96 protein-coding genes, 1 other RNA gene and 2 pseudogenes (2 of these 99 only partly in view) are annotated in these 114,526 nt (G+C 66.4%); 51 read left to right on the top strand and 48 right to left on the bottom strand.

Going from position 1 to position 114,526, the window contains the following annotated elements; all coding sequences use genetic code 11:
• Positions 1-626 carry the beginning of a glycoside hydrolase family 16 protein gene (locus tag ABQZ09_RS01460; protein ID WP_349775931.1) on the bottom strand. It extends 724 nt beyond the left edge of the window, so the window shows 626 of its 1,350 coding nt (coding positions 1-626); the start codon lies at positions 624-626; the stop codon falls past the left edge of the window.
• Between the two features lie 383 nt (positions 627-1,009).
• On the bottom strand, positions 1,010-1,285 hold the full coding sequence (locus ABQZ09_RS01465; RefSeq protein WP_039410133.1) for a DUF2798 domain-containing protein: 276 nt from the start codon (positions 1,283-1,285) through the stop codon (positions 1,010-1,012).
• A 134-nt stretch (positions 1,286-1,419) separates the two neighbouring features.
• Here ABQZ09_RS01465 and ABQZ09_RS01470 point away from each other — a divergent pair, with 134 nt between their 5' ends.
• Positions 1,420-2,373 carry a LysR family transcriptional regulator gene (locus tag ABQZ09_RS01470; RefSeq protein ID WP_349775932.1) on the top strand — a complete coding sequence of 318 codons (954 nt, stop codon included), beginning with the start codon at positions 1,420-1,422 and terminating at the stop codon, positions 2,371-2,373.
• Positions 2,374-2,485: 112 nt separating this feature from the next.
• On the opposite strand, the gene ABQZ09_RS01475 is transcribed toward ABQZ09_RS01470, so the two are convergent.
• Entirely contained in the window at positions 2,486-4,066 is a 1,581-nt protein-coding gene (locus ABQZ09_RS01475; protein WP_349775933.1) for an alpha-N-arabinofuranosidase, read from the bottom strand.
• Positions 4,067-4,315: 249 nt separating this feature from the next.
• Here ABQZ09_RS01475 and ABQZ09_RS01480 point away from each other — a divergent pair, with 249 nt between their 5' ends.
• Positions 4,316-5,365 (top strand): aldose epimerase family protein, encoded by a 1,050-nt coding sequence (locus tag ABQZ09_RS01480; RefSeq protein WP_349775934.1) that lies wholly within the window; start codon positions 4,316-4,318, stop codon positions 5,363-5,365.
• Positions 5,366-5,692: 327 nt separating this feature from the next.
• On the opposite strand, the gene ABQZ09_RS01485 is transcribed toward ABQZ09_RS01480, so the two are convergent.
• A complete protein-coding gene (locus ABQZ09_RS01485; protein WP_047696025.1) occupies positions 5,693-6,484 on the bottom strand; it encodes a cytochrome C assembly family protein in 792 nt (263 codons plus the stop codon).
• A gap of 317 nt (positions 6,485-6,801) precedes the next feature.
• On the opposite strand from ABQZ09_RS01485, the gene ffh reads away from it, so the two are divergent.
• The 9 genes from ffh (at position 6,802) to ABQZ09_RS01530 (ending at position 14,067) form a co-directional block, all read left to right on the top strand.
• On the top strand, positions 6,802-8,178 hold the full coding sequence (gene ffh / locus ABQZ09_RS01490) for a signal recognition particle protein (RefSeq protein WP_047694273.1): 1,377 nt from the start codon (positions 6,802-6,804) through the stop codon (positions 8,176-8,178).
• Between the two features lie 25 nt (positions 8,179-8,203).
• On the top strand, positions 8,204-9,502 hold the full coding sequence (locus ABQZ09_RS01495; RefSeq protein WP_349775935.1) for a hypothetical protein: 1,299 nt from the start codon (positions 8,204-8,206) through the stop codon (positions 9,500-9,502).
• A gap of 245 nt (positions 9,503-9,747) precedes the next feature.
• Positions 9,748-10,818: an NAD(P)H-dependent flavin oxidoreductase gene (locus ABQZ09_RS01500; RefSeq protein WP_349775936.1), complete on the top strand. Its 1,071-nt coding sequence runs from the start codon at positions 9,748-9,750 to the stop codon at positions 10,816-10,818.
• Complete coding sequence (locus ABQZ09_RS01505) at positions 10,809-11,606, top strand: aminotransferase class IV family protein (RefSeq protein WP_349775937.1); 798 nt, start codon at positions 10,809-10,811, stop codon at positions 11,604-11,606. The genes ABQZ09_RS01500 and ABQZ09_RS01505 overlap by 10 nt, the downstream gene beginning before the upstream one ends.
• 99 nt (positions 11,607-11,705) lie before the next feature.
• Entirely contained in the window at positions 11,706-11,966 is a 261-nt protein-coding gene (rpsP, locus tag ABQZ09_RS01510) for a 30S ribosomal protein S16 (protein WP_039414145.1), read from the top strand.
• Between the two features lie 41 nt (positions 11,967-12,007).
• Complete coding sequence (gene rimM, locus ABQZ09_RS01515) at positions 12,008-12,520, top strand: ribosome maturation factor RimM (RefSeq protein ID WP_039566183.1); 513 nt, start codon at positions 12,008-12,010, stop codon at positions 12,518-12,520.
• 57 nt (positions 12,521-12,577) lie between these two features.
• The gene (gene trmD / locus ABQZ09_RS01520; RefSeq protein ID WP_349775938.1) at positions 12,578-13,336 is read left to right on the top strand and encodes a tRNA (guanosine(37)-N1)-methyltransferase TrmD; all 759 of its coding nucleotides are present in this window, start codon (positions 12,578-12,580) and stop codon (positions 13,334-13,336) included.
• Between the two features lie 144 nt (positions 13,337-13,480).
• The gene (gene rplS / locus ABQZ09_RS01525; RefSeq protein WP_005989873.1) at positions 13,481-13,888 is read left to right on the top strand and encodes a 50S ribosomal protein L19; all 408 of its coding nucleotides are present in this window, start codon (positions 13,481-13,483) and stop codon (positions 13,886-13,888) included.
• 105 nt (positions 13,889-13,993) lie between these two features.
• Positions 13,994-14,067, top strand: a non-coding RNA gene (locus tag ABQZ09_RS01530) — sX9 sRNA.
• A 96-nt stretch (positions 14,068-14,163) separates the two neighbouring features.
• On the opposite strand, the gene ABQZ09_RS01535 is transcribed toward ABQZ09_RS01530, so the two are convergent.
• The gene (locus tag ABQZ09_RS01535) at positions 14,164-15,651 is read right to left on the bottom strand and encodes an MATE family efflux transporter (protein ID WP_349775939.1); all 1,488 of its coding nucleotides are present in this window, start codon (positions 15,649-15,651) and stop codon (positions 14,164-14,166) included.
• A 627-nt stretch (positions 15,652-16,278) separates the two neighbouring features.
• Here ABQZ09_RS01535 and ABQZ09_RS01540 point away from each other — a divergent pair.
• Positions 16,279-16,686 (top strand): RNA-binding S4 domain-containing protein, encoded by a 408-nt coding sequence (locus tag ABQZ09_RS01540; RefSeq protein WP_349775940.1) that lies wholly within the window; start codon positions 16,279-16,281, stop codon positions 16,684-16,686.
• A 150-nt stretch (positions 16,687-16,836) separates the two neighbouring features.
• Here the strand turns inward: ABQZ09_RS01540 and katG are convergent, their stop codons facing one another.
• The 4 genes from katG to ABQZ09_RS01560 form a co-directional block, all read right to left on the bottom strand.
• On the bottom strand, positions 16,837-19,083 hold the full coding sequence (katG, locus tag ABQZ09_RS01545) for a catalase/peroxidase HPI (RefSeq protein WP_349775941.1): 2,247 nt from the start codon (positions 19,081-19,083) through the stop codon (positions 16,837-16,839).
• A gap of 364 nt (positions 19,084-19,447) precedes the next feature.
• Positions 19,448-20,062 (bottom strand): DUF937 domain-containing protein, encoded by a 615-nt coding sequence (locus ABQZ09_RS01550; protein WP_349775942.1) that lies wholly within the window; start codon positions 20,060-20,062, stop codon positions 19,448-19,450.
• Positions 20,063-20,249: 187 nt separating this feature from the next.
• Complete coding sequence (gene mutS / locus ABQZ09_RS01555) at positions 20,250-22,805, bottom strand: DNA mismatch repair protein MutS (protein WP_349776102.1); 2,556 nt, start codon at positions 22,803-22,805, stop codon at positions 20,250-20,252.
• 495 nt (positions 22,806-23,300) lie between these two features.
• Positions 23,301-25,562 carry a methyl-accepting chemotaxis protein gene (locus ABQZ09_RS01560; RefSeq protein WP_349775943.1) on the bottom strand — a complete coding sequence of 754 codons (2,262 nt, stop codon included), beginning with the start codon at positions 25,560-25,562 and terminating at the stop codon, positions 23,301-23,303.
• 313 nt (positions 25,563-25,875) lie between these two features.
• Here ABQZ09_RS01560 and ABQZ09_RS01565 point away from each other — a divergent pair, with 313 nt between their 5' ends.
• Positions 25,876-26,169, top strand: coding sequence for a hypothetical protein (locus ABQZ09_RS01565; protein ID WP_052077005.1), 294 nt, complete (start codon positions 25,876-25,878; stop codon positions 26,167-26,169).
• An 868-nt stretch (positions 26,170-27,037) separates the two neighbouring features.
• Complete coding sequence (locus ABQZ09_RS01570; RefSeq protein WP_349776103.1) at positions 27,038-28,966, top strand: alpha-L-fucosidase; 1,929 nt, start codon at positions 27,038-27,040, stop codon at positions 28,964-28,966.
• 215 nt (positions 28,967-29,181) lie between these two features.
• Here the strand turns inward: ABQZ09_RS01570 and ABQZ09_RS01575 are convergent, their stop codons facing one another.
• The 6 genes from ABQZ09_RS01575 to ABQZ09_RS01600 form a co-directional block, all read right to left on the bottom strand.
• Positions 29,182-29,838, bottom strand: a complete 657-nt coding sequence (locus ABQZ09_RS01575) for a hypothetical protein (protein WP_184552395.1) — start codon at positions 29,836-29,838, stop codon at positions 29,182-29,184.
• 251 nt (positions 29,839-30,089) lie between these two features.
• A complete protein-coding gene (locus ABQZ09_RS01580; protein ID WP_349775944.1) occupies positions 30,090-31,112 on the bottom strand; it encodes a hypothetical protein in 1,023 nt (340 codons plus the stop codon).
• A 1,086-nt stretch (positions 31,113-32,198) separates the two neighbouring features.
• Complete coding sequence (gene galA, locus ABQZ09_RS01585) at positions 32,199-34,766, bottom strand: beta-galactosidase GalA (RefSeq protein ID WP_349775945.1); 2,568 nt, start codon at positions 34,764-34,766, stop codon at positions 32,199-32,201.
• Entirely contained in the window at positions 34,763-35,974 is a 1,212-nt protein-coding gene (locus ABQZ09_RS01590; RefSeq protein ID WP_349775946.1) for a glycoside hydrolase family 53 protein, read from the bottom strand. The genes galA and ABQZ09_RS01590 overlap by 4 nt, the downstream gene beginning before the upstream one ends.
• A 151-nt stretch (positions 35,975-36,125) precedes the next feature.
• Entirely contained in the window at positions 36,126-38,813 is a 2,688-nt protein-coding gene (locus ABQZ09_RS01595; protein ID WP_228313741.1) for a TonB-dependent receptor, read from the bottom strand.
• 367 nt (positions 38,814-39,180) lie between these two features.
• Positions 39,181-40,566, bottom strand: a complete 1,386-nt coding sequence (locus tag ABQZ09_RS01600; RefSeq protein WP_349775947.1) for a helix-turn-helix domain-containing protein — start codon at positions 40,564-40,566, stop codon at positions 39,181-39,183.
• A gap of 135 nt (positions 40,567-40,701) precedes the next feature.
• Between ABQZ09_RS01600 and ABQZ09_RS01605 the strand changes: the two genes are divergently transcribed.
• The 6 genes from ABQZ09_RS01605 (at position 40,702) to ABQZ09_RS01630 (ending at position 47,514) form a co-directional block, all read left to right on the top strand.
• The gene (locus ABQZ09_RS01605) at positions 40,702-42,207 is read left to right on the top strand and encodes a CoA-acylating methylmalonate-semialdehyde dehydrogenase (RefSeq protein ID WP_184552385.1); all 1,506 of its coding nucleotides are present in this window, start codon (positions 40,702-40,704) and stop codon (positions 42,205-42,207) included.
• 10 nt (positions 42,208-42,217) lie between these two features.
• Entirely contained in the window at positions 42,218-43,399 is a 1,182-nt protein-coding gene (locus ABQZ09_RS01610) for an acyl-CoA dehydrogenase family protein (protein WP_184552383.1), read from the top strand.
• On the top strand, positions 43,396-44,193 hold the full coding sequence (locus ABQZ09_RS01615; protein ID WP_349775948.1) for an enoyl-CoA hydratase: 798 nt from the start codon (positions 43,396-43,398) through the stop codon (positions 44,191-44,193). Before ABQZ09_RS01610 ends, ABQZ09_RS01615 begins: the two co-directional genes overlap by 4 nt.
• Positions 44,193-45,371, top strand: coding sequence for an enoyl-CoA hydratase/isomerase family protein (locus tag ABQZ09_RS01620; RefSeq protein WP_503018318.1), 1,179 nt, complete (start codon positions 44,193-44,195; stop codon positions 45,369-45,371). Before ABQZ09_RS01615 ends, ABQZ09_RS01620 begins: the two co-directional genes overlap by 1 nt.
• 138 nt (positions 45,372-45,509) lie before the next feature.
• Entirely contained in the window at positions 45,510-46,397 is an 888-nt protein-coding gene (gene mmsB / locus ABQZ09_RS01625) for a 3-hydroxyisobutyrate dehydrogenase (protein ID WP_349775950.1), read from the top strand.
• A 136-nt stretch (positions 46,398-46,533) separates the two neighbouring features.
• Positions 46,534-47,514 (top strand): cation diffusion facilitator family transporter, encoded by a 981-nt coding sequence (locus tag ABQZ09_RS01630; RefSeq protein ID WP_349775951.1) that lies wholly within the window; start codon positions 46,534-46,536, stop codon positions 47,512-47,514.
• Positions 47,515-47,711: 197 nt separating this feature from the next.
• On the opposite strand, the gene ABQZ09_RS01635 is transcribed toward ABQZ09_RS01630, so the two are convergent.
• A complete protein-coding gene (locus ABQZ09_RS01635) occupies positions 47,712-49,793 on the bottom strand; it encodes a 3-hydroxyacyl-CoA dehydrogenase NAD-binding domain-containing protein (protein ID WP_349775952.1) in 2,082 nt (693 codons plus the stop codon).
• A 235-nt stretch (positions 49,794-50,028) separates the two neighbouring features.
• Between ABQZ09_RS01635 and rpoE the strand changes: the two genes are divergently transcribed.
• The 9 genes from rpoE to recO all read left to right on the top strand — a co-directional run bounded on the left by rpoE (position 50,029) and on the right by recO (position 59,023).
• Positions 50,029-50,649: an RNA polymerase sigma factor RpoE gene (gene rpoE / locus ABQZ09_RS01640; protein ID WP_039406677.1), complete on the top strand. Its 621-nt coding sequence runs from the start codon at positions 50,029-50,031 to the stop codon at positions 50,647-50,649.
• Positions 50,646-51,521, top strand: a complete 876-nt coding sequence (locus ABQZ09_RS01645) for a sigma-E factor negative regulatory protein (protein WP_349775953.1) — start codon at positions 50,646-50,648, stop codon at positions 51,519-51,521. Before rpoE ends, ABQZ09_RS01645 begins: the two co-directional genes overlap by 4 nt.
• 109 nt (positions 51,522-51,630) lie before the next feature.
• Positions 51,631-53,217, top strand: coding sequence for a DegQ family serine endoprotease (locus ABQZ09_RS01650; protein WP_104581041.1), 1,587 nt, complete (start codon positions 51,631-51,633; stop codon positions 53,215-53,217).
• A gap of 183 nt (positions 53,218-53,400) precedes the next feature.
• Positions 53,401-55,191, top strand: coding sequence for a translation elongation factor 4 (gene lepA / locus ABQZ09_RS01655; protein ID WP_184554039.1), 1,791 nt, complete (start codon positions 53,401-53,403; stop codon positions 55,189-55,191).
• A 105-nt stretch (positions 55,192-55,296) separates the two neighbouring features.
• On the top strand, positions 55,297-56,097 hold the full coding sequence (gene lepB, locus ABQZ09_RS01660; protein ID WP_039406666.1) for a signal peptidase I: 801 nt from the start codon (positions 55,297-55,299) through the stop codon (positions 56,095-56,097).
• Positions 56,098-56,505, top strand: a complete 408-nt coding sequence (locus ABQZ09_RS01665; protein ID WP_081419377.1) for a DUF4845 domain-containing protein — start codon at positions 56,098-56,100, stop codon at positions 56,503-56,505.
• Positions 56,495-57,175: a ribonuclease III gene (gene rnc, locus ABQZ09_RS01670; RefSeq protein WP_349776104.1), complete on the top strand. Its 681-nt coding sequence runs from the start codon at positions 56,495-56,497 to the stop codon at positions 57,173-57,175. The genes ABQZ09_RS01665 and rnc overlap by 11 nt, the downstream gene beginning before the upstream one ends.
• A complete protein-coding gene (era, locus tag ABQZ09_RS01675; protein WP_039406660.1) occupies positions 57,172-58,068 on the top strand; it encodes a GTPase Era in 897 nt (298 codons plus the stop codon). The genes rnc and era overlap by 4 nt, the downstream gene beginning before the upstream one ends.
• Before the next feature lie 232 nt (positions 58,069-58,300).
• Positions 58,301-59,023: a DNA repair protein RecO gene (recO, locus tag ABQZ09_RS01680; protein ID WP_184552368.1), complete on the top strand. Its 723-nt coding sequence runs from the start codon at positions 58,301-58,303 to the stop codon at positions 59,021-59,023.
• A 142-nt stretch (positions 59,024-59,165) separates the two neighbouring features.
• Here the strand turns inward: recO and ABQZ09_RS01685 are convergent, their stop codons facing one another.
• Complete coding sequence (locus ABQZ09_RS01685) at positions 59,166-59,888, bottom strand: response regulator (RefSeq protein WP_184552366.1); 723 nt, start codon at positions 59,886-59,888, stop codon at positions 59,166-59,168.
• 158 nt (positions 59,889-60,046) lie between these two features.
• Here ABQZ09_RS01685 and rlmD point away from each other — a divergent pair, with 158 nt between their 5' ends.
• From rlmD to ABQZ09_RS01735, 10 genes are all read left to right on the top strand, one after another.
• Positions 60,047-61,381, top strand: coding sequence for a 23S rRNA (uracil(1939)-C(5))-methyltransferase RlmD (gene rlmD / locus ABQZ09_RS01690; protein ID WP_184552364.1), 1,335 nt, complete (start codon positions 60,047-60,049; stop codon positions 61,379-61,381).
• Between the two features lie 175 nt (positions 61,382-61,556).
• Entirely contained in the window at positions 61,557-62,048 is a 492-nt protein-coding gene (locus tag ABQZ09_RS01695) for a CYTH domain-containing protein (RefSeq protein ID WP_184552362.1), read from the top strand.
• 167 nt (positions 62,049-62,215) lie between these two features.
• The gene (locus ABQZ09_RS01700; RefSeq protein ID WP_184552360.1) at positions 62,216-62,899 is read left to right on the top strand and encodes a DsbA family oxidoreductase; all 684 of its coding nucleotides are present in this window, start codon (positions 62,216-62,218) and stop codon (positions 62,897-62,899) included.
• 15 nt (positions 62,900-62,914) lie between these two features.
• The gene (locus tag ABQZ09_RS01705; protein WP_184552358.1) at positions 62,915-63,949 is read left to right on the top strand and encodes an NAD(P)/FAD-dependent oxidoreductase; all 1,035 of its coding nucleotides are present in this window, start codon (positions 62,915-62,917) and stop codon (positions 63,947-63,949) included.
• A 154-nt stretch (positions 63,950-64,103) separates the two neighbouring features.
• A complete protein-coding gene (locus tag ABQZ09_RS01710; protein ID WP_184552356.1) occupies positions 64,104-65,681 on the top strand; it encodes a cryptochrome/photolyase family protein in 1,578 nt (525 codons plus the stop codon).
• Positions 65,682-65,860: 179 nt separating this feature from the next.
• On the top strand, positions 65,861-66,862 hold the full coding sequence (nagZ, locus tag ABQZ09_RS01715; RefSeq protein WP_039564414.1) for a beta-N-acetylhexosaminidase: 1,002 nt from the start codon (positions 65,861-65,863) through the stop codon (positions 66,860-66,862).
• The gene (locus ABQZ09_RS01720; protein ID WP_039406636.1) at positions 66,862-67,416 is read left to right on the top strand and encodes a hypoxanthine-guanine phosphoribosyltransferase; all 555 of its coding nucleotides are present in this window, start codon (positions 66,862-66,864) and stop codon (positions 67,414-67,416) included. The genes nagZ and ABQZ09_RS01720 overlap by 1 nt, the downstream gene beginning before the upstream one ends.
• 220 nt (positions 67,417-67,636) lie before the next feature.
• Positions 67,637-68,389: an S-methyl-5'-thioinosine phosphorylase gene (locus tag ABQZ09_RS01725; protein WP_184552354.1), complete on the top strand. Its 753-nt coding sequence runs from the start codon at positions 67,637-67,639 to the stop codon at positions 68,387-68,389.
• Positions 68,390-68,476: 87 nt separating this feature from the next.
• Positions 68,477-68,683 carry a transcription antiterminator/RNA stability regulator CspE gene (gene cspE / locus ABQZ09_RS01730; protein WP_003488188.1) on the top strand — a complete coding sequence of 69 codons (207 nt, stop codon included), beginning with the start codon at positions 68,477-68,479 and terminating at the stop codon, positions 68,681-68,683.
• A 95-nt stretch (positions 68,684-68,778) separates the two neighbouring features.
• Positions 68,779-70,050, top strand: a complete 1,272-nt coding sequence (locus tag ABQZ09_RS01735; protein ID WP_184552352.1) for an FAD-dependent oxidoreductase — start codon at positions 68,779-68,781, stop codon at positions 70,048-70,050.
• 27 nt (positions 70,051-70,077) lie between these two features.
• On the opposite strand, the gene pdeM is transcribed toward ABQZ09_RS01735, so the two are convergent.
• The 11 genes from pdeM to ABQZ09_RS01790 all read right to left on the bottom strand — a co-directional run bounded on the left by pdeM (position 70,078) and on the right by ABQZ09_RS01790 (position 81,570).
• Positions 70,078-70,722: a ligase-associated DNA damage response endonuclease PdeM gene (gene pdeM, locus ABQZ09_RS01740; protein ID WP_228313727.1), complete on the bottom strand. Its 645-nt coding sequence runs from the start codon at positions 70,720-70,722 to the stop codon at positions 70,078-70,080.
• Positions 70,712-73,213 (bottom strand): ligase-associated DNA damage response DEXH box helicase, encoded by a 2,502-nt coding sequence (locus ABQZ09_RS01745; RefSeq protein WP_184552349.1) that lies wholly within the window; start codon positions 73,211-73,213, stop codon positions 70,712-70,714. The genes pdeM and ABQZ09_RS01745 overlap by 11 nt, the downstream gene beginning before the upstream one ends.
• Positions 73,210-74,814, bottom strand: a complete 1,605-nt coding sequence (locus tag ABQZ09_RS01750) for an ATP-dependent DNA ligase (protein WP_349775954.1) — start codon at positions 74,812-74,814, stop codon at positions 73,210-73,212. Before ABQZ09_RS01750 ends, ABQZ09_RS01745 begins: the two co-directional genes overlap by 4 nt.
• Positions 74,811-75,044 (bottom strand): hypothetical protein, encoded by a 234-nt coding sequence (locus tag ABQZ09_RS01755; RefSeq protein WP_184552345.1) that lies wholly within the window; start codon positions 75,042-75,044, stop codon positions 74,811-74,813. Before ABQZ09_RS01755 ends, ABQZ09_RS01750 begins: the two co-directional genes overlap by 4 nt.
• Positions 75,041-76,060 (bottom strand): ligase-associated DNA damage response exonuclease, encoded by a 1,020-nt coding sequence (locus ABQZ09_RS01760; protein WP_039406600.1) that lies wholly within the window; start codon positions 76,058-76,060, stop codon positions 75,041-75,043. Before ABQZ09_RS01760 ends, ABQZ09_RS01755 begins: the two co-directional genes overlap by 4 nt.
• A gap of 230 nt (positions 76,061-76,290) precedes the next feature.
• On the bottom strand, positions 76,291-76,656 hold the full coding sequence (locus ABQZ09_RS01765; protein ID WP_104581054.1) for a hypothetical protein: 366 nt from the start codon (positions 76,654-76,656) through the stop codon (positions 76,291-76,293).
• Entirely contained in the window at positions 76,653-77,189 is a 537-nt protein-coding gene (locus ABQZ09_RS01770; protein WP_184552343.1) for a bactofilin family protein, read from the bottom strand. The genes ABQZ09_RS01765 and ABQZ09_RS01770 overlap by 4 nt, the downstream gene beginning before the upstream one ends.
• A gap of 110 nt (positions 77,190-77,299) precedes the next feature.
• Positions 77,300-79,009 (bottom strand): diguanylate cyclase, encoded by a 1,710-nt coding sequence (locus tag ABQZ09_RS01775; RefSeq protein ID WP_184552341.1) that lies wholly within the window; start codon positions 79,007-79,009, stop codon positions 77,300-77,302.
• Between the two features lie 365 nt (positions 79,010-79,374).
• Complete coding sequence (locus ABQZ09_RS01780) at positions 79,375-79,701, bottom strand: XAC1346 family secretion chaperone (protein ID WP_047694353.1); 327 nt, start codon at positions 79,699-79,701, stop codon at positions 79,375-79,377.
• Between the two features lie 229 nt (positions 79,702-79,930).
• Positions 79,931-80,272 (bottom strand): hypothetical protein, encoded by a 342-nt coding sequence (locus tag ABQZ09_RS01785; RefSeq protein WP_039406586.1) that lies wholly within the window; start codon positions 80,270-80,272, stop codon positions 79,931-79,933.
• Between the two features lie 122 nt (positions 80,273-80,394).
• Positions 80,395-81,570 carry a thiolase family protein gene (locus ABQZ09_RS01790; protein ID WP_039406584.1) on the bottom strand — a complete coding sequence of 392 codons (1,176 nt, stop codon included), beginning with the start codon at positions 81,568-81,570 and terminating at the stop codon, positions 80,395-80,397.
• A 159-nt stretch (positions 81,571-81,729) separates the two neighbouring features.
• Here ABQZ09_RS01790 and ABQZ09_RS01795 point away from each other — a divergent pair, with 159 nt between their 5' ends.
• Positions 81,730-84,573, top strand: a complete 2,844-nt coding sequence (locus tag ABQZ09_RS01795) for a S8 family serine peptidase (RefSeq protein WP_349775955.1) — start codon at positions 81,730-81,732, stop codon at positions 84,571-84,573.
• 102 nt (positions 84,574-84,675) lie between these two features.
• Here the strand turns inward: ABQZ09_RS01795 and ABQZ09_RS01800 are convergent, their stop codons facing one another.
• The 3 genes and pseudogenes from ABQZ09_RS01800 to ABQZ09_RS01810 form a co-directional block, all read right to left on the bottom strand.
• Entirely contained in the window at positions 84,676-85,776 is a 1,101-nt protein-coding gene (locus tag ABQZ09_RS01800; RefSeq protein WP_349775956.1) for a Glu/Leu/Phe/Val dehydrogenase dimerization domain-containing protein, read from the bottom strand.
• 156 nt (positions 85,777-85,932) lie between these two features.
• Positions 85,933-87,188, bottom strand: a pseudogene (locus ABQZ09_RS01805) (2OG-Fe(II) oxygenase).
• A 35-nt stretch (positions 87,189-87,223) separates the two neighbouring features.
• Complete coding sequence (locus ABQZ09_RS01810) at positions 87,224-87,724, bottom strand: M48 family metallopeptidase (RefSeq protein ID WP_081419382.1); 501 nt, start codon at positions 87,722-87,724, stop codon at positions 87,224-87,226.
• Positions 87,725-88,146: 422 nt separating this feature from the next.
• Between ABQZ09_RS01810 and ABQZ09_RS01815 the strand changes: the two genes are divergently transcribed.
• A complete protein-coding gene (locus ABQZ09_RS01815; RefSeq protein ID WP_003489471.1) occupies positions 88,147-88,320 on the top strand; it encodes a DUF1328 domain-containing protein in 174 nt (57 codons plus the stop codon).
• Between the two features lie 135 nt (positions 88,321-88,455).
• Here the strand turns inward: ABQZ09_RS01815 and ABQZ09_RS01820 are convergent, their stop codons facing one another.
• A complete protein-coding gene (locus tag ABQZ09_RS01820; RefSeq protein ID WP_047693727.1) occupies positions 88,456-88,710 on the bottom strand; it encodes a DUF2789 domain-containing protein in 255 nt (84 codons plus the stop codon).
• 142 nt (positions 88,711-88,852) lie between these two features.
• On the opposite strand from ABQZ09_RS01820, the gene ABQZ09_RS01825 reads away from it, so the two are divergent.
• A complete protein-coding gene (locus ABQZ09_RS01825) occupies positions 88,853-89,119 on the top strand; it encodes a DksA/TraR family C4-type zinc finger protein (protein ID WP_184386902.1) in 267 nt (88 codons plus the stop codon).
• Between the two features lie 114 nt (positions 89,120-89,233).
• Here the strand turns inward: ABQZ09_RS01825 and ABQZ09_RS01830 are convergent, their stop codons facing one another.
• From ABQZ09_RS01830 to ABQZ09_RS01850, 5 genes and pseudogenes are all read right to left on the bottom strand, one after another.
• Positions 89,234-89,827, bottom strand: a complete 594-nt coding sequence (locus tag ABQZ09_RS01830; RefSeq protein ID WP_039406540.1) for a mechanosensitive ion channel family protein — start codon at positions 89,825-89,827, stop codon at positions 89,234-89,236.
• Positions 89,828-90,234: 407 nt separating this feature from the next.
• Positions 90,235-90,420 (bottom strand): hypothetical protein, encoded by a 186-nt coding sequence (locus tag ABQZ09_RS01835; RefSeq protein WP_029221706.1) that lies wholly within the window; start codon positions 90,418-90,420, stop codon positions 90,235-90,237.
• 188 nt (positions 90,421-90,608) lie between these two features.
• Complete coding sequence (locus ABQZ09_RS01840; protein ID WP_349775957.1) at positions 90,609-91,985, bottom strand: Hsp70 family protein; 1,377 nt, start codon at positions 91,983-91,985, stop codon at positions 90,609-90,611.
• A gap of 125 nt (positions 91,986-92,110) precedes the next feature.
• On the bottom strand, positions 92,111-92,584 hold the full coding sequence (locus ABQZ09_RS01845) for an FKBP-type peptidyl-prolyl cis-trans isomerase (RefSeq protein ID WP_047693718.1): 474 nt from the start codon (positions 92,582-92,584) through the stop codon (positions 92,111-92,113).
• A 338-nt stretch (positions 92,585-92,922) separates the two neighbouring features.
• Positions 92,923-93,885, bottom strand: a pseudogene (locus ABQZ09_RS01850) (cation diffusion facilitator family transporter); the annotation flags it as partial.
• Positions 93,886-94,101: 216 nt separating this feature from the next.
• On the opposite strand from ABQZ09_RS01850, the gene ABQZ09_RS01855 reads away from it, so the two are divergent.
• Positions 94,102-94,437, top strand: a complete 336-nt coding sequence (locus ABQZ09_RS01855; protein WP_104581570.1) for a zinc ribbon domain-containing protein YjdM — start codon at positions 94,102-94,104, stop codon at positions 94,435-94,437.
• Positions 94,438-94,643: 206 nt separating this feature from the next.
• Here ABQZ09_RS01855 and ABQZ09_RS01860 read toward each other — a convergent pair whose 3' ends face one another.
• The 3 genes from ABQZ09_RS01860 to ABQZ09_RS01870 all read right to left on the bottom strand — a co-directional run bounded on the left by ABQZ09_RS01860 (position 94,644) and on the right by ABQZ09_RS01870 (position 98,010).
• Positions 94,644-95,444 (bottom strand): hypothetical protein, encoded by an 801-nt coding sequence (locus ABQZ09_RS01860; protein WP_349775959.1) that lies wholly within the window; start codon positions 95,442-95,444, stop codon positions 94,644-94,646.
• 180 nt (positions 95,445-95,624) lie between these two features.
• Positions 95,625-96,674: a L,D-transpeptidase gene (locus ABQZ09_RS01865; RefSeq protein WP_349775960.1), complete on the bottom strand. Its 1,050-nt coding sequence runs from the start codon at positions 96,672-96,674 to the stop codon at positions 95,625-95,627.
• A 241-nt stretch (positions 96,675-96,915) separates the two neighbouring features.
• Positions 96,916-98,010 (bottom strand): alkene reductase, encoded by a 1,095-nt coding sequence (locus ABQZ09_RS01870; RefSeq protein ID WP_349775961.1) that lies wholly within the window; start codon positions 98,008-98,010, stop codon positions 96,916-96,918.
• Positions 98,011-98,254: 244 nt separating this feature from the next.
• On the opposite strand from ABQZ09_RS01870, the gene ABQZ09_RS01875 reads away from it, so the two are divergent.
• The 6 genes from ABQZ09_RS01875 (at position 98,255) to ABQZ09_RS01900 (ending at position 103,785) form a co-directional block, all read left to right on the top strand.
• A complete protein-coding gene (locus ABQZ09_RS01875) occupies positions 98,255-99,463 on the top strand; it encodes an MFS transporter (RefSeq protein WP_349775962.1) in 1,209 nt (402 codons plus the stop codon).
• A gap of 664 nt (positions 99,464-100,127) precedes the next feature.
• Positions 100,128-100,583: a PA2169 family four-helix-bundle protein gene (locus tag ABQZ09_RS01880; RefSeq protein ID WP_039414666.1), complete on the top strand. Its 456-nt coding sequence runs from the start codon at positions 100,128-100,130 to the stop codon at positions 100,581-100,583.
• Positions 100,584-100,845: 262 nt separating this feature from the next.
• The gene (thpR, locus tag ABQZ09_RS01885) at positions 100,846-101,445 is read left to right on the top strand and encodes an RNA 2',3'-cyclic phosphodiesterase (RefSeq protein WP_349775963.1); all 600 of its coding nucleotides are present in this window, start codon (positions 100,846-100,848) and stop codon (positions 101,443-101,445) included.
• A 44-nt stretch (positions 101,446-101,489) separates the two neighbouring features.
• Positions 101,490-102,095: an HD domain-containing protein gene (locus tag ABQZ09_RS01890; RefSeq protein WP_349775964.1), complete on the top strand. Its 606-nt coding sequence runs from the start codon at positions 101,490-101,492 to the stop codon at positions 102,093-102,095.
• A 64-nt stretch (positions 102,096-102,159) separates the two neighbouring features.
• The gene (locus ABQZ09_RS01895; RefSeq protein WP_349775965.1) at positions 102,160-102,342 is read left to right on the top strand and encodes an oxidoreductase-like domain-containing protein; all 183 of its coding nucleotides are present in this window, start codon (positions 102,160-102,162) and stop codon (positions 102,340-102,342) included.
• A 69-nt stretch (positions 102,343-102,411) separates the two neighbouring features.
• Entirely contained in the window at positions 102,412-103,785 is a 1,374-nt protein-coding gene (locus ABQZ09_RS01900) for a virulence factor (RefSeq protein WP_349775966.1), read from the top strand.
• A 529-nt stretch (positions 103,786-104,314) separates the two neighbouring features.
• On the opposite strand, the gene mprF is transcribed toward ABQZ09_RS01900, so the two are convergent.
• Complete coding sequence (gene mprF / locus ABQZ09_RS01905; RefSeq protein ID WP_349775967.1) at positions 104,315-106,879, bottom strand: bifunctional lysylphosphatidylglycerol flippase/synthetase MprF; 2,565 nt, start codon at positions 106,877-106,879, stop codon at positions 104,315-104,317.
• Between the two features lie 298 nt (positions 106,880-107,177).
• Here mprF and ABQZ09_RS01910 point away from each other — a divergent pair, with 298 nt between their 5' ends.
• Both ABQZ09_RS01910 and ABQZ09_RS01915 read left to right on the top strand, forming a co-directional pair.
• The gene (locus tag ABQZ09_RS01910) at positions 107,178-107,855 is read left to right on the top strand and encodes a DUF998 domain-containing protein (RefSeq protein WP_349775968.1); all 678 of its coding nucleotides are present in this window, start codon (positions 107,178-107,180) and stop codon (positions 107,853-107,855) included.
• Positions 107,856-107,865: 10 nt separating this feature from the next.
• Positions 107,866-108,213, top strand: coding sequence for a RidA family protein (locus ABQZ09_RS01915; protein ID WP_039412318.1), 348 nt, complete (start codon positions 107,866-107,868; stop codon positions 108,211-108,213).
• Between the two features lie 367 nt (positions 108,214-108,580).
• On the opposite strand, the gene ABQZ09_RS01920 is transcribed toward ABQZ09_RS01915, so the two are convergent.
• The 7 genes in view from ABQZ09_RS01920 to ABQZ09_RS01950 are tightly spaced (at most 17 nt apart) and all read right to left on the bottom strand, a layout consistent with a single transcriptional unit that may run on beyond the window.
• Positions 108,581-109,651: an SAM-dependent methyltransferase gene (locus ABQZ09_RS01920; RefSeq protein WP_166743317.1), complete on the bottom strand. Its 1,071-nt coding sequence runs from the start codon at positions 109,649-109,651 to the stop codon at positions 108,581-108,583.
• A 17-nt stretch (positions 109,652-109,668) separates the two neighbouring features.
• Positions 109,669-110,451 carry a DUF1295 domain-containing protein gene (locus ABQZ09_RS01925; RefSeq protein WP_166743316.1) on the bottom strand — a complete coding sequence of 261 codons (783 nt, stop codon included), beginning with the start codon at positions 110,449-110,451 and terminating at the stop codon, positions 109,669-109,671.
• The gene (locus ABQZ09_RS01930; RefSeq protein ID WP_047693684.1) at positions 110,448-110,993 is read right to left on the bottom strand and encodes a DUF2878 domain-containing protein; all 546 of its coding nucleotides are present in this window, start codon (positions 110,991-110,993) and stop codon (positions 110,448-110,450) included. Before ABQZ09_RS01930 ends, ABQZ09_RS01925 begins: the two co-directional genes overlap by 4 nt.
• On the bottom strand, positions 110,990-112,282 hold the full coding sequence (locus ABQZ09_RS01935) for a class I SAM-dependent methyltransferase (RefSeq protein ID WP_349775969.1): 1,293 nt from the start codon (positions 112,280-112,282) through the stop codon (positions 110,990-110,992). Before ABQZ09_RS01935 ends, ABQZ09_RS01930 begins: the two co-directional genes overlap by 4 nt.
• Positions 112,279-113,163, bottom strand: a complete 885-nt coding sequence (locus ABQZ09_RS01940) for a DUF1365 domain-containing protein (RefSeq protein ID WP_349776105.1) — start codon at positions 113,161-113,163, stop codon at positions 112,279-112,281. Before ABQZ09_RS01940 ends, ABQZ09_RS01935 begins: the two co-directional genes overlap by 4 nt.
• Positions 113,163-114,413: an NAD(P)/FAD-dependent oxidoreductase gene (locus ABQZ09_RS01945; protein ID WP_349775970.1), complete on the bottom strand. Its 1,251-nt coding sequence runs from the start codon at positions 114,411-114,413 to the stop codon at positions 113,163-113,165. Before ABQZ09_RS01945 ends, ABQZ09_RS01940 begins: the two co-directional genes overlap by 1 nt.
• On the bottom strand, positions 114,410-114,526 hold the end of the coding sequence (locus tag ABQZ09_RS01950) for an acyl-CoA desaturase (RefSeq protein WP_349775971.1). It continues 882 nt past the right edge of the window; 117 of the gene's 999 nt are visible here — the last part of the coding sequence; its start codon lies beyond the right edge, outside the window; it ends in the stop codon at positions 114,410-114,412. Before ABQZ09_RS01950 ends, ABQZ09_RS01945 begins: the two co-directional genes overlap by 4 nt.

The following is a 114,526-nucleotide window of genomic DNA, read 5'->3' on the forward strand; positions in this document are numbered from 1 at the left end:
GAGATACGGATGAATTGCGGGTCCCAGGTCATGCGATACACATGGAAATCGTTGTGCAGGTTCACCGGACTGGTGTAGCTGGTGTCGTAATCGGCTTGCGAGCCGTTGTAGTCCCAGTGCACGGCCGCGCCGATGCGGCGGTTGGCGGTGCCGTTGGCGATCGCGGCAGCCATGCCGGCTTCCATCAGATCGATTTCACCGCGCCCGGGCCACACGCCGATCGTGCCCAGCATCCAGTAGGCCGGCCAGAGCCCGTTGCCCACCACCGGCGTCTTGATGCGCGCTTCCAGCGTGCCGTACTGGAAGTGCATGCGGCCTTCGGTCTTGAGCCGCGCCGACGTGAACGGCATGCCGCCGAAGGCTTCGCGACGCGCTTCGATCACCAGCCGGCCATTTTCGATGCGCGCGTTGTCGGGGCGGCTGGTGTAGTACTGCATCTCGCCATTGCCCCAACCGCACAGGCCGATCTGACAGCCATTGCCGACATCGTAGGTCCACTTGCTGCCGTCGATGCCTGGCCCATTGAAGTTGTCTTCCCACACCAGTGTCTGCGCTTGCGTACCCGGTGTCGGGGCCATGCCCAGCACAACAGCGAACTGCACGGTGACGCTACGTAAGGCGCGCATGCGTGTCTCCAACGATGGACCGGACGGTCCGTGGAGGAGCGACGCTGCGCAGTGGCTACGTCGGAGTCAAAGCAATTGAACGCGGCGTTTCAGTTCCGTGGTGTTCATTCCGGAATATTCCATCATTGGCATGACGCCGGTCGCAGATGGCGCCTGCGGCATGTTGCGTGGCAGCAGCGGACGGGAGTGGGCATGCGTGTTGCGTGCCGTCGCGCAGTCGCACGCCGAGCGATGGCAGGTGCATCGTGTTGCGCCTGCGCTGATGCGGTTGCAAGCGCGTGCGGGGCAGCCTGGCGCGCTGCCTTCGTCCAGGCATGCGATCGCCGCATGCGTTCGAGGCGACACCCCCGTGGCGATGGGCAACCAGCGCCGTGCGCGCCTCGTCAGTGCCCTGCGTGCACGGTCCAGGCCACCAGGCGGATCACCAGCGGCCGCACCACCAGCACGCAGCAGAACGCGGTAGGCATGGCGATGCGATAGGCATCGAGCGCGCGCCACACCAGGTCCGGCGTGGGCCCGGTGGCGATGCCGGTGATGACCAGGCACATCAGCAGCGCCATGATTGCGGCCATGTAGAACGCAAACACGAAGGGCGTGGCGCGCACGCCGAGCTTCCAGCGCGGGCGCACCATCGCAGACGAAGAGGGGGACGACGACATGGCAGGACCTCGGTTGCCGCACAGCGGCGGGATGGCCGAACTCTAGGGCAGCCGTGGCGCACGGGGTAGATCGCGTAAGCTTGCGGCTTACGTAAGTAAATCTTACGAATCGCGCCGCGATACTTGCTCAACTAATGAATATTCTTCAGTCGATTCGAAGCTTTGTCGGCACGGTCGATGCCGGCAGCATTGCCAGCGGGGCCAAGCTGCTCGGCGTCAGCCCTGCAGCGGTCAGCCAGAACATCGCGCGTCTGGAGCAGCACCTGGGCGTGCGTTTGCTGCATCGAACCACCCGCAGCCTGGCACTGACCGAGCGCGGCGCGGTGTACTTCGAGCAAGTGCGGCAGCTGGAACGCGACCTGGAGCGTGCCCGGCAACTGGTGGCCGGCCCGCAGCAGGCACCGGCAGGCCGATTGCGTGTGGCCAGCACCGCCGCGTTCGCACGTCACGTGCTGGCCCCGATGCTGCCGGCGCTGCGCCAGCAGTACCCGCAACTGGAGATCGAGCTGCTGTGCACCGACCGGGTGGTGCAGCACGCGCAGGAAAGCGTGGATGTCAGCCTGCGCATCGAAGCGCAACTGGAAGATGGACTGGTGGCGCGCTGTATCGCGCAGGTGCCGTTCGTGGTGTGCGCCGCGCCCGGGTATCTGGCCCGCTGCGGCACACCGACGCGGCCGGATGAGCTGAAGTACCACGACTGCCTGCTGCTGCGCTATCCGGCCGATGGCCGCTTCCTGCGCTGGAACTTCATACGCGACGGCGTACGTTTCCAGCCTCAGCTTGGCCAGGCGCTGGTCAGCGACGACGTCGATGCGCTGGCCACCATGGCCGCTGCCGGTGGCGGCATCACGCGGCTGGCCGCATTCGTCGTGCAACCGTACCTGCAGCGCGGCCAGCTGCAGCAGCTGTTCGCCCCCGACAGCGCCGACACCGGGCAGGCCTCACTCGAACCATTGCGCCTGTATCTGTGCGTGGCCGACCGCCGCGACTTCACCCCGAAGGTGCGCGCCTTCATGGAGCACGTACTGCAGCGCCTGCCACCGGACTGGCGGCTGACCGAGCCGGCATTGGTGCCGGGCTCGGCGTAGAACCGCAGCAGCGCAGCGACCAGCGGCGTTGCTCCAGGCATGCCGGAGGCCAACCCGGCACCTGCAGACGCCTCGACAGCGGCACGCCTGTCGAGCGATGCCATGCGCCGCGTCAGTCCAGCCTGAGCATCACCACCGCATGCGCGGGCAGCGCCACCGTCAAGGCCTTGCCCTGCACGCGTGCACCGTTGAACGGCCTTGGCTCCACCACATGCGGCTGCGCGAAGCTGTTGTGCGCGGTGATCGCCGCCGCACTGAGGATCTGTCCTTCCACACGCCGCGGCGCAAGGCCTTGCACGTCCACGCGGACGTTGGCCGGTGCGGTGGCGTCCAGGTTGGTCAGCGCGACATAGACATGGCCATCTTTTGCCTTGACTGCCGAGCCGTGCACCGCCGGCACCTGCGTGTTGCCGTGGCGGTAGTGCGGTGTCTGCAGCTGCAGCGGCAGGTGGGTGGCGTCCTGGTAGGGCTTGTACAAGGCGAACACGTGGTAGGTCGGCGTCAGCACCATCTTGTCGCCATCGGTAAGAATCATCGCCTGCAACACGTTGACCATCTGCGCGATATTGGCCATGCGCACGCGCTCGGCGTGGTTGCTGAAGATGTCGATATTCAATGCCGCCACCAGGGCATCGCGCAGGCTGTTCTGCTGATGCAGAAAGCCCGGGTTAGCGCCGGGCAGGCCGGCGTACCAGGTGCCCCATTCGTCCACCACCAGCGCCACCTTCTTGCCAGGGTCGTATTTGTCCATGATCGCGCTGTGTCTGGTGATCAATTCGTCCATCACCAGCGTGCGCGACAGCGTGTCGATCCAGGCGCTTTCGTCGAAATCGGTCGAGGAGGCACGCGGCGGCCAGCCACCGGGCACCGTGTAGTAATGCAGGCTCAGGCCGTCCATCAGCGTGCCGGCTTCGCGCATCATCACCTCGGTCCAGTGATAGTCGTCGTTGTTGGGGCCGGGTGCGATCTTGCGCAGGGTCTGATTGGCCGGCGCCTTGACGAAGGTCTGGTAGCGCCGATACACGTCGGCGGCATATTCCACCCGCATGTTGCCGCCGCAACCCCACAGCTCGTTGCCCACGCCGAAGTAGGGCACCTGCCAGGGCGCATCGCGGCCGTTGGCGCGGCGCTCTCTGGCCAGGCTGGAGCGGGTGGCGGTCATGTACTCGGTCCACTGCGCGATCTCGTCCGGCGCCGCATTGCCGACATTGCCGGCGATATAGGCCTGGGTGCCGAGCAGCTCGGTGAAGTCCATGAACTCATGAGTTCCGAAGCGGTTGGACTCCTCCACGCCGCCCCAGTGCGTATTGACGCGGATCGGGCGCCTGGCCGGCGCGCCGACACCGTCGCGCCAGTGGTATTCGTCGGCAAAGCAGCCGCCCGGCCAGCGGATGTTGGGCACCGCGATGGCCTTCAACGCCGCGAGCACGTCGTTGCGGTAGCCGCGCGTGTTGGGAATGGAGGCGTCCTCGCCCACCCATACGCCGCCATAGATGCCGGTACCCAGGTGCTCGGCAAACTGCCCGAACAGCTGCCGTGACACTTGTGCGCCGGGTTGGTCTACACGCAAGCTACCGGTCACCTCGACCTCGGCAGCGCAGGCGATGCAGGCACTGGTCGCCAGGGTGGCGGCAACGAGTGCGGGCAGCAGCTGCCGGCGTGAGGTCTGCAACGCGAGGGAGATCCAAGGCATCGGCGGGGCGCTCCTGTAGGGGTGGGTCGAGGTGTTCGCGCACTGCCGGCGCAGCCGCATGCCGGTAGCGTAGTGGCAGTGGTGGTGTTGTGTCGCTGCATCGCGCTCGCCGCTGGCGAGCCCTGCCGCGCCCGCGCAATGCGACGCGGCCCGGTCGTCGTTCGGCAGGCCAGGATGTGCGCAAGGGCATGGTCGGCGGACGCGCGACGCGGCTATGCTCGCGGGCTTCCATCCGCAGTGGGGCGATTCATGCAGCGAGTGTTCGGGCAGTTGCCAGACGGTGTCGAGGTTCACGCGCTCAGCTTGCGCAGCGCCGACGGGCTGGAGGCGGACGTCCTCACCTACGGCGGCATCCTGCACGCGCTGCGGCTGACCACCGCGCAGGGCGTGGTGCCGCTGCTGCTGGGTCTGCCGGACCTGCCGGCCTACGCCGCCGATGGCGACAGCCTCAACATCCTGGTGGGCCGCTTCGGCAACCGTATCGGCGGTGCACGCTATACGTTGGACGGGGTGACCCACACGCTGGCCGCCAACGAGGGGCGCAACCAGTTGCACGGCGGCGAGCGCGGTTTCGGGCGACGGGTCTGGACGGTACTGGAGCAGGCACCTGATCAGGTGCTGCTGGGCTACGACTCGCCCGACGGCGAAGAGGGCTACCCCGGCAATCTGCAGGTGCGTGCCCGGCTTGCGCTGCAGCAGCGCAGCCTGCATCTGGACTTCGAAGCCCGCTGCGACGCGGCCACGCCGTTGAACCTGACCCATCACCCGTATTTCAATCTGTCCGGCGACCCGCAGCGGCGCGCCGCGGCGCAGGTGCTGCGGGTGCCTGCCGACCGCTATCTCCCGGTGGACGCAGAATCCATCCCGACCGGGGAGATCGCGCCGGTGGCCGGCACACCGTTCGATTTCCGCGACCCCGCCGCGCTGGCCGAGCGGATCGACCCGGCGCATCCGCAGGTCGTGCTCGGCAAGGGCTACGACCAGTGTCTGGTGCTGGCGCCAGGCGCCGACCGGGTCGCCGAGCTGTACTCGCCGCACAGTGGCGTGGCCATGCGCATCCTCAGCGACGCGCCGGCGGTGCAGGTCTACGAGGGGCAGCATCTGGACGCGCATCATCCGGGCCTGGGCCGCGGGGTGTGCCTGGAACCGCAGAGCTACCCGGATGCACCCAACCACGCCAACTTTCCCTCGACCATCCTGCGTCCCGGTAAGGTTCATCGCCGCCGCATCGTCTATCGCTTCGCCACGCCAGGCCCGGATCAGCCGTGGGAGGCGGTCTGCGCTGCACTCGATGGCTGAGCAGCGCTGACAGGGTCCAGGCAGATGCCCTGAATTCGCCGACAGACGCTATTGTGCAACCATCGCGCAGGCGTGACCGATGTCGAGCGGCGGCACGGGTCCTGCGTCCTTACGGCCCGTCCGTGCCGTCCGTGCACCGGGCACCCGCGCGCAACCGCGTGTCAGCCGACCACAGGCGCGGCGTGCTCGCATCTGTCGGTTCGGGCCGAATCGCCGGGGTGATCTCTGGTCAGGCGCGGTACGACACACGGGCACCGGGTGTGCAGGACACAAGCGGCCGGCCACGTGCAGGACTCGCTGCATGGCAGGCAGCGCCCGCCTGCGCGATCAGCGCGGCCCCAGCACCAGTTCGATCACGAACTTGCTGCCGAAGAACGACAGCACCAGCAACGCCATGGCGGTCAGCGTCCAGTGCACGGCCTTGGTGCCGCGCCAGCCATTACGCCAGCGGCCGACCAGCAGTGCGCCAAACACGATCCACGACAGGATGCTGAGCACGGTCTTGTGCAGCAATCGTTGCGCCAGGAAATCCTGCACGAACAGCAGCCCGGTCAGCAGGGTCAGGCTCAGTAACACGAAGCCGACGGTGATCGTGCGGAACAGCAGGGTTTCCAGTTCGGTCAACGGCGGTAGCGCGCGCAGCCAGGGATGGAAGTCGCGCCGCCGCAACGCCCGCTCCTGCAGCCACAGCATGATGGCCAGCAGGGCGGCGATGCCCAGGGTGGCGTAGGCCAGCAGCGCCATCCAGGCGTGCAGTTCCAGCCGCCAGCCCAGGTCTGCGCTCGGCTCATGGCCGTAGGCGTGGTAACAGGCCAGCAGGATGGCCGACAACGGAAACACCACCACGCCCACCGCCGCCATGCGGCCGCGCCCGCCGAACACCGCGGTCAGCGCGGCCATGCCCAGGCCGGTCAGCGACAGCGCGGCAAAGAAATGCATGTCCGGCCCGCCCGCGGTGCGGAACGCCACCAGCACGTGATAGCCGGCGTGCAGCGCAACTGCAGCCAGCGCTGGCGCCAACCAGCGCGCAGGGGCCTGGTTGCCATCGCGCAGCACCGCCCGGGTGAGCAGGGCGGCAGCCAGCAGGTACAGGGCGAACGCGATGAGAACGATTGTCATCGTGGAAGTTTCGCATATTGGTGGGGCGGGGATTCGGGAATCGGGATTCGGGAATGGGGAAAGCCGGGCAGGGGGCGTGGGGATAGGCGGGCAGGCAAGTGTGCTGGTTGGTAGCGAGTGGGTATGGGTAAGCCTGCCTGCGGGCGTGGCCGCTGACGTCGGGCTCTGCGGTGCTGCTGCCCTGGTTGCAGGGACTGCCGAGCGCCGGAGGGATTTGCCCTGGATTGGCTCGCTTCGGCCGGCGGGTCGATTGGGGCGGGGCGTTGGCTGGTGCCGCTATAATCGGTGCCCGTTTCCCCTCACGCGGTCCCTTGCGCATGTTCGAGTCCCTTACCCAACGTCTCTCCGGCACCATGGAGCGCCTGCGCGGCCGCGGCCGTCTGACCGAGGAGAACATCCGCGAAGCCACCCGTGAAGTGCGCATCGCGCTGCTGGAAGCCGACGTCGCGCTGCCGGTGGTGCAGGCGCTGATCGAACGCATCAAGGTGCGCGCGGTGGGCCAGGAAGTGCTCAAGTCGCTGACCCCCGGCCAGGCGCTGATCAAGATCGTGCGCGACGAGCTCACCGCGGTCATGGGCGCGGCGGCGGCCGACCTCAACCTCAACGTGCCGGCACCGGCGATCATCCTGATGGCGGGCCTGCAGGGTGCGGGCAAGACCACCACGGTCGGCAAGCTCGCCAAGCACCTGAAGGAAAAGCGCAAGAAAAAGGTCATGGTGGTCTCGGCCGACGTCTACCGACCGGCCGCGATCGAGCAGCTCAAGACCCTGGCCGAACAGGTCGGCGTGCTGTTCTTCCCGTCCGACGCCTCGCAGAAGCCGGTCGATATCGTGCGCGCCGCCATCAGCGACGCACGCAAGTCGTTTGCCGACGTGCTGCTGGTCGATACCGCCGGTCGCCTGGCGATCGATCAGGCGATGATGGACGAGATCAAGGCGCTGCACGCCGCGATCACCCCCACCGAAACCCTGTTCGTGGTCGATGCGATGACCGGCCAGGACGCGGCCAACACGGCCAAGGCCTTTGGCGAGGCGCTGCCGCTGACCGGCGTGGTGCTGACCAAGACCGACGGCGACGCCCGCGGCGGTGCCGCGCTGAGCGTGCGCTACATCACCGGCAAGCCGATCAAGTTCGTCGGTACCGGCGAAAAGACCGACGGCCTGGACGTGTTCCATCCCGATCGCGTCGCCAGCCGCATCCTGGACATGGGCGACGTGCTGTCGCTGGTGGAGCAGGTCGAGCACAGCGTTGATCAGGAAAAGGCCGCCAAGCTCGCTGCCAAGGTCGCCAAGGGCAAGAAGTTCGACCTCAACGACATGAAAGAGCAGCTCGAGCAGATGCAGAACATGGGTGGCATCCATGGGCTGATGGACAAGCTGCCGGGCATGGGTCAGATCCCGGACAACGTCAAGCAGCAGGTCACCGGCAAGGAAGTGCCGCGCATGATCGCCATCATCAATTCGATGACCAAGAAGGAGCGCCGCAACCCGGCGTTGCTCAACGGCTCGCGCCGTGCCCGCATCGCACGCGGCTCGGGCATGCAGCCGGCCGACGTCAACAAGCTGATGAAGCAATACCAGCAGATGGAAAAGATGATGGGCAAGCTGGCCGGCGGCGGCATGAAGGGCCTGATGCGCAACATGAAGGGCATGATGGGTGCCATGGGCGGCCGCGGCGGCATGCCGTTCCGTTGAGCAACCTGCGCAGGTTGCGCGCGCTGTGAGCACATCCGCAGGCGCGCACTGCGTGCATCTGGCGCTGGCCCTCGTGCTGGCGTGGCAGCTGACGGCAGGGTGGGCGTTACTGCCGGCAAGCGTTGTGTTGTGGCTGTGTATCGCACTGGTGGTCGCGGGAATCGACCGCCTGTCTGGCGCGCGGCTGGTCGTAGCACCGGCGTCAACGCCCACCTCCGAAGTGGAGGGTCGCGGCACTGGCAGCGGCATCGGCGGTACGCCGGCCATCGCTCGCCTGCCGCGGCGGGACGCAGCCGCCAAACGCGTCGTCGCGCAGAACGTGCACGACACGCCGGTGCGCCAGTGGCGGCGCCATATCGTGGACGTGGCGCCATACGAAGAAGAACGCTACCCGCGGCAGGACATCTGCACCACGGTCGAGGTGTTCCTGCGTGCGGGCGACCATCTCGTGCTGGCGTTCCATCCTGCCAACGATGCTGCAGGTGTGGCCGCGTGGCGCTGCGATGTGTGGCACCCGGGTGGCACGCAATCGCAGTGGTGGGAGGTGCCTGCCGATGGCGAGGTAGACGTGCCGGTCACCCGCTCCGGGGTGTATTCGATCGGCATCGGCCAGGCCTATGGAACGTGCCCCGGCGTGGTGGCGCTTTGGCTGCGCGTGCCCGAGCCGGATCGGCTGGCACTGCCGCTGCAGCCCACGTTCGGGGCGGGCATGCGATACGCGCGTCGCGACGACGGCGCGGTGGTGGTGCATCTCGAAGACGACGCGCAGCTGCAGTCGCAGGCGCATCTGCCGTCATTGCCCGTGCACGGCGTGCCCGCCGGCTCGAGGTTGTTGTTCGCCAGTGCCGACGATGCCTGGGATGTGTCCGCAGGTTCCGATCCCGCATCGTCGTGGCGTGCCGAAAACACCCATCTTTACCGTTACTTCCTGCGCTTGAGCCAGGGCGACGTGCTGACGCTGGAACTGGCCTGGGCCGGCGAGCACTTCGATCGCCCGTTGCCGTTGCCCGATCAATGCATCGGTCGCACGCAGGGCGAGGTGCGTGTGTTCAAGCTCGTGCATGGGCCGGATCTGGTGCATGCGTGGGCGAGCGCGGCACCGGCCACCTGCATGCAGATGACCTGCCCTGTCGACGGCGATTACTGCCTGGAACTGCGGCTGTTCGGCCCGCCCGCATGGCGCCAGCAAGCTATTGCTGCAGTTGTCGACCTGCGCGTGTGGGGTGCTTACCTGCAGCGTCCTCGGAGCTTGCGTGCATTCGCGTTGCAGGATGTCTGGGTCGAAGACTGGTACCAGCAGGTGATGCCGGTGCCGGTGGATTGAGAGCGTGAACAACGAACCACTGTGCTCGACGCCACATGGGCGTGGCCGGAGCTCGGTGCGGCATGTAGCAGCGGTATGCACCGGCAACCTCATGTCCACCTGATCACGGTTGCCACGTTTGGTGGCCGCTTTAGACGCAAGGTGCGGCATGCAGTGCATGCGCGACTGACCGTCTTGCGCGTGTCGGCATCCGCATCCGTCCATCGCGGTTACCATGCTCCCTCTCGTGGCCGCCGAGGTGGTGGATGACCAGATTTTCCAACGTCGATGCCTTCCAGCAACGCTTCGGCCTGCGCCTGCCGATCCTGCTCAGCCCCATGGCCGGCGCCTGCCCGGTGCCGTTGTCGGCAGCGGTCGCCAATGCCGGTGGCATGGGCGCGATGGGTGCGGTGTTGTCGCAGCCGCAGGACATCGTGACGTGGATGGCTGCCTTTCGTGAGGCAAGTGCCGGGCCTGCGCAAGTCAATCTGTGGATTCCCGATCCGGCGCCTGTCCGCGATGCCGCTGCCGAAGCGCGCCTGCGGGTGTTTCTTGCGCAGTGGGGGCCGCCAGTGCCAGAGGCAGCGGGCGATGCACTGCCAGCCGATTTCGACGCGCAATTCGATGCATTGCTGAACGCGCGCCCGGCAGTGGCCTCGTCGATCATGGGTGTGTTCCGACCCGACCAGGTTGCGCGCCTCAAGCATGCGGGCATCGCCTGGTTCGCCTGCGCCACCACGCTGGAGGAAGCACTGGCGGCGCAGGCGGCCGGGGCCGATGCCGTGGTCGCGCAAGGCGCCGAGGCTGGCGGTCACCGCGGCGCGTTCGATGCCAGCCGCGCCGCGCAGCAGATGACCGGACTGTTTGCCCTGCTGCCGCGGCTGGTCGATGGCCTGGAGATCCCGGTCATCGCCGCGGGCGGGATTGCCGACGCGCGCGGCATTGCCGCGGCGATGGCGCTGGGCGCCAGTGCAGTGCAGATCGGCACCGGTCTGCTGCGCACGCCCGAGGCTGCCCTGCCCGGCGCCTGGGCCGATGCATTGGCTGCCGCCGAGCCGGAACATACCCGGCCAACCCGCGCGTTTTCAGGTCGGTTGGGGCGGGCATTGCTCACCCCTTACGTGCGCGCCGCCACTGCGGCGGATGCGCCGCCGCCTGCGCCGTATCCGGTGCAGCGCGGACTGACCGCCGCGATGCGCCAGGCAGCGGCGCGCGACAACCGTCTGGAGGCGATGCAGGCCTGGGCAGGCCAGTCGGCCTGGATGGCGCCGGCGCAGCCGGCCGCACAATTGGTCGTGCAGTGGTGGGAGCAGACGCAGGCACTGCTGTGTCGCTGATCTTCTGTAATGGCGAGGCAGCAACTGCGCAGCAACTCGGCGCGGCTGCCCTGATCAACTACGGGCACTTCACGACGCTGCAGGTGCGCAACGCCGCCGTGCGCGGGCTGGATCTGCATCTGCAACGCCTGCAACACGACAGTGCCGCCCTGTTCGGCGCACCGATCAATGCCTCACTGGTGCGCACGTATCTGCGCGCGGCGTTGGCCAGTGCCGGTCGCGTGGATGCGAGCGTGCGTATCACCGTATTTTCGCAGGCGTTTGCGCTGCGCGATCCATCGCGCCAGGTGGCGCTGGACGTATTGATTTCGCTATCGCCGGCTGCGCAACTGCCCGATGCCGCGCTGCGCGTGCACGCAGTCACCCATGTGCGCGAGCAGGCGCAGTGCAAGCACGTCGGCACCTTCGCGCTGTTGCACCTGCGTCGCCAGGCGATGGCCGCCGGCGTCGACGATGCGGTGTTGGTCGATCCCCAGGGCCATGTCCTGGAAGGGGCGTTCTGGAATGTCGGGTTCTGGCAGCAGGGCAGGGTGGTCTGGCCGGCCGGGCCGGCGCTAGACGGCACCCAGCAGCGGTTGTTGCAGGCCGGGCTGCAGGCGCTCGGTATCGCGCAGACTTCCCGCCCGGTCGCGCTTGACGAGCTCGCCAGCTTCGACGGTGGCTTCAGCTGCAATGCGCGGGGGCAGCAGGCCATCGTGGCCATGGGCCCGGCGCAGTGGTCGGCCACTGCCGCGCAGCTGCCAGTGCTGGAGCGGGCGCTGCAAACCCAGGCGTGGCAAGGGATCTGAGCAAAAACACCAGCTGGCTTGGCTTCGCCGAGGGAGCCCGCTATAATCGCCGGCTTACCGCGCCACTCTGGCGACTGGGCAACTCAGGAAAACGACACCATGGTCAAGATTCGACTGACCCGCGGCGGCGCCAAGAAGCGTCCGTTCTACCACATCATCGTGACCGACGTGCGCAGCGCGCGCGACGGCCGCAACATCGAGCGCGTGGGTTACTACAACCCGGTTGCACAGGGCGCCGAACCGCGCGTCGTGCTCGATATCGCCCGCGTCGACCATTGGGTCGGCAACGGTGCACAGCTGACCGACAAGGTGCGTAACCTGTATCGCGAAGCATCCAAGTCCCAGGCCGCTGCGGCCTGATCTTGAGGCCGGGCGTGTTTGCCCGGCCAGAGTCGACACAGATGAAGCCGACCGAGCGCCGCATCCTGTTAGGCAGGATTGTCGGCGCTTTTGGTGTCAAGGGTGAGCTGAAGCTCGAATCCTGGACCGAACCGCGCAGTGCGATCTTCCGGTATCAGCCGTGGGTCGTACGCACGCCATCGGGGCAGGAGTCGGTCGTGAGCGGCGTACGGGGACGTGATCAGGGCAAGAATCTGATCGCGGTGTTCCCCGACGTGACCGACCGCGACACCGTCGAGGCCATGCATGGCACCGAAATCTACGTTGCCCGCAGCGCCTTGCCGCCGCCCAAGCCCGACGAATACTACTGGGTGGATCTGGAAGGATTGCAGGTGGAAACCGTCGAGGGCGTCAAGCTCGGGACGGTATCGCACCTGTTTTCCACCGGCTCCAACGATGTGGTGGTCGTGCGCGGCGATCGCGAGCGGATGATTCCGTTCGTGCTGCCGGAGTTCGTCAAATCGGTGGACTTCGAGGCCAATCTGATCGTGGTCGACTGGGACCCGGATTTCTGATCGAAGCCATCCGCTTCGCTCCTGCCTTACCCATTCCCGATTCCCGAATCCCTGCCAGTGCGCATCGACGTCATCAGCCTGTTCCCGGAGTTCATCGCGCAGTGCGCGGCGTTCGGCGTGGTCGGGCGGGCGCAGGAGCGCGGTCTGCTGGACCTGCAGGGCTGGAATCCGCGCGACCATGCGCAGGGCAACTACCGCCGCGTGGACGATCGTCCCTTCGGTGGCGGGCCCGGCATGGTGATGCTGATCGAGCCGTTGCGGGCCTGTCTGGAGGCGGTGCAGGCCGTCGACGCGCGACCGGCGCCGGTGATCTATCTCAGCCCGCAGGGACGTCCGCTCACCCAGTCCCTCGCGCGCGAGCTGGCGCAGTTGCCGCGCATGATCTTGCTGTGCGGGCGCTATGAAGGGGTGGACGAGCGTTTCCTTGCCAATGCGGTGGATATGGAAATCTCCATCGGCGATTACGTGTTGTCCGGTGGCGAGTTGGGCGCTGCAGTCCTTGTGGATGTGGTGACGCGGCTGCAGGACGGCGTGTTGAACGACGCCGAATCTGCTGCGCAGGACAGTTTCGAAGGCCCGCAAGGCCTGCTGGACTGCCCGCATTACAGCCACCCGTCGGCGCATGCCTGGGGCGATGTGCCCGAGGTGTTGCGCTCGGGCAACCATGGCGCGATTGCGCGCTGGCGCCGGCAGCAGTCGCTGGGCCGGACCTGGCTGCGTCGTCCCGATCTGCTCGACGAGGCAGGCCTGGACAAGCACGATCGTCGTCTCCTGGAGGAGTTTCGCCGCGAACTCACCCGGGGCGACGAGAAATAAGGGCGCACCCCTAGCCCTTGAAGAATTGATTGGGGTACAATATGCGGCTTGCTGGCCAGCCTTGCGTCTGGCCCTCTTACGAACCTCGAGCAATCGCCGTGCGGCGACTGCCGGTCCAATATCACCAGACACGCGGTGCCCACCATGAGCAAACTCAACAAGACCATCCTGGCTGACTTCGAAGCCGCCCAGATCCAGCGCAAGCTGCCGGAATTCAACCAGGGCGACACCGTTGTGGTGAACGTCAAGGTGAAGGAAGGCAACCGCGAGCGCGTGCAGGCCTATGAGGGCGTGGTGATCGGTACCAAGAATGCCGGCCTGAACTCCGCCTTCACCGTGCGCAAGATCTCGCACGGTTTCGGCGTCGAGCGCGTGTTCCAGACCCACAGCGCCATCATCGACTCGGTCGAAGTGAAGCGCCGCGGTAAGGTCCGCGCCGGCAAGCTGTACTACCTGCGTGGCCTGGAAGGCAAGGCTGCCCGCATCAAGGAAGATCTGGCCGCTGCTGCACAGGCCAAGGCCGCTCGCCAGGCTGCTGCCAAGGCCGAGTAAGCCACACTGCTGGCAGGTCTCATCGATCTGCCACTGCCAGACGGCCGCCCTTGGGCGGCCGTTTGCGTTTGGGAAACCGGAATGGCGACAGCCCTCGAAATTGGCATGTGCCACTCGCGCACTGCGGTTCCGGCCGCGATGCCCACAGCCACCTGACAACCACGCTCGTTTTGTTAGCCGTTCTCAAGTCGCAGCTTGAGGCCGGTCAATGCAGCGCATCGCCATCGATCACGTGGCTTGGCTGCGGTCGGCATGCGCGGATCAGCGTGCACGCATCAGCGCGAGCGTGTCCGGGTTGGCTCGGTGATCGGCTCGGCAATGGGGGCGGGATCGGCGACCGGCGATGCAGGATGTGCGGGCACCTCGGCTGCCGCTGCCAGTGCGGAAGGGTGGCTCGGCGTGGTCAGCATGCGCGCCTTGCGCCAGCCGCCCCAGCGGTAGTAGGCCAGCGACAGCAGCATCGAGCAGGTAGAACTGATCGGAAAGCTCCACCACACCGCGTCTGCGCCCAGATGCGGCAGCAGGATATTTGCGAGAGGCACGCGCACGCCCCAGAGCGAAAACGCCAGAATCAACAGCGGTGGGATCACCGCACCGGTGGAGCGCACCACGCCAGACACCACAAAGCTGACGCCAAACAACAGGAACGACCAGATCGCGATGTGGTTGAGATGCCGCGCGATCTCCAGGGTGGCGCTGCCTTCGGGCAGGAACAGGGCCAGGGTCCAGCGATCGAACAGGATCAACAGCACGATCAGCAAGCCCGTCATCAGGAAGTTGGCGGCGATGCCGGTACGGGCGACGGCATCCACGCGCGACCACAGGCCGGCACCCACGTTCTGGGCAGCCATGGTCGAACAGGCGGCGCCGACCGCCATTGCCGGCATTTGTACGTAGTTCCACAGCTGCAGCCCCGCACCAAACGCGGCGGCGGTGTCGGTACCGAAGCCATTGACCAGCGACAGCATCGCGATCATCGCCAGCGAGATCATCACCATCTGCAGGCCCATCGGCACGCCCTTGACGATGAGCGCGCGCAGGATGGCAGCATCGATCCGGAACAGATGCAGGTCGCGTCGTCCCAGCCACAGCACATGTTTTTTGTGCCGCAGATAGATCAGCAGGCCGGCCAGTGCAACCACCTGCGCAATCAGCGTGGCCCAGGCCGCACCGGCGATGCCCAGCGCCGGAAACGGGCCGATGCCGAACAGCAGCAACGGGTTGAACACGATATCCAGCAGCACCGACAGCAGCAGAAAGCGGAAGGGCGTACGCGCATCGCCGGTACCGCGCAGCGCTGCCGATAGAAAGGCGAACAGATACAGCGTCGGCATCGCCAGGAAGATCACGCGCAGATACTCCTCGGCCAGCGTCTGCGAGGCGGCGGGCGTACCCATTGCGGTGAGCAGATGCGGCGCCAGGAACCAGCCCAGCACGGCGATCAGCGCCGACAGCCCGCCAAAGAAGCTGGCGCTGCTGCCCATGACCTTGCGGGCCTGGGCAATGTTGCGCGCGCCCATTGCCTGGCCGATCAGGATGGTGGACGCCATGCCGATACCGAACACCGAGCCGATCAGGAAGAACATGATGCTGTTGGCGTTGGCGGCGGCCGTCAGGGCCTCTTCGCCCAGATAGCGGCCGATCCAGATCGCGTTGACCGAGCCGTTGAGCGACTGGGCGATATTGCCCGCCATGATCGGCAGTGCGAAGAGCAGCAGGTTCTTGCCGATCGGGCCTTCGGTCAGGACAGCGGATTTGGGCATCGCGGTTGTATCGGTATGCAGACGTTGCGCACCCTAGCATTGCGCGGGTGAGATCCAGTGCAGTGCTCGCGTTGCGCGCGCACTTCGGTTGGGGGAGCTCCGTATTCACCGCCAGCGAAGCCTTGGCCGGGGCGTTTCGCTGCTTCGCTCGGCTGCGCAGCCGCGGTGGCCCTCATCCGGCGCTGCGCGCCACCTTCTCCCGCAGGCGGGAGAAGGGGTGTGGCCGAGCGCTTGTTTGATCTGCAGTGTGTTGCTTGAACTGTCATGGGCTTGTTTGAACTGTGGCGTGTTGTTTGAACCGTAGTGTGCTTGTTTGAACTGCAATGCGTTGTTGAACTGTAATGGGCGTGTTTGAACTGTAATGGGCGTGTTTGAACTGCAGTGCGTTGATTGAACTGTCATTGTTTGAATTGCGGTGCGTTGTTTGCCGTAATGGGCTTGTCTGATCTGTAGCGCGCTGGCGTCTTCCTTCCCCCGCCTGCGGGGGAAGGTGCCCATAGGGCGGATGGGGGCAAGCGTCCAGCATCGAACCGGCGATCAACCCGGATGGCCGCGGCGACGGCCCAGCTTGAGTTCCGGGTGGCTGCCCAAACATCGGTTACCAGACAAAGCGAGACAGCAAGGCGCATGAATCCGGAACTGGAACAGGGCACGACGGTCAGGCTGGACGTGTGGCTGTGGGCCGCGCGCTTTTTCAAGACGCGCAGCCTGGCCAAGAATGCGGTCGACACCGGCAAGGTGGACGTGGGCGGGCAGCGCCCCAAGCCCTCGCGCAGCCTGCGCTGCGGCGAGCGCCTGCGCATCGACCGGGGTGGTGAAATCTTCGAGATCACGGTGGCCGGGCTCAGCGACGTACGCGGGCCGGCGCCGGTGGCGCAGGCCCTGTACGTGGAGGGCGAGGCGTCGCGCGAGGCGCGTGCGCAGTGGCGGCTGCAACGTGCTGCCGAACGCACCGGTTACCGCGCGCCGGAAGGCAAGCCCGACAAGCGGGCACGCCGCTTGATCAATGCATTGGGCGATATCGACGCGCTCTAGCGGTCTAGCACCTTGTCCCTGCCGTGCCCGATGGGTTCGCACGGCGGCGCATGGCCAAGACGATCGGGAAGTCGCGCAAAAGAAATGCCCCGGTTGTCCGGGGCATTGTCTGACTGCCAGGGCCTGAGTCAGGCCGAACGATCCAGCGGCTTACGCCAGATCGAACCGATCCAGCTGCATCACCCTGGTCCAGGCGGCGACGAAGTCGTGCACGAACTTCTGCTGCGCATCGCCGCTGGCATAGACCTCGGCCACTGCACGCAGGATGGAATTGGAGCCGAACACCAGATCCACGCGCGTACCGGTCCACTTAAGCTCGCCGGTGGCGCGGTCGCGGCCTTCGTAGAGGTCCTTCGCTTCGGAGGTCGCCTTCCACTCGGTGCGCATGTCGAGCAGGTTGGCGAAGAAGTCGTTGCTCAACACGCCAGGGCGTGTGGTGAAGACGCCATGCTGGGTATCGCCGACATTGGCGCCCAGCACGCGCAGGCCGCCGACCAGCACGGTCAGCTCCGGTGCGGTGAGGGTGAGCAGCTGCGCCTTGTCGATCAGCAACGCTTCGGCCGGCACCGCGTAGTGGCGTTTGGCGAAATTGCGGAAGCCATCGGCCACCGGTTCGAGCACGGCGAACGACTCGATATCGGTCTGCTCCTGCGAGGCATCGGTGCGGCCCGGTGCGAACGGCACCGTGACGCTGTGGCCGGCGGCCTGCGCTGCGTGTTCCACCGCAGCGTTGCCGGCCAGCACGATCAGGTCGGCGAGCGAGATCTTCTTGCCGCCCGATTGCGCGGCGTTGAAGTCGGCCTGGATGCGCTCCAGCGTGGCCAGCACCTTGGCCAGCTGCTCAGGCTGGTTGGCCTGCCAGTCCTTCTGCGGTGCCAGGCGGATGCGCGCGCCATTGGCACCGCCGCGCTTGTCCGAGCCACGGAAGGTGGAGGCCGAGGCCCACGCGGTGGAGACCAGCTGCGCCACGCTCAGGCCCGAGGCCAGGATGGTCTGCTTCAATGCGGCCGCATCCTGCGCGTCGACCAACGCGTGGTCCACCGCTGGTACCGGGTCCTGCCACAGCAATTCTTCGGCCGGCACGTCCGGGCCCAGGTAGCGCGAGCGCGGACCCATGTCGCGGTGGGTGAGCTTGAACCAGGCGCGTGCGAAGGCGTCGGCAAACTGCTCCGGGTGCTGATGGAAGCGGCGCGAGATGGCTTCGTACGCAGGGTCGAAACGCAGTGCCAGGTCGGTGGTCAGCATGGTCGGGCGATGCTTCTTCGATGCATCGTGCGCGTCGGGAATGATGGCCTCGGCGTTCTTGGCCACCCACTGGTGCGCGCCGGCCGGGCTCTTGCCCAGCTCCCACTCGAACTTGAACAGGTGGTCGAAGAAGTCGTTGCTCCACTGCGCCGGCGTGGTGGTCCAGGTGACTTCCAGGCCGCTGGTGATGGTGTCGGCGCCCTTGCCGCTGCCGTAGCGGTTGTGCCAGCCCAGGCCCTGGCTTTCCAGTTCGCCGGCTTCCGGTTCGGCGCCGACGTTGTCGGCCGGGCCGGCACCGTGGGTCTTGCCGAAGGTGTGGCCACCGGCGATCAGGGCCACGGTCTCTTCGTCGTTCATGGCCATGCGCGCGAAGGTGTCGCGGATGTCGCGCGCGGCAGCGATCGGGTCGGGGTTGCCGTCCGGACCTTCCGGGTTGACGTAGATCAGGCCCATCTGCACGGCGGCCAGCGGGTTTTCCAGATCGCGCGTGTGCGGCACTTCGCTGTCGTCGTCCTTGACCAGCACGCCGTGCGCTTCGTCCACGCCGGGCGAGCCGCGCGAATAGCGGTCGTCGCCACCCAGCCACTTGGTCTCGCGACCCCAGTACAGGTCCTGGTCCGGTTCCCAGGTGTCTTCGCGGCCGCCGGCAAAACCGAACGTCTTGAAGCCCATCGACTCCAGCGCGACATTGCCGGTGAGGATCATCAGGTCGGCCCAGGAAATGGACTGGCCATACTTCTGCTTGATCGGCCACAGCAGCCGGCGCGCCTTGTCCAGGCTGACGTTGTCCGGCCAGCTGTTGAGCGGCGCAAACCGCTGCTGACCACGGCCGCCGCCGCCGCGCCCATCGCCGATGCGGTAGGTGCCGGCGCTATGCCAGGCCATGCGCACGAACAGCGGGCCGTAATGGCCGAAGTCGGCCGGCCACCAGTCCTGCGAGTCGGTCATCAGCGCACGCAGTTCCTGCTTGAGCGCCTGCAGGTCGATGCGCTTGAAGGCTTCGGCGTAATTGAACGTCTCGCCCAGCGGGTTGGACTTGTTCGAATGCTGGCTCAGCAGATCCACGCGCAGCTGTTTGGGCCACCAGTCACGGTTGGTGGTACCGGTACCGACGACAGCGTGGTTGAACGGGCACTTTGCTTCGGTGGTCATGGGATTTACCTGTGTGCGTAAGCACTTGGGGAGCGGCGTGCCGGTATGCCGGCACGTGCTGGTGGAATCGACGTGGACGGCAGCGCCCTTGTCGTGGTCATCGATGATCACGACAGGGAAACAGTCGCCCGGCCGCTGGCGGACCTGCCGATGCTAGCGCCTGCTTGTGGCAGTCGAAACCGCCTGGCTGACGGGAAAGGCAATGGGCGGGCAGGCGCATCAGGCGGACTCATCATGGCGACGTTCGCACACGATAAAGCGCATCGATCATTTGGTGAATTCGAATTATTCGAACATATCGATAGCGTATTGCTATGGATAGCACGCCGGTGCTCGTCCGGCGTGCCCAGCGGCTACGGGTCGCTCAGCGCTTGCCGAACAGGCTGCCGCCCAGCTTCATGACATCGCCCAGGCCGAGCTGGCCATCGCCGTCCTGATCCAGCACGCTGGTCAACAGGCCGCCGGCGCCGGCGTTCGTGCGCACTTGCTGATGTTCCTGGGCCAGCGCGGGGCCGAGCTGGCTGGCGGCCGCGGTATTGCCGCCCAGAAAGCGCTTGGCCAGATATGCCATCACGATGGGAGCGAGCAGCTGCAGCAGCTGGCTGGCCTTGCTGGTTTCCAGCCCGGTGGCCTGGCCCAGCCCGGCAGCGGCCTGTGGCGCCTTGTCGCCGAACAGATGGCCGACGATGCCGGCGCCATTGGCCGACGCGCCGCTGGCCGAACCGCCCAGCAGCGAACCCAGCAGGCTACCGATGTCCGGGCTGGCGGCGTGGTCGCGTTGCAGGGCGCCCAGCAAGGCATCGGTGCCACCGGCCTGCTGGCTATTGCGGCCCAGCGCGCCCATCAACAGCGGCAGCGCGGTCTGCACGGCCGATTGCGCCTGCTCGGGCGCAATGCCCAGGCGGCCAACGAGTTGCTGCAGTTGCGGGCCCTGCAACTGCGCGGCGAGCTGATCGGTCAATGAGGCGGACGTGGTCATCGGAAGGTTTCCTGTTGGACGAAGCGTTGCCGCAGGGTGCGCCCGTCGCGCCGACAGAGCAATCCGCAAGACTGCATCCAAACGACCGCCAAATCCTGTTGCGCAATGCATCCGCAAGCGCAGCAAGCATCAGCCATGCAGCTCCGCTCTTACGAATCCCAAATCCCGACTCCCCAATCCCCGCACCTCAAATCAACGCCTTCAACCGATACAAGGCCTCCAGCGCCTGCTTGGGCGTGAGGTCGTCCGGATCCAGGGCCTGCAGCGCTTCCTGCGCGGCGGAAGAGGGCGCGGTGAACAGCCCGAACTGTTGCGGCGCATCCAGCGCGGCCGGCGCCATCTGCGCGCTATGGCTTTCGCCGCCGCGTTGTTCCAGCTCCGCCAGGCGACGTCGCGCCTGGGTCACTGCCGCCTTCGGCAGCCCGGCCAACGCGGCCACCTGCAAGCCAAAGCTGCGATTGGCCGGCCCATCCTTGACCGCATGCATGAACACCAGGCGCTCGCCGTGTTCGACCGCGTCCAGATGCACATTCGCAATACCGCTGGCGCCGCCGGCATGCGATTCGTCGGCCAGCGCGGTGAGTTCGAAATAATGCGTGGCAAACAGCGTGTAGCAGCGATTGGTATGCGCCAGATGGCGCGCCACCGCGTCGGCCAGCGCCAGGCCATCGTAGGTGGAGGTGCCGCGGCCGATCTCGTCCATCAGTACCAGCGAGTGCGGGGTGGCGTGATGCAGGATGTAGCTGGTTTCGGCCATTTCCACCATGAAGGTGGATTGCCCGCGCGCCAGGTCGTCGCCGGCGCCGATACGGGTGAGGATGCGGTCGATCGGCCCGATCACCGCGCGGCTGGCAGGCACGTAACTGCCGATATGCGCCAACAGCACGATCAAGGCGTTTTGGCGCATGTAGGTCGATTTACCACCCATGTTCGGGCCGGTGATCACCAGCATGCGGCGGTCGGCGTGCAGCTCCAGATCGTTGGGTTCGAACGGTTGGTCGCGCACCGCTTCCACCACCGGGTGACGGCCGCGTTCGATGCGCAGGCACGGCGCGCTGTCCAGCTCCGGCTGCGACCAGTCCAGTGCCTGCGCGCGTTCGGCGAACGCGGCCAGCACATCCAGTTCGCTCAATGCACCGGCGCAGCGCTTGAGGCCTTCCAGCTCGGTGCCCAGCGCATCCAGCAGGCCTTCGTACAGCAGTTTTTCGCGCGATAGCGAACGCTCGCGCGCGGACAGCACCTTGTCTTCGAAACTCTTGAGCTCTTCGGTGATATAGCGCTCGGCGTTGGTCAGGGTCTGCCGGCGGCTGTAGTGCAACGGCGCCTTTTCCGCCTGACCCTTGCTGATCTCGATGTAGTAACCATGCACGCGGTTGTAGCCGACCTTGAGCGTGGCGATGCCGCTGCTGGCGCGTTCGCGCTGTTCCAGATCGATCAGGAACTGGTCGGCATTGGTGGACAGGCGGCGCAGCTCGTCCAGATCGGCGTCGTAGCCGGTGGCGATGACACCGCCGTCGCTGAGCTTGAGCGGCGGTTGCTCGGCCACGGCGCTGATCAACAGATGCGCGGTGGCATCGTGCTCGCCGAGTTCGGCAAACAAGGTCTGCAGTCGCGGCGAATCCAGCGGTGCCAGGATCGCGCGGACCTTCGGCAACAGCGCCAGTCCATCGCGCAAGGTGGAAAAGTCGCGCGGGCGCGCCGAACGCAATGCCACGCGGGTGAGGATGCGTTCCAGATCGCCTAGCGCGCGGAAGGCCTCGCGCACGTCGACATCGGCGCCCGCGTCGATCAGGGTGCCGACCGCGTGGTGGCGCTGCACCAGCACATCGCGCAGGCGCAGCGGACGGTGCAGCCAACGCCGCAGCAAGCGCCCGCCCATCGGCGTGACCGTGCTGTCCAGGACGCCGAGCAAGGTATTGCGCGTGTCGCCATCGACGCGCGTATCCAGCTCCAGGTGCCGGCGTGTGGCCGCGTTCATCGAAATCGCTTCGCTGGCCACTTCCATCGCAATGGAGGTCAGGTGCGGCAGCCGCTGTTTCTGGGTCTCTTCGACATACCCAAGCAAGGCGCCGGCCGCAGCGGTGGCGCAGGGCTTGTCGTCGATGCCGAAGCCGGACAGATCGTGCAATTTGAAGAACGCCAGCAACTGGCGCCGGCCACTGTCGGCATCGAACAGCCACGGTGGCCGCCGCCGCACCCCGATACGCCCGCGCAGGAACTCCGGCCAGTTGTCTTCGTCGGGGACCAGCAGCTCGGCCGGCTCCAGGCGCGCGATCTCAGCTTCCAGCGCATCCACGCTGTCCACTTCGTTGACCAGGAAGCGCCCGCCGGCCAGATCGGCCCAGGCCAGGCCGTAACCTTGCTTGCTGCGCGAAATCGCCATCAACAAGGTGTCGCGACGCTCGTCCAGCAGCGCCTCGTCGGTGACCGTGCCGGGCGTGACGATGCGCACCACCTTGCGCTCGACCAGCCCCTTGGCCAGCGCCGGGTCGCCGATCTGCTCGCAGATCGCCACCGACTCGCCCAACGCGACCAGCCGCGCCAGGTAGCCTTCATACGCATGCACCGGCACACCCGCCATCGGAATCGGCGCACCGCCGGAGCTGCCGCGCTGGGTCAGGGTGATATCCAGCAGGCGCGCCGCCTTGCGCGCATCGTCGTAGAACAGCTCGTAGAAATCGCCCATGCGAAAGAACAGCAGCAGGTCGGGGTAGTCCGACTTGGCGGCGAAGAACTGTTTCATCAGCGGCGTGTGCTCGGGGGTTCCCGTGCCCTGCTTGGCTTTGTCTTTGGTGTCGGTGGTTTGCAAGAACGTCTTCCGAAATCTGACTGCTGCGCAGGTGCGTGACGCACTGCGGTGGCGGTGGGGTGTTGGTGCGCCAGGTCTGCAACCCATGCATGCGGCGGTTGCGGCAGCGGCCGCGCAGGCTGGATGGGCCGGATTGCCGCAGTGACTGGCGCGGGCATGGCGGTGGACGGCAAGTTTAAGCCGAGCGGCGCTCAATCCCCAATCGTCGAGTCGGCGTGGTGTCGCATGCTTGGGTGCTCTGCGCACCGGGAGGCTGGCACCAGGCCGCACCTGCGCTGTCGAGCAACCTTGCAGCTGACTGTCGCCTTTCGTTAAGGCGGCCGGCCGAATGCTCAAGCCATGCACAAAGAAGGCCGGCTGTTCGCACAACCGGCCTTGTGAGCATGCGTTCTGATGTTCTGGAACGGCTGCTGTGAACCTTCTATTTTTTTAGAACTCCTGCCAGTCCGCGCTGTTGCTCGATGCGGTGGCTACCGCGGCCGCCGGGCGGGTAGTGCGCCGGGGCGGGCTTGCCGCGCTGCGGGTTGGCGTTGCAGCAGGCGCGGCTTTCGGGCGCACCACGGTTGGTGCTGCGGTGCGTACGGCAGCAGGGCGTTCGGCTTCGATCTTGAAGATCGACACCGCCTGCGTGAGTTCCCCGGCCTGTTCTTCCATCGAACGTGCGGCGGCGGTGGCTTCTTCCACCAGCGCGGCGTTTTGCTGGGTCGCTTCGTCCATCTGGGTGACGGTGAGGTTGACCTGTTCGATGCCGGCTGACTGCTCCTGCGAGGCAGCGGAAATCTCGCCCATGATGTCGGTGACGCGCTGCACGCTGGCGACGATTTCCGCCATGGTGGTGCCGGCGGTGTGCACCAGGGTGGAGCCTTCGGTCACACGCTGTACCGAATCGTCGATCAGGCTCTTGATCTCTTTGGCCGCTGCCGTGGAGCGCTGCGCAAGCGTGCGTACTTCGCTGGCCACCACCGCAAAACCGCGGCCTTGCTCGCCGGCGCGGGCCGCTTCCACCGCCGCGTTGAGCGCCAGGATGTTGGTCTGGAAGGAAATGCCGTCGATGACGCTGATGATGTCGGCGATCTTTTTCGACGACGCCTCGATGCCGCTCATGGTGCCCACGACCTTGCTGACGATATCGCCGCCTTGCGAGGCCACGCTGGCAGCACCGATTGCCAGTTGATTGGCCTGGCGTGCGTGTTCGGCGTTCTGGCGCACGGTGGAGGTGAGTTCTTCCATCGATGCGGCGGTTTCTTCCAGGTTGGCGGCCTGCTGTTCTGTGCGCTGCGACAGGTCCTGATTGCCAGCAGCAATCTCGCTGGCGGCGGTGTTGATCGACACCGCCGAATGCTGGATGCGCCCGACGATTTCGGCTAGCTGCGTGGCGGTGGCGTTGGCGTCGTCGCGCATCTGCGCGAACACACCCTTGAAGTCGCCGGTCATCCGCGCGGTCAGGTCGCCCGCGGCGATGGACTGCAGCAGTGCCGATAGCGATTGCAGGTTGCCGTCTGCGGTGGCCATCAGCTGGTTAAGGCTGTCGACCATGAGGTGGAAGTCGTACTGGAAGCGGTCGGCATCGCCACGCGCGCTGAAGTCGCCGTTGGCTGCGGACAGCGCCAGCTGCTTGATTTCCGCATTCATCGCCGAAAGATTGGCCTTGACCTCATTCATGGTCTGCGTGAGCACGGCCTTTTCGCCAGGCAACACGTCCATGCTGTCGCTCAAATCGCCGATGGCGTAGCGGCCCATGATGCGGGCCAGCGTGGTCTGCACTTCAAGATGTGAGGCGACCAGGGTGTTGGTGTCCTGCGCCATACGGCCGTAGTCGCCGGGGAACGCATTGGCATCGATCCGGAAACTGGTTTGCCCTTCGTCGTGCCGCTTGGCCATGTCGGCCTGCGCGCGCAACAACGACTGCAACTGTGTCTGCATGCCGCTCATGGCACGCAGCAGGCGACCGGTTTCATCCCGCGCGTCGGTTTGCACCTGGTTGTCCAGCTGGCCATTGGCAATGGCCTCGGCGGCCTTGGTGGCGCGGGCGAGCGGGTGGGTCAGGCTGCGCGTGATCAGCCAAGCGAGCAGGCCGCTGATGGTGACCACGGCCACGCCGCCGATCAGCAGCAGTAACTTGGCGCGGGTCATGGACTGCACGGCTTCGGTGTAGGCCTGCCGGCTCTGTTCTTCCTGCCGGCTGACCAGCTGACGGATTTTGTCCTGCCAGGCCGCGTTGGCTTGGCGCCCCTTCTCGTTGAGCAATGCCTGCGCCGGGCCGTTGTCGTCCTGGGCGGCGAGTGTCATCACTTCATCGTTGATCTTGCCGGAAATGGCGCGTTGAGCATCCATCTCTGCGCGAATCTTGCGGCCTTCTTCGGAGCTGGGCAGCGTATCGAGTTTTTCGCGCAGCTCCTTGTAACGCTGGCGTTGCGTCTTGATCGTTTCCAACGCCTGTGCGTCGAGTTCGGCGCTGGTGGCCATGGCGTAGGTGCCCAACGCGATCATGATCGAGGAGTTGGCATCCAGCATGCCGTTACCGAACTGGATCTTGGCCATGCGGTCCAGCACGATGAAGTCCAGCTGCTTTCTGGCGCTGCCCATCGAGTTTAGCCCGATGGCAACAAGTAGACCCGACAGGAGGATCAGCAAGCAGAACGCGGCGCCCAGGCGACGGCCGACGGAATAACGTTGGAGTAAGGCAGTCATGCGGCAATCCCGGATACGAAGTCGAAGGGTGCCGTCGGGGCAGTTGCGTGAAGGACGCATGAGTGTCGGGCCGGCACGGTGGATAACGACGCACCGTTAGGAAACTTGAATTAATGGTGCCGCGCGGATTTAGGCCCAGTTTGTGAACGGCAGGAGTCAGGAATCGACCGACTGGCGCATGCTGCATGAAGACGCGCAGACTGTGAAAACGACCGGTTCGCGTGCTCTCACCGAGGGCTCCGACTGCTACACGGCGTCGTTGCGGCTGCCACGCTAAAGTCGCCGGCCACACAGCAGCTACGACACGCCGCACATGGATAACCGACATCAGGAATGGATGCAGGCCGTCACCGACGCGCTCAGCGACCTGCTGGCCGCGCGCGTTGCGCAGGCCACGCTGCTGGAGGCCATGCTGGTCTCGCATCCGGATCCGGTCGCCTTGAGGAAAGCATGGGACGAGCTGTCGTCTCAGCGGATTGCCGTCGTTGCACAGAACAAGGCCGCCGCTGCGGTGGAGCGGCCGATGGATGGCTACACGCTGGACCAATTCCAGGCCTGGGAAGAAAAGTTTCGCCGCTATTTTCCGCGCGATGTGGATCTGGAATAAACGGAGGCGCGATCGCGCGTTCTTGCCGGCAACCAAAGAGTCGGTGTGCAGTGTGCGCCCTTGAGGCCTGCGTGCTTCGATGATGAGAGCGCTGCACAAGCGGCAATATTCCTGAAGTCCGTTGGCGCATCTCCGGCCCACCAAGCTGGCCAGAGGCATCGGGCTGAAGGTCAGACGCCCCCCATCCGCCCTTCGGGCACCTTCCCCCGCAGGCGGGAGAAGGGACCGCGGTTGCGGTGTGCCATGCACTGGCGTGTCGCATCTCCGGCGGGGGTCACGCTGTAGTTGCCTTGCGCTTGGCAGAGCGCTGCAAGCCACGGATCTCGTCGAGTGCTTTGCCATCGCCGGATCGCTTAAGCATGCTTCTGCGGCAGAAGATGACCGCAACATCTCCGCTGCTGCGTGTGGTGACCGGCCAGGCTATTCCGCTGCCGGAGAGGTGGCCCGATCAGCCAAAGCAGTTGCTGAAACGCGACGACTTGTGGGCTCCCGGCAAGTCAGTGTCGGCCAGAATAAGCAGCTTACGGTCACTATTGAAGCCAATACTTGGCGCATGTCAGTCCGCATCAATTGTCGTGCGGACGATGTTGGTTGTCGTCGGACAGTCATTGTTTGTCCTGTCCGCGGAGCTCGCTTGGCATGCGGAAACAGCATGGACATGCGAGCACCAACGACACAGTGCAGGCCGAGGTCGTTGGCCGCCAAGCCACGAATGCGCGCAGTTGCCTGGCACGCGCGTCAACGCAATCTTTGCAGGGTCTGCGTGTGTATGTGCCGTGCCTTGCACACACGCCTGTCGCTTCAGGGCTGGAACTCTTTCGTCTTTGGAAAAGCTAAGATCGAAGCTTGTGCAATGTCGGAGGCGCCAATGATCGATCGTCGTACCTTTCTTGTCACGGGTGTGGCGGCCGCTGCCGCCAGCTTCAGTGCATCAGCGGCCCGGATCGCGCAGACGCCGCGCGCCAACGGGCCGGCGCCGTGGGGCGCAGTGCCCAGCGCACGCCAGCTGCGGTGGCATCGATGGGAGCAATACGCCTTCGTGCATTTTGCGATGAACACCTTCACCGACAAGGAATGGGGCTACGGCGACGAGGATCCGCGCAAGTTCGATCCCAGCGATTTTTCAGCCGATCAAATTGTCGCTGCGGCCAAGGCCGGCAATCTGAAAGGACTCATTTTCACGGCCAAACACCATGATGGTTTCTGTCTCTGGCCGACACGCCTGACCGAGCATTGCATTCGCAACTCGCCCTACAAGAACGGCAAGGGCGACATCGTCGGCGAAATGGCAGCGGCGTGCCGACGCGCTGGCCTGGCGTTCGGTCTTTACCTCTCGCCCTGGGATCGCAACCACGCCGAGTATGGGCGCCCCGGCTATATCGACTATTTCCGCAAACAGATCGTCGAACTCTGCACGGGCTATGGCGACCTGTTCGAGTTCTGGTTTGACGGTGCCAATGGCGGTGACGGCTATTACGGTGGCGCACGTGAATCGCGCAAGATCGACGCGCCGGCGTACTACAACTGGCCGCGGATGATCGAGCTGGTGCACCAGTACCAACCAATGGCCTGCACCTTCGACCCACTCGGCGCCGATATCCGCTGGGGCGGCAACGAGGACGGCATCGCTGGCGATCCGAGCTGGCCGACCATGCCCAATGCCCCGTACACCCAGGAAAATGGCAATTCCGGCGTGCGCGGCGGGGCGCTGTGGTGGCCGGCTGAAACCAACACGTCGATCCGCCCGGGCTGGTTCTACCATGCCGATGAAGACGGCAAGGTGCGTAGCCCGGAAAACCTGGTGCGCTATTTCGACACCTCGGTGGCGCGCGGCACCAACATGAACCTCAATCTCCCGCCCGACCGACGCGGCTGCATTCCCGATCACGACGTGGCGGTGCTGCAGAGTTTCGGCGATGCGATCCGCGCCAGCTTCGCCATCGATCTGGCCAAGGGCGCCAAGGCCAGTGCCAGTGCGTCGCGGGGTGCCGGATTCGAGCCGGCGCGCGTGCTTGACCGCCAGCCGGATAGCTACTGGTCCACGCCGGATGCGGTCACCACGCCCACGCTGACACTGGAGCTGTCGGCGGTGCACAGCTTCGACCTGATCCGGCTACGCGAATACCTGCCGCTGGGCGTGCGCGTCACCCGCTTCGCGGTCGAAGCCGAGGTCGATGGGCAATGGCGGCGGCTGGCCGAAGCGCAGTGCATCGGTGCGCAGCGCATCTTGCGGCTGGATCGCCCAATCGCCGCGCGCCGGGTGCGCCTGGTCGTGCTCGAGGCGCCGGTGTGCCCGGCAATCAGCGAATTCGCGCTGTTTCGCGCGGTTGCGCCGGTGCCGGTCGCGCGGCCGACGGCGACCGCGCCGGATGTGCTGTCCAGCGCTGGCTGGCGCATCGTCGAGGCCAGCGCGCCAGGGGCGGATACGTTGCTGGACGACGATGCCAGCACGATCTGGATCACGCCCGCTCCCACCCAGGGTCACCCCGTGCAGGTGACCATCGACTTGGGTGCGCTGCGTCAGGTTGCCGGTTTCAGCCTCACGCCCTCGCGCACGGTCATGAACGGTGCGGCGCCGCCGAAGGGCTATCGCGCCGAAACCAGTGAAGATGGCCGGCAGTGGCAGCCCGCCGGTGCCGGCGAGCTGTCCAATATCGCCTATGCGCTCTCGACCCAACGCCTGAATTTCCCCGAAGTCCGCCAGATCCGCTACCTGCGGCTGTCGTTCGCGGAAACCGCGGTGCCTGCCGAGCGGCTGGCGATTGCGGGGATCGGTGCGTTTTCGCGTTTGCGATGAAATATGCACTCCCGCGCGGCAGGTGCCGCGTGGGAGACTTTGCATGAGCACGGTACGAGCCTCGGAAACAGCAAAGCGTAAATACCGACCATATGGCTCTCGCGCATTTAGCGCTGCGGACGCCTCAGAACGTCTTAAGGAGTGCCCACTCAGTCAAGTGGGCACTCCACGATCACGGTCTAGTTCAAGAGAAATTCTTGAACAAAACTGGTCTGTTAGACAGGGTCGTACTCACAAGCCACGTATCGAAATTCGGGCAGATACCCCGTTTTGTCGTAATTGCCGCCGTAGTAGTCACACCTCCAGTTAGGTCCGCCCTGCCAGGTTTTGGTCCAGCCCTGCTGGCAGCTGCCATTTTGAAACCACCCCGAATTGCTGCCGGAAACATGGGTGGTTCCCATGCGTTCGCCGATGAGAACAGCAGGGGCGTACCTGGAGTGCGCTTTCGGTGGGCAAGAGTTCTCCTCGGCGCGTTCGTTGCACTCTTGCCAACTTCTGTTGTAACTGCCGGAAAGGGAAAGGCCTGAAAGTTTGAAGGGTAAATCCCAGTCTGCGCTTAGGCCAACGTTAAAGTCCTGGCCTCGGCAAGTTCCGCGAGCAGTAGAGCGGGTGGACGTTGGGCAGTGTGCCGCATCTCCGTAACACACCGCTTGGGTGCCCTCGTCTTCAAAGAAGGATTTCTGATCTTTTTTCTGCTGCCATCCGCCGAAGGTGGTGTGCAAGTGAGGGTTCTGCGCACCAGCCTGCGCAGTTCCCACAATGATCAACGCGAGAAAAATCGCGTAAATGTATTTGCTTGGGTTAATTTTCATTTCGGTCTCCATCGGGTAGTTGAATTTTAAAAATACAGTTTTCGGCGTAACCTCAATCATGCGAGGTCCAAATACCGCAAAGGCTCTAGGTTCGCAGTTGTCCAGTTAGGAGTTACTTTTTTTTTACTGTTTTTGGGGTGCAAAGTGCTGGCTTCTCAGCGTGCGCGGAAAAAATGTTGTAGTCGCGAGCTGGGGGGGTCTACAGATTCTTCAGTTGAGCGGTAGTGCCCGTTTGCATTTAAAATATGTTCTAGGGCGTCGCAAATGAAGTGACGTGGTGTGCGCCTCGGCAATTTAGAGCTGGTGCGTGGCTAGCTGTGCCCCTGTACCAAAGATTGTAAAATCTCCCGTTCTTCAAGCGATGCAGAGGGTCGCGACACAGCCGTGGTGAGCGTCGACCTGAGGGGCGGCGTCAGTTCCACATCGCCACTTGCGATGGAGTTGAGGGTCTGCCTCACCAAAGGCTCGGTCGCGCCGCTCCTCAGGTAGTTCACCGCTGCATCTGCTGCGGCGTCGGGGGAAGAGAGTCGGTAAATCTTCTGTGCGGCCAGTGCCCTCACCCGTTCGTCGCCATCTCCTGACACAAGCGAGTTCATTTGGGCAATTGCATTGCTTCGCAGGCCTCTTGCGTCTGCAGATGTATCCTCCTCGATCGTGCCGATAAAGTTTAATGCCGCCACCGACGTGGGGACGTCGTTTGAGTGGTTATTAAGAGAGGACATCGCTTGCGATAATGTTTCTTTAGATGCTGTTCCAGGAAAGTTGGAGTACGTTTTGTACATCTGCGCGTAAAGGCTTGTGTCTTTACTGGCCCAGATGCGGTTCGCCTCGTCTACCATCATTTGTCTGCCGGTCGAGCTGCGAACAATCATGTTCTGGAGAATTTCGCGGTTGGCGGCATCTTGTGCAGGGATCTTGGCATAGTAGTCGGCCACCGCTTTTCGTGCTTCCGGGTTGGAATCAATAGTGCTCAGTAAGCGGGACATGAATATGTCTCTCTGCTGCCGGGTCATCGGATGACCCGAGTCCCAGCTATCATAAAACTCTTGCAAACGTTGTTGGACCTCGCCCTTTGCGAACGGCTTATCGCTTTCGGACGTCGAAAATTCATTCAATTCAAGCCCATTATTCACCCTCTCAGGGCTGGGTGCATGGTGGGCATTAACGCTCTGAGGCAGCTGGGGAGCCGGGCTTGCTGAGCTGCCCGGCCGGGCAATAGGGGTTTGTGCAGCGAGATATACGAATGAGCAGATTCCGACAGTTGCGAGGGCTCCTGCCAATATAAGTAATGAAGTATTTTTATTCGTGGCCTTTGTGTTGATAAATTCAGTCATCTCTTTTCCTTGCTGTGGTAGGTACTTTTGTGGACTGAATGCGACGCGATGAGATTCAACCACTCCAATGCGATGCAGGGCGGGCGGCTAATGGTTACGCTTGATCGCGGAGCGCACGCCTGGAGCATGCTGCCCGATTAAAGGAGCTTTTTCTTTATATTTCTAATCGATAATTTGGAAATGTAGATATCGAGTTGAGGTGCGGCACTTGGTAGGTGAGACTGATTTTTGCCGCAGGCGACGGCTGGTTTAAAACGTCGGGTAAACGTATCTGTTCAGATAAGCTTGCTGATGTCGGCGCGTGACACATATCGCGACTTCCTGGAATAAAGTGGGTTACCACCTTTTTGAACTATCTCAAAAACTTTTGTTTTTCTACGTGTGCGGTATTTTCTGGTCGTTACTCTCAAGAGATGACTTTGTCGTCCTGCTTCAGGGAGAGCGGGTCATTGCGAAGTGGCGCGGAGTTTAACGACGAATATCTCACTTCTCGGCGCGAATTCGCTGTAAAAATTTAGATGGGATACGTGGTCTAGCATTTAGGGTAGGACGTGGATGCATCGTGTGGCGCCGGTGTACTGTGATCACAGCTGGCTGCCGTCAGTCCAAAAAAAATTTCTGCGCGGGCACTCAAACGGCATGTATGGGGCTGTTTAGGGTCCTCGGTGCGCTGGATTTGCGCCAAGCCGTTTCGGCGGCGAGTCCGTGCCGAAGTGCAAAAACAATGAAGGTCACGGCACGCTGGGCCAAAACTTGCATTGAGCAAGGGCTTGATGGGACGCCTGTGCCAAGCAGTGCTTCGAGGATACGATGCTGGGTGGCACCTTGCCCGCGATGCGGGAAAGTCACGTGACCTGGGAGGCGCCCAGCGAAACTGCGAGCAACGGACATTGCGTCCACTGTGTCTCGTGGATCGTCGGCCTTAGGAGCGCCCGCCATTTCGACGGAAACAAAGGCGGGCTCACCTTCTGTCCACTCGTTAGCCGACCATCGTATCGGGGTGGCCGGAGATGAGCCCGTTCAATGCCGGGCACCGTCAGATGCCGGGCCCATCGGATGAAGCGCCCGCGAGGCACCGCGGGCGACTCAGGGAACAAAGGCGCGAGGCTTAGCTGCTTTGGCACTCAAGTGGAGTGGTTGAGACGTCAAGCCAACCGCACTGGCCTGCAACACGATCTCACCAGCCGTGCGCGTGGTCTGCAACAGCGCCGCACACAGCCCATTGAACGCCTTGCGTTGCGGCGCCTTGTCGTCCTCGTGGCTGCTGGGGTCGCCGTTGCCGACGCCGATCAGCTTGCCTGCGCCGTGCACGGCGAACTGCACTTGCGTGTCGGCAGTGGGAACGAGGCGGCCTTGTGCATCGACAATCTCTACCTTCACCACCGCCACATCTTCGGCGTCGGCGCGCAGTGCGTTGCGATCGCAACTCAGGCGGATCGCGGCCGGCTTGCCCGCGGTTTCGCGGCGTTCGGTGAGTACCAACTTGCCGCCGCGATAGCCGCGCGCTTCGATCGCGCCCGGTGCGTACGCCACGCGCCATTCAACGTGGCCGTAAGCGGGCACCTGCTGCAGGCCCTGGCTGACGCCGTTGACCAGCAGTTCGACCGCTTCGAGATTGCTGTGGCACCAGACCTGTACGTGGCCGTTGTCGTCGGCTTGCAGCAGGCCGTCCCAGTTCCAGTGCGGGAACAGGTGCAGCACCGGTTCGCTGGTCCATTGCGCGCGGTAGTACCAGTAGTTGTCCTTGGGAAAGCCGCAGCTGTCGAGGACGCCGAATTGCGAGGCGACATTCGGCCAGCGGTTGTAGGGCGTGGGTTCGCCGCGGTAGTCGAAGCCGGTCCAGATAAAGCCGCCGGCGATGTACGGGCGCTGCGCGACATAGCTCCACCAAGCTTCGGCGGTGCTGGCCCACCAGGGGTGATCGAGGTCGTAGGCGCGGGTGTAGCCGCGTTTGTCGGCGCGCTGGTAGTTGCCGCGCACCGACACGGTGCTGCCGGTTTCGCTGCCGTAGATCGGAATGTGGGGGTATTGCGCGTGGAAGCCGTCCATCTGGCTGGTGCGGTAGTTGAAGCCGACTACATCGACCACTTGGCCGACGCCATCGCCGAAGCCTTTATCCATGGCAAAGGTGGTGGGGCGGGTGGGGTCGAGCTGGCGCACGCGCTGCTGCATGCGGGCGACGATACGCGCACCGCGCTCGGTGACCTGCTGCGGTTCTTCATTGCCCAGCGACCACAGGAGGACGCTGGGATGATTGCGGCCGCGCCGTACCATGGTCTCCAGTTCGCCCATGGCCTCGGGGTCGGTGGACATGCGGCGGGTTTCTTCGATTACGAACATGCCCAGGCGATCGCAGAGCGCGAGCAGTTCCGGTGTGGCCGGATTGTGCGAGCTGCGGTAGGCGTTGCAGCCCATCGACTTGAGCTGGCGCAGGCGCCACTCATGCAGGCTGTCCGGGATGGCGGTGCCGACGCCGGCATGGTCCTGGTGATTGTTGGTGCCGTGCAGCTTGAGCGGTGTGCCATTCAACAAGAAGCCGCGCTGCGCATCGAAGGCGATGCTGCGCACGCCGAACGGTGTGACCAATGCATCGACCGCCTTGCCGTCGCTGTGCACGCTGGTGGTCAGGCTGTAGAGCTGCGGGGTGTCGATCGACCACAGCGCGGCCTGGCCGAGCGGAAGGGTCTGTTCGACGACCTGCACCTGGCCCGGCGCAACCGTGATGGTTGCGCTGGCTGCCTGGGCAACGGTGCGTCCATCCGGTGCGGTGATGCGCGCCTGCACCACGCATTGGCGTGGCGCTGTACCGTCGTTGCGCACCTCGGTGGCGAGCTGCGCAGTGGCGTTGCCGTCCTGCACGGTGCTGCGCACGAACACGCCGTCTCGCGGCAGATGCAGCGGGTCGGTCTTCTGCAGCCACAGATGCCGGTAGATGCCGGCGCCTTCGTAGAACCAGCCTTCGCCCAGCGTGGCATCCACGCGAATGGCGATGATGTTGGGCTTGGCATAGTCGAGCACCTCGCTGAGGTCGACCTCGAAGCCACAATAGCCGCTGGCATTGCGGCCGACGATATGGCCGTTGCAGAACACGATGCAGTCGCGGAACACACCGTCGAACACCAGGCAGATACGCTTGCCAAGATCGCCTGCCGGAATCTGCAACGTGCGCCGGTACCAGCCCACGCTGTTTTGCGGGAAGCTGGTGCCCAGTGCCTTGTAGCCATGCGCGGCGGCCGGGTCTTCTTCGGTCATCGAGGCCGAGATCGGCTCAGGACGGAAGGGCAGGGTGACGGCCCAGTCGTGTGGCAGGTCCACCTGCTGCCAGGCACTGTCATCGAACGCCAGCTGCGCGGCGGTCGCGGTGTCCTTGCCGGCCTTGGCGAAGGTGCGTTGGAAGGTGCCGAACTGGAAATCGCGCGATGCATCACTGGCGTGGCCCAGGTGGAAGCGCCAACCGAAGTCGAACAGCAGTCGCTCACGCGGTGCCAGCGCTGCATCGCCCAACGGCGCAGGCGTTGCGGAGCCTTTTGCAGCGGCCGGGGCAGCCGCAGCGCCGGCAGACACCAGTGCACCGGCTGCGCCCACCGGCAATGCGGCGCTCACGCCACTGGCCAGCATGCCGCGCAGCAACTCACGCCGATTGATGCCACTCATGGCAGCGTCCTTTTGCCTGCTTCTGCGGAACCGTCTGGCGTACTCGCAGCATGTTCGCTTGCGCTGGGCTTACGCGATGCAGGCACACCGGTGTACGGGTGGCGCATGAAGTCGATTGCCGGTAGCACCTCGTTGCCATGCTTGAAATCGAAGAAGCTGGCGTTTTCCCATGACGAGCCGGTGCCCCAGCGCGTCTTGCAACTGCTGCTGGTCCATGCCGGCTCCCAATACACCACGCCGGCGCCACCGGTATCGATGACCAGTTGGGTGAGATCGATCATGTACTTCGCCTGGCCCTGCGGTGTGGCCGGGTAGCCGGCAATCAGCGAGTCTTCGCCGAGCAGGTTATGCGAGGTGTCGCCGGCGTCCAGCGTCCACGGGTATGCGGTTTCCACGACCACCACATCGGCGTCATAACGGCCGCGCAGGCGCTTGATGGTCTTGCCCAGCTGCGCCATCGATTGGGTGGACCACTTGCGGTAGTAGCTGATGCCGATCAGATCGAAATCGGTGACCCCGGCCTTGGTGGCCGCGGCAAACCACGGCTCCACATTTTCCGGCTGGGCGATATGCAGCATCACCCGCGGCTTGATGGCGGAGCGCGCGCTCATGTCGCGCACTGCCTTGATGCCGGCATTGAACAGCTTGGCGTTGCGCTGCCAGTTGATCGGGCGCTTCTTGTCCCACGGCGTGCTGTCCATCAGGTCGGAATTGCTTTCGTTGCCCACCTGCACCAGCTCTGGCATCAGGCCGGCGCGGTCGAGTGCGCTGAGCGTGTCGTAGGTGAAGCCGTAGAGCGTGCGCGCCAGCTCGTCGGTGTCGGTGATGCTGGCCCAGGCCTTGGGAATCAGCTGCTTCTCGCCATCGGCCCAATCGTCGGAATAGTGTAGGTCCAGCAACACCTGCATGCCTTGCGCACGTGCGCGCGCAATGGTTTTCTTGACGTCGGACAGGTCGCTGTATTTGGTCCAGCGCGCATCGTTCCACAGGCGCACCCGCACCAGGTTGGCGCCATGTGCGTGGAAAATTTCGAACGGATCGGTGACCACGCCGTTCTCGCGATATTGCACGCCGCATTCCTCCATCTCGTTGACGTAGGACAGGTCCGCGCCGAGATACAGCGTGGCCGGCGCCGGGCCGGCGTGTGCGGAGGTGGAGATGGCCAGCGCCAGTAGCGCGGGCGTCCAGAGACGGCGTGGTGAGCGCATGCAATTCCTCGACTGATAAGCGTGGAGCAGGGGAGAGCCTGCCGCAGGCAACCGCGCTGCTACGCGGCCGCTGGGCAGAATCCAAGCATGGGTTGCAGATTGGATTCCATACGGCGGCCGCGGTTTTGTGCAGGTGTTTTGTTGGCTGCGCTTAGAACCGGTAGGTCGCTTCCAGCTGGTAACGGCGGCCGAATACCTGGTAGCCGCCATCGTCCTGGTTGGCCAGACGGTTGGGCTTGTTGTCGGTGTAGGCGCGCAGCGGCTCGTTGGTGAGATTGCCGGCCTGGAAGCGGAAGCCCAGCTGCTTGCTGTACTGCCAGTTCAGGCTCAGATCCACCGTGCCTTCGCTCTGCAGGCGTGCCAGGCGCGCGGCATTCCAGCCGTACACCACAGTGTAGGGGCTGTGGTACTTGTAGCCCACGCGCGCTTCGAAGGTGCCGTTGCTGTACCAGAGGTCGAAGGTGCCGGTCTTGCGTGCCAGGCCACTGAGCGGCAGCGGGTTGTCTTCCGGCGAGAATTCCTTGAGGTTGGAATCCACCAACGAGAAGTTGGAGTAAACGCCGAAATTTTCCATGTGCGGGATGAAATAGAACGGCGTCTGGAAGGTGAGTTCGACACCGTTGATATGGCCGCCGCCGCCATTGAAGGGCGCGCTGACCAGGTAATCCAGGCCGTTGATGATTTCGCGGTCGGTGCGGTAGCCGATGCTGGAATCCACTTCCTTGCGGTACACCGCCAACGCCGCCAAGGCTTCCTTATGGAAGTACCACTCGTAGGACACGTCGACCTGGGTGGCCTTGAACGGGTCCAGCTGCGGGTTGCCGCCGCTGCCGGTGAGCTGGCCGACGGTGACGCTGGGGTCGTCCAGGCGACGGCCGGTGCGCAGCTCGTCCAGCGGCGGACGCGCGATGACCTTAGCCACCGCAAAGCGCAGGATGCGCTGGTCGTCGATCAGGAAGTTGAGCGTGGCGCTGGGCAGGACGTCGGTGTATTCCTTGCTGTCGGTGCTGGGCTGGATGGTGCTGCCCACCGAATCGAACCCGTCGCTGGTGGTCTTGGTGTTGACCAGGCGCACGCCGACATTGCCGGTGACATCGGTGCCGAACAGTTGCGAGCTGAAGACCGCCTTGGCGAAGGCTTCGCGCACATCTTCCTTGACGTTCCAATGGTCGAGCAGTTGTTCGTCGAGCGTGCCCGGATCGAAACCGCCAAAGCCCACCCGCGCGATCTCGGCCATGTTGCCGCCGGTCAGCGTGGGCACGTTCAAGTCGGGCATGGTGACCGGATAGATCAGGTCCTGGTATGCCGCGATCGGTTGATCGAATCCGGACTGGTTGCCGATGAAGCGGCGGTTCTGTTTTTCGCGTCGTGCCGCGCGCGCACCGAACTCCAGCGAATTGAACGGACCTGCGTCCACCGCGCGGCTGGCGTTGAGCGCCAGCGCGGCGATCTTGTCGCGCAGCGCCTGCGGCTCGGTCTGGCCGTTGATGCCCCACTCGGGCGTGTCCGAGCTGGTGCTGATGGTGGGGGTGACGCTGCGGCGGAAATCGAATGAAACGGTGTCCGGGTTGCTGCCGAAGCGCACGGCCTGCCAGGTGTTGTCGCGCTTGGCCTGCGAGAACGACAGGTCGCTGCCCAACGTCCACACATCGCCGCTCCACTTGGCGTTCAAACCGCCGGCGGTCAGCGTCTTGACCTCGTTGTAGTGGCTGACCACATGGTCGACCTGCAGGTTGGAATTGGCCAGGGTGCCGGCCACCACGTCGCCGTCGACGATGGTGTAGGAGGAGCCCGGCGTGGTGTACGGATTGGCGCCGGTCGAGAAGGTGCTGAAGGCCAGGCCGTTGAACCAGTTCTGCAACTGGTCTTCGTCGATCTCGATGCGCGAATACAGGCCGTCGAACTTGAGTTCGAAGTTGCCCGAGCGCCACTGCACGGTGCCCATCGCGCCGGTGCGGGTCTGCTCGGTCAGCTTGAGCTGGTCGGCTGCGCCGAAGGGGGTGGGGTCCACGGTGCCGTCGCCATCCACATCGCGCGAGGTGGCGGCATCGGTATAGCCCCAGCTGCCGATCGAGGAGTTGGCGTTTTTCTGCTTCTGATAGGTGGCGCCCAGTGCCACCGCCAGGTTGTCGTTGATCTTGTGCACCCAGCTGGCGCCGAGGCGGCTGCCCCACGGGCTGTAGCCGTCCACATCCTTGGCGTGGTCGTAGAACACCGGGCCGGCGGTGCCGACGAAGCCGGGGCCGGTGTAGTCGAGCGGACTGATGGTGGAGATGTCCACGGTGGCGGCCAGGCCGCCGGCGACCAGATCCGCCGACTGGGTCTTGTAGACCTTGACGGTGGAGACGATCTCGGTGGGAAACACTTCCCAGCGCACCGCGCGGTTGGGTTCGGAGGAGGCGATCTCGCGGCCGTTGACGGTGCCCATGGTCATGCGCGGGCCCAGGCCGCGCACGGTAGCCAGGCTTTCGTTGCCGCGGTCGCGGGTGCCGTTGACGCCGGGCAGGCGCACCAGCGCTTCGGCCACGGTGACATTGGGCATCTGGCCCATGTTGTCGGCCGAGATCACTTCCATGACGTGATCGGACATCTGCTTGGTCTGCACGGCCTGGTTGAGGCTGGCGCGCTGGCCGATCACGGTGATGTTGTCCAGGGTCACCGGCGCCTGGCCGCTGGCGGCGCTGCTGCTGGTGGCCGGCGGCGCAGCAGGCGCGGTGTCCTGGGCCTGCGCACTGAAGGCGGTGGCCAGGACCAGGGCGATGGTGGTGCAGAGGACGTCGCGGACCGGGGTGCGGCGCAGGCGCCGGCTGGCCGAATGGCCGGTGTGGTGAACAGGCATCGGTTGATCCCTCCCAGGACAAAGTGACCGAATGAATGGTGGCGGCTGCCGTGGCCCACCGGCGCCGGCGTGGGTCTGGCGCGGTCGAGCGGGCGTGGCGGAGTGGTGCGGTGCTGTATTACTGGAGCGTTGGTTGCCGTGGCGCTGCGGCGAACGATGTCGCGCTGGCGTCCCCTTGTCCTGCATGTGTCCGCTTCAGGGTAGAAGCGCGAGTCATTCCATTCCAATGAAGCATTTTGCGGCAGCTATCTCAGCTTGGAATGCTGCGCTGCAGCGCTAGCGCCTGCTTGGTCACACTTCCGTGGTGGGTGCCTGTTTCACCAGCCGAAGTTGCCCAGGGTGCCGCCCCGGCACCGTGGTCTCGCCGCTAACGTGTGTTGGCGGCGAGCCGGGGCAATGCAGGGAAGGCGCGCTGCACGCAATCGCTGCGCTCGCAGGTCAGGCATCCCGGGCCGATCGGCACCGCATCGTCCACCGCGTCCAGATCCCAGCCGCGCGCATACACCAACTGGTCGGCATGGCGCAGGTCGCAGCCCATCGCCAGCGCGAAGGTCTTGCGCGGGCGGCCGTAGCCCGGCGCGCCGCTGCTGACCTGCCGCGCCAGCCAGAAATAGCGGCGTCCGTCGGGCATGCGCGCGATCTGGGTCAGGATGCGGTCGGGCTGGTTGAATGCCTCGTACACGATCCATAGCGGGCACGCGCCGCCGACGTGCGAGAAATGAAAGTCGGTGGCCGAGTGGCGCTTGGAGACGTTGCCGGCCCGATCCACCCGCATGAAGAAGATCGGCAGCCCGGCCGCCCCCCGTCGCTGCAGGGTGCTGAGCCGATGGCACACCGCCTCGAAGCCGACCCCGAAGCGGTCCGCCAGCCATTCGATGTCGTAGCGCGAGCGATGTGCGCTGTGCAGGAACTGGCTGTACGGCATCACCAGCGCGCCGGCGAAATAATTGGACAACCCGATGCGCGAAAGCGCGATGCGCTCGGCATCGGCGAAGCCGGCATCGGCAATGCGCGCGTCCAGCAGCGGTGCGCATTCCAGCAATGCCAGCTGCGCGGCCATCTGGAAAGCCTGCTGGCCGGGGCGCAGATGCGCCGGCAGCCACAGCACGCGCGCCTGCGCATCCACGGCGCGCTTGTCGCTTTGCAGGTCGGTGGCCTCCTGCACGAGCAGGCCGTGGCGATCGGCCAGGCGTTGGCGCAGCCGCAGCGGCAGGTTTTCCGGGGTCAGCCCCAGTTCGGCATACAGCGCCTCGGCGCGTTCGTCCAGTTCGGGCAGGTAGTTGTGCGCGCGGTTGAAGTAGTCGCGCACCTGTTCGCCGGGCGACAGCGAGGGCAGGGCGGCGTGCTCTACCCCGATCTGCACCTCCAGCGCAGCATTGCGCTCGAGCAGCTGCTGATGGGCGCGATGCAGGTCCAGTAGCGCCTGCGCCACCTGCGGCAGGTTGCCGGTAAGCGCACGCAGTTCGGCCGGCGACAACGTATGGCCCAGGCTGCGCAGCGATTCATCCAGCGGTTCGACCAGCGCGGCCGGGTCGTCCAGGTCCAGCAGGCCGTCCAGATCGCCCAGCGTGGCCTTGAGCCGCTGCTGGATCGCCAGGGTGAGCGGGCGCTGGTTGCGCTCGATCTGGTTAAGATAGCTCGGCGACAGCCCTAGCCGGCGCGCCAGCTCGGCCTGGGTCAGGCCGTGGCGCTGACGCAGCCGCAGCAGGCGCAGGCCGAGCTGGTGGCGGAACGGGGACTGCGACTGGGGCATTCGCAATATTCGCAAAATTGTGCCGCCAGCTTAGCGCGATTAAGCAGATGCTGGCTGGGAATGCGAGCGCGCGCTGCGAACAATGCGAAGAAACTGGGCCGTCCGGCCCGATGTCTTCTATGAGCGAGCCCTGCAATGAGCGAATCCGTCCCCCGTGTGTCCTTGTTGATCGACGGCGAGTTGGTGGTCTCTGCCAGCGACCGTTGGCAGGACGTGGTCAATCCGGCCGACCAGTCGGTGCTGGCGCAGGTGCCGTTCGCCACCGCCGCAGAAGTGGACGCGGCAGTGGCCGCGGCCAGCCGGGCCTTCGTCAGCTGGCGCAAGACGCCGATCGGCACACGCGCGCGCATCTTTCTGAAGTACCAGCAGCTGATCCGCGAGCACATGCCCGAGCTGGCCGCGCTGCTGAGCGCCGAGCAGGGCAAGACCCTGGCCGATGCCGAAGGCGATGTATTTCGCGGGCTGGAAGTGGTGGAGCACGCCGCGGCGATCGGCAACCTGCAGCTGGGCGAGTTGGCCAACAACGTGGCCAATGGCGTGGATACCTACAGCCTGCTGCAGCCGTTGGGCGTGTGCGCGGGCATCACCCCGTTCAACTTCCCGGCGATGATTCCGCTGTGGATGTTCCCGATGGCCATCGCGACCGGCAACACCTTCGTGCTCAAGCCTTCCGAGCAGGACCCGATGGTGACCATGCGGCTGGTGGAACTTGCGCTGGAAGCCGGCATTCCCAGGGGCGTGCTCAACGTGGTGCATGGCGGCGAGGACGTGGTCAACGCGCTGTGCGATCACCCGGACATCAAGGCGCTGTCGTTTGTCGGCTCCACCAAGGTGGGGACGCACGTCTATCGACGCGCCTCGCTGGCCGGCAAGCGGGTGCAGTGCATGATGGGCGCCAAGAATCACGCCGTGGTGTTGCCGGACGCCAACCAGGAGCAGACCCTCAATGCGATGGTCGGCGCCGCATTCGGTGCTGCCGGCCAGCGCTGCATGGCGGCGTCCACGCTGGTCCTGGTGGGTGAAGCGCGCGCGTGGATTCCGCAGCTGGTGGCCAAGGCCAAGGGCTTGAAGATCGGCGCCGGCAACGCCCCGGGCACCGAGGTTGGCCCGCTGATTTCCTGCGCCGCGCGCGAGCGGGTGGAAGGCTTGATCGCCTCCGGCGTGGAGCAGGGCGCCACGCTGGAACTGGATGGTCGCGCCCCGAGCGTGCCGGGGTTCGAGCAGGGCAACTTTGTCGGCCCGACCATCTTCTCCGGAGTCAAACCCGGCATGCGCATCTACGACGAAGAAATCTTCGGGCCGGTACTGGTGATTCTGGAAGCCGCCACGCTGGACGAAGCCATCGCCTTGGTCAACGCCAATCCCAACGGCAACGGCACGGCGTTGTTCACCCAATCCGGTGCGGCCGCGCGGCGTTTCCAGGAAGACATCGACGTAGGCCAGGTCGGCATCAACGTGCCGATTCCGGTACCTGTGCCGCTGTTTTCGTTCACCGGTTCGCGCGCCTCCAAGCTCGGAGACCTGGGCCCGTACGGCAAACAGGTGGTGATGTTCTACACCCAGACCAAGACCGTGACCGCGCGCTGGTTCGACGACGAAACGCTGGGCCACGGCGTCAACACCACCATCTCTCTCAAGTGACCCGATCGCCATGAATGCAGCCATCCAGCTCCACCCCAACGCGGCCGATCTGAACGACGAGCAGGAGGCCTTCCGCGCCGCCGCGCGCGACTTCGCCGACAAGGAACTTGCCCCGCATGCCGCGCAGTGGGATGCGGAAGGCCACTTCCCGCGCGAGGCGATCGCCAAGGCCGCCGAACTCGGCTTTTGCGGCCTCTATACCGACGAAGGCGTGGGCGGCCTGGGCATGCGCCGGCTCGATGCGGCAGTGGTGTTCGAGGAACTGGCCACGGTCGATCCGTCCACGTCGGCCTTCATCAGCATCCACAACATGGCCACCTGGCTGATCGCCAGCTACGGCACCGAGGCGGTGCGCGCGCAGTGGGGCGAGGCGATGACCAGCGGCGCCAGGCTGGGGTCGTATTGCCTGACCGAACCGGGCAGCGGTTCGGATGCAGCGTCGCTCAAGACCCGTGCGCAGCGCGACGGCGACAGCTACGTGCTCAACGGCAGCAAGGCCTTCATTTCCGGCGCGGGCGCCACCGATGTCCTGGTGGTGATGGCGCGCACCGGCGACGACGGTGCGCGTGGCATCAGCGCGTTCGTGGTGCCGGCCGACGCGCCCGGCATCAGCTACGGCCGCAAGGAAGAAAAGATGGGCTGGAACAGCCAGCCAACGCGCGGCATCACCTTCACCGACGTGCGCGTCCCCGCCAGCCATCTGCTGGGCAAGGAAGGCGAGGGCTTCAAGATGGCGATGAAGGCCCTGGACGGTGGCCGCATCAATATCGCCGCCTGCTCGCTGGGGGCCGCGCAGGGCGCATTGGACGCCGCGCGTCGCTACATGGGCGAGCGCCGCCAGTTCGGCAAGAAACTGGCCGATTTCCAGGCCCTGCAGTTCAAGCTGGCGGATATGGCCACGCAACTGGTGGCCGCGCGGCAGATGGTGCATACCGCTGCGCGCAAGCTCGACGCCGGCAGTCACGATGCCACGGTGTGGTGCGCGATGGCCAAGCGCTTCGCCACCGATGCCGGCTTTGCCATCTGCGACGAAGCCCTGCAGATCCATGGTGGCTACGGCTATATCCGCGAGTATCCGATCGAACGCCTGCTGCGCGACAGCCGCGTGCATCGCATCCTGGAAGGTACCAACGAGGTGATGCGCATGATCGTGGCGCGCCATCTGCTCAATGGCGAGGAGGAACTGCGATGAGCGACTGGGAAGCACACGCCCATACCGGCTTGCAGGTGCAGCGCGATGGCCATGTGGCCATCGTCACGCTCAGCAATCCACCGGCCAATACCTGGACCGTGCACAGCCTGGCAGCCTTGCGCGACCTGGTGCGCGCACTGGATGCCGACCGCAGCGTGTATGCGCTGGTCATTACCGGCGAAGGCGACAAGTTCTTCAGCGCCGGTGCCGACCTCAAGCAATTTGCCGATGGCGACAAGGCCAATGCGCGGGAGGCTGCGCGCCGCTTCGGCGAGGCGTTCGAAGCCGTGAGCGCGTTTGGCGGCGTGTCGATCGCGGCCATCAACGGCTATGCCATGGGCGGTGGACTGGAGTGCGCCTTGGCCTGCGATCTGCGCATCGCCGAGCAACACGCACAGCTCGCCTTACCCGAAGCCAGCGTCGGCCTGCTGCCATGCGCAGGCGGCACCCAGAACCTGCCGCGTCTGGTGGGCGAGGGCTGGGCCAAGCGCATGATCCTGCTCGGCGAACGCATCGATGCCACCACCGCGCACCGGATTGGATTGGTGGAGGAAGTGGTCGGCAAGGGCGAATCGCGCGCGCTCGCGATTGCCTGGGCGCAGCGCGCCGGCAGGCAAAGCCCGGCCAGTGTGGCGGCCTGCAAGCGGCTGGTGCAGGCCACCCGCCACGGTACGCATGCTGCCGCACTGATTGCAGAGCGCGAAGCCTTCGTCGACCTGTTCGAGCACGCCGATCAGGCCGAAGGTGTTGCAGCATTCCTGGAAAAACGCGCACCGCAATGGAGCGCGCGGTGATGGTGGAGACCAGCACGGCTGATCAGGCACCGGTACTGTTCGAGCAACGCGAGTGCACCGATGGGCATCGCATCGGCATTGTGACCTTGAACGCACCCAGGACGCTCAATGGCCTGTCGTTGCAGATGGTGCGTTTGCTCGACACCCAATTGCGCGCGTGGGCCGATGACGCCCGGATTGCCTGCGTCGTGTTGCGCGGCGCGGGCGAAAAGGCGCTGTGTGCCGGCGGCGATCTGCATGGCTTGTACCAGAGCATGCGCGCGCATCGCGACGCGGTACCCGACGCTGCGCTGCGGCAGGCAAGGCCGCAGGACAATGCGCACGCCGCGGCATTCTTCGAAGAAGAATATCGGCTGGACTATCGCATCCACACCTATCCCAAGCCGTTGCTGTGCTGGGGCCACGGCATCGTGATGGGCGGCGGCATCGGCCTGATGTCCGGCGCCAGCCATCGCGTGGTGACCGAGCGTTCGCGCTTGGCCATGCCCGAAATCAGTGTGGGTCTATTTCCCGATGTCGGCGGCAGCTGGCTGCTGCGCCGCGTGCCGCAGGGCGCCGGGCTGTTTCTGGCGCTCACCGGCGCGCCGCTCGACGCGAGCGACGCCATCTACGCCGGGCTGGCCGATGTACGCCTGGAGCACGCCCAGTATGCGGCGGTGCTGGATGCCTTGAGCGCACATGCATGGACCGGCCATGCCGGCGACGATCGCCTGCAACTCAGTGCGTTTCTGCACGGCATTGCCCAACCGATGGAGCCCGGTCCGCTGCAGCTTCATGCGCAGCTGATTGCACAGCTGGTGGCCGGCGAATCGCTGGAGCAGGTCGTTGCTGCCATCGTGGCTCTGCAAAGCGAAGATGCCTGGTTGCAGGCCGCGCGTACCACCCTGGCGGCAGGTGCGCCAGGTTCGGCGCGGCTGGCGTGGGAACTGCATCGTCATCCCGACACCGCGACACTGGCCGACACGTTTCGCATCGAGTACGTGGTCGCGCTGCATGCCGCCGCGCACGGCGATTTTGCCGAAGGCATCCGCGCGCTGCTGATCGACAAGGACCGCCAGCCGCGCTGGCAGCCGGCCACCTTGGGCGAGGCAGACGCGCAGTGGGCTGCCGGTTTTTTCACTGCACCCTGGTCGGCGGCGCAGCATCCGCTGGCAGATCTGCGTGCACGCCAGGCTTAGCCGCAGCGTATGCCGCAGGCGATGATTGCCGCTCCGCGTGCCGCAGTCATCGCCTGCGTTGCTCCAGCGCCGCGCGCCATCGCCCTGCCTGCGCGCAACCACCCCGTTTGATAGTTGCTCCCTCCTGGAGATCGCACAATGAGCAAGATCGCCTTTATCGGCCTGGGCAATATGGGCGGCCCGATGGCCGCCAACCTGATCAAGGCCGGGCACCAGTTGCGGGTATTTGATCTGGTGCAAGGCGCACTGGACGCCGCATCCGCCGCCGGGGCCCATGTCGCCGCCTCGGCGCTCGACACCCTGACAGAGGCCGAGATCGTCATCTCCATGCTGCCCGCCAGCCGGCATGTCGAAGGGCTGTATCTGGGCGAGGGCGGCCTCCTGGCGCAGATTCCGGCCGGAGCGTTGGTCATCGACTGCAGCACCATCGCACCGGTGTCCGCACGCAAACTGGCCGACGCTGCGAGCGTGCGCGGGCTGGCGATGCTGGATGCGCCGGTCTCCGGTGGCACCGCCGGCGCCAGCGCCGGAACGCTGACCTTCATCGTTGGTGGCGATGCCGACGTCCTAGAACGCGCGCGTCCGGTGTTGCAGGCCATGGGCAAGAACATCTTCCACGTGGGCGACAACGGCGCCGGCCAGGTGGCCAAGCTCTGCAACAACATGGCCTTGGGCGTGATCATGGCGGCGACCGGCGAGGCGCTGGCGCTCGGCGCCGCACAGGGCCTGGACCCGGCAGTACTGTCGCAGATGATGGCGGTCAGTACCGGCCGCAGCTGGGCCACCGAAGTCTGCAATCCGTGGCCGGGCGTGCTGCCCAACGCACCGGCCTCGCGCGGCTATACCGGCGGCTTCGGCAACGACCTCATGCTCAAGGACCTGGGCCTGGTGGCCGAATCTGCAGTGCAGGCCGGCGTGTCGATTCCGCTGGGTGAGCTGGCGCGCAACCTGTATGCCATGAACAGCCAGGCCGGCAACGGCGCGCTGGATTTCTCCAGCGTGGTCAAACTGGTGGCCAAGGTGTAGACCGGTGCAACCTCGCAACGCGTGATGCGTGGCGGCTGCATATCGGCAGGTGATGTCATCGCATCACCTGCAGGTGTAATAGTCTCCGCCGGCGCGCGCGCCTAAGGTGCGCGCATTGCATACGGCTAGCGCACCCATGGGACACGACCACAACCACGCCCCCACCGAGATCCGTCACGAAGCGCCGTTGTGGTGGGCGCTCGGCCTGACAGCCACGTTCCTGGTGGCCGAAGTCATTGGCGCGTTCGTGTCCAACAGCCTGGCCTTGCTGTCGGATGCCGCGCACGTGGCCACCGACACGCTCGGTTTGATGATCGCGTTGCTGGCGGTGCGCCTGAGCCGCCGCCCGGCAGATGCGCGCCGCACCTATGGCTATGTGCGACTCGAGGCCTTGGGTGCCCTGGTCAACGGCGCGCTGCTGTTTGGCGTGGGCGGCTACATCCTGTGGGAGGCGGCGCAACGCTTCCGCGCGCCACAGGACATTTCCTCCAACGGTATGCTGCTGATCGCCGGGCTGGGTCTGGTGATCAACCTGATCGCGATGAAGTTGCTGCACGCCGGCAGCGGCGAAAGCCTCAACGTCAAGGGCGCCTATCTGGAAGTCTGGAGCGACATGCTCGGCTCGGTGGCGGTGATCATCGGCGCGCTGCTCATCCGCTGGACCGGCTGGCACTGGATCGACCCGGTGCTGGCCGTACTGATCGGCCTGTGGGTGCTACCACGCACCTGGGTGCTGCTGCGCGAAGCGATCAACGTCCTGCTCGAAGGCGTGCCCAAGGGCATCGACCTAGCCCAGGTCCGCGATGCCCTGACCAGCTACCCCGGCGTCGACGACGTGCACGACCTGCACGTCTGGGCGCTGGCCTCCAGCACCCCGGCACTCACCGCGCACGTAGTGGTGGGCGAATCGACCGACCGCGACCGCCTGCGCGACGCACTCGGCACGCTGCTGCACGACCGCTTCGACATCGCCCACGTCACCTTGCAGGTGGAAAGCGGCGACTGCGGCACCGACCCATGCGGCTCCCCGGCCAGCGCCCTGCAGCACGAGCATGCCCGGCATGCCGGACACCAGCATGGGCACTCGCATGGGCATGGTGGTCATCACCACCACTGAGGCATTGCAATACCCGAAGGGGTGGTGCGTGGACCCTGCCGTAACGCTTGAAGCGTTTCCGGACATCTGCATCGAACTCGCATTGCTGCATGCAGGTTTCGCAGCGGCATCTCCGCCGATGAGGAGCGCAAACACAAAAAAGCCGCCATGGGCGGCTTTTTTGTGTATCAGACCCTGTCGATCAGATCAGCCCCGCCTCACGCCACCGCCTCCCGCAACACCGGCGAGTCCCAGCCCGGGCGCGGTGCGAAGCGTTCGCCGTAGCGTGCATGCAGTGCCTGCAGGCGTTCCAGCAGGGCGTCGGCGCCGACACTGCGGATGTGCTGGATCGGGCCGCCACGGAAGGGGGCGAAGCCGGTGCCGAAGATGACGCCGGCATCGAGCAGGTCCGCGTCGGCCACCACGCCGTCGTGCAGGCACGCCACCGCTTCGTTGAGCAGCGGCAGGATTAGCCGGTCTTCCAGGTCAGCCGGCACCACATAGCCGCTGGCCACCTCGGGTTTGACCGCGCGCCCGTTTTCCCACTTGTACAGGCCCTGGCCGTCCTTCTTGCCGCGCTTGCCTGGCTCTACGGTCGCCAGTGCGGCCGGGATCGGCAGGCGCAGGAACGGCGCCAGCTCCGCACCGACGCCGGCGGCCACATCCAGACCCACGGTGTCGATCAGTTCGATCGGCCCCATCGGCATGCCGAACTTGACCGCGGTCCTGTCCAGCACCGGGCCGGGAATGCCTTCGGCATAGGCGGTGGCCGCTTCGAGCAGGTAGGGGAACAGCACCCGGTTGACCAGGAACCCCGGCGTGCCGGCCACCGGTACCGGAAACTTGTCCAGCGCCTTGCAGAACGCCGCCAGGCGCGCCACGTTGGCCGGGTCCAGACCGTCGTGCTGCACGATTTCCACCAACGGCATCATGGCCACCGGATTGAAGTAGTGCAGGCCGGCGAACTGCGCCGGGCGCTGGATATGACCACGCAACTCGGTGAGCGGAATCGAAGAAGTATTGGTCGTCAGCAATGCATCGGGCTTGAGCTGCGGTTCGATCGATTGATACAGCTCGCGCTTGGCCTGCGGGTTCTCGATGATCGCCTCGATCACCAGATCGGCTTGCGCCACGCCTGTGCCGGACAGGTCGCCACGCAGGCGCGCCGCCACCGCCGGCCGCTTGCCTTCGTCCTTGACGCGCTTGGCGAACAGTTCGCCGCCACGGCCCAGGGCCGTATCGATGAAGCGCTGCTCGCGGTCCTGCAGCGTGACCTCGAAGCCCTTGTAAGCCGCCCACGCGGCGATATCGCCGCCCATCACGCCGGCGCCGATCACATGCACATGGCGAATCGGCGGCAGCGCGGCGGCGCCCGCCTCTTTGCCACCGAGTGCCTTCAAGCGTTCGGTGAGGAAGAAGATGCGGATCAGGTTGCGCGCGGCCGGGGTGCTGGCGAGCTTGACCACTGCCTTGCGTTCGGCCGCGAGGCGCGCCTGGATACCGCTGCCACCGGCCCGTTCCCACACGTTGATCAAGGCGTATGGCGCCGGGTAATGCTCCTTGCGCGCCTTGCGCGCGACCTGCTTGCGCATCTGCGGCGCCAGCAGCTTGCGGGCGAGCAAGGTGTTGGTGGCCCACGCGGTGGCGCGCTGTTTGAGTGGCCGCGTGGTGCCGGCGAGTGCCAGTGCAGCGGCCACATCGACCAGCACGGCAGGCGCCGCGACCTTGTCCACCAGGCCCATCGCACGCGCGGCCTTGGCCGAGACGGTGCGCCCGGTCAGCATCAGGTCCATCGCTGCCGGCGCGCCGATCAGGCGTGGCAAGCGGGCGCTGCCGCCCCAGCCGGGAAAGATGCCGAGCTTGGTCTCCGGCAGGCCGATACGCGTGCTGGCGTCATCGGAGGCCACGCGGTAGCGACACGCCAACGCGATCTCGGTACCGCCGCCCATGCAGAAGCCATGGATCGCCGCCACCGTGGGGCAGGGCAGCTCGGCCAGTTTCTGGAAGACCTGCTGGCCGCGATGGATCGCATCGTTGACCGTGCCCTTGCGATCGAATTCCTGGAATTCCTTCAGGTCGGCGCCGGCGATGAAGCCATTGGCCTTGCCCGAGCGCAACACCACGCCCTTGGGCGGCTCCAGCGCCAGCCGCTCGACCAGTGCGCCTAGTTCGAGCAGCACCTCCTGCGAAAATGCGTTGACCGGTGCGCCCTGGCGATCAAGGCTGAGCACGACCACGCCGTCCTCGCGCAGGTCGGCCTGCCAATGGCTGAATCGGAGCCCGTCGAAACCTGGAAGCATGCGTCTGGCCGTCCGGCAATAGAAGGAAAGGCCGTTATCATCCAGAGGTTGTTTCCTTCACGTCAAATACCCATCCCTGTCGACCGGACGGCATGCGCCTGGTTCCGGGCATCGCCAGCGGCGCATCGGTGCCGCTACCCTGATGCGTGACGGTCGTACGGAGCGGTATGAACTTTTCCTTTCAATGGCGGTCTCATTGCCCGACTTCGGTGGGCTGACAGGAGTGCGGCCCGACATGGCCGAAGTCGATACACCTCAGGAGCTGGACCTGGAACTGGTCCGGCGTGTGCAGCGCGGCGAAAGCGCGGCATTCGATGTGCTGGTGCGCAAATACCAGCATCGGATCGTCGCGTTGATCGGGCGCTACATCGCCGACTGGAGCGAATGCCAGGACGTGGCCCAGGACACCTTTGTTCGCGCGTACCGCGCGATCAACAGTTTCCGCGGCGACTCCCAGTTCTATACCTGGCTGCACCGCATTGCCGTCAACACCGCCAAGAACCATCTGGTGGCGCACAACCGTCGGCCGCCTACCGACGACATCGAGATCAGCGATGCCGAGCAGTTCGACGGGGCGACCCGGTTGCGCGACACCGACACCCCGGAGCGCGAATTGATGCGACAGGAGCTGGAACAAACGGTGATGCGTGCGGTCCAAGCGTTACCGGAAGAACTGCGGTCGGCCATCACCCTGCGCGAGGTGGAAGGGCTGAGTTACGAGGAAATCGCGCGAAAGATGGATTGCCCGATCGGAACGGTGCGCTCGCGCATCTTCCGGGCGCGCGAGGCCATCGACATCGAGCTGCGGCCTCTGCTGGAGACCGAAAGCGCTACCCGTGAGCGACACCGTGTATGAGCCATAACCCCGCCATGTCCACCACCGACAAGTTCGAACTTCACTATCGCCAGCAGCTGTCTGCGCTGGTCGACGGAGAATTGAGCGCAGACGAGTCGCGCTTTCTGTTGCGCCGTCTGGCCCACGACGAAGAGCTGGCCGGCTGCCACGAGCGCTGGCAGCTGTGCGGCGACGTGCTGCGCGGTGCGGCCAGTGCGCCGGCACCGCTGGATTTCGCGGCGCGTGTGCGCACAGCCATTGCCGAAGAACCCGCTCCCCGGCCGCAGCAGGCTGCCCGCCCGGCGGCGCGCTGGCGCTGGGGTGGTGGTGCGGCGATTGCGGCATCGGTTGCGGCCATCGCCCTGTTCATGGCGCGCGAGCGCCTGCCGGAGACGGCGCCGCCGGCGTCCCGTGTGCCGGTGTACGCCACCACCGCGCAGCTGCCCGCCGCCGCCACGCCGCCCGCCTTGCCAAAGGCGCCGGCAACCCCGGACCCGGCGGGCCCGGGCGACGGCGGCGCGCTGGTTGCGGCGGTGCCGGCGGCGGCGTTGGCGTCGACCCGGCGCGGCGCTGCCACCCGCAATCAGCAGGTCGCCCGTAGTGCGGCTGCGCGTCAGCAGCAGGCGCCGACCCGCATGGTGGCAGCGGCCCCGGCGGTGCCGGCAGTCGCGGCCCCGGCGGCGTCATCCAATCCGTTTACGCATCCGGACACCACGCTGCAGGCCCGTCCGTGGCCGCGCGCGGCGCTGTCCGGCGCCGGCGACAGCCCCCTCAACGCCAGTTTCAGCCAGAGCCGCCAGGGCCCGGCGTTCTACCCGTTCGAACCTGCGCCGCAGGCGACGGGTCACCCGGCGCCGGACCGGCCCCTGCCGGCATCGCTCCCGCAAGACTGATCCGGCGGCCGCTCTTCATCCTGTCGGCTCGCGTCCTTCCGTTATCTTGCCGGGCCCGCGTCATCACGCGGGTTCCGGCCCCTGTCGCCCTGCCATCGGAGGCAACTCGATGAACCACCGCATCCGCACCCAGATGTTCGGCCTGATCGCCATGACCTTGCCGCTGGCCGCCTGTGCCCAGCAGACGGCGCCCGCGCCGGCCGCCAAGGCCAGTGCGCCGATCGCCGCCAACCGCAGCACTACGCCGGCGCCGCAACTGGTCGCCGGCCTGCCGGATTTCACCAACTTGGTCGAACAGGTCGGCCCGGGTGTGGTCAATATCGAAACCACCATCACCCGCAAGGACGCAATGGCACGGCAGCAGCGCAGCGGCCCGGGCGGTCGCGGCGGCGGCGCGATGCCCGACGATGAGATGCCGGAGTTCTTCAAGCGGTTCTTCGGCCCGGATTTCCAGATGCCCGGTGGCCCGCGCCAGGGGCCGGGGCAGGGTGGTGGCGATGACGATGGCGGTATCGCCGGCAAGTCGATGGGCTCGGGCTTCATCATTTCTGCCGACGGCTATGTGCTGACCAATCACCACGTGGTCGATGGCGCCAGCGAGGTCACCGTCAAGCTGACCGACCGCCGCGAGTTCAAGGCCAAGGTGGTCGGCAGCGACGAGCAGTTCGACGTGGCGCTGCTCAAGATCGAGGCCAAGGGCCTGCCGACGGTGCGCCTGGGCGATTCCAACACGCTCAAGCCGGGTCAGTGGGTGGTGGCGATCGGCTCGCCGTTCGGCCTGGACCACTCGGTCACCGCCGGCATCGTCAGCGCCACCGGGCGCAGCAACCCGTATGCCGATCAGCGCTATGTGCCCTTCATCCAGACCGACGTGGCGATCAACCAGGGCAACTCCGGGGGCCCGCTGCTCAATACGCGCGGCGAGGTGGTCGGCATCAATTCGCAGATCTTCTCGGCCTCGGGTGGCTACATGGGAATCAGCTTTGCGATCCCGATCGACCTAGCCTTCAGCGCCGCCGAGCAGATCAAGGCCACCGGCCGCGTGAGCCGCGGCATGCTGGGCGTGGCGGTCGGCCCGATCGATTCGCTCAAGGCGCAGGGCCTTGGGTTGCCGGATACGCGCGGCGCGCTGGTCAACGACATTCCGGCAGGGAGTCCGGCCGCGAAGGCCGGGATCGAGGTGGGCGATGTGATCCGCTCGGTCAATGGCAAGCCGATCGAGGTGGCCAGCGACCTGCCGCCGATGATCGGCCTGATGGCGCCGGGCACCAAGGTGGCACTCGATGTGCTGCGCGACGGCAAGCCGCGCCAGGTCACTGTCACCCTGGCCCCGTTGCAGGATGGCAGCGACAGCGCCGCACCGCGTTCCGCCGCCGAGGACGCCAAGCCGGAGGCCCCGGCCAGCGTGGCCTTGCTGGGCCTGCAGGTGGCCGATCTCACTGCCGCCGAACGCAGCCGCCTGGGTCTGGACGCCGGCGAGGGCGTGCGGATTGCCGCCGTCACCGGTGCCGCAGCGCGCAGCACCCAGCCGCCACTGTCGCCGGGTCTGGTCATCGCGCGCGTCGGCCGCACCAAGGTCGGCAGCGTCGCCGAGCTCAATCGCGCCCTGTCCAGTTACAAGAAGGGCGACGTGGTCATGCTGCTGGTCACCGACGGCAAGGCGACGAGCTACGTGGCCTTGAAGGCCGGCGGCTGAGGGAGGCCGGGATTGGTGATTTGGGATTGGCAGCAGCGGGTCCGCTCTACGCGGCCCGCCTGCTTTTGCGATTCCCGAATCCCGATTCCCCAATCCCCGGCCCCAAAGGGGCCGAGCATGCGATAATGCTGCGTTACCCTGACGACGGCTGCGCCGGCGCCCACCTCAATGTCCTCTGATTCAATGCGGAATATCCGCAACTTCTCCATCATTGCCCACGTCGACCACGGGAAATCCACCCTGGCCGACCGGATCATCCAGCTGTGCGGCGGCCTGCAGGCCCGCGAGATGGAGGCCCAGGTGCTCGACTCCAACCCGATCGAGCGCGAACGCGGCATCACCATCAAGGCGCAGTCGGTGTCCTTGCCGTACACGGCAAAGGACGGGCAGACCTACCACCTGAACTTCATCGACACCCCCGGGCATGTGGACTTCTCCTATGAAGTCAGCCGCTCGCTGGCCGCGTGCGAAGGCGCGCTGCTGGTGGTGGATGCCGCGCAGGGCGTGGAAGCGCAATCGGTGGCCAACTGCTACACCGCGGTGGAGCAGGGGCTGGAAGTGGTGCCGGTGCTCAACAAGATCGACCTGCCCACCGCCGATGTCGACCGCGCCAAGGCCGAGATCGAAGCGGTGATCGGCATCGACGCCGAAGACGCAGTGGCGGTCAGCGCCAAGACCGGCCTGAACATCGATCTGGTGCTGGAAGCGATCGTGCATCGCATCCCGCCGCCCACCCCCCGCGATACCGACAAGCTGCAGGCGCTGATCATCGATTCCTGGTTCGACAACTACCTGGGCGTGGTCTCGCTGGTGCGCGTGATGCAGGGCGAGATCAAGCCGGGCAGCAAGATCCTGGTGATGTCCACCGGCCGCACCCATCTGGTCGACAAGGTCGGCGTGTTCACGCCCAAGCGCAAGGAACTGGCCGCACTGGGCGCCGGTGAAGTGGGCTGGATCAATGCCTCGATCAAGGACGTGCATGGCGCGCCGGTCGGCGACACCCTGACCCTGGCGGCCGACCCGGCGCCGCATGCGCTGCCCGGTTTTCAGGAAATGCAGCCGCGCGTGTTCGCCGGCCTGTTCCCGGTCGACGCCGAGGACTATCCGGACCTGCGCGAAGCGCTGGACAAGCTGCGCCTGAACGATGCGGCGCTGCGCTTCGAGCCGGAAAGCTCCGAGGCGATGGGCTTCGGCTTCCGCTGCGGCTTCCTGGGCATGCTGCACATGGAAATCGTGCAGGAACGCCTGGAGCGCGAGTACAACCTGGACCTGATCAGCACCGCGCCAACCGTGGTGTATGAAGTGCTCAAGACCGATGGCTCGGTCATCAACATGGACAACCCGGCCAAGCTGCCGCAGTTGAACCTGGTGGAGGAAATCCGCGAGCCGATCATCCGCGCCAACGTGCTCACTCCCGAGGAGTACATCGGCAACATCATCAAGCTGTGCGAAGAAAAACGCGGCACCCAGATCGGCATCAATTACCTGGGCAGCCAGGTGCAGATCAGCTACGAGCTGCCGATGGCCGAGGTGGTGCTGGATTTCTTCGACAAGCTCAAGTCGGTCAGCCGTGGCTACGCGTCGCTGGATTACCACTTCGTGCGTTTTGATGCCGGCCCCTTCGTGCGCGTGGACGTGCTGATCAACGGCGACAAGGTCGATGCGTTGTCACTGATCGTGCACCGCAGCCATGCCGACCGGCGCGGCCGCGAGCTGTGCGAAAAGATGAAGGATCTGATTCCGCGGCAGATGTTCGACGTCGCCATTCAGGCCGCCGTCGGCTCGCAGATCATCTCGCGCTCCACCGTCAAGGCGATGCGCAAGAACGTGTTGGCCAAGTGCTATGGTGGCGACGTTTCGCGCAAGAAAAAGCTGCTGGAAAAGCAGAAAGAAGGCAAGAAGCGCATGAAGCAGGTCGGCCGCGTGGAGATTCCGCAGGAGGCCTTCCTGGCTGTCTTGCAGATGGATAAGTAGCAGGGATTCGGGATTCGTCATTCGGGATTGGTAACGGCTCGTCTGCCTTCCTGCTGTTGCGAATCTCCAATCTCCAATCCCGAATCCCGTTCCGAAGGAACATCAATGAAATGGTTTGAAATCATCCTGGTTGTGCTGACGCTGGGCTCCGGCTTCATCTGGCTGCTGGACAAGCTGTTCCTGGCCAAGCGCCGCGCGGCACGCGCCGGGCTGCTGGACAGCGAGCCGGCGATCATCGATTACTCGCGCGCCTTCTTCCCGGTGTTGGCGGTGGTGTTGATCCTGCGCAGCTTCGTGGCCGAGCCGTACAAGATTCCGTCTAGCTCGATGATGCCCAACCTGCTGATCGGCGATTTCATCCTGGTCAACAAGTTTGCCTACGGCTTCCGTCTGCCGATCACCAATACCAAGTTCATCCCGACCGGCGAGCCCAAGCGTGGCGACGTGGTGGTGTTCAAGCCGCCGCATGCGCCGGACCAGAACTGGATCAAGCGCGTGGTCGGCCTGCCGGGCGACAAGATCGGCTTCCACGGCGATACGCTGTACATCAACGACAAGCCGATGCGCTATACGGTCAAGGGCGAGTACATCGGCAAGGGCAAGGGCGCCGAGATGACCGGCACCACGCTGCTGGTGGAGGACCTGCCGGGCCGCACGCATACCGTGCTGGAGTGGGTGGACCGCAACATGCCGGCCGGCCAGGGCGACTGGACGGTGCCGGCAGACAGCTATTTCGTGATGGGGGACAATCGCGACAACAGCGAAGACAGCCGGTTCTGGACCCAGACGCATTTCCTGCCGGAAGCCAATCTGCGCGGCAAGGCGTTTTTGATCTGGCTCAATTGCGAAGGATGGTTCTGCAAGGGGAGTTTCGATCCATCGCGGATCGGGACTGGAATCCAGTAAATGCACGCACGGCGTGCCGGGGGAAGCACAATGAAGCGCAAGCAAAGCGGTATGACGTTGACGTCGTTCGTGGTGGTGCTGGCGGTGGTCGGGTTCGGCCTGTACATCGGGATGAAGTTGTTTCCGATGTACCAGGAGTATTACTCGGTACGCACGGCGATGAAGGGTCTGGCCAAGGAGCCGGGCAGTGCCAACATGGACCCGTCCAAGCTGCAGGATCTGTTCTTTCGTCGCCTGTACATCAACTACTCGGAAAACGTCAAAAAGGAAGACGTCAAGTTCGAGCGTGTGGATGGCGGCTGGCGCATGAAGGTCAATTACGAAGTGCGTCGCGAGCTGATCGGCAATTTGGACATTGTCGGCAAGTTCGATACCTCGCAGGACATGACCGGACGTGGTGGCGAATAGAACCTTCCAGCGCGGCGATCCGATCGGGCACACCTTCGCCGATCAGGGTCTGCTCACCCAGGCGCTGCGCCATCGCAGTGCCGGGACGCCGCATAACGAGCGCCTGGAATTTCTCGGTGACGGCATCGTCAACCTGCTGATCGCCGAGGCGCTGTATCAGCGCTGGCCCAAGGCCGACGAAGGTGCATTGACGCGCGCGCGCGCCGAATTGGTGCGCGAAGGCGCCCTGGCCGTGATCGGGCGCACCCTGAATCTGGGCGAGCGGCTGACGCTTGGACCAGGCGAATTGAAGTCCGGCGGCCATCGCCGCGATTCGATCCTGGCCGACGCGGTCGAAGCGGTCGTGGCGGCGATCTATCTGGACTGTGGGTTCGAGCGTTGCCGCGCGGTGGTGCTGCCCTGGTTCGAAGCGTCGCTGGCGGCATTGCCGGTGGGCAAGGCAGAAAAAGACCCCAAGACCCGGTTGCAGGAATGGCTGCAGGCGCGCCAGCTGCCGCTGCCTAATTACGCGCTGATCAGCGAAACCGGCGACGAGCACGCCAAGCAGTTCCATGTCGCCTGCATCCTGGAGCAGCCGATTGCCCGTGCCGAAGGCCAGGGCACGTCGCGCCGTCTTGCCGAACAACAGGCGGCGGCTACCGTCATCGCACAACTGGATTCAAACACGTGAGCGAACCCTCTTCCCACCGTAGCGGCAGCGTTGCCGTGATCGGCCGGCCCAATGTCGGCAAATCCACCCTGACCAATGCCCTAGTGGGCGCCAAGGTCAGCATCGTTTCCAATCGCCCGCAGACCACGCGGCACCGCCTGCTCGGGATTGCCACCTTCCCGGAAGGGCAGCTGGTGCTGGTCGACACGCCCGGATTGCACCGCGAGCAGAAGCGCGCGATGAACCGGGTGATGAACCGTGCCGCACGCGGTTCGCTCGAAGGCGTGGATGCCGCTGTGCTGGTGATCGAGGCCGGGCGGTGGGACGAGGAAGACACCCTGGCGTTCCGCGTGCTCAGCGACGCCGGCGTGCCGGTGGTGCTGGTGGTCAACAAGGTCGACCGGCTCAAGGACAAGACCGCGCTGTTCCCGTTCCTGGCGCAGGTCAGCGAGGGCCGCACGTTTGCCGCCGTGCACCCGGTCTCTGCGCTCAAGCGCAAGGGCCTGGACGCGCTGGTGAGCGACCTGCTCAAGCTGGTGCCCGAGGCCGAGGCGATGTTCGGCGAAGACGAAATCACCGACCGCAGCCAGCGCTTCCTGGCCGGTGAACTGGTGCGCGAGCAGCTGATGCGTCAGTTGGGCGAAGAATTGCCGTACGCCACCACCGTGGAAATCGAGCGCTTTGCCGAAGATGGCGCGCTGCTGCGCATCGGTGCGGTGATCTGGGTCGAGCGCGAAGGCCAGAAGGCGATCGTGATCGGCAAGGGCGGTACCCGCCTGAAGGAAATCGGCGGCAAGGCGCGTCTGCAGATGGAGCGGCTGTTCGGTGCCAAGGTGTTCCTGGAAACCTGGGTGCGCGTGCGCGAAGGCTGGTCGGATGACGAGGCGGCGCTGAAGGCGTTCGGCTACGAATGAGGCCGGGAAGGCCGGGACCCGGGACCCGGGACCGGGGACTCGGGAAAGGCTGGGTCAGGCAGCTGGTCGGCGTACTGCCGGGAAGACGTTTTTTCGAATTTTTCAGATTCGCATGCTGCGCTGACGGCATTGGCTCGGCCCCCGATCGCCGCGCCGCGTTGCAGGTCGACGGCCGATCCGGTGCTTTTCCCGGGTCCCCGGTCCCGGGTCCTCAGTCCCGGCCTTCCCTCCGATGCTGATCGAACACGAACACGGCTTCGTCCTGCATGTGCGTGCCTGGCGCGAGACCAGCCTGCTGGTGGAAGTGCTGACCGAGCAGCACGGGCGGGTCGGATTGCTGGCGCGGGGCGTGCAGGGGCCGCGCAAGCAGGCGCTGCGCGCGGCGCTGCAGCCGCTGCAACTGATCCAGTTCACCGCCGTGCAGCGCGGCGAACTTGCGCAGCTGCGCCAGGCCGAGGCGCTGGACACCGCGCCCCGTTTGGTCGGCGAGGCCATGTTGGCCGGCTTCTATATCAGCGAGCTGCTGCTGCGGCTTGCGCCGCGCAACGATGCGGTCCCCGAGCTCTACGCGTGCTATGCGCAGGCGCGCGCGCATCTGGCGACCAAGCTGCCGCTGGCCTGGGGACTGCGCCGGTTCGAGCGTGATGTGCTGGACGGGCTGGGGTTCGGCTTCGATCTGCAGCACGACAGCGAGGGGCAACCGATCGACCCGGCGGCGCGCTATCGGCTCGATCCCCAGGAAGGCGCCATGCGGGTGCTGAGCGAGCGCCTGGCACAGGATCGGCGCGAGACCGTGACCGGTGCGGCCTTGCTGGCGCTGGGCGAAGACACCCTGCCGGCGTCCGAGGATATGCCCGGCCTGCGGCGCAGCATGCGCAGCGTGCTGCTGCATCATCTGAACGGACGCGGGCTCAAATCCTGGGAAATGCTCGAGGATCTGGCGCGACGCCGCTGATCGGGGCAGGGCGGGCATCGATGCACGACCTGGCCCGGCGGGGCCCTGCCATCGCGCCGCGCTGCATCTCCGATGTCGACCAGGCCAACGTCGCACTCCGGGCTCGCGCCCCGGGGCGCTCGCCACAAACGCAGGGCGCAACTCAGTGCAGTAACGCCGCCACCGCCGCGTGGAACTGGGTCTGTGCGGCCCGCGATTGCGGGTCGCCGCGCAGCAGCCGCACCGCGCCGGCAAGCCGGGCGGCCCCGACGAAACCGCAACTGGCCTGCAGCCGATGCAAGTGATTGCGCAGTGCCTGCTCATCGCTGACGCTCAATGCCGAGGTCACCGCATCCCGCGTGCCCGGCAGCTCCGCCAGGAACAATTCGCGCAAGGCGTTGAGATGATGCTGCTGACCGTTGAGGGCGCTCAGTGCCGCGGCCTCGTCCCAGTCGCTGGCCGCGATGTCCACCACGCCGACCGGCGCCACGCTGTAGCGGCCGCGCGCCAGGCCGCGGCGCACCGCCTGCAACAGGCGCTCGGTGCTCAACGGCTTGACCAGCATTTCCAGAAATCCATCGGACTGCAGGCCGCGCTGCATCGCCATGTTGCCGTCGGCGGTGTGCGCCAGCGCGGGGACGTCAGGATGCAGCAGGCGCAGCGCCCGCAGCAGCCCGCTTCCGGTGCCATCGGGAAGATTGACGTCGATCAGCCATAGGTCGTGGCGATGGCCGCGCGCGCGATCCAGCGCCGAGGACAATGAATCGGCGCAATCCACCTGGGCCGGAAGGCCCTCCAGCGCGGCCTGCAGGAAGCCACGGCTGATCGGGTCGTCTTCCACCAACAAGAGTCGTGGATGGGGTTCCTGACGTGTCGCCATATTCATGCTGCCTCCTTGTCAGCGATGCCGCGTTCTGTGCTGCCGCGCGCGCATGCAGTTTGCCTGTGTTTGCGGGGCGCCACAATTGCCGCGCCAGGCGGCGCGGCCTCCGTCGATCGCATCTGCGACAATACGCACCCTTTTTGCCCGCAGCTCGTCGCCACGTGGCCAGAACCCGAAACCGTTTCGACCGTACTCCCTTCCAGACTGCCATCACCGACCTGAGCCATGACGGGCGCGGCGTTGCGCGCCGTGACGGCGAGGGCGGCAAGGTCACCTTCATCAGCGGCGCCCTGCCCGGTGAGCTGGTGCGTGCCGAACCCACCGCGCGTAGCCGCCATTTCGACGAGGCCAAGACGGTGGAGGTGCTGGAAGCCTCCCCGCAGCGTGTGACCCCGCGCTGCCCGCATTTCGGTGTCTGTGCCGGCTGCGTGTTGCAGCATCTCGAGGAATCGCAGCAGATCGTGGCCAAGCAGCGGGTGCTGATGGACAATCTTGAACGCATCGGCCACGTCAGCCCGCAGACCGTGCTGCCTGCGCTCACCGGCGACAACTGGGGCTATCGCCGCAAGGGCCGTTTCTCGGTGCGCCGGGTCGAGAAGAAAGACAAGACCCTGGTCGGCTTCCGCGAGCTCGACCCACGTTTCGTGGCCGACCTGTCGGTCTGTTACACGGTGATCCCGCAGATCGGCGACAAGATCCCGCTGCTGGCCGCGCTGGTCGAGGGCATGGATGGCAAGCGCGATATTCCGCAGATCGAATTCATCGCCGGCGACGATGCGGTGGCCCTGACCATTCGCCACATGCAGCCGCTCAGCGAGCGCGACCAACAGGCCTGGGTGGCGTTTGCGCAGGAGCACGGCTTTGCGATCTTCCTGCAGCCCGGCGGCGTGGACAGCGTGCATCCGCTGTGGCCGCAAGAGGTGCCGCTGTCGTTTCGCCTGCCGCAGTGGGATGTGGAACTGGCCTTCCGTCCGCTGGATTTCATCCAGGTCAACGCCTCGCTCAACCAGAAGATGATCGCGCACGCGCTTGCACTGCTCGATGCCAGGCCCGATGACCGTGTGCTCGATCTGTTTTGTGGGTTGGGCAACTTCACCCTGCCGCTGGCGCGCACCGTGCGCGAGGTGGTCGGGGTGGAAGGCGATGCCGGGCTGGTCGCACGCGCCAAGGACAATGCCCAGCGCAATGGCTTGCACAATGCGCAGTTCCATGCGGCAGACCTGACCCAGGACCAGCGCAGTGCGTCCTGGATGCGCCAGGGCTTCGACAAGCTGCTGCTGGACCCGCCGCGCTCCGGTGCGCTGGAAGTGCTGCAGCAATTGCCGCTGAAGAAGTTCGAACGCATCGTCTATGTCAGCTGCCACCCGGGCTCGCTGGCGCGCGACGCCGGTTATCTGGTCAACGAGCAAGGCTTTACGCTGGTGTCGGCCGGTGCGATGGACATGTTCCCGCATACCGCCCATGTGGAGAGCATTGCGGTGTTCGAGAAGCGGTGATTGGGGATTGGGCATTGGGGATTCGCAACGGCGAGTCGTGATGTGTCCTTTCGCTAATCGCTTACCCAAGCGTCAGATCGAAGCATTGCCCCTGGTACTGCGGGGTCTTGGCAAGAGCCCCACAGGCATGCAGTGCGTTGCGGTAGCAAATCCCCAATTCCAAATCCCGAATCCCATGCCTCTAGAAATCGAACGCAAGTTTCTCGTCTCCGGCGCTGGGTGGCGTGCTGCCGCGCATGCGGTGATCCCGATGGCGCAGGGCTACATCAATGACCAGGCGGCGTTGCGCAGCGGGGCGCAGAATGCATCGGTGCGTGTGCGTGTGCAGGGCGAGGGCGCGTTCTTGAATCTGAAGTCGCGTGAGGTGGGGCATACCCGTCAGGAGTTCGAGTACCCGATTCCCCTCGCCGATGCGCGCGCGCTGCTCGACCTGTGCGTGGGCGGGCTGATCGACAAGCGCCGGCATCTGGTCGAGTACCAGGGCCATGTGTGGGAAGTAGACGAATTTCTCGGCGACAACGCCGGGCTGGTGGTGGCCGAGATCGAGCTCGCCAGCGCCGACGAAGCCTTTGCCAGGCCCGAGTGGATCGGTGCGGAAGTGACCGACGACACGCGGTACTACAATCTGGCGCTGGCATCGCATCCGTTTTCGCGCTGGGCCGGGTGATTCAGGAGCGGGGATTCGGGAGTCGGGAGTCGGCATTCGCAAGGACAGAGTGCGGCGCGGGGTTGATCGATGCTTTCCGGGCATTCCCTCACTCGTTTCTAATTTCCGCTGCAGCGATTGGGCTTATGCTCTGCGAATCCCAAATGCCCAATCCCCAATCCCCGCTCATGCGCATCGACATCTGGTCCGACGTAGTCTGCCCCTGGTGCTGGATCGGCAAGCGCCGGTTTGAACAGGCCGTCGCAGCGCTGGGCGCAAGGGCGCCGGTGCTGGACATCCACTACCACGCCTTCGAGCTGGATCCGGACGCTGGCGCCGAGCCGGTACCGTTGCGCGACGCGCTGGCGCGCAAGTTCGGCGGGGTCGCGCGTGTCGTGCAGATGCTGGCGCAGACCCAGGCGACCGCGCGTGCGGAGGGCCTGCCGTTCGACTTCGGGCGCGGCCAGGTGCAGGTGAGTACGCTGCGTGCGCATCGGCTGTTGTGGTTGGCCACGCACGAAGGCGATGTCGGTGCGGTAATGGAAGCGCTGTTTCATGCGCACTTTGCCGAAGGCTGCAATGTGGCGGCGACCGAGACCCTGCTGCGTGCCGGTGAGGCCGGCGGTCTCGCCGCCGCGCGCGTGCAGGCGATGCTCGACTCCGACGAAGGCACCGTCGAGGTCCAGGCGCAGCTGGCGCAGGCCGGTGCGCTGGGCATTCGCGCGGTGCCCAGTTTCGTGATCGACGGGCGCAGCCTGATCCAGGGCGCGCAGCCCGCCGAGAGCTTTGCGCAGGCCCTGTTGCAGTTGGCCGCCGAGTCGGTACCGGTCGGCGGCCCGGATGCCTGCGGGCCGGATGGCTGCCCGGTCTGATCGACCGGTTGCGCGATGCCTCTGCCAGCTACTGACCAGACAGCCGGTCCGCACCGTCCGCTCACGATTGCAGTGATCGGCGCGGGCCTGGCGGGCCTTGCCTGCGCCGACGCCCTGCATGCTGCCGGCCATGCGGTCACGGTGTACGAGCAGGGCGATGCACCCGGCGGGCGCATGCGTGGCCACGCCGGCAACCGCTGGCAATGCGATACCGGGGCACAGTATTTCACCGCACGCGATCCGGCGTTTGCGTCGGTGGTCGACGCCTGGATTGGCGCCGGTGTTGCCGCGCGCTGGCCGGTGCGCATCGCAAGCTGGGATGTCGCAGAGCGGCGCCTGTCGCAGAGCGCGCTGGCGCGTTTTGTCGGCGTGCCGGACATGGCCGCCCCGGCGCGTGCGCTTGCGGCGGGCCTGGATGTGCGCATGCACGCGAAGCTGCGCACGCTGCAACGCAGCGGGCAGGGCTGGGCGGTGGATGTGCAGGACGGCGCTGCGCCGCACGGTGTCGATACGCTGTTGTTCGCGCTTCCGGCGCCCGAAGCGGCAATATTGCTCGCCAAGATTGCGCCCGCGCTGTGCGAGATCGCCCGCAGTGCGCGGATGCAGCCTGCGTGGGCGCTGGTGCTGCGCTTCGATGCACGCATCGATCCCGGCTATGACGCGTTGTTCGTCAATACCGGGCCATTGCGCTGGGCCGCGCGCGATTCCAGCAAACCGGGGCGAGGCGGCCCGGAGACCTGGCTGCTGCACGCCACTGCCGAGTGGAGCCGGGCCCATCGCGATGCATCGCCTGCCGAGGTCATCGCGCACCTGTTGCCGGAATTGGCGGCGCTTGGCCTGCCGCTGCCGCACGCCTGCGATGCGTTTGGATGGACGGTCGCAAGTACTGAGCCGCCACTGCAGCTTGGCTGCGTGTGGGACGCGCAACGTGGCATCGGCATCTGCGGTGACTGGTTGGCCGGCGGCAAGGTCGAAGGCGCCTGGCAAAGCGGAACTGCGCTGGCGCAGCAGGTCTGTGCGGGTCATGCCGCCGACCGTGCCGATGCGTGAGTCGGGGCTGCGTCTGCGCAACAACGAGACACGGCGGCAGCGCGTCGCTTGCGGGATTGGCGTACTGCGCGATACAGCACGCGGTGTCATGGCGCATGGTTGAGCGCAGCGCCGGGCGATGCATGGGCCGTGCGCACCGGCAGGGTCTGTGCTGATGCCTGATGCCGCGCCGGCCTCTGCCGACAGCACCACACAGGCGCCTGCACATACGCTGCGGCTGATCCTGGGCGACCAGCTCAACCCGCAGCACAGCTGGTTCGCGACCCGCGACCCCGGTGTGGTCTACGTGCTGATGGAAGTGCGCGAGGAAACCGACTACGTGCTGCATCACGCGCAGAAGGTCCTGGCGATCTTCGCAGCGATGCGCGCGTTTGCGGCCAGGCTGCGGCAAGCCGGGCATCGGGTGCGCCATGTCGCGATCGACAACCCCAGTAATCGGCAGTCCATCCCTGCCAATCTCGATGCGCTGATGGCCCACTACCGCGCCGGCCAGCTGGACTACCAGGCGCCGGACGAGTGGCGGCTGGATCAAGCGCTGCGGCAATGGAGTGCAGGCCGTGCGTTTGCCACGCGCATGGTCGACAGCGAGCATTTCTTGACCACGCGCGAGGAGGTCGCTGCATGCTTTGGTGCGGGCAGCCAGTGGCGCATGGAAGTGTTTTATCGCTACATGCGCCGCCGCCATCGCATCCTGCTCGACGCGGCCGGAGAGCCGCAGGGCGGGCGCTGGAATTTCGATCACGACAACCGCGCGCCGTGGCCGGGCGATCCGCCCGCGCCGCAGGACTGGCGTATAGCGCACGACCACCGCGCGTTGTGGCGCAGCATCGACGCTGCCGGCGTGCGCAGTTTCGGAGCGCCCAGCGCCGAGGCATTGCCCTGGCCGCTGGATCGCAGCGAAGCGCTGCAGCAGCTGGATGCCTTTATCGCGCAGGCGTTACCGGACTTCGGCCGCTACGAAGACGCGATGAGTACCCGCAGCCCGCGGCTGTTCCACTCGCTGCTGTCGTTCGCGCTCAACGTCAAGATGCTGCACCCGGCCGAGGTGATTGCGCGCGCCGAGGCGGCATGGCATCACGGGCAGGCGCCCCTGGCGTCGGTGGAAGGCTTCATCCGCCAGATCCTGGGCTGGCGCGAATACGTGCGCGGTGTGTACTGGTCGCAGATGCCCGAGTACGCCCACACCAATCGCCTGGATCAGCATGCGCCGCTGCCGCACTGGTTCTGGGATGGACAGGTCGGCATGCGTTGCCTGGCCGATGCCGTCGGCAACTCGCTGGCCAATGCGCACGCGCACCACATCCAGCGGCTGATGGTGATCGGCAATTTTGCGCTGCTGGCGGGGCTGGAGCCGCAAGCGCTGCATCGCTGGTATCTGGGCGTGTATATCGATGCGTTCGAATGGGTGGAGCTGCCCAATACGGTGGGCATGAGCCAGTTTGCCGATGGCGGCCTGCTCGGCAGCAAGCCCTACATCAGTGGCGCGGCCTACATCGACCGCATGAGCGATTACTGCGCCGGGTGCAGGTATCAGCGCAAGGCGCGTACCGGTGCCAAGGCCTGCCCATACAACGCGTTGTACTGGGATTTCCTTGCGCGGCAGCGCCCGCTGCTGGGCGGCAACGAGCGGCTGGCGATGCCGTACCGGCAGCTCGATGGCATGGCACCCGAGGTGCTGGAGGGCATCCAGGCCCAGGCCGCGCATTGGCGGGCACATCTGGACGTGCTCTGAAGCCGTTGCGGCGGCGGGCCGGGGCGCGGTCGCCGGGCGCTCTGCACGTGCGCTCAGCGCGCGTCCTCGCCAGCCTGCCGATCCAACGCCCGCCTGAATGCGCGATCTGACGCTGCAACGCGCATCTGCGACAATGCCGCGCTGCGCCCTCGTGGCGCCTGGCCCGGGAGTCCCCCAACATGCTTCTGATCGGCGTTGCCGGTACCGAACTCAGCGCACAGGAACGCGACTGGCTGCAGCACGATGCGGTTGCCGGCGTGGTGCTGTTCACGCGCAACTTCGCCTCGCGCACGCAGGTGGCCGCGTTGTCGGCGTCCATCCGCGCCGCCGCGCCGCGCCCGGTGTTGATCTGTGTGGACCAGGAGGGCGGACGCGTGCAGCGGTTTCGCGAGGGCTTCAGCGCGCTGGCGCCGTTGCAGCGCTTCGGTGAGCAGTACGCGCAGGACCCCGAGGCTGCGCTGGCCGCGGCCTGTGCGCACGCGCAGCTGATGGCCAGCGAGGTGCGTGCCAGCGGCGTGGATCTGAGCTTCGCGCCGGTGGTGGACCTGGGCCGCGGCAACCGCGCCATCGGTGATCGCGCCTTCAGCGACGACCCGCACATCGTGGCCACCTTCACCCGTGCCTATGTGCAGGCGCTGCACGGCGCCGGCATGGCCGCCACGCTCAAGCATTTCCCCGGCCACGGCACGGTGCTGGAAGACACCCACGTCGACCACGCCAGCGACCCGCGACCGCTGGAGGTGCTGCAGGCCGAAGACCTGGTGCCGTTCGTGGCCGGGATCGAGGCCGGTGCCGACGCGGTGATGATGGCGCACGTGGTCTACCCGCAGGTCGCGCCGGAACCGGCAGGCTACTCGCCGCGCTGGATCGAGCAGATCCTGCGTGGGCAGCTGGGCTTCCGCGGCGTGGTGTTTTCCGACGACATCGGCATGGCGGCCTCGTTCAGCGCCGGTGGCGTGGCCGGCCGGGTGCATGCGCATCTGGATGCCGGCTGCGACGTGGTGCTGGTCTGCCACCCGGAACTGGTCGACGAATCGCTGCAGGCCGTGCAGGGCCGCAGCCTCAACACTGCAGCCCTGATCGGGCTGATCGGTCGTGGCGCGCTCGGCTGGGATGGCCTGCTGGCTGGCACCGACGCTTCCTTCAACACTCCTTCTGCCTCTTTCGGAACAATTGCCTGATGTCCACGCTCACCATTTCCCAGGCCCTGGCCCAAGCTGATCTGCTGGTCGACCGCCCGGCCATCGATGCCGCCGTGTCCACCATTGCCGACGCCATCGCGCGCGACTACGCCGGTGAAGTGCCGGTGTACCTCACCATCATGCACGGCGCGCTGCCGTTCTCCGGCCAGCTGGCGCTGGAACTCGGCGCGCGCGGCCAGGACCTGCAGTTCGATTACCTGCACGCCACCCGCTACCGCGGCGAAACCGTTGGCGGCGAGCTGGTGTGGAAGCATCGCCCGGCCACCGCACTGTTCGGCCGCCGGGTGATCCTGGTCGACGACATCCTCGATGAGGGCTACACCCTGCAGGGCGTGCGCCAGTGGTGCCTGGAGCAGGGCGCCACCGACGTGCGCGTGGCGGTGCTGACCGTGAAGCGGCACGACCGCTGCGTGCCCGGCGTCACCGCCGACTACGTGGGAGTGGAAGTGGCAGACCGCTACGTGTTCGGTTTCGGCATGGACGTCAACGAGCAGCTGCGTGGCATTCCCGCCATCTACGCAATGAAGCAGTAATCCACGCAGCGTGGCCGGGCGTGTCGGCTGCGCTCTGGGCTCCAAGCAGCGCGGACGCGGCTCAACGCCGCGCGCCGTCTGGGGACGCGGAGATCGCAGTCCTGCATGTTCAATAGCGACACCGACAGCCTCGTCGGCGTCGCTCGTCCTGGCCCGCCACTGCGCGGGCAACCTGGCGCGCGCCGCGCGCATCCACGTCCGTTCGTAGCAGAGGTCGCCCATGTCCCCCAATTCCATCGCCCTGGCCGTCATCGGCGGCACCGGTGTCTACAAGCTCGCGCAGCTCGACGACGTGCAGACGCATGAGCTCGACACCCCGTATGGCGCACCGTCCGGGCCGATCCGTATCGGCATGTTGCTCGGCCATCGCGTGGCGTTCCTGGCCCGGCACGGCGAAGGGCATTCGCTGCCGCCACACAAGGTCAACTACCGCGCAAACATCGCTGCGCTGCAGCAAATCGGCGCCTCGCGCGTGCTTGCGCTCAACACGGTGGGCGGCATCACCGACCAGTTCGGGCCGCGCGTGCTGGCGTGCCCCGACCAACTGATCGACTACACCTGGGGCCGCATTTCCACCTTCTGCGAAGAGCCCGGCAGCGAGGTGCAGCATGTGGATTTCGGCCACCCGTATTCGCCCATGTTTCGTAGCAAGGTGATTGCCGCCGCCAAGGTGACCGGCGTCACGCTGGTGGCCGGTGGTTGCTATGGCGCGACGCAAGGACCACGGCTGGAAACGATTGCAGAGATCGCACGGATGCGTCGCGACGGTTGCGATCTGGTCGGCATGACCGGCATGCCCGAAGCGGGGTTGGCGCGCGAAAAAGGCCTGGAATATGCGTGTCTGGCGATCGTGGCCAACTGGGCGGCCGGCTGCGGCGACGCGCAGGAGATCACCATGGCCGACGTATTGGCTAACGTGGATGCCGCCTCGTCCGGCCTGCCGGAACTGATTGGCGAACTTGCACGCGGGTGATTGTCATTGGGGAATAAGCTTTGCATACTCGGCGCGTACGCACCGCCGTACACCACCCATTAATTATTGCAAAGGTCTCGCATCACCATGCCGAACGGTACCGTCAAGTGGTTCAACGACGCCAAGGGATTTGGCTTCATCTCACCGGAGGACGGCAGCGCCGATGTCTTCGCGCACTTCTCCGCGATCAATTCCAAGGGCTTCCGCAGCCTGCAGGAAGGCCAGCGCGTCAGTTATGACGTGACCCAGGGCCCCAAGGGTGCCCAGGCTTCGAACATCACGCCGGTCGAGTAATCTGACTCGATTGTGCGGTTGAAGAACCCCGCCACGGCGGGGTTTTTTTTTGCGCCGTCGTGCGTGGGCAGCAACAACGAAACAGAGCAGGGACGATGCAACGAACATTACGGATTGCGGTGGTTGGCTACGGAACCGCGGGGCAGGCGCTGGCAGTGTTGCTGGGGGCCGATGGGCATCAACTGGAGGTGTTCGAGCGCGCCGCCGCGCCCGGCCCGGTGGGCGCAGGCTTCTTGCTGCAGCCCAGCGGCCTGCAGGTGCTCTGGAACATGGGTTTGCTGCCGCAGGCGCTTGCGCATGGCGCACCGGTGCGCCGCTTGTACGGCGACACGCCTTGCGGGCGCGCAGTGATGGACATGCAGTACCGTGATCTGGATACGCGCCTGATGGGTGTGGGCATGCAGCGCGGCGCCTTGTTTACGCTGCTGCGCGAGGCCTGGCCACAGCACGCGCAACTGCATGTGGATACGCAGATCACCGCCATCGACCACGACGGGGCGCGCGTGCAGGATCAACGCGGGCAATGGCACGGCCCTTTCGATCTGATCATCGCCGCCGATGGCTCGGCGTCCACCTTGCGCGCGCAGGCGCAGGGAACCCGGCTGGATCGGGTGTATCCATGGGGCGCGCTGTGGTGCCTGTTGCCGCGCGACGACTGGCCGTTCGTGGACGAATTGCGCCAGCGCTATATCGGCGCGCGCAAAATGATCGGCCTGCTGCCGGTGGGCACACGTCCGGGCGATGACACCCCGCGGCTGAGTTTTTTCTGGAGCCTGCCGTGCAGCGATTTCGTTGCCTGGGAACAACGCGGCATGGCCGCCTGGCGCGATGAGGTGGCGCAGATGTGGCCGGAAGCGCACGCGCGGCTTGCCACGGTGCAGGTGCATGGCGCACTGGCGCGAGCGAGCTATCGCGATGCGGTGGTGTCGCGCTGGCATCGCGGCCGCTTCGTGCTTGCCGGCGATGCGGCGCATGCGATGAGCCCGCAGCTCGGGCAGGGCGTGAACATGGCCCTGCTCGACGCGCTGGCCATGCGCGATGCATTGCGTGCGGGCAGCGATCTGGACGAGGCGCTGCAGCGGTATCAACGCGAACGCCAGGCGCATGTGGCGATCTATCACCGCTGGAGCCGCTGGCTGACGCCGTTGTTCCAGTCAGAACGCGATCTCTGGGCACAGGGCCGCGATCTGCTGCTGCGCCCGATGGGACGTGTGCCGGGCGGGCGCGGGCACATGTTGCGCGTGCTCAGCGGCACCCAGCATGGCTGGTTCGGCAAGTTGGCGTTGGCGCCGGAATTCGTGGAGGCGTTGTCGCAACCGGTGGCGCAGGCGGCCGACGACAAGGCAGAAGTGGCCGCAGCGTCGTAGCGTCGGCCGGCGTATTCGCGGCGCTGGCTAACGCACCGGCAGTGCCATCGCATCGCCTTCCACACAGGCGACCAGGCGCTCGCCTTCGGTGAGCGTCGGCACGATGCCTGCGGTGAACTGCGAGAACGCCGGCAGGATGGTCACGCGCTCGCGCAACCAGAAGGCGGGCCAACGTCGCGACAGCCCCGGCAGCTTGGCCAGTGGATGCAGATGCCCGCACAGCACATGGCCGGTGGGGTGCGGCAACGGGTCGTGGCGCAGCACGAACGGGCCATCTTCGACCTGTTCGCCGGCCGCTTCGATCTGCAACCCGGCACCGGCCAGTGCGCGGTCGTGATTGCCGCGGATGGCGATCACCCGCAACGCGCAATGGTGCTCGCGCCATGCGCTCCAGCGCCGATGCCAGGCGGCGCGCGGTGCCGGGCCGTGCAGCAGGTCGCCCAGGATCCACAGCGCATCGACCTGGCGCTGGGCGAGCAACCCATCCAGCCGCTCCAGATCGTGTGCGGTGCCGCCGGCCGGCAAGCCGATGCCGGCACGCCGGAAGACGTCGGCCTTGCCCAGGTGCAGGTCGGCGATCAACAGCGCGCGCTGCGTCGGGCGGTACAAGGCGCGTTCGCCGAGCAATTCCACGGTTTCGCCGGCCAGCTGCAGCTGCACGCTATCGCCCATGCTTGCGCTCCAGTTGTTCGGCAGCGCGCAACACGCGCGCCTTCCAGTCTTCGGTACTCAACTGCCCACGCACGCGTTCGGCCCATAGCGGAAACGACAACGGGGTGAGGCTGCGCGGCTTGCGCAGGCGCAATTCGCGGCGGGCGCAATCTTCCAGGGCATGCGCAAGCCGGGCGACTTCCAGTTGTCCTTCGAACACCTCGCGCTCGGCCTGTGCCAGCAACAGGTGATCCGGGTCGAAGCGCTGCAACACGTCGTACAGCAAGCCGCTGGAGGCCTGCAGCTGACGCAGGCTGCGCGGCGCACGCCCAGGCAACGAGGGCGACAACAACCCGGCCACGCGCGCGATCTCGCGGAACTGCCGGCGTGCCAGCTCGCCCAGGTTGAGGCTGTCGCGCAGATCGTCGAACAGCGCTACCGGCGACAACAAGCTCTGCAGCACATCGGCATCGATCTCGACCTCCTGCGCCGGCGACAGCACAAAGCCGTAATCGTTGGCGGCAAAGCTAAACGTATTGCGCTGACGCCGGCCCCAGCGCGCCGCCAGCAACGCGGCCAGCCCTTCGTTGACCTGCCGGCCGGCGAACGGGTACACGAATACATGCCGGCCATCGCGGGCCTTGATGCTTTCCACCAGCAGATGGTCCGGCCCCGGCAGCGAAGAGAGCGAGGCCTGCAGCTGCAGTAACGGCGCCAATGCCTGCATCTCCGGTGCGTCGCCGGGGTCGGCAAACACCGCTTCCACTTCGCGCCCCAGTGCCGACGACAGCGGCATGCGTCCGCCCATCCATTTGGGCACCACGCCGCTGCCGCCCTTGGCCACGCGCACGTAGGCGGTCATGTCTTCCAGCCGCACCAGCTCCAGCAGGCGGCCGGCAAACTGGAAGCGGTCGCCGCGGCGCAGACGGCCGACGAACTGTTCTTCCACCGCGCCCAGCCGCCCGCCGCGCAGGAACTGCACGCGCACGCTGCCATCGCTGGTGATCGTGCCGATGGACAGCCGATGCCGCAGCGCGACGCGCCGGTCGATCACGCGGTACACGCCGTCGTCGTCGCGCACCACCTTGTGGAAATCCGGGTAGTGCGCCAGTGCGCTGCCACCTTGCACGATGAAGTCGAGCACCGCATTCCAGGTGGGTCTTTCCAGCGCAGCGAATGCATCGGTGCCGCGCACTTCCTCGAATAACGCATCGGCCTGGAAGCCGCCGCCCAGGGCGAGGGTGACGCAGTGTTGCGCCAGCACATCCAGCGACAAGCGCGGTGGCGGCCGTGCTTCGATATGGCCGTGGGTGAGCGCGCGTCGGGCGGCGGCGTATTCCACCAGTTCCAGCGCATGCGAGGGCACGCACACCACGTGGCCGGATTCGCCTGGGCGATGGCGTGCGCGCCCGGCGCGCTGCAGAAGGCGCGCGATGCCTTTGGGGCTACCGACCTGCAACACCTGATCGACCGCCGGAAAATCCACGCCCAGATCCAGGCTGGAGGTGGCTACCACGCAACGCAGGCTGCCATCGGCCAGGCCGCGCTCGGCGGCCGCGCGTAGCGATGGATCCAGCGAGCCGTGATGCAGCGCGAGCGTGGCCAGGTCTTCGGGCCACACCGCGCTCAAGGCCTGGTGCCACAACTCGGCCTGCGCGCGGGTATTGGTAAACACCAGGCTGGTGCGCTGCTGCATGATCTTTTGCAGCACGCGCGCCAGTTGTGCCAGACCAAGATGGCCCGCCCATGGGAACCGCTCGCCACTTTCCGGTAGCAGCGTTTCCAAGGTCATCGTGCGCGGTTTGACGCCCGATACCAGCGCTGCATCGGGCAGGTGCGGCAGCAGCACATCGCGCGCCTGCGACAGATTGCCCAGCGTTGCCGACAGCCCCCAGATGCGCAGGTGCGGCGTCCATCCGCGCAAGCGCGCCAGACACAGTTGCAGCAGCACGCCGCGCTTGTTGCCGAGCAGCTCGTGCCACTCGTCGACGATCACGCAGCGCAGCGCCGACAGCTGCGGCGCGGTGTCCGGATACGACAGCAGCAAGGCCAGCGATTCGGGCGTGGTGACCAGCACGTCGAGCTTGCCGCTGCGTGCCAGCCGCTTGTCGCGCGCGCTGGCATCGCCGGTGCGCAGTCCCACCTGCCAGTCCAGCTCCAGTGCTTCCACCGGTTCGCGCAATGCGCGCGCGGTGTCGGCGGCCAGTGCACGCAACGGCGTGATCCACAGCACCTGCAGATTGCGTTGCTGCTGGCGCCGCGCAGGTGCAGCAGATTTGCCTTGTTTAAGCGGTAACTTGCGCCCGCGCGTAGCCAATGCGTCCAGCAATGGCCCGCCGAACGCCGCCAGGGTCTTGCCGCTGCCGGTGGGCGTGTGCAGCAAGCCGGACTCGCCATCGAGATAGCGCTTCCACACATCGCGTTGAAACGGCAACGGCGCCCAGCCGCGCTGCGCGAACCAGTCGCGCCACTGCTGCAATGGCGTGCCGCGTGCCTGCTGCGCCGCCGTCACCGCGCCAGGGCCTGCAGGCTGCTCAGGTGGTCGGCCTCGGACATCGGCTTGTCCTGCCGCCAGCGCAGGATGCGCGGGAAGCGCACCGCGATACCGGATTTGTGCCGTGCGCTGCGATTCACCGCTTCAAACCCCAGCTCGAACACATGATGCGCGGTGACCGCGCGCACCGGCCCGAACCGTTCGGTGGTGTTAGCACGAATCCAGCGATCCAGCTGCAGGATTTCCTTGTCGTCCAGGCCCGAATAGGCCTTGGCGATCGGCACCAGTTGTCCCTCATGCCACAGCCCGAAGGTGTAGTCGGTATACAGCGTGCTGCGCCGGCCGTGGCCGGCTTGCGCGTACAACAACACCGCATCGATGGTCAGCGGGTCGATCTTCCACTTCCACCAGTCGCCACGTCGGCGCCCGGCCTGATACACCGAGTTGGCGCGCTTGAGCATCAGCCCTTCCACGCCGCGTTCGCGCGCTTCCACGCGCACCTGCGCGGCGGCCTGCCAATCGCTCACCTGCACCAGCGGCGAGGCGACGATGCGCGGGTCGGCGAGTGTGGCAAGCACGCCGTCCAGCAGTGCGCGTCGCTCCTGCAGCGGGCGCTCGCGCAGGTCCTCGCCGTCCAGTTCGAGCAGGTCGTAGGCGACCACGCGCGCCGGTGCGTCGGTTAGCGTCTTGGGGCCGGGTTTGAGTCGTTGGATGCGCGTCTGCAAGGCAGTGAACGGCATCGGCAAGGGCTGCTCCGGTTTCCAGGCCAATAGCTCGCCATCGATGACGGTGCCGTCGGGCAACTGCATCGCCGCGCGTTCGATCTCCGGAAAGCGCCCGTCCAGGCGCTCTTCGCCGCGCGACCACAGCGCCGCTTCGCCGGCGCGCCGGATCAGTTGCAGCCGGATGCCGTCCCACTTCCATTCCAGCAGCCAGTCTTGGATGGGTCCTAGCGTATCGACGGCCGCTTCGAGCGGCGACGCAAGAAAGAACGGGTAGGGCTGCTGACGATCGCCGGGCAGTTCTTCGCTGGTCAGCAGATCGGCCAGGTAGGTCGGATGCGGGCGCCAACTGCCGAGCATGCGCTGTGCGATGCGCGCGATGTCCACGCCTGACAGCTCGGCCAGCGCCTGCTGCACGAGCCGCTGCGACACGCCGACCCGCAACGCGCCGGTGAGCAGCTTGTTGAACACCAGCCGCTCGTCGAAGGCCAGGCTGCGCCAGGCCTGCACGATGCACGCCTTGCGCACGGCGACGTCCTGATTGGCGATCGGCAACAGCCGGTGTTCGATCCATTCCGCCAGCGGCAGGTCGGCCGCTTCGGTGTCCGGGTCGTCCAGCAACAGGGCCAGCGTTTCAGCCAGGTCGCCGACATGGTCGTAGCTGTCGGCCACCAGCCAGTCGGCGATGCCGGCGGTGTCGGTGATCCATTCGCGTAATTCGCCGCTGCTGGCAATGCGCATGCGCGTACTGGCCACCTTGCCGCCGGCCAGCAGATACAGTGCCCAGGCCGCGTCCAGCGGCGCGGCATCGCGAAAATAGGCGACCAACGCCGCACGCTTGTCCAGCGTGCCGGTGCTGCGGTCCAGGGTGCGGTACAGCGCGGCAAAACGCTTCACGGCATTGCCTCTGCCGTGGCCTGTCTGTCGGCCGCGCGCAGTTCCAGCGCGCGTCGCGTGAATGCGGCCAGCGTGCGTGGGCGACGTTGCGGACGCGGCGGGCCGATGACCGCCGCCGGCATGCTGCGGCACACACGAAATGCCAGCGCATGCCGGCCAAACGCAAGTGCGCCGCTCAGGCGAATGCGCACACGCGCGCGTGCGTACCGGCGTGCGGGCAAGGGGTTCATTCCTCGGCTCCAAAATCGGTGCGGAAGGCTTCGGCCGCAACGCCGCGCTCGCGCAGGTGCTGGATCAGCGCATCGGTGTTGCCGTGGGTGGCGATCACGCGGCGTGCGCCGGTGTCTTCGATGGTCCGCAGCAGGTCCGGCCAGTCGGCATGATCGGAGACCACGAAGCCGCGATCGTAATTGCGTCGCCTGCGATTGCCACGGATGCGCATCCAGCCCGATGCGAATCCTTGTTGCGCGTGGCGGAAGCGGCGGATCCAGGAGCTGCCGGCCGCCGACGGCGGTGCCAGCACCAATTGCCCGGCATAGTCCGCGCCGCGCGCATGTTCGCTGACCGGTTGCGTGTCCAGCATCGCGATCCCGGCCTGGCGGTACACCGCTACGCCGGCCGCAATCGCGCCGTGCAGCAATGCGGGCTGGGTGTCCCAGGCGCGCAGCTCGGCCAGCACGCGCTGCGCCTTGCCGAGTGCGTAGCAATACAGGATGGCAGCCTCGCCACGTTCGGCGCACTCGCGTCGCCAGGCCACGATATCGGCCGCCACATCGGCGGTGTCGGGCCAGCGATACACCGGCAAGCCGAACGTTGCCTCGGTGATGAAGGTGTCGCAGGGCACCACTTCGAACGGCGCGCAGGTAGGATCGTGCTGGCGCTTGTAATCGCCCGAGGCCACCCAGACTTCACCGTCCACTTCGATGCGCACCTGCGCCGACCCCAGCACATGGCCGGCCGGATGCAGCGACACGCGCGCACGCCCCAGCGTAAACGCCTCACCATTGGCATGCGGGTGATAGACCTGTTCGCCAAGCCGCCATTGCAGGATCGGCAGGCTTTCGCGGGTGCAGTGGTATTCGCCCATGCCGCCACGGGCGTGATCGCCGTGGCCATGGGTGATCACCGCACGCGGCACCGGGCGCCAGGGATCGATATGGAAGTCGCCCTGTGGGCAATACAGCCCCTCCGGGCCAAGTACCACCAGATCACCGCGTGGGTTCGTGTCGTCGTTGCCGTTGCGCATGCGGCAACTCTGGCCAAGCCGGTGTGCAGATCCTGAGAATGGAAATGGCTGCATCGGCTGGGCAACAAGACGTGGTCGCACTGCCAACCGCAGGGCCGGCACTGGCGCGATGTCGGTGCACGTGGCGGGTGGCTGCGGACCGGATGCGATGCCGCGCCTGCGTTGCCAACGCGCAGTCGCCATGGCCGGTGGCGTGCCGGCGATTGCGACGCGCTACCGCAAGCAGCCCGTCAATGCCGCGTACGCCGCCCGGGTGCGCGCACCGCCATTGCCTCCACGGCGAGCGTGAACCCGCGCTCCTCGCCGCCCTGCATTGCGCCCACGTCGACCACGTGGCGGCGGATCTCCTCGCCCTTGCCGTTACGCACCACCACGACCACGGTGTATTCCCACGGATCGCCGTCGGCGGGGTGGCGGATGGTGCCGTCGACCTTCAACGGCACGATCGGCGCCGGCTGCGCGTGCTGTGCAGCCGCCGAGTCGAAGCGCAGGTGGTGTTTGCAGGCAGGGCAGATGATCGCGCTTTCCAGGATCGTGGCCTTGCAATGCGGACAGCTGCGCGTGGCGCCGGGCGTGCCCGGGCGCGGTGCGCTCATGTGGCGTCGGTGCTGTCGCCGCCCACGCTGGCCTTGGCGGCGGCTGCCGGCTTGCTGCCGGCGTCTTCGCCCCAGCCGAAGTCGGCCTGGCCACGCATGCGTGCGCCCGAGGCGACAGTGAGGTTGCCGGCCTTGACGTCGCCGACCAGCACGCCGGACGTCTGCAGTTCCACCTGCGCGGCGGACTCGATATTGCCTTCCAGCTCGCCGGCGATGATGACCTTGTTGGCGCGCACGCCTCCCGTGAGCTTGGCGCCGCGTTCGATGGTGAGATCGCCCTTGACGTTGACGTCGCCCTTGAAGCGGCCGGCCAGACGCACGTGACCGGCGCCCTCGATCTTGCCTTCGATGCTGATGTCGGCGGCGATCAGCGATTCCTTGGCTTCGCCCTGACGCTGCGATGGCGCAGCGGCCGGCACCGGCGGGGTGGGGCCGGGGTCGGCATTGAACAGCCGGCCATCGGCGGCAGGCGCCTCCGGGGCTGCGGGAGCACCGTCTTTCTTGTTGGGACCTTGATCGCGCCACATCGACATCGGACTGCCTCGCTTCGGGGGTCTGGGCCGACTATCGCTGCGTCAATCGATCTTTTGTGTGACAGAGCGCGCAATCCGAGACCGACAGCGCGCCACCCTGGCCCTGTGGGTCAATCCGGCCTGCTCGCTCCGGCGCCATGACGCTCGACCCGGTTGCGTCCGCGATGCTTGGCGGCATACAGGGCCGCGTCCGCCTTCTGGATCAGGCTGGCGCCCAGTTCGCCGTCGACCGGGAAACTGGCCACACCGATGGACGCGGTGACGCGCGGCAACGCGCGTTGCCCATCGGTGACCGCCAACGCCGCGATCTGCGCGCGGATCTGCTCGGCCACGCGCATGGCTTCCTCGCCATCGGCCTCGGGCAGGATCACGGTGAATTCTTCGCCACCGTAGCGGCAGGCCACGTCTTCGGCGCGCAGACGGGTCAGCAGCAGCTCGCCCACCGCAGCCAGCAGCAGGTCGCCGCCGGCATGCCCCTGGCTGTCGTTGAACTGCTTGAAGTGGTCCACGTCCAGCATCAGCACCGACAGCGGCAGCCCGCGTCGCGCGCAGCGGGCCAACTCATGACTGAGCGATTCTTCCAGATAGCGGCGGTTGTACAGCCCGGTCAGCGCATCGCGGATCGACTGCCGGCGCAGCGATTCGCGCAGGCGCAGGTTGCTCAGCGCCAGCGACAACTGCTCGGCCGCAGCCTCGGCGATCTCCAGGCGCGGCATCGGGCCCGGACCGGGCGAGGACAGAAACAGGAAGCCCAGCTGGGTGCCCTGCGCCGACATCGGCAGGCACGCGGTGGTGATCGGCGTCTGGCCACCCGGCTCCTCGATGTGCGCACACAACGCATCGCGGGCAAGGTCGTCGATGACATGCGGCTGGCCGCGGCGCAGCGCCCAGCATTCTTCCGGCAGCAGATGCGGTGCACTCTGCACGAGCGGTTCGCCCCAGTGACTGATCGCCTCGGCTCGATCCTGCGAGGCACGCAGCAGATACACGCTGCCGGCAACGCCCGGCAACAGGCTGGCCAGCGTGCGGCTGGTGACCACCAAGGCTTCTTCTGCACTGATGCAGCTCTGCAGCAGCCCGGTGTAACGGCTCAGCAGGTTGAGATCGGCGGTGCTGCGCTGCAGCGCGCCGACACTGTCGCCCAGTTCGCGATTGGCTTGCGCCGCCAGGCGCTCGGCCTGCGCGCGATGGCGCAATTCGCGCATCAGCACCGCATAGACGGTGCCGACCACCGCCAGGCCGAACGGAATGCCGGCCAACGCCAGCACCAGCAACAGGGTCGCGCTCTGCCGGCTGCTTTCGGCACGTTGCGCAAGCAGCTCCTGCTCGCGCTGCACCATCGTCAGCGCCTGCTCGCGGATGGCGCTGGTGGTGCGGAACGCGCTCTGGCGGATGCTCGCACGTGCCGGCTCCAGGCCGCCCTGCGCATAGACATCGAGCACCTGCTGGATCTGCCGCAGCCGCGCCTCCACCAACGCCTGCAGCTGGGTCAGGTGCTGCTCCTGCGACGGGTTGTCGGCGATCAGCCGGCGCAGGTTGCCGAGCAGGATCGGCAGGCGCTCGACGCTGGTCTGATAGTCCAGCAGGTAGGCATCGTTGCCAGTGAGCAGGAAGCCGCGCTGCGCAGATTCTGCATCCAGCAGGCGTGCCTGGATCTCGTCGACCCGGCCGATCACTTCATGGGTGTGCGAGACCAGCGCCGCGTCGGCCAGCGAACGCCGGGCACCGACAAAGATGCCGACGCCGATCACGATGAAGATCAGTGCAGAGAAGATCAGCGCCAGCTGGTTGCGGCGGCGCGAGGTAAAAAAGGAGGGCATGCGGGATGCTAGCCTGCCAGCCTCGACAACACGAGGCCAATTGCGGCCCAAGACGTGCGCGCCGGCACGAAAGTGAAGGCATGCAGGCGACGCGATGTGCCGTGTTCACAGTGGCAGACCGCGGGAAGCTGCGTGTCCGCATGCCTGGTGTTGTGCGGTGTCCGCGGCGTGCGTGTGCCGAGCGTGGCGCATCCTGCGCCCACCGGGGGCGGTGAGCGCAGGGGACAAATGCGGCTTGGGGCCGCTGACGAATCCACTGCGCAGTGGTCAGGCGGGTGCGGCCGGTGCGCGAACGCGGTAGCTACCCCATGTACACGGATGTTCTGTGCGCGCCGGCAACGCCCACCTGACAATTGCTCGCGGTCTTAGTGCTGCGGATGCTCGGCGTCGTGCTTGTCGGCGTTCTGCTCGGCCTTGTTGGCCATCTCGCGGGTCTTGTCGGCGGTTGCGTCTGCGGCATTGGCAGTTGCACGGCTGGCATCGGCGGCCAGCTCGCGTGCGGCCACGCGGGCGTCGGCGGTAGCGGCCTTGGCCTGCACTGCGGCGCGGTCGGCGGCCTGTTCGGTGGCGGCTGCGGCATGCTTTGCGGCAGAGGCAGCGTCGCGGCGCGCCTGCTCCGCATCGGGGCCCTGACAGGCAGCAAGGGTGAGGGCGGCAATGGCGCTCAACGACAGCATGCGGATCGTCTTCATGAGGTGGTCCTGTTCCTGTTCCGGTGTTGGAGAGCGGAGCTTATGCAGGGCTCGATGCAGCCTGCGTCAAGGTGCGGCCCATGCCCGCGTCGCCGGACGACAGGGCCGGGAGTGCGGCCTCCAGGCCGTCGCGAGTGGAAGCCGACGCGTTGCCCGGCAAATCGCGGGCAAAGAAAAAGCCGCTGGAAACCAGCGGCTTTTTCCGAACTCGCTTGGAGTCAAGAAGTGATTACTTCTTGGCTTCTTCAGCGGTGTCCTTAGCAGCTTCGGCGGTGTTTTCAGCCGTCTTGGCAGCGTCGGCAGCCTGCTCAGCAGCAGCGTCGGTGGCGGCGCCGGAAGCGGACTGGGCAGCGTCAGCAGCGGTGTCGGCCGAAGCAGCGGCGGTGTTGGCAGCAGCCTGAGCGGCGTCAGCCGACTGCGAGCCCGAGGCAGCAGCCTGGTCGGCAGCGGTCTGAGCGTCGGCAGCAGCTTCGTTAGCCGAAGCAGCAGCGTCCTGAGCCTGTTCCGGCTTCGAGCAAGCGGTCAGGGCCAGGCCCAGCGCCATTGCGATCAGCAGCTTGTTGATGGTCATTGTTTCAATCCTCGTCGTTAGATTAGGCAACGCGCTATTGCGCGCCCCCGACATGATGACGGCCACAAGACGAGTGTCAAGCTCACGCGCATTCAGCTTTGCAAAATCGACGTTAATACCAATTAAATCAATTCGATAGCGATAGCGGTCGCCTCGCCGCCACCGATGCACAGCGTCGCGATTCCGCGCTTGCCGCCGCGCGTGCGCAACGCGTTCACCAATGTCACTACCAGCCGCGCACCGGAAGCGCCGATGGGATGCCCCAGCGCGCAGGCACCACCGTGCACGTTGACCTTGTCGTGCGCGATGCCCAGTTCCTTGATCGGCACCATCGGCACCACGGCAAAGGCTTCGTTGATTTCAAACAGGTCCACGTCGTCCAGTTGCCAGCCGATCTTGCCGACCAACGACTGGATCGCCGACACCGGCGCGGTGGTGAACCACTCCGGTGCCTGAGAGTGGGTGACGTGGCCGACGATGCGCGCCAGCGGCGTCACGCCACGCTGTTGGGCATCGTCCGCGCGCATCAGCACGGTGATCGCCGCGCCATCGGAAATGCTCGAGGAACTGGCGGCGGTGACGGTGCCGTCCTTCTTGAAGGCCGGCTTCAGGGTCGGGATCTTGGCCACGTCGGACTTGCCCGGCTGCTCGTCGCTGTCGACGACCACCGCGCCCTTGCGCGTGGTCACCGTAAACGGAACGATTTCATCGGCGAATGCGCCGCTGCGCTGCGCCGCCTGCGCGCGTTCCACCGAGGCGATGGCGAAGGCGTCCTGATCGGCGCGGCTGAAGCCGAACTTTTCCGCCGTGGCCTCACCGAACACGCCCATGGCCTGACCGTCGTACGGGTTGGTCAAGCCGTCCCAGGCCATGTGATCCACCGCCTGGAAGTTGCCGTAGCGGTTGCCGGTGCGCGAGTTGGGCAGCAGGTGCGGCGCGTTGCTCATCGACTCCATGCCACCGGCCACCACGATGCTGGCCGAACCGGCCTTGATCAGGTCGTGTCCGAACATGATCGCCTTCATGCCCGAGCCGCACACCTTGTTGATGGTGGTGGCACCGGTGGACGTAGGGATGCCGGCGGCGATCGCGGCCTGCCGCGCAGGCGCCTGGCCGAGATTGGCCGGCAGCACGCAGCCAACGATGACTTCGGACACATCGGCCGGCGCGATCTGCGATTGCGCGAGCGCCGCTTCGATGGCGGCGGCGGCGAGCGTGGGTGCCGGCACACCATTGAATTGACCGAGAAACGAGCCGATGGCAGTGCGTTTGGCAGCAACGATGACGATGTCGGACATGAGCGGATACCGTTTAAAGTGAAACGATTATCTGCCTCGCGGCTGATTCGCGCCAGCAAGCTGAAGTGCGGCGACGGCGGCGCGGCCATGGGGTATATGATGCGGTCAGGGCCCGGGATGGGGCCCATCCATGGAATGGGTTCGGGGAGAACATACGCAATGAAGAAGAGAGACGTCGCCAGGACCGTCCTGGCCTCGGCGTTGGCTGTGGCGTTGACCGCCTGTGGCGGCGGCGGTGGCGGTGGCGGGATTCGTCCCACCACCCCCAGCGCACCGCCACCGACCTCGCCGCCACCACCGCCACCACCTACGTCGCCGCCACCGCCACCGCCGCCGGTGACTGCACCGACACCGGAGCCTGCGATCGACGCGCACCTGGCGTTGACCAACACGCGCGCTGCGCAGGCGTTGGGCTTTACCGGCGCCGGCTACCGCATCGGCGTGGTCGATAGCGGCATCAACGCCAATCATCCGGCCCTGCAGGGGCGCGTGAGCGACAGCTTCATCTACGTCGACCCACGGACCAACAACGTCGCGCTCGGCGACGTGGCGGGCCATGGCACGGTAGTGGCCGAGCTTGCGGCCGGGCGCGCGGTTGGCCAGTGGCCCGGCGGCATCGCTCCGGGGGCCGGCCTGGTCTCGGCGCGCATCATCAACGACCGCGCGCCGGTGGACGATGGCAGTGGCAAAGGCAACGAGCTCGATGGGCCGCTCGGCCTGGCACCGGTGCACACCGATCTGATCGGTGCCGGCGTGCGCATCATGAATAATTCGTGGGGCGGTCTGTATTGGAACAATCCAGCGGTCACCAATCAGGTCGCGCAGGAATACCGCTCCTTCGTGATCGGCAACGATGGTCTGGTGGTGTTTGCCTCGGGGAACGAGTCGCGATCCCAGCCCTCCGATACCGCAGCGTTGCCCAGTCAGGTGGGTCCCAACGGGACGCTGCCGGCGGCGGATCTGGAGCGGGGCTGGCTGGTGGTCGGCGCGCTGGACACCGCCAATCCCACCCAGCTGGCGTCGTATTCCAATGCCTGTGGCGTGGCGATGCGGTATTGCCTGGTCGCACCGGGCACCTCGCTGTTCATCGATCCCGACGCCACCGCCGGCAATGTCAGCTATTTCTACGGTAGCGGAACCTCGTTTGCCGCACCGCTGGTATCGGGCGCAGCGGCATTGGTGTGGCAGGCGTTCCCGTACTTCACCAACGATCTGGTGCGGCAGACCTTGTTGGGCACGGCCACCGATCTGGGCGCTGCGGGTGCCGATCCGGTATTCGGTTACGGCCTGCTCAACGTGGGCAAGGCCGTGCTTGGGCCGGCGCGTTTCGACTGGGGCACGGTCGATGTCACGGTCAACACGCTGCGGTCCACCTGGGCCAACGACATCAGTGGCGCTGGCGGCCTGACCAAGCGCGGTACCGGCACCTTGGTGCTGGGCAGTACGGCCAATACCTACACCGGCGACACCCAGGTGCTGGGGGGCACCCTGCAAACCGCCAGTCTGCAAAGTGCGCGCGTCGGTGTTGCCAATGGCGCCACGTTGATTGGCGCCGGCCGCATCGGCGGCACGCTCGCCAACGCAGGCACCGTGCAGGTGAACAGTGCGGTGCTGACAGTCGACGGCAACTACACGCAGGCCAGCAACGGCCGTCTGGCCGTGAACGTGGGCGACCGCTTGAACGTGACCGGCACCGCGACCATCGCCGGCGATCTGCAACTGCTCGGCCGGCGTGCTTACGTGGCCGACAATACGACCTACGCGGTCCTGCAGGCGACCAATGGCTTGCAGGGTACCTTCGACACGGTCAGCGGCGGGCCGGCAGTGACGTTCCTGACGGCCACGCGCAGCTACGACGCCAACACCGCATTCGTGTCGCTGCAACGCATGGATGTCACCGCGGTTGCCGCATCGCTGGGTGCGATCGGCACCGCGTCGATGGACGCCGCCATCCGCGTGGAGCAGGCTTTCCAGAAAGTGGACGCGCAGCAGTTGCAGGGCAGCGCTGGCATCAGCAGCGGCTTCATTCGCGCTGCGGCGGCGTTGCAGCAGGCACCCGATGCAAAGGCGGCAGCCGATTCGCTGAGGAGTCTGTCCGGGCATGCGCATGCGGCGTCTGCGGCGATGACCTTCGACACCATCGATCTTGGGCGGCGCGCCCTGGCATCGCACTTCGATGGTCTGTCGCAGCAACCGCGCATGCTGGGCACCTGGCAGCGTGCGCTGGGCGGGCCGGGCGAGGGCGGAGTGACCACGTCAGGATTTGCCACCTCCGGCTGGATGATGGGCAACGACCTGCGTCTGTCATCAGGCGCCGTGGCCGGGTTTGCGTTTGGCGAAACGCGTTCCAATAGCCTCGGTGATCTGGATGCTGCACGCGGCCGCGACCGGCAGGTGCAGGCGCAGCTCTATTGGGGGACGACACTGGGGCCGGCGTACACGCTGGGCCAGCTGGGCGTCGGCAACGTCGACCGGCAGATCGAACGCAGCCTGCAACTGGGCGAAGAACGCAGCAGCGCCTTCAGCGATTACAGCGCCAGCTATCTCAGCGGCAATCTGGAAGCCGGCTATCGCCTGGGCCACGCAGCGGCGTCGTTGACGCCTTACATGGGCCTGGACTACGTGCACTTGCGCAGCGAAGGCTTTCGCGAAAGTGGCGGCGATGGTTTCGGCCTGCGGGCCGATGCAAGCACCTCATCGCGCACCCAGATGCTGGCTGGCCTGCGCTCTGCCTACCGCTGGCGCGGCCTCCAGCTGGGCGGTTACGCCGAGTGGCAGCAGGCCTTGAGCAGCCAGGGGCTGATGCTGGATGCCAGCTTCAATGGCGTCGAGGCATGGGCCCCCTTGCGCGGCATGCAGCCGGCACGCTCGGGCGCTGTGTTCGGGCTTGCCGCCTCCGCGCCGTTGGGGCACCAGGGCCAGCTGCGTTTCGGCTACGACCAGCGGGTGGGCGAACGTGGCGACGACCGCGCGTTGAGCCTGAAGTACAGCGCCGATTTCTGATCGGTGTCTGCGGCGCCCGGGTGCAATGCCCGGGCGCCGTGTGCGTGGCGGCGATCGCGGACGCGCGCAGACCGTCAGGCGCGGCCCGCGCGCCAGATGCTCTTATTCGCCGCGTAATTTGTGCAGGAAGCGCGGTGCGGTGCGGCCCAGCGGCAGTTTGAGTTTGCTGATGGCCTCGATGCGCGTTTCGGCCATCTGATCGGCCGCCTGCTGCGGCGACACGTCCAGCTGGGCCGACAGGTCGAAGACCTTTTCCAGGTTGTGATAAATGCTGCGGATCAGCCGCATGGCGCGTTCGCGGTTGTAGCCATCGATTTCCAGCGACACATTCATGACGCCGCCGGCATTGACCACATAATCCGGTGCATACAGGATGCCGCGCCTGTGCAGCTCCTGGCCGATGGCCGCGCTGGCCAGCTGATTGTTCGCGGTGCCGCAGATGATCTTGGCCTTGAGCTGCGGCAACGTGTCTTCGTTGATTGCGCTTTCCAGCGCGCAAGGGGCGAACACATCGGCGGACACCTGGTGAATTTCGTCCGGGCGCACGGCCTCGGCGCCATATTCGGCTACCGCGCGATCCACCAGCGCCTGATTCAGATCGGCCACATAGAGTTTGGCGCCGCGTTCCTTGAGCAGCTTCACCAGCTCCATGCCGATGTGGCCCAGGCCCTGGATCGCGATGCTGGCCTTGCCCACTTCCTCATGGCCGAGCTTGCGATTGAGCGAGGCCATCAGTGCCTGCAGTGCGCCATAGGCGGTGAACGGTGCCGGGTCGCCGGAGCCGCGATGCACCTGATGCACGCCGGTGACGTACTCGCTCTCCAGGTAGATCTGCTCCATGTCGTTGACGTCGGTGCCGACGTCCTCGGAGGTGATGTAGCGCCCGCCCAAGGTGTCGACAAACCGGCCGAAGGCGCGAAACAGCGCCTCGCTCTTGTCGGTCTTGGGGTCGCCGATGATCACCGCCTTGCCGCCGCCCACGTTCAGGCCGGCCAGCGCGTTCTTGTAGGTCATGGTGCGGCTGAGCCGCAATGCATCCGTGAGCGCCGCCTCGCTATTGGGATAGGGGCGCATGCGCACGCCGCCCAGGGCCGGGCCCAGCTGCGTACTGTGCAGGGCAATGATGGCTTTCAGACCGGCGTCGCGGTTGTGGCAGAAGATCACCTGCTCGTGGCCGGTGGTATCGAGGGTTTCGAAAAGCATCGAAGGCTCCGCGGGGCTGCGTGATGTGCCTTCCCTGAGGCCGGGCGTGGACCCGAGCGATGGGAAACAAAAAACGCGACGTCTGCAGACCCTGTCCGATCACGTCGCGCTGCAACATTTTAAACCACGTCGGCAGGGGGGCGTGCATGAATCTGTTCACCAATCCCGATAGCGCTGCTGCCGCATCCACAGCGTCCCCAGCCACTTGGTGCCGGCCACGACAGGCAGGCCGGCATGCAGCGAATCGGGATCGGGGCGGCCGTCGGCGTGCAGGTTGTCGAAGCACACCACCGAACCGGCGCGCGGTTGCACGCTGACGCCGGCAACCGGGAAATCGGTCTGGCCACCTGCCTCGACCGCATTGAGATACACGCAGACGGTGCGCAGGCGATTGCCAGCCGCTGGGGATCTGCCGCGACCCTGGCCGCCGGGAGATAGTCGCGATGCGCGCGATAATGCTCGCCTGGTGCATAACACAGCACCGACAGCGGCTCGGCGTGGGTCAGGGGCAGCTGCGCGCAGGCCGCCAGGCGTGCCTGCGCCACGCGGGCGGCGAAGTCTTCCAGCACCGGGTCCAGCGTGGCGCCGCGGCTGGTGCGGATCGGCGTGCGGTGCGTCAGCGCATCATCGGGGTCGACGACCTGGGAGGCACGCAGGTGCGGCTGCGCCAGCAGGATCAGCAAGCGGCACTCGTCGGCGGACAGCACGGCCGCATGCTCTTCGATCAGCGGGGCGGCATGACGGCGCGTCGGCATCGCGCGCGGGGTGAAGCAGATGCGCTCGGGGCTGCTGTCGTCGGCAGGGTCGGAGGGCACAACGTGCACGGCCGGCAGTGCCGCGAGGCCGACCTGCTGCAGCTGTTGCAGCAGGCGTGCGGCGGCCTCCGGCTGGGCCGGGACGCCCTCGCCACGCAGCAGTCGCTCGGCCAGCAGGGCGGCCGCAGGCGCATCGCCGGCCGCCGCTGCGCGCTCCAGCAGGCTGACGCAGCGCTGCTGCTGGTGCGGATGATCGATGCGGCCGTGGAGCACGGCCAGGGCACGCAGGGCGGGCGGGTAGCCGGCCGCAGCGGCGGCGTGCAGGCGTGCGACCGCCTGCGGCTCCAGCGCAAGCGGATCGTTGGTGACGGCACACGTGGCCAACAGGTACCCCGCTTGTGCGGCGCCCTGGCGCTCGGCGGCTTCCCAATGCGTCAGCGCCTGCCGCAGATCCACTGCGCAGCCGATGCCGTAGGCCAGCAGGCGACCGGCCTCGATCCGGGCGGTGACATCGCCTGCGGCGGCACCGCGTGCGTACCAGGCCAGGGCTTGCTCTGGCTGGCCGGCGCGGACCAGTGCCTGCGCCAAGGCATTCATGGCCGCCGGCTGCCGGCTATGTGCAGCGAGGGTGAGCTGTGCGAGAGAGGATGCAGGCATGCCTGCATCCTAAGCCCACACCCGACACGGCGCGATCAGCCGCCGGCTTCCAGCGCCAGCTGGGTCAGATACAGGCGCAGGTCGAACTCCAGTTGGTGATAGTCCGATGTCATGTGATTGCACAGTTGATAGAAGGCCTTGTTGTGATCGGCCTCCTTCAGGTGCGCCAATTCGTGGGCCACGATCATCTGCAGGAAGGGTTCGGGCGCGTCGCGGAATACCGAGGCGATGCGGATCTCACGGCTGGCCTTGAGCCGCCCGCCGTGCACGCGCGAGATGGCGGTGTGGGTGCCCAGCGCGTGCTTCACCACCTGCAGATGATTGTCGTACACGGCCTTGTGCAAGGTGGGCGACGAGCGCATGTAGCGCTCCTTCATTGCCTTGACGTAGTCGTACAGATGACGATCGGTGCGGACCGTGTGCCGGTCGGGGTACCGTCGCGCCAGCACGGCGGCAAGCTTGTCCTGCGCTATCAGCGCGCGCACCTGATCCAGGACGGCGGGCGGATAACCGGCGAGATAACGAAGAGTGTCCATGGCCAATGCAGGCTGCGAGAGCTCCATGATCGCGCATGCGGAGGACGCTGGCTAATCCGTGTCATTGGACTATAGCGCGCAGCTCTCTAAACGCGTCGGATGGCAACGGGTGTCGCCCGGCAACGCGGGCGTGCGCCGGGCAAAGGATGTCGCCGGCATGACGGTTGCGATAGTGCTGCGGTCACGCGCGGCGATTCACATGGCAGCGCTCTGGCCACGTCAACGCGCGGTCAATGACGATCTGCGCGCCCCGGCATCTGCGGCCCACCGACGCTGCGCAATGCAGCAATGTGGCAGCGTGTGTCATGTGTATTCACGAATGCGGCACGCCGGAATCGGTAGCGTGCAGCGCATGTTTTGCGGCGACGCGTCGCAAGCACACGATCGAACAACGGCGCTGTGCCGGATTAGGAGACGACAACATGATCAAGTGGGCCATTATTTTCGCCATCATCGGACTGATTGCCGGTGCGCTCGGTTTCGGCGGGATGGCAGGCGCTGCGATGGGAATTGCCAAGTTCCTGTTCTGGGCCGGCATCATCATTGCCATCGTGCTGTTTGTGCTGGGCATGACGATTGCCAAGAAGGTGACCTGACGCGCAACCCGCAGCCGGACGCCATGTGCCGTCGGCTGCAGTCACGCAAAGAGCGGCCATTGGCCGCTCTTTTTTTTTGGGGCGAAACTCAGCTGCAATGATCACTGCCGGGCTCGACCGTCACAGGGCGGGCGGTCAGACGCCGGTGTCGTCCGCTGTGGTGTGCAGCGCGATGTTCAATTGATCGATGGTCACGATCCAGTCGGCATCGTCGAGACGCTCTTCACGCAGCAACTGTGCCTGCGCCGGCGTCCAGAAAGGCGCTTCTTCCAGGCGCATGTCGCCCGGCAACGGCGAATGCTCGGCGATGAACGTGCGAATGCTGGCTTCATCGGATGGCAAGCCGAGCTGGGCGAACAGTTCGGAAAAGGGATGGACCGGTTGTTCCATTGCAAATCCCTCGTAAGTGCGGATGACGGGTGCGGATGAATGAATGGTAGAGCACCTGGCTTGAGGACACTGTGCACGGCTGGCTTGGATTTGCCTGTGGCCATGACCATAGTGTGTGCCTGACCAGCAAGGCGAGACGACCATGGCAACCGGATGGGCGGGTGATGGGGCGGTGCAGGACCAGATCGATGCCACCGTCGAGGACGCGATCAAGCGTGCGCGGAGCCAGCTGCACCAGGGCCCGAGCCTGACTCACTGCGAGGAATGCGATGCGCCGATTCCCGACGCGCGTCGCAAGGCAGTGCCTGGCGTGCATCTATGCGTGCAGTGCCAGCAAGCGCATGACCAGGAGCAAGGTGCGCAGAGTGGCTTCAACCGTCGCGGCAGCAAGGACAGCCAGCTGCGTTGAAGCTGGACCGATGGGCGACCAATGTGCAATGGCCGATGCGGTACAGCACTGGACACGCAATGCACGCGCGGCAAGGCTCCGGGAATGTGCGGAGCGCAGCGGCGTCTCCTGTACTCAGTTGGCGTTGAAGCCGCTGCTCTCCCGCCAACGGCGCGTGGTGCGCTGGAAAAACAGGCTGTTGGGCACTTGCAGCACGCTGCCGGCATGGTCGCCGGTTTCTTCGAGCGTGGTGTAGATCACGTTGATGTCGATCACGCGGCCTTTCAGGCCGGGCTTGTCGCCGCCTTCCAGCAGCTCGATGTGATCGTGCAGCCGGAACGGACGCGTGGTGATGATCAGGAAGGTGCAGAAGATATTCGACAGTACGCTCCATGCAGCGAAGAACGCCACTGCGCCGACGGCCGCGAAGCTGGTGAAGGCGGTCCACAGCACGCCGGTGGAGACACCGAGGATATGCAGTGAGATCAGGACGGCACTGAGCGAGATCACGAAGCTGCCCACACGCCGGATGCCGATCGTGATCTCGACAGGCACGTTGTAATGCGCGCACAGCCGCCGGAGCAGCTGTCGCAGCAGCAGCCGCGTCAGCGCGGCAACCGCCAGGATCAGGACGATGTTGATGGTGGGCACCGCAACCGCCAGCCATTCCGGATTCCAGTGCGGTAACAGGCTTCGGATCATTGCGGGCAAGGCGTCGGGCGCGGACATCACATCATGCGAAAGCAAAAGAGCCGCCATTGTAATGGCGCGCCCCGCGCGCACCAGATGCGTGGGATGAATGCATGCTCATCCGGCACTGCGGTCGGCGTGCCGCGCAAGATGTGAGCGACGCTCGATGCGGATGTCTTCAGTGGCGACATCCTCTCGCTGGCCGCCCAGGGCGACGGCCGGACAACCGTGCCGGCAAAGCGCCTGCCTGCGACGCTCGGCGCGGCGAACGGTGGCATCACACTGAAATCGCACTCCGGGTCGGTACGCCCCGATGACGCCAGAAGGCCGAAAACAAACGTGCCACCTTGCGGTGGCACGTCCGTTCAACACTTCAAGGCAACCCTTGCAGGCAGCTACCGGTCTGCACGCGCAGCAGCAGGCACTGATTGCAGCCTGTCTGCCGCTCAGCCGATCTTGTCGCCATCGTTGCGCGCGGGGCCGAAGTTGGTGGTGAGCACTTCGATCCGGCCGCCGGTCTTGCGGAACGCGGCGATGTCGGCAGCGATACGCTCACGACTGAGCGGCTGCGACTTGCCTTCGCTGCGAGCGATGCTGGGCTGGGATTTCTGCTTGGTCGCGGGACGTGCCATGTGGCCTCCTGTAGCGGGGAAGTGCAAGGACACCGCATGCGGCAAGGGTGGCGCGCGCGGAAGCGGTGTCGAGAGGTGCGAGTGCGTTCGGTGCGCAATCGCGGCGGCACGGCGGGCGTGCCTTGCAGGCAAGACGGCGGGGCGTCAGGCAGCAACCGCGTATTATAGGCGCCAAATACCGATTTGTGTTAATGCTCCGACGGACGGGCGTCACCCGCTGCAGCCCAGGCCAGGCCCTGCACTACGCCGAAGGACGGATCGCCGTGGACCATGCGCGATTCCGGAAATGCCGCCGCCACCGTGTCGCGGATGTAGCCGGCACGCGACATGCCACCGGTGAGAAACAGCGTGGCCGGAGGCGTGGGCAGGTCGGCGCGCACCTGCGCCAGCAGGCCTGTCAGTTCCTGCAGGTAGTTCGAGGCGGACGCAACCAGTGCGCTGGCCTGCACGTCCACGCGCAGGGCGCGTTCGATGAACTCCAGCGATGCCTGGTGCTGGTCGAGCTCGCTGAGCGCGATCTTGCAGGCTTCCACGGCGCGATACAGGCGCGCGGTGTTGCCGGTGTCCTGCAGGGCCTGCAGGCGGGTGTCGAACGGGGCAGGGACGTCGCGGTACGTGTGCAGGCGGAATTCGCGTTGCCGGGTCATGTCCTGCACCATCGCCGCTTCCACGTAATGGTGCGCCGGAACGCGGGTGATGCCGCGGCCGAACAGCGGCATGTAGGCGGCCAGACTGAGCGCCAGATCGATATCGGTGCCGCCGCGCGCGATCCCCCAGGCGCGATGCACCTGCGGTGGTGCGCTGCCGCCCACGCTGGCATGGGCGATATCGGTGGTGCCGCCGCCGATGTCCACCACCACGGTGTCGTGCCGGGCGTCGTGGCTGACGTGGTAGTGCATGGCGGCCGCAGCGGGTTCTTCAAGAAAGTCCACGCTGTCGAACCCGGCGGCGATGGCCGCGGTCTGCAGGATTTCCAGCGCCTGCGCATTGCCGGCTTCGCCGATCGAACTGCGAAATTGCACCGGGCGGCCGATCACGGCACTGCGGATGGTGACGTCGAACTGGCGCGAGGCAGTGAGGCGGATGTGCTCCAGCACGTGCGTGGCGATGCCGGTGATGGTCTGGCGGGCACGCGGGTGCAGGTTGTAGCCCAGCATCGACTTGGGGCTTTGCACCAGATTGCCTTCGCCTTCCAGGAAGTACGCATCCAGCGCGTCGTCGCCGTAGACCGCGTTCTGCAGCAGCGCCGCCGAACTGCGTGGCGCGCGCACCTGTTCTTCCATCCATTGGCGACGCACGATGCGCAGCGCTTCGCGGCGCAGGCTGTCCTGATTCGGCGTGCGGCCGGCGGCGGTGGCGTCGCGGCGCGCGGAGTCGATCAGCCGCTCCATCTCGTATTCCAGCGCGGGCGTGAGGTTGAAATCCTCCGGGTCGCGCATGGTCTCGGGAAAGTACACCGTGGTGCGGAACTGCAGGGCGTCGCCGAAGCGCACTGGTTCCACCTGGCCATCGACGATCGCGGCGGCGGCGGAGTTGCTGGTACCGAAGTCGATGCCGAGTTTCATGCAGACAGGCCTTCAAAGCGGGCCGCGCACTTTACTACGGCCGCCGCAGCTGCCGTCCAGACCGGCGTGCAGCGGCGGCGCGCCGGCCGATGCGCCGCGCGCCGCCTGGCACGCGACGCACTGGATCAGGCGGCGATGTCGTCGACGTGGCCCTGATTCAACTCATCGGTGGTGGCTTCGCGCACGTCCACCACTTCCACCGCAAAGTGCAGGGTCTGGCCGGCCAGCGGGTGATTGCCATCCACGGTGACCTGTTCCGGGCCGACCTCGGTGACGGTGACCAGCACCGGGCCCTGCTGGGTGCGGGCTTCGAACTGCACGCCCGGGACCACGTCCACATCGGTGGGGAAGGCCTCGCGCGGAACGTGCTGGATCAACTGCTCGTGGCGCGGGCCGTAGCCTTGCTCCGGCGCCACGTCGGCGGTGAGCGTGTCGCCCACGCGCCGGCCGTCCAGCGCCTGCTCCAGGCCGGGCACGATGTTGCCGGCACCGTGCAGATAGCTCAACGGGGTGTCGGGAGTAGAACGGTCCAGGACCTGGCCGCTGTCGTCGGAAAGGGTGTAGTGAATGGTCGCAACGCGACCCTGGCTGATTTCCATTGGAAACCTCCATGCGGGTGATCGAGGGGGAAGTGCATCGGCTGATTCACGATGCCAAGAGGTGCTGCACCCACACCGTAGGCAATCGCACCGGATCATGCAACCGCTGCGGAACGTGCGGTTGGGCGAGGATCAGGTTGGCCGTCGTCGTGCATCGCTGTAGACGTGCGGCAGGCATTACGGGGTGAGGACCGACCCTGCTGCGGCCCGATGGAGCGTGCGGCAGCGGCCCCGGCCTGACGTTGACCGCGATTGCGCGGCACTCCGCTCACCGGCAACGCCGCTGATGTCGCGACCATTGCGGCACCTGTAGTGGCCGTAGCCGTGCACCTGTTTGCCTACTCGGTCTGCGCGCCGCGTTCGATCTGCGCGCGACGTGCGCGCCAGGTTTCCGGTGTCTGCGGTTTGACGAACAACGCGGTGAGTTCGGGATGCTGGCGCTTGGCGGCGGCTTCGATGCGCCCCACGCAGGCTTCGATCTGCGGCGTGCTGCGGCTGTCTTCGAATTCCGCGCTCAATGCGGCAACGACCTGGTTGGGGCCCATCTGCATGGTCAGCACGCCGTTGGCGGCGCGCACGTCCGGGTCGCTGGCGGCAATGCGCAGCAGCGAGTCGGTGACGTGCGCATGGGCCGGCTCGCCGATCAGCAGCCCCTTGGTCTCGCGCGCCAGCAGGAAAGCGGTGAAGGCCAGCACACCGGCGATGCCGATCGATGCGACGCCGTCGAGTTCGGGCATGTCCAACAGCTGCGCGCCGGCCAGGCCGAGCAAGGCCATGAACAGGCCGATCAATGCGGCGCTGTCTTCCAGCAACACGGTAAAGGTGCTGGGGTCCTTGCTCTGGCGAAATGCCTCGAAGTAGCCCATGCGGCCCTTTTTTGCACGGAATTCGCGCAGTGCCACGATCCAGGAAATGCCTTCGAACACGATCGAAACGCCGAGTACGCAATACGCGATGAGATGACTCTTGGCCGGCTCGGGGTGACGCAGGTGCACGATGCCCTCGTATAACGACACGCCGGCACCCATCGCAAACACCAGCAACGCGACGATGAAACTCCAGAAATACAGTTCGCGCCCGTAGCCGAAGGGATGCGTCGGCGTGGGTGCCTGCGCAGCGCGACGTAGACCATAGAGCAGCAGCACCTCGTTGATGGTGTCCACCAGCGAATGCACGCCCTCGCTGAGCATGGCCGAGCTGCCGGAAATCCCGGCGGCGATGAACTTGGCCACCGCAATGGCCAGGTTGCCGGCCAACGCGACATAGACCACCAAATGCGCGCCCTTGGGCTTGCCGGGGCGCTCTGCGAGACTGTCGGGATGACCTGGCGCGCCAGGCGCGTTGCCGGGCTCCAGGGCGGCTGGCGTGGCGCCTGGCGCGGGGTGGACTGGCTCGTTGGACACGCGCAACCTGCAGGGCATTCGACAAGCGCTGCACTATCGCGCCACCGCCGTGCCGGATGCGTGATCGCGCGGCCGTGGCGCTACAATCCACGCCCGTTTCGATCAAGGAATCGCATGTCTACCGTTCCCGCCTGCCCGCAATGCGGCCAGGACAACACCTATGCCGACGGCGCCCTGTCGATCTGCGCGGACTGCGGTTTCGAATGGAGCGCAGCCGAGGTCGCCGCGAACACGACCGTGGTGCGCGACAGCAACGGCAATGTGCTGCAGGCCGGCGACACGGTGACGGTGATCAAGGATCTCAAGGTCAAGGGCTCGTCGATTCCGCTCAAGCAGGGCACGGTGATTCGTAATATCCGCCTGGTCGAGGACGACGCCGAACATATCGAAGGCAACTCGGAAAAGATCAAGGGCCTGGTGCTCAAGACCTGTTTTCTGCGCAAGGCTTGAGTCCGCTCCCGTAGGAGCGCGCCTGAGCGCGACGAGTGTACCGACAACCCCGACATCGCGCGCGAAAACGCGCCTGCGGTTCGTGCCAGCCCGAGCCAGCCGGCGGCATGACGCGCGTGACGCGCCTCAACGCGATGGCGGTACCGATCGCACCACGCCACGCGCCAGCGCGTCCTGCCAGGCTGGTACCGCGCCGGTGTGGCGGCTCAATCGCGCGGGTAGACCGCCGCCACCGTGCAGCTTTGGCGCATGCGCGAGAACTTGCCGCCGCGCGAGGTGCTGAGGTCGCCTTGCTGCCCGGCGCCGACGCCTGCGCCGGCAATGCCGATTTCGTCGAGCACGTCGACCTTGTCGCCGGGGTTGCCGCAAATTGCATTCAGGCCCATGCCGGATACGAAGCGGATCGGCGGTGCGCCGCTGAGCTCGCGGCAGCTGTCCATCAATTCGACGCGATAATGGCGGTGCGTGCCGGGATGGCGCGGCGACACTTCCACCACCAGACCCTGCGCGTCCTCCGACCACGCCCGCACCATGCCGGGCTGGAAGCAATAGCTTGCGGAGCCGGCGAAGTTGCGACGACGTGCTTGCCGCACGCTCACACCGTCCAGGGTGGGGATGCCATCGGCCTGCCGCTGACGGGCCATGCTGGCGTAGTCGCGTGCGCTGAGCGGGGCGACCTGGCTGATCGCGCACCGTTGCTGCCCGGTGCTGAGAGATGCCTGCGCACCATTGCAGACCCAACCGTGCGGTGCGAGTACGGCGGCGTCTGCGTGCGCGGTCAGGTGCGGGCAGTCCTGTGCCAATTGCAGGCGGAACAGGCGGCCGCCGCGTTCGGCAACGGCCAGTGTCCGCGCATCGGTCTGATGCAGCTCGCTCACCTGGCGAGCATCCAGGCACTCGGGACCCGGCGCGGCAGGGCGCGGGGCGTGCGCCGCTGCGCCGCCCACCGTGCAGGCCATGATGCTGGTGCCGAGCAGGACCGCAGGGAGCAGGCGCATCACGCACATCCTTGGCAATGAGATGGCCGCATCATGTGCCGGCGTCGGCGCCGTGACAATCGCCCGGCAGCGTGGCGGAGCCTGTGCCGCGATCAACCCGGCACACGCAGCCAGGCCCTACACGGCGTAGGCCCCGTATCGCAAGCCGAGCTTGGCGAACCCTGCGCCACGCGTGGGTGCGCACGTGTGCTACAGCGTGTCGGGCGGGTCCGAATCCAGCACCTGCAGCTTGCCGCCGGTGGTCTCCGGCAGGATGCGCTGGTCGGTGGCGACCAACACCACGCCCGGCGTCAGCAGCGGCAGCAGATCGGCCAGGAATGCCGGCGGCACCTGCAGGCGTGCAATCGTGTCGGCATCCAGCGCCTGGCCTGCCGCCGCAGCGCTGCCCGGAATGCCGATGCGCATCCAGTTGGGCATGCGATGACCGGGCAGGCCGGGAATGTCGCCCGGCAGGAAGCCCTGGCCGACGATGAAGGCCTGCGTGCCCAGCGGCGCTGCGCCAGGGGGTGCGTGCAAGGCCACCTGCGCGCGGCCGATCTCCACGCCGTTGCGGTACACCACCAATTGCTGGTCGGTGCTGCTGATCAGCATCGAGATCGGACCGGTGGGCGCCAGCGCCGGTTGCCAGGCAAATGCCTGGCCATTGGGGAGCGGCAACACGGGGCGCTCGGCGCCGGTGGTCGGGTCGATCGGGCTGAGCGCACGTGGATGCACCACATCGTCGGCACTGACACCGGCCTGCGCGACCACCACCACCATGCCCATGTTGGAATTGTCGAACAGCAACCGGGCAAATTCCGATGGCAGATGCACGCAGCCATGCGACTCCGGGTAGCCCGGCAGGCCGCCGGCATGCAGCGCCACGCCGTCCCAGGTGAGCCGCTGTTGATACGGCATGGGTGCGGCGTTGTAGAGATTGGAGCGGTGGTCCTTGTCCTTCTGCAGGATGGTGAACACGCCGGTGGGGGTCTCGTGCCCGGGCTTGCCGGAGCTGATGGTGGACACGCCGATCAGGATGCCGTTGCGATACGCATAGGCGCGTTGCTCGGTGAGGCTGACGATGACGGCCATCGGGCCCCAGCCTTTACTGACACCGCCCCAGATCCATTCGCCCGGCTTGAGCTGGGCCGGCAGGGTGTCGGCGGGACTGGACTGGCGCGCACCCCAGAACGGCACGGCCAGCGCCTGGCCACCGATCAGCAATGTGCAGAGCAGCGCAAATGGAAGAAGGCGGCGCATGAGCGTTCCAGGATCAGGGGCTGCCTGGATGCTAGCGGCGAGCGCTGTGCGCGTCATGTGGCGACGGCGCGCAAGCGGCGTGCGATGCGAACCTGTCGGTGTGGTCCATGCGGCCAACCGGCCACTGCGATGGAGACGGAAAGAGAGCGCTCAGGCAGTGCGTGGTGCGCGGACACTACGCGCCACCGGCCGGCCATCGCCGCGCTGGATGCGGCAATGGCCGGCCGGTGTGCCTAGAGGATCACTCCGGCAGTGCGGGGTAGTCGGTGTAGCCCTTGGCGCCGCCGCCGTACATGGTGGCCTGATCGACCTCGGCCAGCGGTGCGTTCTCGCGCAGGCGACGCACCAGATCCGGGTTGGCGATGAAGGGGCGCCCGTAGGCGATCGCATCGGCATAGCCGCTGCTGATGGCCTGTTCGGACATGGCGCGGTCGTAGCCGTTGTTGGCGATCCAGGCACCGTCGAACTTGGCGCGCAGCGCCGCGTAATCGAAGGCGATGTTGTCGCGCGGGCCACCGGTGGCGCCTTCGATCACATGCACGAAGGCCAGGCCGCCGATCAGGTTCAGCCGCTCCACCGCACGTTCGAACAACGGCTGCGGGTCGGAGTCGTGCGCGCCATAGACCGGAGTGACCGGCGACAACCGCACGCCGGTGCGCTCGGCACCGATCTCGTCGGCAATGGCCTGCACCACTTCGATCAGCAGCCGGGTGCGGTTTTCGATATCGCCACCGTAGGCATCGGTGCGCTTGTTGGCGCTGTCACGCAGGAATTGGTCGAGCAGGTAGCCATTGGCGGCATGCACTTCCACGCCATCGAAACCGGCGTCGAGCGCGTTGCGTGCGGCGCGGCGGTAGTCCTCGATCAGCGCGGGGATTTCGTCCAGCGCCAGTGCGCGCGGTTCGGACACATCCTCGAAGCCGTTCTGGGTGTAGGTCTTGCCTTCGGCACGAATGGCACTGGGCGCAACCGGTACTTCGCCGGGGGGCAGTACGCTGGTGTGCGACACGCGGCCGACATGCCACAGCTGCAGCACGATCTTGCCGCCACGGCGATGCACTTCATCGGTCACGGTGCGCCAGCCGGCGACCTGTTCCGGAGTGTGGATGCCGGGCGTGTCCAGGTAGCCCTGGCCGAGCGGACTGATCTGCGTGCCTTCTGCCACGATCAGGCCGGCGGTGGCGCGCTGGCCGTAATACTCGGCGGCAAGCGGCGAGGGCACCTGCCCGGCACCGGCGCGGTTACGCGTCAGCGGCGCCATGATCACGCGGTTGGCAAGATCCAGCGCGCCCAGGCGCACCGGGGAGAACAACGGAGATTCAGTGGATTTGGACATCAGCAACCAGTGTTTGGGATCACACGCAAGGCGCGGCGCCACGACGATCGCGGTGCCCCACAGCGATGGTGGCGCGGCGGGCGGGATTCGAGCGGCGTCAGTAGGACACAGCGTCTTTTGCAGGCATCCAAGCGGAGCGAACCGTGACCCGCGAGGCCTTGGCGCGGCATCGCTGTGACATGCGGCCTTTCGTCGAATGCTGCATTGCACAATAATAAGCTGCCCCGTCATTCTGGAGTCGGGCATGTCCGATACCGAGCTGTCCGCGCCGCGCGTGCCGCGCCGCGATTACGTGCTGATCCTGCTCGCGCTGGCGATGGGCGGCTTTGCGATCGGCATCAGCGAATTTTCCACCATGGGCCTGATGACGCAGATCGCGCAGGGCCTGCAGATCAGCGAACCGCAGGTTGGCCATGTCATCAGCGCCTATGCCTTGGGCGTGGTGGTCGGCGCACCGCTGCTGGCGATCCTGGGCGCGCGCTGGCCGCGACGCACCTTGCTGTTACTGCTGATGGTGTTCTACGCACTGGGCAACCTGGCCAGTGCGTTGGCGCCCAGCTACCACGCCATGTTGGTGTGCCGCTTCATCGCCGGCTTGCCGCATGGCGCGTATTTCGGCGTCGCCTCGCTGGTGGCAGCCTCGATCAGCCCGCCCAATCAGCGCGCCACCGCCGTCGGGCGCGTGCTGCTGGGGTTGAGCGTTGCGTTGCTGGTCGGCAACCCGCTGGCGACCTGGCTGGGGCAGGTCGTCAGCTGGCGTTGGTCGTATGCTTCGGTCTCGGTCATCGCGCTGGGAACGGTGGCCGCGGTGGCCGCGCTGTTGCCGCCCGCACCGGATGAGCCGCGCCAGCAGCCGCTGCGCGAGCTGCGTGCGTTCAATCGGGCGCAGGTGTGGCTGGCCCTGGCGATCGGAGCCGTCGGGTTTTCAGGCATGTTCTGCGTTTTCAGTTATCTGGCGCCGACCCTCACTGCCGTTATCGGCGTGGCACCGGCACGCATTCCGCTGGCCATGGCGGCGTTCGGCGTCGGCGGTGTGCTCGGCAGCATTGCGGGCGGTTGGTTGTTCGACCGGATGCAGTTCCGTGCGGTGCCGGTGCTGCTGGTGTGGTCGATCGTGGTCATGTTGACCTTTCCGATGGCCGCGCATGCGGGGCAGTGGGTGTTCGTCTCCATCGTGGCAGTCGGCACGATGGGCGCGCTGGCGCCGGCCTTGCAGACGCGCCTGATGGACGTGGCGGCCGAGGCGCAGACGCTGGCAGCGGCCTCGAACCATGCCGCATTCAACACCGCCAATGCGCTGGGCCCCTGGCTGGGCGGCATGGCGATCACCGCTGGCTGGGGCTGGACATCCACCGGCTATGTCGGTGCAGCAACCGCGCTCGGCGGACTGTTGGTGTACGCATGTGCGGTGTGGCAGGAGCAGCGCCAGCGCAGCCTGGCGACCAACTGCTGAGCAAGTGCGCCGGGCGGCCACGCATCGCCCGGCGTGCACGGGCGCGCATCTCGATCGATGGCCTGCTCGCCACGTGCTGCTGCATGCCACTCATCATCCCCGGCACTCGGCTGCACATAGACACGTGGCGCAAGGCCTCACTGCAGTGACGCGCTTTGACGCGCGTGCTCGCTGTCGGGGCGGCGACGCAACCGCGCACGCCAGCCGCATCCACAGCCAACTCACGGTACGCGCCCGAGACTGCGCGCTTGACCACAAGCGAGCAGGACCGCGCCATGACCGACTTCACACCACCGCCGTGGAAACGCCCCAGTCCGACGTCCAAACGCGCTGCGACGCCACTGACCGATGCCCAGAAGGCAGCCGCAAAACAACGCGCCGAAGGGGCCGGACGGCCGTACCCAAACCTGGTCGACAACATGTGGGCCAGCCGGCAACCGAAAGGGTCTTGATGCGCCGTTGGCATCGATGAATCGCGATTCATCGCCCGCACGAAGGCGTGAGGATGACGCCCACATTGCTCACATGTCGATTATGGGTGCGAGCCCAGGATGAGGCCGTACACAACGCAAGACACCGCAATCAACGCACCGATTGCGCTTCTCCCCGACAGCCGGCGCATTGCACCCCCGTGCAGCGCGGCCCATCCAACAAGGAGCGACACATGAGCATTCAGAGCAAGACCGAGCACAGCCTCAACGACCTCATCGCCATTTCCCGCGACGGCAAGGACTTCTACGATGAAGCGGCGTCCAAGGTGGGCGATGCAGAGCTTGCAACGTTGTTCCGCCGCATTGCCGGCGTCAAGAGCGACATCGTGAGCAGCCTGAGCAGCGTGGTCACCTCGGTGGGCGGCACGCCCGAGCAGCACGGCACCATGGTCGGCAGCATGCAGCAGTTCTACGGCAAGGTCCGTGCAACGCTGGGCGACACCAAGTACGGCTACGTGGCCGAGCTGGAAGAATCGGAAGATCGCCTGCTGAAGGCGTTCGACGAGACGATCGCCGATGCAGACACGCCGGCTGCCGCGCGCGATGCCGCACTGCGTCTGCTGCCGGAAGTGCGTGCATGTCACGACGTGATGCGTAATCGCAAGCACGCGATGAAGAGCGCCGCATAAAAGCGCGGCACGTCCGAAGTGCATCTGGACTGATGCAGCTCCGGAGTAAATCGATACAGGCGGGAAACGGGTGGCGCAAGCTGCCCGTTTCTTTTTGTGTCCGATGCGAAGCAACAACGCGACAACGCGCGATGGCGGTTCCACGTCAGTATCGCGTTCCACGTTGAAGCCGATGGCAGGCAGCGTATTCGCCGCGCGTCGTGTCTGCTAGTATCCGCCGCCCTTCTTCACCAGGCCTGCGCAGGCGGTCGTGGACTCACCCATGAAGCAGCAGTTCCTGTATTTGTCATCGGCCGAGGCGCAGTTGTCGCTCGGCCTGGGGGAAGAAAAGACGACAGAGCGGCTGTTCTTTGCAGTGATGGCCGATGCGGACACTGCCGAACGCGCGGGCCGCATCAGTGAAGGCCTGCTGCAAGGCGGGGTCGATGGAAAGCCGCTATCACGCGACCGCCTGCATGTGACCCTGCACCATCTCGGTGACTATGCCGGTGGTTTGCCGCCGTCGCTGGTCAGCCGTGCCAGCCAGGCCGCCGACCGTGTGGCCTTGCAGGCGTTCGAGGTGGAGTTCGACCGGGTCGGTACCTTCGGTGGACGGCGGTCGCAACTGCCTTGCGTGCTGCGCGGCGAAGAGCGCGTACGCGGCCTGTACGAGTTGCAGGGCGCGCTGGGCCGTCAGCTGGCGCATGTGGGCCTTGCCGGCGATGCGCAGTACACGCCGCACATGACGCTGCTGTATTGCAATCAGACCGTGCCGCAACGGCGCTGCGACGCGCTCGCGTGGACCGTGCGCGAGTTTGCGCTGGTACGCAGCTTTCTCGGCCAGTCGCGCTACCAGCTTGAAGGACGCTGGCCGCTGCGCTGAGCGCCCGTGTGTGGACGCAGGCCCGGGTGCGGTAGCCTGCACGGATGGACACCTCGACACCCCTGCCGCTGCACGCTGATCACCTGGCCGCGTTGGAGCAGGCCTATGCCACGCCGCCGCGCGCCTATCACCACTTCGGCCACGTGCGCGCGCTGCTGCAGCACTATGCCGAGGTCGCGAACGGGCCGGGCTGGCAACAGCCGGCCGAGGTGTGGCTGGCGGTGCTGTTCCACGATGCGGTGTATCAACCTGGGCGCAGCGACAACGAGGCGCAATCGGCGGCGTGGGCGCTGGAATGCATTGCCCGCTGGTGGCCGCAGGCCGCCGTGGATCTGCAGCGCGTACAGGCGCTGATCTTGCTCACTGCGCGGCACGGCCAACTCGAGCCGCAGGACGTGGACCAGGAGGCGGCGCTGTTCCTGGATTGCGATATGGCGATCCTGGCGGCGCCGGCAGACGTCTTCGATGCCTACGACCGGGCGATTGCCGAGGAGTACCGCGGCCATGTCCCCGCGCTGCTGTTCCGGCTCAATCGCCGCCGCTTCCTGGCCGGCCTGCTCAAGCGTCAGCGCATCTTTTTCAGCGACTATTTCCACGCGCGCCTGGATGCTGCCGCGCGGGCCAACCTGCGGCGGCGCCTGGGCCACTGAACTGTCCCCAGCGGGGCGGCCCGCATCAACCGGGCGCTGCAGGTGCGCACGCTACAATGGGCGCATGCACGAGCGCGCCGTTTCCACCGCCGATCCACGTCCGCAACCGCCACAGGCACTGGCCCCCAACGAGTGCTGCGAAAGCGGTTGCCCGTTGTGCGTGCACGATCTGTATGCCGAAGAACTGGCGCGCTACCGCCAGGCGCTGGCCGCCTGGGAAGCCCGGCAACTGCCCCACGCGCGATAAGCGAAGCGCCACGCTTCGCGATGCCGCCTGGAACGATTATCTTTGGACCACTTTCCGCGATGGTGCGACATGCGACGACTTGAAATGTGGGGCGCGCTCTGCGGCGCGGCGGTGTTGACGCTGTCGGGATTGGCCGCCGCGCAGGCGCCTGAGCCGGTCACTCACGGCCGTTTCGAGCAGGTGCCGGTGCTGATGCCCAAGGGCGAACCGCAACGGGTGGTGATCTGGTTCGCGGGCGCCGGCAATGCCGCAACGCGCCAGGCGCAGGTCGAGGCATTGCGCGACGACGGCGCGATGGTGGCGGTGGTGGATACCGCGCACCTCTACGCGGTGGTGCGCAAGGACGGCGGCGCCTGCGCGTTTTCGGTCGGCGACGTGGAGAATTTCTCCCGCTATGTGCAGGCCTTCTATCACATCCCCACCTATCGTCTGCCGCTGCTGGTGGGCGACGGCGAAGGCGCGGCGTTGGCCTATGCCATCGGCGCGCAGGCCAAGCCGCATGTGCTGGCCGGCGTGCTCACCGATGGCCTATGCCCGGCGACGGTCTCCGACCAGGCGATCTGCCAGCCGGGCGTGCGTCCGGGCAGCAACACGCTGGTGCCGTCGCCGCTGCAGATTCCGTGGGTGCTTGCCGGCAGCCAGGACAAACGATGCCCTGCGGCGGCCGAGGCGGCCTTCATCAAGCAGATCCCGCAGGCGCGCACCTTCACGCGCTCTGCCAAGGGCGACATCCTGCCGGGCCTGCGCGCTGCGGCGCGCTCGCTGGGCGAGCAGAAGGGCGTGGCGTTGCCGCCGCCGCCCGGTGGCCTGGCCGACCTGCCGGTGGTCGAGCTGCCGGCCAAGCCGGACGGCGACAGCGACGACGACACCTTCGTGATCTTCGTTTCCGGCGACGGCGGCTGGGCCGGACTGGATGAAGAAGTGGCCGATGCGCTGGCCGCGCAGGGCATTCCGGTGGTTGGCCTGGATTCGCTGCGTTATTTCTGGACCGAGCGCACCCCGCAGGGCTTTGCCACGGATCTGGACCGCATCGCACGGGTTTATGCGCAGCGCTGGCAGCGCAAGCGCGTGGTGCTGATCGGCTTCTCGCAAGGTGCCGATGTGTTGCCGGCGGCGATCAACAAGCTACCCGCACAGACCAGGCAAAACATTCGCATGACCGCGCTGTTGTCGGTGGGCAAGCTGGCCGACTACGAATTCCACGTCAGCAACTGGCTGGGTTCGGACGAAGAGGGCCTGCCGATCGCGCCGGAGGTGCAACGCCTGCCCGCCAGCACCACGGTCTGCATCTACGGCCAGGACGACGACGACGCGCTTTGCCCCAGCCTGCCGGCGCAGGCGGCCACGCGGGTGGCGCTGCCGGGCGATCACCATTTCAAGGGCGATTACGCGACCCTGGCCAAGGTGATCATGCAGCAGTTGCACGCGCTGTCGAAGCCGTAAAAGAGCAGGGCATCTGTGGGCTGGTTCGGCCCGACGCCGGGCCGACGCAGGCCGGTAACCCGGTCGTCGCCGTTCGGTTCGGCCTCCGTCCAGCCTGGCAGGCCCTCGGCATTTCTTTCCGCAACCGCCACCAATCACTGGTGCTTGCGCGCGTGCCGGTGGGACCTTGAGCGGCATGGATGCCGCGCCAGAGCCTGCATGGACGGACTTGCGGCGTGCCCCACGCCGGTACGCGTGCAAGCGCCGGCAGCAGACCGAAGTATTCGCGTGAAATCCTAGATGTCGTGCACAAGATTGACCGGTGTGCGGGGTCGGCAGGTAGCGCGGCGCCGCATCCGGCGGCGGGACACGCCGTAAATCCATCCGTGGGGGCGGTGGCGGCATCCATGCCGCTCCACGGTCCCGCTCCCGGACGTGGCACCGCGCTCCCAAGATTGCCACCGCTGATCGGCAAGCAATGCCTTCAGGCACACGTGCAAGCGCCCGAAGCAGAGCGAGGCATTCGCGTAACCGCAGGTATCGAGCGGCCTTACTCCTGCCGGCCCGGATCCACCGAGATCAAGCGGGTGACATCCAGCAATGCGGCCGGCAGATGCATGCCGCCAGGCGCCACCAGGTAGCGCGGGCGCCAGGTCGGGGCGAACTTCGACTTGAAGCGACGTAGCCCGCTGAACCCGTAGAAGCGTTCGCCATGGCGTGCCACCAGGCTGGCGAAGCGGTTCCAGCGGCCGGCCAGGCGATGCTCGGCCAACCCGGACAATGGCGCCATGCCCAGCGAGAAGCGCTTGTAGCCGTTGGCCTGGCCCCACAGGAACAGCTCGATGAACAGGAAGTCCATCGTGCCCTTGGGGGCTTCGGCGCTGTGCCGCATCAGGTCCACCGACAGCTCGCCGCCGGCCGGCGCCCACCACACGTTGGCGAAGGCCACGATCCGGCCTTCCGCCTCGGCCACCGCCACCGGAAAACGGCGCAGGTAGTCGGCATCGAAGCTGCCCAGCGAAAAGCCCTTTTCTTCGCCGGCCTTTTCGTCCAGCCACTGCTCGGACACCTCGGCCAGGCGCGGCAACACCGCATCCACCTGGTCGGCCTGCAGCATGCGGAAGGTCAGGCCGCTGCGCTTGCCGCGGTTCCAGGCCTGGCGCAGATCGGCGCGGTCGCGGCCCTCCAGGGTGAAGTTCTCCAGCGGCACGATCGCCTCTTCGCCCAGCTTGACCAGGGTCATGCCCATGTCCAGGTAGCTCTGCCAGTATTTCTCGCCCACCTGATAGAACACCGGACGCAGGCCCATGTGGTCGGCCTCCTCGCGGAAACGCCAGATCAGTGCGCGCGCCACTTCGGGCGGGCCCACCGGGTCGCCCATCGAAATCAGCGACCCGCCATAGCGCTGCATCATCACGAAGCCGCGGTTGCCCTCATCGAACAGGAACGCCTTGTCGCCGGTCAACGCCAGGCAGGCCTGGGTGTCGGTGCTGGTCTCCAGGATCGGCGCCAGTGCCTGCAGGGCCTGCGCATCGGCCGGCGGAATCGGCCGGCGGCCGCCGCGCAGCAGCCGCGCCATGCCGAACATGATCACGCCCACGCACAGGATCAGCGCCGCGCGCAGCGCACGCGGTGCATTGGCCGAGGTGGCGAACTCCCACCACAGATCGTTGCTGTATTCGACGTGGCTGTAGACGAAGAACAGCAGCCAGAACGTGGCCACCAGCACCAGGCCCAGGTTGCTCAGCCAGCGCCAGGACCAGGCTTCGTCCAGCAGCGCGCCCTGGCGGTAGAACTCGCGGCGCGCCGCCCATAGCGCCAGCGCGGCCAATGCGGCCGACAGCGACACCGAGATATGGCTGCCGCGCAGCAAGGCCAGCGGCGGCACCAGCACACACACGCCCAGCGCCAGCATCCAGGCCGCGTGACTGCGGCGCTGCAGGCCCTGGCCGATCAGCAGCAGCATCATGCCGCCCAGGCTGACCAGCAGGTGCGAGGTTTCGATCAGCGGCAATGGCGCCACTTCCTGGCGCGCGCGCGGGGTGGGCAGGGTGCCGTCGATCATCAGCGCCGCGCCCACCGCAAACACCGCCAGGGCCAGGATCTGCGGCAACCACGGGCGCAGCGCCTTCCACACCGTGCGTGCAGTACTGGCACTGGCGCGTACCGGTGCGCCCAGCCCCGAGGCGGCGGCCATGGCCACCGAAATCAGCAGCGGCACGATGTAGTAGGTGACGCGGTACGCCAGCGCTGCGGCCAACACGGCGGCAGGCGTCACATGCGGCAGCAGCTTGAGCAGGCTCCATTCGAACACGCCCAGCCCGGCCGGCACGGTGGAGATCAGGCCGGCGACCACCGCCACCAGCCAGATACCGATGAAGCCGAAGTAGCCGGTGCCCGGGTCCGGCGGCAGCAGCACGTAGAACGCCGCAGCGGCCAGGCCCAGTTCGACCACGCTCAGGGCGGTCACGCCGAGCACGGTGGTGCGGTCGGGCAGCCAGAAGCGATGGCTGCGGATGCCGAATTCGCGGCCCTGTCTGCCCACCAGCACCAGCATGGCCACATACCCCACCAGCAAGGCGATGCCGGCGATGCGGATGGCGTCGGCGGTGATCGGCAAGGCGCGCGCGGCCGCTTCCGGTTCCAGCATCAGCGCCAGCCCGAGCAGGACCCAGGCGCCGAAGATGAAGCCCAACGTGCTCATCAGCACCACCTGGCCGATCTCGGCCAGGGTCAGCCCGACGCTGCCGTAGCCGCGCAGGCGCACGGCGCCGCCGGTGAGTGCGGCAAATCCCAGGGTCTGGCCCACCGCATGCGCCATGAAGGCGGTGATGCCCACCCGCGCCGGATGCAGCCGCTTGCCGGTGCGCTTGAGCCCCACCCAGTCAAAGCCCACCAGGCATGCGTAGCTGCTCAACCCCAGCAGCAGCGTCAGTGCGATCTGCCCCGCACCCAGCGCACGGAACGCCTGGCGGATCTGGCGATACCCATGGTCGGTGAACTGCGCCGACAGCGCATGCAGCGCCATCGCCAGGATGGCCAGGCTGATGATGACCGGCAGGGCGCGACGCCAACCGCTGGAAGGCGCTTCGGTAGACACGGGGGTATCCGTCATGAGGGCAACGGGATCTGCATAAGAGGGAAGGAAGACGCATGCACGAGATGTGCCGCGGGCGCGGTGGGTCTGCATGGGCCGGACGGTTGGAGAAGCATGCAGCGTGATCGCGTCAGTGCCGAAACAGGGTGAACGCACGGCGCGATCGGGCCGACACCTGTCGGCGCAGGCCGGCCGCGCGCATCATAGGGCAAAGGCACACGCAGGTGCCGCAGGGGACGCAGATGCACTGCACCACAGTTGGAAGGCAGACAGGCTACTGATGGGCAGTCCGGACCTTGGCGCGCCGGCGGCGCCCATGTCGGCGGCAACGTCGCCGCCGCCGCACTGGAGCGGCCAGGCCGGCGCGCTTGCCGCCGGCGCCGGCAGCGCCTTCATTGGCCTGGTGGTGCTGCTGCAAGGGCTGCGCGACGACCTGTGGTGGATCGATGCGCAACTGAGCGCCTATCTGCACGGATCCTACGGCCTGCTGCTGCGCACCGCGTATTGCCTGCTGGCGGCGGCAATGGCGTGGCTGGCGGCGGGCGTTTACGCGGCGCTGGCACCGGTGGCACGCAGCCGCACGGTACTGGGCCTGTTCTGGTGTGCGGCGCTTGGCCTGTGCGCGGTGTCGATCGGCGACAGCTGGATGCCGCAGCTGGCGCCGGATGCGGCACCGATGGTGCACGTGCTGTCGGCGGACGCCACGTTCCTGTGCGTGATCGCTGCGGTCTTGCTGCAATCGTGGTATTTCCGCCGCGATCGGGCGTGGCGCGCGCATTTTGTCGGCGCATTCGCGTTGGGCTGGGCGGCGCTCGCGGCCTTGCTGTTCCATGTCACGGTCAGCGGCGCGCCACTGGGCATCAGCCAGAAGATCGCCATCGCGCTGATCGTGGTCTGGATGGTGCGGGTCGGGCTGTGGCTGCGCCGCGCCGCGCGGGTTGGGGCTGCACGCCTCGCGCATTCGCGGGACAATGGCCGGGTCCACCAACCGTAGGAAGTCAGAAATGCTGCAGCGATTCGATGCGGGTCCGCGTATGTCCGAGATGACCGTCCATGGCGGCGTGTGTTACCTGGCCGGCCAGATTGCCGAAGACACCAGTGAAGACATCACCGGTCAGACCCGCCAGGTGCTGGGCGAGATCGACAAGCTGCTGGCGCTGGCCGCCAGCGACAAGACCAAGATCCTGCGCGCCGAAATCTACCTGGCCGACATTGCCGATTTCGACGGCATGAATGCCGCCTGGGACGAATGGGTACCGCATGGCTTCACCCCGGCGCGTGCCACCGTCGAGGCCAGGTTGGCGCGGCCGGAATGGAAAGTGGAAATCGTGATCACCGCCGCGGCGGGCTGATCGCACGATTCGCCGCGGCGATCGAGCGGCTGCACGGGGCAAGGCGCCGCCCCGTGCACGGAACGCGCATGCACTGCGGTTCCGAGTGCGTGCCGCCTCCGGTCCCTCGGGTGCTGCCTGGTCTGCGTCCTTGGCCGCGGGTGATCGCACACGCTGCTTCGCCGTCCAAAGGTGAAGCAGGTTGCGCGAGGCGTGGCATGCGGCAGGGAGCTGGCGGCCGGGCGAAGATCCACGACAACGTTGGCGTAGTCCGGCAGCACGACCGCGACCATCTGAACTTGCAGCCCAGATAGGTTGGGGGGCACGCACCGGCCACCCGATGCCTGCGACGCCAGCCATCATCGCCTGTCCTAACCGCCGCGGACGATCAGCGCTTGACGAAGCGGTAGTGCGCCACGCCCCATTCGCGGCCCTGGTCGTAGCCGAACAGTTCCGCGCAGGCCAGCCAGAACATGCGCCAGCGCTGCCACCAACGCTGCGCGTCGTCGCCATAGGTCTGGCGCAGCAACGGCATGATCTGGTCGCGGTGGCGGTCCTGGTTTTCCAGCCAGGCATTGGCGGTCTTTTCGTAATGCTCGCCCGACAGCACCCAGCGCTGTTCGATGACCACGTCCTGCTGAAAATGCAGCAGCGTATCGGCCGCCGGCATCAGCCCGCCGGTGAAGAAATGCCGCCCCATCCAGTTGTCTTCGCCGGCCACTTCGAACGGGTAGGCCAGATCGCGGTGGCAGAAGATATGCACGAACAACTTGCCGCCCGGCGCCAGCCAGCTGCCCACGCGTGCCAGCAGGTCGCGGTAATTGCGCATGTGCTCGAACATCTCCACCGAGACCACGCGGTCGAAGTTGCCGGGTGGCAGCGCCAGCGCGTTGACGTCGGCGGTGATCACCTGCACGTTGCCCAGGCCGCGGATGCGGCACTGCTCCAGGATATGCGCGCGCTGCGGGCGTGAATTGGACACCGCCGTGATGGTGGCATTGGGGTAACGCTCGGCCATCCACAGGGTCAGCGAGCCCCAGCCGCAGCCCAGCTCCAGGATGCGCTGGCCGTCGGCCAGCTCGGCGCGCTCACCGTACAGCGCCAGCATGCGTTCTTCGGCCGCATCCAGATCCGGCGTGCTCGCATCCCAGTAGCAACTGCTGTACTTCAGCCGCTTGCCCAGGCACAGGGTGAAGAACTGCGGCGGCAATTCATAGTGCTGGCGATTGGCCGCATCGGTTTCGATCGCGATGGCGCTGGCGCGCAGGCTGTCGATGAAGGCGCGCTGGCGCTCGCCGTTGGCATCGGCATCGTTGCCGCGCTCATCGCGCAGGCGCTGCGCGCACAGACGGCGGATGCCGTAGCGCAATGCGGCGTCGGGCAGCACCCCCGATTCGGCCAGGCGGGTGGCAAAGGCTTCTTCGGGCAGCGAGGAGGGCGGGGCGGTAACGGTGGACATGCAACTCTCCAGGCAACTCAGGACGAAGGGGGAAGCGGGAAAAACGCACTGGTGGTGCGCTGGTAGTGCGCGTAGTCCTCGCCACGCGAGCGCAGCGCCTGCTGCTCGGTGTAGGGAATACCGGTGAAGCGATACAGGAACACGAACATCACCACCGGCCCCAGCGCGCACAGCGCCACCGGCCAGGGCCCGGCCCCGACCGCCAGCGCCAGATAGGCAAACCAGTGCACGAACTCGAAAAAATAATTCGGGTGGCGCGAATAGCGCCACAGCCCCTTGCGGCAGGTGGTGCCGCGGTTGGCCGGATTGGCCTTGTGCGCCGACAGCTGCCGATCGGCCAGAGCCTCGCCACCCACGGCGATCAACCACACCACGATCGCGATACTGCTCCACACGCTCCAATGCGGCTCCGGATTGCTTGCTGCAGCCAGGAACGGCACCGCAAACAGCACCACCACCACCGCCTGCGCCAGGAAGAAGCCGAGAAACTTGGCCTGGCTGCCGTTCCAATGCTCGCGCAATGCGCGGTAGCGGCCGTCTTCGTGCGGGTCGCCGAACACGCGCACACCCAGATGCCAGGCCAGGCGCGCGCCCCAGACGCCGCCGAGCACCGCCACCAGCACGCGCGGCAACGGCGCGCCGTCGGCCATCCACGCGCAATAGGGCGCGGCCAGCGCCAGGCAGCCGGCCCACAACACATCCACCGGGCCGGCATTGCCGCTGCGGCGCTGCCACAGCCAGCCCAGCACCATCACCCCCGTGGCAAATAGCGCGACATGCAGCAGCGGCCAGGCACTCATTGCAGTTCTCCGGTCATGGTCTGCGGCAATGGTCGCGCCAGGCGCTGTGCATACAGCGACAACACGCCGCAGGCCAGGCCCCAGCCAACACTCAGCGCGAGCGCGGCATGCAGTTGCGGCGGCAACAGCTCCACCGCATGCCAGCTGCGTTGCGCCAGCCAGTACGACACCGGCCCGAACACCGCGCCAAGCAGCACCGCCAGCCATGTCCGCTGCATCACGCTGCGCAAGGAGTGGTTGAGCGTGAGCGCAAAGCCCAGCCACAACGCCAGGATCCACGGCGGCGCCAGCACGCTCCCGGGCCAGGGCGCGGCGTAGCGCAGCCAGCCGCCGGCGGCCAGGGTGGTATCCAGCAACAGCCCCAGCGACAGGCCGGCAACCATCAACTGCACATCGCCCGCAGCGCGTCGCGACGGCCACAGCTGATAAAAGGCAAACAGCGCCAGCACCAGCAGCGTGGGCCACACCCGCGCATGCGCGGCGGCGCTGACGGCTACCAGCCACAGCACCTGCAGGCCGAGATAGTTGCCGAGTTGCTTCATGCGCCCGCAAGGCCCGGCACGAACTGCGGTGGACGTGCGCCGGGCTTGCTCAGCCACAGATGCACGTCGCCGATCGAGCGCTCCAGAAAGCCGGCCTCGCAATAGGCCAGATAGAACTCCCACATGCGGATGAAGCGCTCGTCGTAGCCCAGCGCACGCACTTGCGGCAGTTGCGCCATGAAACGCTGCCGCCAGGCGCGCAAGGTCAGCGCATAGCTGGGGCCGATGTCTTCCAGGTTGAACAGCCGCAGGTCGCTGGCGCGTGCGATCGCACCGGTCATCGCCGCCACCGACGGGATGAAGCTGCCGGGGAAGATGTGGCGCTTGATGAAGTCCACCGAATGCAACGCCTGCTTGTAGCGATGATCTTCGATGGTGATGGCCTGGATCAGCGCTTCGCCGTCGTCGGCCAGCAGGCTGCCGACCTTGGCGAAATAAGTGTCCAGATACTGGTGGCCGATCGCCTCGATCATCTCGATCGAAACCACGCGGTCGAAGCGGCCTTGCAGGTCGCGGTAGTCGCTCAGCAACACGGTGACCCGGTCGCCCAGGCCGGCATCGGCGATGCGTTGCGTGGCCAGGTCGAACTGCTCGCGCGAAATGGTGGTAGTGGTGACGCGACAGCCGTGCTCGCGCGCGGCATGCAGGGCAAAACCGCCCCAGCCGGTGCCGATCTCCACCACGTGATGCTGCGGACCCAGGCGCAGTTTCTGGCAGATGCGTTCGAGCTTGCGGGTGGCGGCGCGCTCCAGGGCCACCTCGCCCTGCGCTTCTTCGCCATCGACGAAGATCGCCGAGGAGTACATCAGGTTCTCATCCAGGAACAGCTTGAACAGCGGGTTGCCCAGGTCGTAATGCGCGGCGATGTTGCGGCGGCTGCCGCTGCGGGTGTTGCGGGCCAGCGCGTGCAGGCTGCGCATCGCCCAGCCACCGATGCGTGCGGTGCCGGTTTCCATTGCATCGAGCCGCGCGCGGTTGCGCAGCAGCAGGCGCATCAGCGCGACCAGGTCGTCGCACTGCCACTGGCCATCCATGTACGACTCGCCAGCGCCCACGCTGCCATTCAGCGCGGCCTGGCGATAGAAGCCGGGGTCGATGACGCGCAACTGCATCTGCAGCGCCTGCGCGCCGCTGGCGTTGCCGAGCGTGGTGACGCCGTCGGCCTCGTGCAGGTGCAGTTGCCCGTCGCGGAGCTCGCCGAGTGTGGCCAGCAGGCGCTTGCGCAACAGGCGGTCCGTCCAGGAGGCCGCGCGCGGCGCAGCGGTATCGGGCAGGGACGTGGCGTTCATCGGGGATCTCGCACAGGCGGATGGGGATGGTCGTGGACCGGGTTGCCGCGCAGCCACAGGCGCAGTGCCTGCCAGTGGATGGCGACCACCACCTGCACGGTCATCAGGGGATAAGCGAACAAGGTGCGCGCCAGGGTGCGCCCAGTCAGGGGCTGGCGTTGCAGCACCAAGGTGGCATCGAAGCGACGCACCGGGCTGTTGTCGATGGCACCCGCGGCATCGTCGGCGAGCGCATCCAGCACGTCCATGTGCACACGCAGCTGCGCATCCGGCACGCTGAAGCGCCAGTCGTAGCGATGTTGCATGCCCATGAACGGCGACACGTGGAAGCGCTTGTCGAAGCGCCATGCGTGCACATCGCGATGGGTACGCGCCTGTGCGACGGGCAGCACGTAGGTGTGCCGTTGTTGCCACGGCGTGTTGGTGATCTCCGCCACGATCCAGCGCAGCGCATCGTGGCGATCGAAGCAGTAGTAGAAGCTCACCGGGTTGAACACATGCCCGAAGTAACGCAGATGCGTCAGCAAGCGGATCGCGCCCTCCGGGCGCTCGCCAGTGTGCGCGTGCACACACGCGCGCACCGCCTCGTCCAGCGGAATCTGCGGGTCGCCGAGATAATCGCTGCGGCGAAATTGCGCGAGATTGGCCCGGCCCACCGACCACAGCCAGCGGTGCGCAAACACCCGATCCAGCTCGGACAGGTCCAGGTACATCAGGAACAGGCGATAGCGGAAATCCAGCGGCTTGGGCACGAAGCGTCGGTGCCGCACCCATCCGGTATAGACCGCGCTGCGCAGTGCGCCTGCCATGCTGGCGGAGCCGCTGTCCTCACCGGGAGGCAGCGGCACGGCACCCGGGCCGGCTTCGCGCAGCAACTGCATCACCAGCTCACTCCCAGCGCGTGCGCCACGTCCGCGCCGCTGCGCAGGCCGTCTTCATGGAAGCCGAAGCCCCATGCGGCGCCGGCAAACCAGGTGTGCTGCACGCCCTGGATCTCGGCCTTGCGGCCCTGTGCCGCGAGTGCGGCCGCGTTCTGCACCGGGTGGCGATAGCGCATGCGCCGCAGCACCTTGTCCGGGTCGATGTCGTGATCGCGATTGAGGCTGACGATGAACGGCTGCGGCGATTCGATCGACTGCAGCGCGTTCATCCAGTAACTCACCGTGCAGGGCGCCTGCGGGTCGGCCGGTACGTGTGCGTTCCACGCCGCCCAGGCACGCCGGTCGCGCGGCAGCACGCGGGCATCGGTGTGCAGCACGGTGTCGTTGTCCTGGTAGGTGATCCCGCCCAGGATCTGTCGCTCGGCATCGGTCGCATCGCTGAGCAATGCCAGCGCATCGTCGGCATGGCAGGCCAGGACCACTTCATCGAAGTGTTCCTGGCCACGCGAGGACGCCACCACCACGCCATCGGGCACGCGCCGGATCGCATGCACCGGCGTGGAGAGGCGCTCCAGCACCTGCCAGCGCCGACGCAGCGCACGCACATAGCTGTTGGAGCCGCCGCGCACCACCTGCCATTGCGGCCGGCCGCTGATCTGCAGCATGTGATGGTTGGCCATGAAGCCGATCAGCTGGCCCATCGGAAATTCAAGGATGGTCTGCGACGGCGAGGACCACAGCGCCGATGCCATCGGCACCAGGTGCTGGTCGCGGAACGCCGCCGAGTAGCCATGCCGCTGCAGATACGCGCCCAGGGTGCTGAAGCGCTCCTCGCTGTGCAGTACCGCCGGTGCCTGGCGGTAGAACCGGCGCAGGTCGGCCAGCATGCCCCAGAAGCGCGGGCTGAGCAGATTGCGGCGCTGGCAGAACAGCCCGTCCAGCGTGCCGGCGTTGTATTCCAGCCCGCTGCCGGCATCGTGCACCGAAAAGCTCATCGTGGTCGGCTGGGCGGCCACGTCCAGTTCGGCAAACAGGCGGGTGAGCAACGGGTAGTGCTGCGGGTTGAACACGATGAAGCCGCTGTCCACCGCATAGCGCTGACCGTCCACCTGGAGGTCATGCGTATGCGTGTGACCGCCCAGGTAGTCTGCCGCTTCGAATAAGGTGACTTCGTAGCGACGCGACAACAGCCACGCGGCGCCCAGGCCGGCAATCCCGCTGCCGACCACGGCAATCTGGCCCTCGCTCATCGCGACACCCGCTGCGCGCGGCGGGTGAGCATGGCCGGCATCGGCTTGAGATCCCACACCAGCCCGACCCACGACATCGCCTTGAGGCCGTACCAGGTCATGTCGTACTCCCA

Source organism: Xanthomonas sp. WHRI 6106 (assembly GCF_040202405.1).
Lineage (GTDB): Bacteria > Pseudomonadota > Gammaproteobacteria > Xanthomonadales > Xanthomonadaceae > Xanthomonas > Xanthomonas cannabis.

Excerpts from the sequence above, each read along its gene's own strand:
- ABQZ09_RS01790 (WP_039406584.1), bottom strand. The coding sequence starts at position 81,570 with ATGTCCGACATCGTCATCGTTGCTGCCAAACGCACTGCCATCGGCTCG.
- ABQZ09_RS01920 (WP_166743317.1), bottom strand. The coding sequence starts at position 109,651 with ATGTCCACCGTTACCGCCCCGCCCTCCTCGCTGCCCGAAGAAGCCTTT.
- ABQZ09_RS01540 (WP_349775940.1), top strand. The coding sequence starts at position 16,279 with ATGAATCCGGAACTGGAACAGGGCACGACGGTCAGGCTGGACGTGTGG.
- ABQZ09_RS01500 (WP_349775936.1), top strand. The coding sequence starts at position 9,748 with ATGACCAGATTTTCCAACGTCGATGCCTTCCAGCAACGCTTCGGCCTG.
- ABQZ09_RS01875 (WP_349775962.1), top strand. The coding sequence starts at position 98,255 with ATGTCCGATACCGAGCTGTCCGCGCCGCGCGTGCCGCGCCGCGATTAC.
- ABQZ09_RS01865 (WP_349775960.1), bottom strand. The coding sequence starts at position 96,674 with ATGCGCCGCCTTCTTCCATTTGCGCTGCTCTGCACATTGCTGATCGGT.
- ABQZ09_RS01650 (WP_104581041.1), top strand. The coding sequence starts at position 51,631 with ATGAACCACCGCATCCGCACCCAGATGTTCGGCCTGATCGCCATGACC.
- ABQZ09_RS01565 (WP_052077005.1), top strand. The coding sequence starts at position 25,876 with ATGGATAACCGACATCAGGAATGGATGCAGGCCGTCACCGACGCGCTC.
- ABQZ09_RS01900 (WP_349775966.1), top strand. The coding sequence starts at position 102,412 with ATGCGACGACTTGAAATGTGGGGCGCGCTCTGCGGCGCGGCGGTGTTG.
- ABQZ09_RS01695 (WP_184552362.1), top strand. The coding sequence starts at position 61,557 with ATGCCTCTAGAAATCGAACGCAAGTTTCTCGTCTCCGGCGCTGGGTGG.
- ABQZ09_RS01810 (WP_081419382.1), bottom strand. The coding sequence starts at position 87,724 with ATGGACACTCTTCGTTATCTCGCCGGTTATCCGCCCGCCGTCCTGGAT.
- lepB (WP_039406666.1), top strand. The coding sequence starts at position 55,297 with ATGAAATGGTTTGAAATCATCCTGGTTGTGCTGACGCTGGGCTCCGGC.
- ABQZ09_RS01645 (WP_349775953.1), top strand. The coding sequence starts at position 50,646 with ATGAGCCATAACCCCGCCATGTCCACCACCGACAAGTTCGAACTTCAC.
- ABQZ09_RS01600 (WP_349775947.1), bottom strand. The coding sequence starts at position 40,566 with ATGCCCCAGTCGCAGTCCCCGTTCCGCCACCAGCTCGGCCTGCGCCTG.
- ABQZ09_RS01665 (WP_081419377.1), top strand. The coding sequence starts at position 56,098 with ATGCACGCACGGCGTGCCGGGGGAAGCACAATGAAGCGCAAGCAAAGC.
- katG (WP_349775941.1), bottom strand. The coding sequence starts at position 19,083 with ATGACCACCGAAGCAAAGTGCCCGTTCAACCACGCTGTCGTCGGTACC.
- ABQZ09_RS01705 (WP_184552358.1), top strand. The coding sequence starts at position 62,915 with ATGCCTCTGCCAGCTACTGACCAGACAGCCGGTCCGCACCGTCCGCTC.
- ABQZ09_RS01475 (WP_349775933.1), bottom strand. The coding sequence starts at position 4,066 with ATGCCTTGGATCTCCCTCGCGTTGCAGACCTCACGCCGGCAGCTGCTG.
- ABQZ09_RS01940 (WP_349776105.1), bottom strand. The coding sequence starts at position 113,163 with ATGCAGTTGCTGCGCGAAGCCGGCCCGGGTGCCGTGCCGCTGCCTCCC.
- ABQZ09_RS01630 (WP_349775951.1), top strand. The coding sequence starts at position 46,534 with ATGGGACACGACCACAACCACGCCCCCACCGAGATCCGTCACGAAGCG.
- ABQZ09_RS01480 (WP_349775934.1), top strand. The coding sequence starts at position 4,316 with ATGCAGCGAGTGTTCGGGCAGTTGCCAGACGGTGTCGAGGTTCACGCG.
- ABQZ09_RS01775 (WP_184552341.1), bottom strand. The coding sequence starts at position 79,009 with ATGCCCTCCTTTTTTACCTCGCGCCGCCGCAACCAGCTGGCGCTGATC.
- ABQZ09_RS01800 (WP_349775956.1), bottom strand. The coding sequence starts at position 85,776 with ATGCTTTTCGAAACCCTCGATACCACCGGCCACGAGCAGGTGATCTTC.
- mprF (WP_349775967.1), bottom strand. The coding sequence starts at position 106,879 with ATGACGGATACCCCCGTGTCTACCGAAGCGCCTTCCAGCGGTTGGCGT.
- ABQZ09_RS01580 (WP_349775944.1), bottom strand. The coding sequence starts at position 31,112 with ATGACTGAATTTATCAACACAAAGGCCACGAATAAAAATACTTCATTA.
- ABQZ09_RS01610 (WP_184552383.1), top strand. The coding sequence starts at position 42,218 with ATGAATGCAGCCATCCAGCTCCACCCCAACGCGGCCGATCTGAACGAC.
- ABQZ09_RS01620 (WP_503018318.1), top strand. The coding sequence starts at position 44,193 with ATGGTGGAGACCAGCACGGCTGATCAGGCACCGGTACTGTTCGAGCAA.
- ABQZ09_RS01590 (WP_349775946.1), bottom strand. The coding sequence starts at position 35,974 with ATGCGCTCACCACGCCGTCTCTGGACGCCCGCGCTACTGGCGCTGGCC.
- ABQZ09_RS01880 (WP_039414666.1), top strand. The coding sequence starts at position 100,128 with ATGAGCATTCAGAGCAAGACCGAGCACAGCCTCAACGACCTCATCGCC.
- ABQZ09_RS01755 (WP_184552345.1), bottom strand. The coding sequence starts at position 75,044 with ATGAACCCCTTGCCCGCACGCCGGTACGCACGCGCGCGTGTGCGCATT.
- rimM (WP_039566183.1), top strand. The coding sequence starts at position 12,008 with ATGAAGCCGACCGAGCGCCGCATCCTGTTAGGCAGGATTGTCGGCGCT.
- galA (WP_349775945.1), bottom strand. The coding sequence starts at position 34,766 with ATGAGTGGCATCAATCGGCGTGAGTTGCTGCGCGGCATGCTGGCCAGT.
- cspE (WP_003488188.1), top strand. The coding sequence starts at position 68,477 with ATGCCGAACGGTACCGTCAAGTGGTTCAACGACGCCAAGGGATTTGGC.
- ABQZ09_RS01840 (WP_349775957.1), bottom strand. The coding sequence starts at position 91,985 with ATGAAACTCGGCATCGACTTCGGTACCAGCAACTCCGCCGCCGCCGCG.
- ABQZ09_RS01895 (WP_349775965.1), top strand. The coding sequence starts at position 102,160 with ATGCACGAGCGCGCCGTTTCCACCGCCGATCCACGTCCGCAACCGCCA.
- nagZ (WP_039564414.1), top strand. The coding sequence starts at position 65,861 with ATGCTTCTGATCGGCGTTGCCGGTACCGAACTCAGCGCACAGGAACGC.
- ABQZ09_RS01785 (WP_039406586.1), bottom strand. The coding sequence starts at position 80,272 with ATGACCATCAACAAGCTGCTGATCGCAATGGCGCTGGGCCTGGCCCTG.
- rplS (WP_005989873.1), top strand. The coding sequence starts at position 13,481 with ATGAGCAAACTCAACAAGACCATCCTGGCTGACTTCGAAGCCGCCCAG.
- ABQZ09_RS01720 (WP_039406636.1), top strand. The coding sequence starts at position 66,862 with ATGTCCACGCTCACCATTTCCCAGGCCCTGGCCCAAGCTGATCTGCTG.
- ffh (WP_047694273.1), top strand. The coding sequence starts at position 6,802 with ATGTTCGAGTCCCTTACCCAACGTCTCTCCGGCACCATGGAGCGCCTG.
- ABQZ09_RS01860 (WP_349775959.1), bottom strand. The coding sequence starts at position 95,444 with ATGTGCGTGATGCGCCTGCTCCCTGCGGTCCTGCTCGGCACCAGCATC.
- thpR (WP_349775963.1), top strand. The coding sequence starts at position 100,846 with ATGAAGCAGCAGTTCCTGTATTTGTCATCGGCCGAGGCGCAGTTGTCG.
- ABQZ09_RS01795 (WP_349775955.1), top strand. The coding sequence starts at position 81,730 with ATGAAGAAGAGAGACGTCGCCAGGACCGTCCTGGCCTCGGCGTTGGCT.
- ABQZ09_RS01830 (WP_039406540.1), bottom strand. The coding sequence starts at position 89,827 with ATGTCCGCGCCCGACGCCTTGCCCGCAATGATCCGAAGCCTGTTACCG.
- recO (WP_184552368.1), top strand. The coding sequence starts at position 58,301 with ATGCTGATCGAACACGAACACGGCTTCGTCCTGCATGTGCGTGCCTGG.
- ABQZ09_RS01890 (WP_349775964.1), top strand. The coding sequence starts at position 101,490 with ATGGACACCTCGACACCCCTGCCGCTGCACGCTGATCACCTGGCCGCG.
- ABQZ09_RS01835 (WP_029221706.1), bottom strand. The coding sequence starts at position 90,420 with ATGGCACGTCCCGCGACCAAGCAGAAATCCCAGCCCAGCATCGCTCGC.
- ABQZ09_RS01765 (WP_104581054.1), bottom strand. The coding sequence starts at position 76,656 with ATGAGCGCACCGCGCCCGGGCACGCCCGGCGCCACGCGCAGCTGTCCG.
- rpoE (WP_039406677.1), top strand. The coding sequence starts at position 50,029 with ATGGCCGAAGTCGATACACCTCAGGAGCTGGACCTGGAACTGGTCCGG.
- ABQZ09_RS01770 (WP_184552343.1), bottom strand. The coding sequence starts at position 77,189 with ATGTCGATGTGGCGCGATCAAGGTCCCAACAAGAAAGACGGTGCTCCC.
- ABQZ09_RS01870 (WP_349775961.1), bottom strand. The coding sequence starts at position 98,010 with ATGTCCAAATCCACTGAATCTCCGTTGTTCTCCCCGGTGCGCCTGGGC.
- ABQZ09_RS01595 (WP_228313741.1), bottom strand. The coding sequence starts at position 38,813 with ATGCCTGTTCACCACACCGGCCATTCGGCCAGCCGGCGCCTGCGCCGC.
- ABQZ09_RS01575 (WP_184552395.1), bottom strand. The coding sequence starts at position 29,838 with ATGATTGAGGTTACGCCGAAAACTGTATTTTTAAAATTCAACTACCCG.
- ABQZ09_RS01725 (WP_184552354.1), top strand. The coding sequence starts at position 67,637 with ATGTCCCCCAATTCCATCGCCCTGGCCGTCATCGGCGGCACCGGTGTC.
- ABQZ09_RS01815 (WP_003489471.1), top strand. The coding sequence starts at position 88,147 with ATGATCAAGTGGGCCATTATTTTCGCCATCATCGGACTGATTGCCGGT.
- ABQZ09_RS01605 (WP_184552385.1), top strand. The coding sequence starts at position 40,702 with ATGAGCGAATCCGTCCCCCGTGTGTCCTTGTTGATCGACGGCGAGTTG.
- ABQZ09_RS01700 (WP_184552360.1), top strand. The coding sequence starts at position 62,216 with ATGCGCATCGACATCTGGTCCGACGTAGTCTGCCCCTGGTGCTGGATC.
- ABQZ09_RS01560 (WP_349775943.1), bottom strand. The coding sequence starts at position 25,562 with ATGACTGCCTTACTCCAACGTTATTCCGTCGGCCGTCGCCTGGGCGCC.
- ABQZ09_RS01945 (WP_349775970.1), bottom strand. The coding sequence starts at position 114,413 with ATGAGCGAGGGCCAGATTGCCGTGGTCGGCAGCGGGATTGCCGGCCTG.
- ABQZ09_RS01685 (WP_184552366.1), bottom strand. The coding sequence starts at position 59,888 with ATGAATATGGCGACACGTCAGGAACCCCATCCACGACTCTTGTTGGTG.
- ABQZ09_RS01465 (WP_039410133.1), bottom strand. The coding sequence starts at position 1,285 with ATGTCGTCGTCCCCCTCTTCGTCTGCGATGGTGCGCCCGCGCTGGAAG.
- ABQZ09_RS01760 (WP_039406600.1), bottom strand. The coding sequence starts at position 76,060 with ATGCGCAACGGCAACGACGACACGAACCCACGCGGTGATCTGGTGGTA.
- ABQZ09_RS01635 (WP_349775952.1), bottom strand. The coding sequence starts at position 49,793 with ATGCTTCCAGGTTTCGACGGGCTCCGATTCAGCCATTGGCAGGCCGAC.
- ABQZ09_RS01820 (WP_047693727.1), bottom strand. The coding sequence starts at position 88,710 with ATGGAACAACCGGTCCATCCCTTTTCCGAACTGTTCGCCCAGCTCGGC.
- ABQZ09_RS01710 (WP_184552356.1), top strand. The coding sequence starts at position 64,104 with ATGCCTGATGCCGCGCCGGCCTCTGCCGACAGCACCACACAGGCGCCT.
- ABQZ09_RS01780 (WP_047694353.1), bottom strand. The coding sequence starts at position 79,701 with ATGAAGACGATCCGCATGCTGTCGTTGAGCGCCATTGCCGCCCTCACC.
- pdeM (WP_228313727.1), bottom strand. The coding sequence starts at position 70,722 with ATGGGCGATAGCGTGCAGCTGCAGCTGGCCGGCGAAACCGTGGAATTG.
- ABQZ09_RS01910 (WP_349775968.1), top strand. The coding sequence starts at position 107,178 with ATGTCGGCGGCAACGTCGCCGCCGCCGCACTGGAGCGGCCAGGCCGGC.
- ABQZ09_RS01855 (WP_104581570.1), top strand. The coding sequence starts at position 94,102 with ATGTCTACCGTTCCCGCCTGCCCGCAATGCGGCCAGGACAACACCTAT.
- ABQZ09_RS01735 (WP_184552352.1), top strand. The coding sequence starts at position 68,779 with ATGCAACGAACATTACGGATTGCGGTGGTTGGCTACGGAACCGCGGGG.
- ABQZ09_RS01935 (WP_349775969.1), bottom strand. The coding sequence starts at position 112,282 with ATGAACGCCACGTCCCTGCCCGATACCGCTGCGCCGCGCGCGGCCTCC.
- ABQZ09_RS01825 (WP_184386902.1), top strand. The coding sequence starts at position 88,853 with ATGGCAACCGGATGGGCGGGTGATGGGGCGGTGCAGGACCAGATCGAT.
- lepA (WP_184554039.1), top strand. The coding sequence starts at position 53,401 with ATGCGGAATATCCGCAACTTCTCCATCATTGCCCACGTCGACCACGGG.
- ABQZ09_RS01930 (WP_047693684.1), bottom strand. The coding sequence starts at position 110,993 with ATGAAGCAACTCGGCAACTATCTCGGCCTGCAGGTGCTGTGGCTGGTA.
- mmsB (WP_349775950.1), top strand. The coding sequence starts at position 45,510 with ATGAGCAAGATCGCCTTTATCGGCCTGGGCAATATGGGCGGCCCGATG.
- rpsP (WP_039414145.1), top strand. The coding sequence starts at position 11,706 with ATGGTCAAGATTCGACTGACCCGCGGCGGCGCCAAGAAGCGTCCGTTC.
- ABQZ09_RS01550 (WP_349775942.1), bottom strand. The coding sequence starts at position 20,062 with ATGACCACGTCCGCCTCATTGACCGATCAGCTCGCCGCGCAGTTGCAG.
- ABQZ09_RS01570 (WP_349776103.1), top strand. The coding sequence starts at position 27,038 with ATGATCGATCGTCGTACCTTTCTTGTCACGGGTGTGGCGGCCGCTGCC.
- ABQZ09_RS01615 (WP_349775948.1), top strand. The coding sequence starts at position 43,396 with ATGAGCGACTGGGAAGCACACGCCCATACCGGCTTGCAGGTGCAGCGC.
- ABQZ09_RS01535 (WP_349775939.1), bottom strand. The coding sequence starts at position 15,651 with ATGCCCAAATCCGCTGTCCTGACCGAAGGCCCGATCGGCAAGAACCTG.
- ABQZ09_RS01915 (WP_039412318.1), top strand. The coding sequence starts at position 107,866 with ATGCTGCAGCGATTCGATGCGGGTCCGCGTATGTCCGAGATGACCGTC.
- ABQZ09_RS01485 (WP_047696025.1), bottom strand. The coding sequence starts at position 6,484 with ATGACAATCGTTCTCATCGCGTTCGCCCTGTACCTGCTGGCTGCCGCC.
- ABQZ09_RS01845 (WP_047693718.1), bottom strand. The coding sequence starts at position 92,584 with ATGGAAATCAGCCAGGGTCGCGTTGCGACCATTCACTACACCCTTTCC.
- ABQZ09_RS01925 (WP_166743316.1), bottom strand. The coding sequence starts at position 110,451 with ATGAGTGCCTGGCCGCTGCTGCATGTCGCGCTATTTGCCACGGGGGTG.
- mutS (WP_349776102.1), bottom strand. The coding sequence starts at position 22,805 with ATGAAACAGTTCTTCGCCGCCAAGTCGGACTACCCCGACCTGCTGCTG.
- ABQZ09_RS01470 (WP_349775932.1), top strand. The coding sequence starts at position 1,420 with ATGAATATTCTTCAGTCGATTCGAAGCTTTGTCGGCACGGTCGATGCC.